This window comes from Priestia veravalensis, from assembly GCF_001457055.1.
In the GTDB taxonomy this organism is placed as follows: domain Bacteria; phylum Bacillota; class Bacilli; order Bacillales; family Bacillaceae_H; genus Priestia; species Priestia flexa.
On record NZ_KQ758628.1, the window covers coordinates 1 to 115,343 of the forward strand.

Annotated in this window: 124 protein-coding genes, 2 pseudogenes and 1 riboswitch (1 of these 127 running past the window's edge); of the genes and pseudogenes, 84 read left to right on the plus strand and 42 right to left on the minus strand. The window is 37.7% G+C overall.

The features are described 5' to 3' along the window. Both AS180_RS01980 and AS180_RS01985 read right to left on the minus strand, forming a co-directional pair. Positions 1-249 (minus strand): transposase (locus AS180_RS01980; protein WP_139109137.1); only part of this gene is annotated, 249 nt, incomplete at its 3' end. Between the two features lie 128 nt (positions 250-377). Continuing rightward, a complete protein-coding gene (locus tag AS180_RS01985; RefSeq protein ID WP_025909555.1) occupies positions 378-2,546 on the minus strand; it encodes an MMPL family transporter in 2,169 nt (722 codons plus the stop codon). A gap of 177 nt (positions 2,547-2,723) precedes the next feature. Here AS180_RS01985 and AS180_RS01990 point away from each other — a divergent pair, with 177 nt between their 5' ends. After that, positions 2,724-3,569 carry a dimethylarginine dimethylaminohydrolase family protein gene (locus AS180_RS01990; protein WP_035320542.1) on the plus strand — a complete coding sequence of 282 codons (846 nt, stop codon included), beginning with the start codon at positions 2,724-2,726 and terminating at the stop codon, positions 3,567-3,569. A 67-nt stretch (positions 3,570-3,636) separates the two neighbouring features. Further along, positions 3,637-4,488 (plus strand): YihY/virulence factor BrkB family protein, encoded by an 852-nt coding sequence (locus AS180_RS01995; protein WP_025909557.1) that lies wholly within the window; start codon positions 3,637-3,639, stop codon positions 4,486-4,488. Between the two features lie 66 nt (positions 4,489-4,554). Here AS180_RS01995 and AS180_RS22085 read toward each other — a convergent pair whose 3' ends face one another. Together AS180_RS22085 and AS180_RS02000 are read right to left on the minus strand one after the other, a co-directional pair. Beyond that, the gene (locus AS180_RS22085; RefSeq protein WP_156413421.1) at positions 4,555-4,698 is read right to left on the minus strand and encodes a hypothetical protein; all 144 of its coding nucleotides are present in this window, start codon (positions 4,696-4,698) and stop codon (positions 4,555-4,557) included. A 93-nt stretch (positions 4,699-4,791) separates the two neighbouring features. Next, a complete protein-coding gene (locus AS180_RS02000; protein WP_062686287.1) occupies positions 4,792-5,073 on the minus strand; it encodes a hypothetical protein in 282 nt (93 codons plus the stop codon). Positions 5,074-5,311: 238 nt separating this feature from the next. On the opposite strand from AS180_RS02000, the gene AS180_RS02005 reads away from it, so the two are divergent. From AS180_RS02005 to AS180_RS02050, 13 genes are all read left to right on the plus strand, one after another. Continuing rightward, positions 5,312-6,199 (plus strand): helix-turn-helix domain-containing protein, encoded by an 888-nt coding sequence (locus AS180_RS02005; protein WP_025909559.1) that lies wholly within the window; start codon positions 5,312-5,314, stop codon positions 6,197-6,199. Between the two features lie 488 nt (positions 6,200-6,687). Further along, positions 6,688-10,332: a bifunctional 2',3'-cyclic-nucleotide 2'-phosphodiesterase/3'-nucleotidase gene (locus AS180_RS02010; RefSeq protein ID WP_062686290.1), complete on the plus strand. Its 3,645-nt coding sequence runs from the start codon at positions 6,688-6,690 to the stop codon at positions 10,330-10,332. Positions 10,333-10,439: 107 nt separating this feature from the next. Then, a complete protein-coding gene (locus AS180_RS23410; protein WP_156413422.1) occupies positions 10,440-10,580 on the plus strand; it encodes a hypothetical protein in 141 nt (46 codons plus the stop codon). A 136-nt stretch (positions 10,581-10,716) separates the two neighbouring features. Then, a complete protein-coding gene (locus tag AS180_RS02015; protein WP_025909561.1) occupies positions 10,717-11,466 on the plus strand; it encodes an exodeoxyribonuclease III in 750 nt (249 codons plus the stop codon). A 12-nt stretch (positions 11,467-11,478) separates the two neighbouring features. Further along, the gene (pepF, locus tag AS180_RS02020) at positions 11,479-13,263 is read left to right on the plus strand and encodes an oligoendopeptidase F (RefSeq protein ID WP_025909562.1); all 1,785 of its coding nucleotides are present in this window, start codon (positions 11,479-11,481) and stop codon (positions 13,261-13,263) included. A 120-nt stretch (positions 13,264-13,383) separates the two neighbouring features. After that, positions 13,384-13,623: a hypothetical protein gene (locus tag AS180_RS02025; RefSeq protein ID WP_025909563.1), complete on the plus strand. Its 240-nt coding sequence runs from the start codon at positions 13,384-13,386 to the stop codon at positions 13,621-13,623. Between the two features lie 79 nt (positions 13,624-13,702). Next, positions 13,703-15,085, plus strand: coding sequence for an MATE family efflux transporter (locus AS180_RS02030; RefSeq protein ID WP_025909564.1), 1,383 nt, complete (start codon positions 13,703-13,705; stop codon positions 15,083-15,085). A gap of 90 nt (positions 15,086-15,175) precedes the next feature. Beyond that, a complete protein-coding gene (locus AS180_RS22095; RefSeq protein WP_156413423.1) occupies positions 15,176-15,367 on the plus strand; it encodes a hypothetical protein in 192 nt (63 codons plus the stop codon). Positions 15,368-15,428: 61 nt separating this feature from the next. Further along, the gene (locus AS180_RS02035; RefSeq protein ID WP_025909565.1) at positions 15,429-16,022 is read left to right on the plus strand and encodes an undecaprenyl phosphate transporter UptA; all 594 of its coding nucleotides are present in this window, start codon (positions 15,429-15,431) and stop codon (positions 16,020-16,022) included. Between the two features lie 65 nt (positions 16,023-16,087). After that, positions 16,088-16,375 (plus strand): DUF3219 family protein, encoded by a 288-nt coding sequence (locus AS180_RS02040; protein WP_025909566.1) that lies wholly within the window; start codon positions 16,088-16,090, stop codon positions 16,373-16,375. Further along, positions 16,372-17,382 carry an LLM class flavin-dependent oxidoreductase gene (locus AS180_RS02045; protein ID WP_025909567.1) on the plus strand — a complete coding sequence of 337 codons (1,011 nt, stop codon included), beginning with the start codon at positions 16,372-16,374 and terminating at the stop codon, positions 17,380-17,382. The genes AS180_RS02040 and AS180_RS02045 overlap by 4 nt, the downstream gene beginning before the upstream one ends. 91 nt (positions 17,383-17,473) lie before the next feature. Next, on the plus strand, positions 17,474-17,728 hold the full coding sequence (locus AS180_RS22100; RefSeq protein WP_100347710.1) for a hypothetical protein: 255 nt from the start codon (positions 17,474-17,476) through the stop codon (positions 17,726-17,728). Between the two features lie 107 nt (positions 17,729-17,835). Further along, positions 17,836-18,249, plus strand: coding sequence for a GNAT family N-acetyltransferase (locus AS180_RS02050; protein WP_025908057.1), 414 nt, complete (start codon positions 17,836-17,838; stop codon positions 18,247-18,249). Between the two features lie 30 nt (positions 18,250-18,279). On the opposite strand, the gene AS180_RS02055 is transcribed toward AS180_RS02050, so the two are convergent. After that, positions 18,280-18,810, minus strand: coding sequence for an IseA DL-endopeptidase inhibitor family protein (locus AS180_RS02055; protein WP_025908056.1), 531 nt, complete (start codon positions 18,808-18,810; stop codon positions 18,280-18,282). A gap of 763 nt (positions 18,811-19,573) precedes the next feature. Here AS180_RS02055 and AS180_RS02060 point away from each other — a divergent pair. After that, entirely contained in the window at positions 19,574-20,803 is a 1,230-nt protein-coding gene (locus AS180_RS02060) for a Zn-dependent hydrolase (RefSeq protein ID WP_025908055.1), read from the plus strand. 191 nt (positions 20,804-20,994) lie between these two features. Here AS180_RS02060 and AS180_RS02065 read toward each other — a convergent pair whose 3' ends face one another. After that, positions 20,995-21,402, minus strand: coding sequence for a VOC family protein (locus AS180_RS02065; protein ID WP_025908054.1), 408 nt, complete (start codon positions 21,400-21,402; stop codon positions 20,995-20,997). A gap of 133 nt (positions 21,403-21,535) precedes the next feature. On the opposite strand from AS180_RS02065, the gene AS180_RS02070 reads away from it, so the two are divergent. Next, positions 21,536-22,060 (plus strand): MBL fold metallo-hydrolase, encoded by a 525-nt coding sequence (locus AS180_RS02070; RefSeq protein ID WP_025908053.1) that lies wholly within the window; start codon positions 21,536-21,538, stop codon positions 22,058-22,060. On the opposite strand, the gene AS180_RS21380 is transcribed toward AS180_RS02070, so the two are convergent. The 9 genes from AS180_RS21380 to AS180_RS02110 form a co-directional block, all read right to left on the minus strand. After that, positions 22,003-22,614, minus strand: coding sequence for a DUF998 domain-containing protein (locus AS180_RS21380; RefSeq protein ID WP_174521183.1), 612 nt, complete (start codon positions 22,612-22,614; stop codon positions 22,003-22,005). The genes AS180_RS02070 and AS180_RS21380 overlap by 58 nt on opposite strands. A gap of 128 nt (positions 22,615-22,742) precedes the next feature. After that, on the minus strand, positions 22,743-23,024 hold the full coding sequence (locus tag AS180_RS02075; RefSeq protein WP_025908051.1) for a hypothetical protein: 282 nt from the start codon (positions 23,022-23,024) through the stop codon (positions 22,743-22,745). A 117-nt stretch (positions 23,025-23,141) separates the two neighbouring features. After that, the gene (locus AS180_RS02080; RefSeq protein ID WP_061785429.1) at positions 23,142-24,059 is read right to left on the minus strand and encodes an NAD-dependent epimerase/dehydratase family protein; all 918 of its coding nucleotides are present in this window, start codon (positions 24,057-24,059) and stop codon (positions 23,142-23,144) included. An 18-nt stretch (positions 24,060-24,077) separates the two neighbouring features. Beyond that, a complete protein-coding gene (locus AS180_RS02085; RefSeq protein WP_025908049.1) occupies positions 24,078-25,352 on the minus strand; it encodes a glycosyltransferase family 4 protein in 1,275 nt (424 codons plus the stop codon). Between the two features lie 84 nt (positions 25,353-25,436). Further along, positions 25,437-26,498 carry a protein kinase family protein gene (locus AS180_RS02090; protein WP_025908048.1) on the minus strand — a complete coding sequence of 354 codons (1,062 nt, stop codon included), beginning with the start codon at positions 26,496-26,498 and terminating at the stop codon, positions 25,437-25,439. A 3-nt stretch (positions 26,499-26,501) separates the two neighbouring features. Then, complete coding sequence (locus tag AS180_RS02095; protein WP_061785427.1) at positions 26,502-27,680, minus strand: carboxylate--amine ligase; 1,179 nt, start codon at positions 27,678-27,680, stop codon at positions 26,502-26,504. After that, a complete protein-coding gene (locus tag AS180_RS02100; RefSeq protein WP_035320038.1) occupies positions 27,677-29,002 on the minus strand; it encodes a glycosyltransferase family 4 protein in 1,326 nt (441 codons plus the stop codon). Before AS180_RS02100 ends, AS180_RS02095 begins: the two co-directional genes overlap by 4 nt. Then, positions 28,999-29,655 (minus strand): PIG-L deacetylase family protein, encoded by a 657-nt coding sequence (locus tag AS180_RS02105; RefSeq protein ID WP_025908045.1) that lies wholly within the window; start codon positions 29,653-29,655, stop codon positions 28,999-29,001. The genes AS180_RS02100 and AS180_RS02105 overlap by 4 nt, the downstream gene beginning before the upstream one ends. Positions 29,656-29,786: 131 nt before the next feature. Beyond that, entirely contained in the window at positions 29,787-30,341 is a 555-nt protein-coding gene (locus AS180_RS02110; protein WP_025908044.1) for a serine/threonine-protein kinase, read from the minus strand. Between the two features lie 162 nt (positions 30,342-30,503). Between AS180_RS02110 and AS180_RS02115 the strand changes: the two genes are divergently transcribed. After that, positions 30,504-30,917, plus strand: coding sequence for a GRAM domain-containing protein (locus AS180_RS02115; RefSeq protein WP_062686292.1), 414 nt, complete (start codon positions 30,504-30,506; stop codon positions 30,915-30,917). Here the strand turns inward: AS180_RS02115 and AS180_RS02120 are convergent. Then, on the minus strand, positions 30,841-31,869 hold the full coding sequence (locus tag AS180_RS02120; protein WP_025908043.1) for an LLM class flavin-dependent oxidoreductase: 1,029 nt from the start codon (positions 31,867-31,869) through the stop codon (positions 30,841-30,843). The genes AS180_RS02115 and AS180_RS02120 overlap by 77 nt on opposite strands. A 355-nt stretch (positions 31,870-32,224) precedes the next feature. Here AS180_RS02120 and AS180_RS02125 point away from each other — a divergent pair. The 6 genes and pseudogenes from AS180_RS02125 to AS180_RS02150 all read left to right on the plus strand — a co-directional run bounded on the left by AS180_RS02125 (position 32,225) and on the right by AS180_RS02150 (position 38,419). After that, positions 32,225-33,040: pseudogene (locus AS180_RS02125) on the plus strand (creatininase family protein). 25 nt (positions 33,041-33,065) lie between these two features. Beyond that, positions 33,066-33,863, plus strand: coding sequence for an ABC transporter ATP-binding protein (locus AS180_RS02130; protein WP_374699983.1), 798 nt, complete (start codon positions 33,066-33,068; stop codon positions 33,861-33,863). 12 nt (positions 33,864-33,875) lie between these two features. After that, positions 33,876-35,222: an FAD-binding oxidoreductase gene (locus AS180_RS02135; protein WP_025908040.1), complete on the plus strand. Its 1,347-nt coding sequence runs from the start codon at positions 33,876-33,878 to the stop codon at positions 35,220-35,222. A gap of 12 nt (positions 35,223-35,234) precedes the next feature. Next, on the plus strand, positions 35,235-36,083 hold the full coding sequence (locus AS180_RS02140) for an ABC transporter permease (protein WP_025908039.1): 849 nt from the start codon (positions 35,235-35,237) through the stop codon (positions 36,081-36,083). Positions 36,084-36,100: 17 nt separating this feature from the next. After that, positions 36,101-37,102, plus strand: coding sequence for an ABC transporter substrate-binding protein (locus AS180_RS02145; protein ID WP_062686294.1), 1,002 nt, complete (start codon positions 36,101-36,103; stop codon positions 37,100-37,102). Positions 37,103-37,174: 72 nt separating this feature from the next. Continuing rightward, complete coding sequence (locus AS180_RS02150) at positions 37,175-38,419, plus strand: amidohydrolase family protein (RefSeq protein WP_035320049.1); 1,245 nt, start codon at positions 37,175-37,177, stop codon at positions 38,417-38,419. A 33-nt stretch (positions 38,420-38,452) separates the two neighbouring features. Here the strand turns inward: AS180_RS02150 and AS180_RS02155 are convergent, their stop codons facing one another. After that, a complete protein-coding gene (locus AS180_RS02155; protein WP_025911184.1) occupies positions 38,453-39,631 on the minus strand; it encodes an NAD(P)/FAD-dependent oxidoreductase in 1,179 nt (392 codons plus the stop codon). Positions 39,632-39,677: 46 nt separating this feature from the next. Beyond that, the gene (locus AS180_RS02160) at positions 39,678-40,112 is read right to left on the minus strand and encodes a helical membrane plugin domain-containing protein (protein ID WP_025911182.1); all 435 of its coding nucleotides are present in this window, start codon (positions 40,110-40,112) and stop codon (positions 39,678-39,680) included. 292 nt (positions 40,113-40,404) lie between these two features. On the opposite strand from AS180_RS02160, the gene AS180_RS02165 reads away from it, so the two are divergent. The 6 genes and pseudogenes from AS180_RS02165 (at position 40,405) to AS180_RS02190 (ending at position 45,707) form a co-directional block, all read left to right on the plus strand. Beyond that, positions 40,405-40,617, plus strand: coding sequence for a hypothetical protein (locus AS180_RS02165; RefSeq protein WP_139109139.1), 213 nt, complete (start codon positions 40,405-40,407; stop codon positions 40,615-40,617). Beyond that, positions 40,617-41,508: pseudogene (locus tag AS180_RS02170) on the plus strand (ammonium transporter). The gene AS180_RS02165 and the pseudogene AS180_RS02170 overlap by 1 nt, the downstream one beginning before the upstream one ends. Before the next feature lie 320 nt (positions 41,509-41,828). Continuing rightward, entirely contained in the window at positions 41,829-42,026 is a 198-nt protein-coding gene (locus AS180_RS02175) for an IDEAL domain-containing protein (RefSeq protein ID WP_025911177.1), read from the plus strand. 290 nt (positions 42,027-42,316) lie between these two features. Next, complete coding sequence (locus AS180_RS02180) at positions 42,317-43,699, plus strand: cobyrinate a,c-diamide synthase (RefSeq protein ID WP_025911175.1); 1,383 nt, start codon at positions 42,317-42,319, stop codon at positions 43,697-43,699. Then, entirely contained in the window at positions 43,696-44,442 is a 747-nt protein-coding gene (cobA, locus tag AS180_RS02185) for a uroporphyrinogen-III C-methyltransferase (protein WP_035321217.1), read from the plus strand. The genes AS180_RS02180 and cobA overlap by 4 nt, the downstream gene beginning before the upstream one ends. A 137-nt stretch (positions 44,443-44,579) precedes the next feature. Further along, on the plus strand, positions 44,580-45,707 hold the full coding sequence (locus tag AS180_RS02190) for a GAF domain-containing sensor histidine kinase (RefSeq protein WP_025911173.1): 1,128 nt from the start codon (positions 44,580-44,582) through the stop codon (positions 45,705-45,707). A gap of 28 nt (positions 45,708-45,735) precedes the next feature. On the opposite strand, the gene spoIIP is transcribed toward AS180_RS02190, so the two are convergent. The 3 genes from spoIIP to AS180_RS23780 all read right to left on the minus strand — a co-directional run bounded on the left by spoIIP (position 45,736) and on the right by AS180_RS23780 (position 47,855). Further along, entirely contained in the window at positions 45,736-46,923 is a 1,188-nt protein-coding gene (gene spoIIP, locus AS180_RS02195; protein ID WP_025911171.1) for a stage II sporulation protein P, read from the minus strand. A 130-nt stretch (positions 46,924-47,053) separates the two neighbouring features. Continuing rightward, complete coding sequence (locus AS180_RS02200; RefSeq protein WP_025911168.1) at positions 47,054-47,590, minus strand: RQC domain-containing protein; 537 nt, start codon at positions 47,588-47,590, stop codon at positions 47,054-47,056. A gap of 133 nt (positions 47,591-47,723) precedes the next feature. Then, complete coding sequence (locus AS180_RS23780; protein WP_258954099.1) at positions 47,724-47,855, minus strand: hypothetical protein; 132 nt, start codon at positions 47,853-47,855, stop codon at positions 47,724-47,726. A gap of 215 nt (positions 47,856-48,070) precedes the next feature. Here AS180_RS23780 and AS180_RS02205 point away from each other — a divergent pair, with 215 nt between their 5' ends. Beyond that, the gene (locus AS180_RS02205) at positions 48,071-48,586 is read left to right on the plus strand and encodes an SMI1/KNR4 family protein (protein ID WP_025911166.1); all 516 of its coding nucleotides are present in this window, start codon (positions 48,071-48,073) and stop codon (positions 48,584-48,586) included. A 12-nt stretch (positions 48,587-48,598) separates the two neighbouring features. Here the strand turns inward: AS180_RS02205 and AS180_RS02210 are convergent, their stop codons facing one another. Next, complete coding sequence (locus AS180_RS02210) at positions 48,599-49,108, minus strand: GNAT family N-acetyltransferase (RefSeq protein WP_157803598.1); 510 nt, start codon at positions 49,106-49,108, stop codon at positions 48,599-48,601. Positions 49,109-49,283: 175 nt separating this feature from the next. Here AS180_RS02210 and AS180_RS02215 point away from each other — a divergent pair, with 175 nt between their 5' ends. From AS180_RS02215 to AS180_RS02225, 3 genes are read left to right on the plus strand one after another with little or no spacing between them, the layout of a single operon-like run. Beyond that, the gene (locus AS180_RS02215) at positions 49,284-50,750 is read left to right on the plus strand and encodes a sensor histidine kinase (protein WP_062686296.1); all 1,467 of its coding nucleotides are present in this window, start codon (positions 49,284-49,286) and stop codon (positions 50,748-50,750) included. Positions 50,751-50,764: 14 nt separating this feature from the next. Then, positions 50,765-51,451 carry a response regulator transcription factor gene (locus tag AS180_RS02220; RefSeq protein WP_035321211.1) on the plus strand — a complete coding sequence of 229 codons (687 nt, stop codon included), beginning with the start codon at positions 50,765-50,767 and terminating at the stop codon, positions 51,449-51,451. A 31-nt stretch (positions 51,452-51,482) separates the two neighbouring features. Next, positions 51,483-51,848, plus strand: coding sequence for a GNAT family N-acetyltransferase (locus AS180_RS02225; RefSeq protein ID WP_309599121.1), 366 nt, complete (start codon positions 51,483-51,485; stop codon positions 51,846-51,848). A 51-nt stretch (positions 51,849-51,899) separates the two neighbouring features. Here the strand turns inward: AS180_RS02225 and AS180_RS22105 are convergent, their stop codons facing one another. Both AS180_RS22105 and AS180_RS02230 read right to left on the minus strand, forming a co-directional pair. After that, positions 51,900-52,061 carry a hypothetical protein gene (locus tag AS180_RS22105; protein WP_156413424.1) on the minus strand — a complete coding sequence of 54 codons (162 nt, stop codon included), beginning with the start codon at positions 52,059-52,061 and terminating at the stop codon, positions 51,900-51,902. 119 nt (positions 52,062-52,180) lie between these two features. Further along, the gene (locus AS180_RS02230; RefSeq protein ID WP_025911157.1) at positions 52,181-53,821 is read right to left on the minus strand and encodes a SulP family inorganic anion transporter; all 1,641 of its coding nucleotides are present in this window, start codon (positions 53,819-53,821) and stop codon (positions 52,181-52,183) included. A 265-nt stretch (positions 53,822-54,086) separates the two neighbouring features. Between AS180_RS02230 and AS180_RS02235 the strand changes: the two genes are divergently transcribed. From AS180_RS02235 to AS180_RS02250, 4 genes are all read left to right on the plus strand, one after another. After that, on the plus strand, positions 54,087-54,494 hold the full coding sequence (locus tag AS180_RS02235; protein WP_025911155.1) for a MerR family transcriptional regulator: 408 nt from the start codon (positions 54,087-54,089) through the stop codon (positions 54,492-54,494). A 5-nt stretch (positions 54,495-54,499) separates the two neighbouring features. Then, positions 54,500-55,645: an MFS transporter gene (locus tag AS180_RS02240; protein WP_025911154.1), complete on the plus strand. Its 1,146-nt coding sequence runs from the start codon at positions 54,500-54,502 to the stop codon at positions 55,643-55,645. A gap of 139 nt (positions 55,646-55,784) precedes the next feature. Continuing rightward, the gene (locus tag AS180_RS02245; protein ID WP_025911153.1) at positions 55,785-56,084 is read left to right on the plus strand and encodes a TIGR04104 family putative zinc finger protein; all 300 of its coding nucleotides are present in this window, start codon (positions 55,785-55,787) and stop codon (positions 56,082-56,084) included. 337 nt (positions 56,085-56,421) lie between these two features. Then, on the plus strand, positions 56,422-57,222 hold the full coding sequence (locus tag AS180_RS02250; protein ID WP_025911152.1) for a YihY/virulence factor BrkB family protein: 801 nt from the start codon (positions 56,422-56,424) through the stop codon (positions 57,220-57,222). Positions 57,223-57,250: 28 nt separating this feature from the next. Here the strand turns inward: AS180_RS02250 and AS180_RS02255 are convergent, their stop codons facing one another. The 3 genes from AS180_RS02255 to AS180_RS23785 all read right to left on the minus strand — a co-directional run bounded on the left by AS180_RS02255 (position 57,251) and on the right by AS180_RS23785 (position 59,615). Further along, a complete protein-coding gene (locus AS180_RS02255) occupies positions 57,251-58,420 on the minus strand; it encodes an MFS transporter (RefSeq protein ID WP_025911151.1) in 1,170 nt (389 codons plus the stop codon). A gap of 156 nt (positions 58,421-58,576) precedes the next feature. Beyond that, on the minus strand, positions 58,577-59,335 hold the full coding sequence (locus AS180_RS02260; RefSeq protein WP_025911150.1) for a TrmB family transcriptional regulator: 759 nt from the start codon (positions 59,333-59,335) through the stop codon (positions 58,577-58,579). Positions 59,336-59,486: 151 nt separating this feature from the next. Continuing rightward, positions 59,487-59,615 carry a hypothetical protein gene (locus tag AS180_RS23785; RefSeq protein ID WP_257788883.1) on the minus strand — a complete coding sequence of 43 codons (129 nt, stop codon included), beginning with the start codon at positions 59,613-59,615 and terminating at the stop codon, positions 59,487-59,489. A 283-nt stretch (positions 59,616-59,898) separates the two neighbouring features. Between AS180_RS23785 and AS180_RS02265 the strand changes: the two genes are divergently transcribed. From AS180_RS02265 to AS180_RS02275, 3 genes are all read left to right on the plus strand, one after another. Then, positions 59,899-61,530: an McrB family protein gene (locus AS180_RS02265; protein ID WP_025911149.1), complete on the plus strand. Its 1,632-nt coding sequence runs from the start codon at positions 59,899-59,901 to the stop codon at positions 61,528-61,530. Further along, positions 61,493-63,208, plus strand: coding sequence for a DUF2357 domain-containing protein (locus AS180_RS02270; RefSeq protein ID WP_051567192.1), 1,716 nt, complete (start codon positions 61,493-61,495; stop codon positions 63,206-63,208). Before AS180_RS02265 ends, AS180_RS02270 begins: the two co-directional genes overlap by 38 nt. A gap of 108 nt (positions 63,209-63,316) precedes the next feature. Next, the gene (locus AS180_RS02275; protein ID WP_025911147.1) at positions 63,317-63,715 is read left to right on the plus strand and encodes a DUF2750 domain-containing protein; all 399 of its coding nucleotides are present in this window, start codon (positions 63,317-63,319) and stop codon (positions 63,713-63,715) included. Between the two features lie 235 nt (positions 63,716-63,950). On the opposite strand, the gene AS180_RS02280 is transcribed toward AS180_RS02275, so the two are convergent. Further along, positions 63,951-64,403 carry a YndM family protein gene (locus AS180_RS02280; RefSeq protein WP_025911146.1) on the minus strand — a complete coding sequence of 151 codons (453 nt, stop codon included), beginning with the start codon at positions 64,401-64,403 and terminating at the stop codon, positions 63,951-63,953. Positions 64,404-64,599: 196 nt separating this feature from the next. On the opposite strand from AS180_RS02280, the gene AS180_RS02285 reads away from it, so the two are divergent. Next, positions 64,600-65,004: a hypothetical protein gene (locus AS180_RS02285; RefSeq protein ID WP_025911145.1), complete on the plus strand. Its 405-nt coding sequence runs from the start codon at positions 64,600-64,602 to the stop codon at positions 65,002-65,004. 14 nt (positions 65,005-65,018) lie between these two features. Here the strand turns inward: AS180_RS02285 and ku are convergent, their stop codons facing one another. Further along, positions 65,019-65,834 (minus strand): non-homologous end joining protein Ku, encoded by an 816-nt coding sequence (gene ku / locus AS180_RS02290; RefSeq protein WP_062686300.1) that lies wholly within the window; start codon positions 65,832-65,834, stop codon positions 65,019-65,021. 139 nt (positions 65,835-65,973) lie between these two features. Further along, positions 65,974-66,417 (minus strand): Hsp20/alpha crystallin family protein, encoded by a 444-nt coding sequence (locus AS180_RS02295; protein ID WP_025911143.1) that lies wholly within the window; start codon positions 66,415-66,417, stop codon positions 65,974-65,976. A gap of 94 nt (positions 66,418-66,511) precedes the next feature. Here AS180_RS02295 and AS180_RS22110 point away from each other — a divergent pair, with 94 nt between their 5' ends. Next, the gene (locus AS180_RS22110) at positions 66,512-66,658 is read left to right on the plus strand and encodes a hypothetical protein (protein WP_156413425.1); all 147 of its coding nucleotides are present in this window, start codon (positions 66,512-66,514) and stop codon (positions 66,656-66,658) included. Between the two features lie 11 nt (positions 66,659-66,669). On the opposite strand, the gene AS180_RS02300 is transcribed toward AS180_RS22110, so the two are convergent. Continuing rightward, complete coding sequence (locus tag AS180_RS02300) at positions 66,670-66,813, minus strand: small acid-soluble spore protein P (RefSeq protein ID WP_061784644.1); 144 nt, start codon at positions 66,811-66,813, stop codon at positions 66,670-66,672. A gap of 150 nt (positions 66,814-66,963) precedes the next feature. On the opposite strand from AS180_RS02300, the gene AS180_RS02305 reads away from it, so the two are divergent. Continuing rightward, a complete protein-coding gene (locus AS180_RS02305; RefSeq protein ID WP_061784643.1) occupies positions 66,964-67,224 on the plus strand; it encodes a hypothetical protein in 261 nt (86 codons plus the stop codon). Between the two features lie 118 nt (positions 67,225-67,342). On the opposite strand, the gene sspO is transcribed toward AS180_RS02305, so the two are convergent. Then, positions 67,343-67,492 (minus strand): small acid-soluble spore protein O, encoded by a 150-nt coding sequence (gene sspO / locus AS180_RS02310; protein WP_025911139.1) that lies wholly within the window; start codon positions 67,490-67,492, stop codon positions 67,343-67,345. 218 nt (positions 67,493-67,710) lie between these two features. Between sspO and acnA the strand changes: the two genes are divergently transcribed. From acnA to AS180_RS02340, 7 genes are all read left to right on the plus strand, one after another. Beyond that, the gene (gene acnA / locus AS180_RS02315; protein WP_062686302.1) at positions 67,711-70,431 is read left to right on the plus strand and encodes an aconitate hydratase AcnA; all 2,721 of its coding nucleotides are present in this window, start codon (positions 67,711-67,713) and stop codon (positions 70,429-70,431) included. A gap of 177 nt (positions 70,432-70,608) precedes the next feature. Continuing rightward, on the plus strand, positions 70,609-71,202 hold the full coding sequence (locus AS180_RS02320; RefSeq protein WP_025911136.1) for a peroxiredoxin family protein: 594 nt from the start codon (positions 70,609-70,611) through the stop codon (positions 71,200-71,202). Positions 71,203-71,442: 240 nt separating this feature from the next. Beyond that, positions 71,443-71,586 carry an FbpB family small basic protein gene (locus AS180_RS21385; RefSeq protein WP_076512981.1) on the plus strand — a complete coding sequence of 48 codons (144 nt, stop codon included), beginning with the start codon at positions 71,443-71,445 and terminating at the stop codon, positions 71,584-71,586. A 43-nt stretch (positions 71,587-71,629) separates the two neighbouring features. Further along, a complete protein-coding gene (locus tag AS180_RS02325; RefSeq protein WP_025911133.1) occupies positions 71,630-71,773 on the plus strand; it encodes an acid-soluble spore protein N in 144 nt (47 codons plus the stop codon). 121 nt (positions 71,774-71,894) lie between these two features. Then, positions 71,895-72,140, plus strand: coding sequence for a small acid-soluble spore protein Tlp (gene tlp, locus AS180_RS02330; protein ID WP_025911132.1), 246 nt, complete (start codon positions 71,895-71,897; stop codon positions 72,138-72,140). A gap of 89 nt (positions 72,141-72,229) precedes the next feature. Then, a complete protein-coding gene (locus tag AS180_RS02335; RefSeq protein ID WP_025911130.1) occupies positions 72,230-73,657 on the plus strand; it encodes a phospholipase D family protein in 1,428 nt (475 codons plus the stop codon). An 84-nt stretch (positions 73,658-73,741) separates the two neighbouring features. Further along, the gene (locus tag AS180_RS02340) at positions 73,742-74,164 is read left to right on the plus strand and encodes an acyl-CoA thioesterase (protein ID WP_374699981.1); all 423 of its coding nucleotides are present in this window, start codon (positions 73,742-73,744) and stop codon (positions 74,162-74,164) included. A 34-nt stretch (positions 74,165-74,198) separates the two neighbouring features. Here the strand turns inward: AS180_RS02340 and AS180_RS02345 are convergent, their stop codons facing one another. Beyond that, positions 74,199-74,489, minus strand: coding sequence for a HesB/YadR/YfhF family protein (locus AS180_RS02345; protein WP_025911127.1), 291 nt, complete (start codon positions 74,487-74,489; stop codon positions 74,199-74,201). Positions 74,490-74,858: 369 nt separating this feature from the next. Continuing rightward, positions 74,859-75,449, minus strand: coding sequence for a glycerol-3-phosphate 1-O-acyltransferase PlsY (gene plsY, locus AS180_RS02350; protein WP_062686303.1), 591 nt, complete (start codon positions 75,447-75,449; stop codon positions 74,859-74,861). A 187-nt stretch (positions 75,450-75,636) separates the two neighbouring features. On the opposite strand from plsY, the gene AS180_RS02355 reads away from it, so the two are divergent. The 13 genes from AS180_RS02355 (at position 75,637) to AS180_RS02415 (ending at position 89,331) form a co-directional block, all read left to right on the plus strand. Continuing rightward, positions 75,637-76,059: a CoA-binding protein gene (locus AS180_RS02355; protein ID WP_242531504.1), complete on the plus strand. Its 423-nt coding sequence runs from the start codon at positions 75,637-75,639 to the stop codon at positions 76,057-76,059. Between the two features lie 297 nt (positions 76,060-76,356). Continuing rightward, entirely contained in the window at positions 76,357-78,333 is a 1,977-nt protein-coding gene (gene parE / locus AS180_RS02360; RefSeq protein WP_025911122.1) for a DNA topoisomerase IV subunit B, read from the plus strand. Then, complete coding sequence (gene parC / locus AS180_RS02365; protein ID WP_025911120.1) at positions 78,330-80,762, plus strand: DNA topoisomerase IV subunit A; 2,433 nt, start codon at positions 78,330-78,332, stop codon at positions 80,760-80,762. Before parE ends, parC begins: the two co-directional genes overlap by 4 nt. Before the next feature lie 211 nt (positions 80,763-80,973). Then, positions 80,974-81,798, plus strand: coding sequence for an alpha/beta fold hydrolase (locus tag AS180_RS02370; RefSeq protein ID WP_025911119.1), 825 nt, complete (start codon positions 80,974-80,976; stop codon positions 81,796-81,798). Positions 81,799-82,001: 203 nt separating this feature from the next. After that, positions 82,002-82,769: a YqcI/YcgG family protein gene (locus AS180_RS02375; protein ID WP_025911117.1), complete on the plus strand. Its 768-nt coding sequence runs from the start codon at positions 82,002-82,004 to the stop codon at positions 82,767-82,769. Beyond that, entirely contained in the window at positions 82,744-83,055 is a 312-nt protein-coding gene (locus tag AS180_RS02380; protein WP_025911115.1) for a cupin domain-containing protein, read from the plus strand. The genes AS180_RS02375 and AS180_RS02380 overlap by 26 nt, the downstream gene beginning before the upstream one ends. 21 nt (positions 83,056-83,076) lie before the next feature. After that, positions 83,077-83,655: a cysteine hydrolase family protein gene (locus AS180_RS02385; RefSeq protein WP_025911113.1), complete on the plus strand. Its 579-nt coding sequence runs from the start codon at positions 83,077-83,079 to the stop codon at positions 83,653-83,655. Positions 83,656-83,750: 95 nt separating this feature from the next. Beyond that, positions 83,751-84,245 carry a GNAT family N-acetyltransferase gene (locus AS180_RS02390; RefSeq protein ID WP_025911112.1) on the plus strand — a complete coding sequence of 165 codons (495 nt, stop codon included), beginning with the start codon at positions 83,751-83,753 and terminating at the stop codon, positions 84,243-84,245. A 67-nt stretch (positions 84,246-84,312) separates the two neighbouring features. After that, a riboswitch (TPP riboswitch) is annotated at positions 84,313-84,415 on the plus strand. Between the two features lie 60 nt (positions 84,416-84,475). Next, positions 84,476-85,048, plus strand: coding sequence for an energy-coupled thiamine transporter ThiT (thiT, locus tag AS180_RS02395; protein WP_025911111.1), 573 nt, complete (start codon positions 84,476-84,478; stop codon positions 85,046-85,048). A 185-nt stretch (positions 85,049-85,233) separates the two neighbouring features. Beyond that, entirely contained in the window at positions 85,234-86,178 is a 945-nt protein-coding gene (locus tag AS180_RS02400; RefSeq protein WP_139109140.1) for a TcaA NTF2-like domain-containing protein, read from the plus strand. A gap of 29 nt (positions 86,179-86,207) precedes the next feature. Continuing rightward, a complete protein-coding gene (locus AS180_RS02405) occupies positions 86,208-87,401 on the plus strand; it encodes a TcaA NTF2-like domain-containing protein (RefSeq protein WP_062686305.1) in 1,194 nt (397 codons plus the stop codon). Between the two features lie 288 nt (positions 87,402-87,689). Beyond that, entirely contained in the window at positions 87,690-88,778 is a 1,089-nt protein-coding gene (locus tag AS180_RS02410) for a tyrosine-type recombinase/integrase (protein WP_226372915.1), read from the plus strand. Positions 88,779-88,896: 118 nt separating this feature from the next. After that, positions 88,897-89,331, plus strand: a complete 435-nt coding sequence (locus AS180_RS02415) for a hypothetical protein (protein WP_025911107.1) — start codon at positions 88,897-88,899, stop codon at positions 89,329-89,331. Positions 89,332-89,359: 28 nt separating this feature from the next. Here AS180_RS02415 and AS180_RS02420 read toward each other — a convergent pair whose 3' ends face one another. Further along, positions 89,360-89,809, minus strand: a complete 450-nt coding sequence (locus tag AS180_RS02420; RefSeq protein ID WP_025911105.1) for a MarR family winged helix-turn-helix transcriptional regulator — start codon at positions 89,807-89,809, stop codon at positions 89,360-89,362. A 198-nt stretch (positions 89,810-90,007) separates the two neighbouring features. Between AS180_RS02420 and AS180_RS02425 the strand changes: the two genes are divergently transcribed. Next, a complete protein-coding gene (locus AS180_RS02425; protein WP_225002091.1) occupies positions 90,008-90,808 on the plus strand; it encodes an HAD family hydrolase in 801 nt (266 codons plus the stop codon). Between the two features lie 4 nt (positions 90,809-90,812). On the opposite strand, the gene AS180_RS02430 is transcribed toward AS180_RS02425, so the two are convergent. After that, positions 90,813-91,739, minus strand: a complete 927-nt coding sequence (locus tag AS180_RS02430; RefSeq protein ID WP_062686306.1) for a PD-(D/E)XK nuclease family protein — start codon at positions 91,737-91,739, stop codon at positions 90,813-90,815. A gap of 326 nt (positions 91,740-92,065) precedes the next feature. Here AS180_RS02430 and AS180_RS02435 point away from each other — a divergent pair, with 326 nt between their 5' ends. Next, positions 92,066-92,572: a GNAT family N-acetyltransferase gene (locus tag AS180_RS02435; RefSeq protein ID WP_025911101.1), complete on the plus strand. Its 507-nt coding sequence runs from the start codon at positions 92,066-92,068 to the stop codon at positions 92,570-92,572. 40 nt (positions 92,573-92,612) lie between these two features. Here AS180_RS02435 and uraH read toward each other — a convergent pair whose 3' ends face one another. The 3 genes from uraH to AS180_RS02450 are packed head-to-tail and all read right to left on the minus strand — an operon-like array spanning position 92,613 to position 95,796. Next, complete coding sequence (gene uraH, locus AS180_RS02440; protein WP_025911100.1) at positions 92,613-92,969, minus strand: hydroxyisourate hydrolase; 357 nt, start codon at positions 92,967-92,969, stop codon at positions 92,613-92,615. A 1-nt stretch (position 92,970) separates the two neighbouring features. Next, positions 92,971-94,461 (minus strand): factor-independent urate hydroxylase, encoded by a 1,491-nt coding sequence (gene pucL, locus AS180_RS02445; RefSeq protein WP_035321189.1) that lies wholly within the window; start codon positions 94,459-94,461, stop codon positions 92,971-92,973. 12 nt (positions 94,462-94,473) lie between these two features. Then, positions 94,474-95,796 carry a nucleobase:cation symporter-2 family protein gene (locus AS180_RS02450; protein WP_025911097.1) on the minus strand — a complete coding sequence of 441 codons (1,323 nt, stop codon included), beginning with the start codon at positions 95,794-95,796 and terminating at the stop codon, positions 94,474-94,476. Positions 95,797-96,057: 261 nt separating this feature from the next. Between AS180_RS02450 and AS180_RS02455 the strand changes: the two genes are divergently transcribed. From AS180_RS02455 to ilvD, 7 genes are all read left to right on the plus strand, one after another. Beyond that, positions 96,058-96,543, plus strand: coding sequence for a hypothetical protein (locus AS180_RS02455; protein WP_025911095.1), 486 nt, complete (start codon positions 96,058-96,060; stop codon positions 96,541-96,543). A gap of 136 nt (positions 96,544-96,679) precedes the next feature. Further along, complete coding sequence (locus AS180_RS02460; RefSeq protein ID WP_025911093.1) at positions 96,680-97,753, plus strand: branched-chain amino acid aminotransferase; 1,074 nt, start codon at positions 96,680-96,682, stop codon at positions 97,751-97,753. A 113-nt stretch (positions 97,754-97,866) separates the two neighbouring features. Continuing rightward, positions 97,867-98,109, plus strand: a complete 243-nt coding sequence (locus AS180_RS02465) for a hypothetical protein (RefSeq protein ID WP_025911092.1) — start codon at positions 97,867-97,869, stop codon at positions 98,107-98,109. A 134-nt stretch (positions 98,110-98,243) separates the two neighbouring features. After that, positions 98,244-98,426 carry a hypothetical protein gene (locus AS180_RS23415; RefSeq protein WP_100347750.1) on the plus strand — a complete coding sequence of 61 codons (183 nt, stop codon included), beginning with the start codon at positions 98,244-98,246 and terminating at the stop codon, positions 98,424-98,426. Next, a complete protein-coding gene (locus AS180_RS23420) occupies positions 98,375-98,623 on the plus strand; it encodes a hypothetical protein (RefSeq protein ID WP_226372916.1) in 249 nt (82 codons plus the stop codon). The genes AS180_RS23415 and AS180_RS23420 overlap by 52 nt, the downstream gene beginning before the upstream one ends. Positions 98,624-98,901: 278 nt before the next feature. After that, complete coding sequence (locus AS180_RS02475) at positions 98,902-99,828, plus strand: manganese-dependent inorganic pyrophosphatase (protein WP_025911090.1); 927 nt, start codon at positions 98,902-98,904, stop codon at positions 99,826-99,828. Between the two features lie 193 nt (positions 99,829-100,021). Continuing rightward, a complete protein-coding gene (gene ilvD / locus AS180_RS02480; protein ID WP_025911088.1) occupies positions 100,022-101,698 on the plus strand; it encodes a dihydroxy-acid dehydratase in 1,677 nt (558 codons plus the stop codon). A gap of 79 nt (positions 101,699-101,777) precedes the next feature. Here the strand turns inward: ilvD and AS180_RS02485 are convergent, their stop codons facing one another. Both AS180_RS02485 and AS180_RS02490 read right to left on the minus strand, forming a co-directional pair. Next, positions 101,778-102,056 carry a hypothetical protein gene (locus AS180_RS02485; RefSeq protein ID WP_062686307.1) on the minus strand — a complete coding sequence of 93 codons (279 nt, stop codon included), beginning with the start codon at positions 102,054-102,056 and terminating at the stop codon, positions 101,778-101,780. A gap of 171 nt (positions 102,057-102,227) precedes the next feature. Next, on the minus strand, positions 102,228-102,566 hold the full coding sequence (locus AS180_RS02490) for a hypothetical protein (RefSeq protein ID WP_025911084.1): 339 nt from the start codon (positions 102,564-102,566) through the stop codon (positions 102,228-102,230). A 285-nt stretch (positions 102,567-102,851) separates the two neighbouring features. On the opposite strand from AS180_RS02490, the gene AS180_RS02495 reads away from it, so the two are divergent. The 4 genes from AS180_RS02495 to AS180_RS02510 all read left to right on the plus strand — a co-directional run bounded on the left by AS180_RS02495 (position 102,852) and on the right by AS180_RS02510 (position 108,619). Then, the gene (locus tag AS180_RS02495; protein ID WP_061784630.1) at positions 102,852-103,970 is read left to right on the plus strand and encodes a GAF domain-containing sensor histidine kinase; all 1,119 of its coding nucleotides are present in this window, start codon (positions 102,852-102,854) and stop codon (positions 103,968-103,970) included. A gap of 12 nt (positions 103,971-103,982) precedes the next feature. Further along, positions 103,983-104,618, plus strand: a complete 636-nt coding sequence (locus AS180_RS02500; RefSeq protein WP_061784629.1) for a response regulator — start codon at positions 103,983-103,985, stop codon at positions 104,616-104,618. A gap of 128 nt (positions 104,619-104,746) precedes the next feature. Then, entirely contained in the window at positions 104,747-107,947 is a 3,201-nt protein-coding gene (locus AS180_RS02505) for a DEAD/DEAH box helicase (protein ID WP_062686308.1), read from the plus strand. A 21-nt stretch (positions 107,948-107,968) separates the two neighbouring features. Continuing rightward, positions 107,969-108,619, plus strand: coding sequence for an MtnX-like HAD-IB family phosphatase (locus AS180_RS02510; RefSeq protein WP_025911079.1), 651 nt, complete (start codon positions 107,969-107,971; stop codon positions 108,617-108,619). Here the strand turns inward: AS180_RS02510 and AS180_RS02515 are convergent. Beyond that, positions 108,594-109,439, minus strand: a complete 846-nt coding sequence (locus AS180_RS02515) for a C40 family peptidase (RefSeq protein ID WP_051567191.1) — start codon at positions 109,437-109,439, stop codon at positions 108,594-108,596. The genes AS180_RS02510 and AS180_RS02515 overlap by 26 nt on opposite strands. Before the next feature lie 256 nt (positions 109,440-109,695). On the opposite strand from AS180_RS02515, the gene AS180_RS02520 reads away from it, so the two are divergent. The 7 genes in view from AS180_RS02520 to accC are tightly spaced (at most 56 nt apart) and all read left to right on the plus strand, a layout consistent with a single transcriptional unit that may run on beyond the window. Continuing rightward, on the plus strand, positions 109,696-110,460 hold the full coding sequence (locus AS180_RS02520) for a LamB/YcsF family protein (protein WP_025911075.1): 765 nt from the start codon (positions 109,696-109,698) through the stop codon (positions 110,458-110,460). Between the two features lie 18 nt (positions 110,461-110,478). Next, entirely contained in the window at positions 110,479-111,708 is a 1,230-nt protein-coding gene (locus AS180_RS02525; RefSeq protein WP_035321188.1) for an NRAMP family divalent metal transporter, read from the plus strand. 56 nt (positions 111,709-111,764) lie between these two features. Beyond that, positions 111,765-112,550, plus strand: coding sequence for a putative hydro-lyase (locus tag AS180_RS02530; protein ID WP_025911072.1), 786 nt, complete (start codon positions 111,765-111,767; stop codon positions 112,548-112,550). 14 nt (positions 112,551-112,564) lie between these two features. After that, positions 112,565-113,314, plus strand: a complete 750-nt coding sequence (pxpB, locus tag AS180_RS02535; protein WP_025911071.1) for a 5-oxoprolinase subunit PxpB — start codon at positions 112,565-112,567, stop codon at positions 113,312-113,314. A 2-nt stretch (positions 113,315-113,316) separates the two neighbouring features. Beyond that, positions 113,317-114,300 carry a 5-oxoprolinase subunit C family protein gene (locus tag AS180_RS02540; protein ID WP_062686310.1) on the plus strand — a complete coding sequence of 328 codons (984 nt, stop codon included), beginning with the start codon at positions 113,317-113,319 and terminating at the stop codon, positions 114,298-114,300. Between the two features lie 21 nt (positions 114,301-114,321). After that, positions 114,322-114,759 (plus strand): acetyl-CoA carboxylase biotin carboxyl carrier protein, encoded by a 438-nt coding sequence (gene accB / locus AS180_RS02545; RefSeq protein WP_025911069.1) that lies wholly within the window; start codon positions 114,322-114,324, stop codon positions 114,757-114,759. Positions 114,760-114,780: 21 nt separating this feature from the next. Then, positions 114,781-115,343: the 5' portion of an acetyl-CoA carboxylase biotin carboxylase subunit gene (gene accC, locus AS180_RS02550; RefSeq protein WP_025911068.1), read on the plus strand. Its footprint extends 805 nt past the window's final position; 563 of the gene's 1,368 nt are visible here — the first part of the coding sequence; the start codon lies at positions 114,781-114,783; the stop codon falls past the right edge of the window.

The following is a 115,343-nucleotide window of genomic DNA, read 5'->3' on the forward strand; positions in this document are numbered from 1 at the left end:
AATTTCTTTGGCAAGTTGACGTTCGGAACGAACGCCATAAAAGTAACCAATAAACATCATTTTGAATAGCGTAATGGGATGAATGGAAGGACGTCCATTGTCTTCACAATAATAAGGAAGAAGCTTTTCTTCAATAAAGCTAAAATCAATTGTCGCTTCAATTGTACGCAAAAAGTGATTGGCAGGAACTAAATCTTCTACAGAAACCGTCACTTGTTCATCTCGATGATTTTTAAGTGCACCCATCATGTTTCATCAACTCCAGTCTTTTTTTATCAGTGTTACCACTGATAAAAAAAGACAGACATAAAAAAGCTGTTGAGAACAAAGTTTCTCAACAGCCTGAAAATAACCCTGCAATTTGCAGGGTTATTTTTTTATTTATTTAGCTGTGTGTTTGCTTTGGTAGTTTTTTTACCAAAAAACCACCAGTTTGCATTGCCTAATAACTTCATAAGAGAAGGGACAAGCAGCATCCGAACAACCGTAGCATCAATAAAGATAGCAAGCGCGATACCAACGCCCATTTGTTTGACAGGTGTAATGCCAGTAAACGCAAATGCACCTGTAATCACAATCATAATGAGAGCGGCACTTGTAATAATTTTACTAGTTGAAGCTAACCCTTCAACAGTTGCTAAGTTATTATCGCCTGTTTGTTCATACACTTCATGAATGCGTGAAATTAAGAATACCTCATAATCCATACTTAATCCAAATACTAGTCCAAACACAAATACGGGAAGGACTAAGGCAATATTAGACTCTGTTAAGCCAAAATGTCCCCCTTGGAAAAGCCAAACAAGCAATCCGAAAGTAGCTGTTAAGCTTAAAATGTTCATAATAATTGCTTTCAGTGGAATTAAGACAGAACGAAAGGCAATCATAAGGATTAAATAAGTAGATACCAGAACTAACAATAAGCCGTAAGGAGCTTTTTCATATATTTCATCAAAAATTTCTTGCTCAAACTTTGGATATCCTCCTACATACAGTTCAAGATCACCTGGTGTTTTAGCAGCCCACGTCTTTACAAATTCTTTTGCTTCGTTGGAACTTTGTTTTGTATCCAATGTTACTTTTACAAGCATATAATCATTATTTACAAATGACTCAACCGCTGGCTTAGTTTGAGTCTCTAACTGTTGGTTGTTCAATAGTTGGCTAAGTTCTTTCCCTGAATCTACTTTTAATGCAGTAGGTAAAGAGTCAACCTTACTGACCAAATTATCATCTTCTATTTGATGAATAAACGGTACGGCATCATTTAGAGAACCTTGTGCTAACATATCACCATTGCTTTTTAACACAAAGAAGACATCGGTGGTTGTTTCGTCCGTAAAACGCTCATTGTAAACTTCTAAAGCCTTTTTTGAATCATAGTTATCTGGCAGGGCTTCAGAAGATGGGATTTCCAGCTGCATATCTTTAATAGGAAGAAGTGCTGTTAACAAAATAACAAGGGAGACGAGTGTCATAATGACCGGTCGTTTCATTACAAAATGAGCAAAAGAACGCCATTTTGATTGACCCGATTTATCATTTGTGCGCAGGATACGCAAGCGATTTACTTTTTCGCCAAGCATTGCTAAAATAGCTGGCAGTAATGTAACCGCTGATAAGACAGCTACAAATACAACCGCCATGCCTCCTAACGCTACGTTTTGGAAAATGTCTACTTGTATGAATAACATTCCAGCAAGCCCAATAAATACGCAAAGTCCGGAGAAAATGACCGAGCGCCCAGCAGTTTGAATGGTCTTTTTCACAGCGTTTTCTACGCTGTTATGTACGAGCTCTTCTTTAAAACGATTAATAAATAGAAGGGCAAAATCAATACTTAAAGCTAATCCAATCATCGGTACAACATTTAAGATAAAGATTGACAATGGTGTCACATGATGAAAGAAATAGACAATTCCCATTGTTGTAATAACCGTCACGATACCAATAATTAAAGGAATGCCAGCTGCAATAACGCCACCAAAAGCAAGTAATAAAACAATGAGTGCTACAGGGATTCCAATTGCTTCAGCTTTTGCTAAATCTTTTTGGCTAGCTGTATTCATATCCTGAACAATAACAGGTTCGCCTGTTAGCTTCACTCTAATTTCATCATTTTCAATTGGAATATCTTGAAGCTCATTAATTTCATTATCTAAATCGACAGCTGCTTTGTTGAAGTGAATAATGCCATACGCAAAGTTGCCATCAATTGTACTACTATCTAGAGAAGGAGCGTCAATCTTTAACACATAGTCCTTTGTATTAATTTTCTCTAAGTAATTGCTTGCGCTCTTAATAAGCTCTTCATATGAGACGTCATCTTTCTTTTCAAACAAAACAATCGCTTGAGATTCGCTGACGTCAAATTCATCAACAAGAAGCTGTTGGGTTTGTTTAAATTCACCCTCCATCTCAAAGCCGTTACCTCCCAAAACAGATGGGAGTTTCAGAGCAAAATAACCAAATGTAACAATCAAAACAAGCCACATAGCTAGAAAAAGTTTACGATATCGATATAAAATTGTAGATAGCTTTTCCATAATAACCTCCGTTTCTATATAACTACTAGCCTATTTTATAACAAACAATGATACAAATAGAAGTTATTTGGCACTTTTAGTAGCAAATTAATTGCTGGTTGTAAGAAATAAAAACTTGTTTATTTTTTTCATAAAAAAGGAACACTACACTATACAATTATTTGGGTAGGTGTTTTGATGAATCTAGAAAAATCCTCCGTTTGTCAAACGGAATACGGCATTTTAAAAGAAGTAATTGTTTGTCCTCCTACATATATGGAAATTAAAGAAATAATTAATGAAACACAAAAGCATTATGCTGGAGAAAATATTGATGAAACCAAAGCTAGTAAGCAGCATAAAACATTTGTAGAGTACCTTCGTACACAAGGAATTAACGTCATTGAGCTAAAAGCAGACAAAAGGTTTCCAGAACAAGTGTTTACACGAGACATTGGATATGTACTTGGCCACGCGGTTCTTGTTTCCAAAATGGGAAGCGATATTCGTGAAGGTGAAGAAGCTTATTTGACAGAATGGTTGAACAATCATAACCTATCTTATTATCAAGTAAAGGGTGACTCAATTGAAGGCGGCGATGTAATTATCGATGGAAAAGACATTTACATTGGCGTGAGTGGGAGAACGACCACGGAGGCTATTAAGCAGGTCCAAGAACAACTTCCGCATATGAATGTTATACCCATTCCTATTAAAGACGGTTATTTGCACTTGGATTGCGTTTTCAATATTATTTCTAAAACAGAAGCGTTAATTTATCCCGAGGCTCTTGATAAAAGGGAAATAGCATTATTAAAAGAACGATTTGACTTAATTGAAGTAACCGAAAAAGAGCAGTTTACATTGGGGACGAACGTATTTTCAATTGGGAATAAAACGCTTATTAGTTTACCTGTAAATAATCAAGTAAATGAAACCCTTCGTATGAGAGGGTTTGAAGTGGTTGAAATTGATATTTCTGAGATTATTAAATCAGGAGGATCGTTTCGATGTTGTACGCTACCTCTTCAAAGAGAAGAATAGAAAAAGGATTAAAGAAGAGGAAAATCGGGAATTAAAGAGTTGAGTAAGTGAAGGAATGGGGGATTCAATGAAAGGAATCGTAGGTTTTGTAAAAAAACTAATAACTGAAATTAAAGAAGATAATGCAACTGGGCTTGCGGCAGAACAAGCGTATTATTACATGCTTTCGCTGTTTCCGATGCTAATTTTACTGTTATCCATCATACCTTATTTATCCCTTGATGCAAACGATGCGATAAAGGTGTTAGAAAGTGCTATGCCAGCTGAAACAGCAGATATATTTAAAGAAAATGTTGTTCAGTTTATTAATAACCCAAATGGTGGCTTATTAACAATCGGTATTTTAGGAACAATTTGGTCAGCATCAAATGGAATGAACGCATTTATGCGAGCGATGAATGAAGCGTATAATGTAAAAGAAACTCGCTCGTTTATAAAAGTGCGTGGCTTATCGATACTGCTAACAATTGGATTGATTTTAACACTTGTAATTGCACTTATTTTACCTGTATTTGGCGGTGTTATTTTAAAAGCTTTAGTAAGCTGGGGGCTGCCAACTAGCTTTGGGACATTTTTAAGCGTTTTAAGATGGATTGTAGCGATCACAATTATGATTGCTGTGTTATCTATGTTATACCGATTAGCGCCGAATAAAAAGTTTCCTTTTGCACACGTATGGCCTGGTGCTGTGGCAGCAACGCTTCTGTGGCAGCTCACGTCTCTTGGCTTTTCATTTTATGTCAGTAATTTTGGTAACTATTCAGCTACTTATGGAAGCTTAGGAGGCGTCATTGTGCTAATGCTATGGTTATTCTTAACGGGATTAATTCTGGTAATTGGCGGTGAGATTAACGCTATATATCATCAAGATCGAACGATTTCTCCTGTTACAAAAAATGACGAAATAACGGTTAATTAGGAAAAGGGTTTGGGACATAACAAAATGATGGCTTCTAAAAGACGAACACTAGCTGTTCCCATCTCTTTAGTTTGTCTGAACACGTTCGTTCCATTGCGCTACGGTCACTCGCTTTCCGCGGGGAGGAACCTGAGCTTCCTCGCTGCGCTGCGGGATCTCCGTTTTCCCTCTCTTTCCCGCAGGAGTCGAGTGTCCTACGCTCCATTCCACCCTGTTTCCAAACTAGTTTTTCCCAATCAACCAAAAAACCTGAACGATTAAAAGTTATGAACTCTCAATCGTTCAGGTATAGTAGAGGCTGAACTACTTATGTCTCAGTCTCTTTTTAACTACTTTTTTACACGTATCGATTGTATATAAGAATGCTGCTTGTTTATAAGCAATATCATTTATTATGACAGCCTGAGTTTCTGATAACTGATTTGATTGGTATTGTATAGAAGAGATGCCCTGTTGAATCGTTTCATTTGCTGTCGTCATTTGATCCATAGTTGGCGTAATTTCTTTTTTAAAGGAAATTACGCGATAAATGAAAAAGCAAGCAGAGACAATTATAAGTGCAAGGCTTAAGTAAATAATAATCAAAATTTTCAACTCCTTAAGTAACAGTTGTTTTATGAATAAAATACCCTCATTTTTTGTTTTTAAACGAGGAGTATATATCATGCTTAATCTCAGTGTAAAGCTATGAATATTGCTTTTTGTTTGGAATTATTTTCTTGTTTCTGTTGATTCAAAAATGAATAAAATGGTACAATAGACTTATAAAATATGATAGAACGTTGTTTAAACAGGTTTTATTGATAATAAATAAGGTGATTTCTTGAACGACAGACAGCATGTAGGAAAACTTATTCAAAATCTAAGAAATATAGCCAAGTTATCTCAAGAAGAACTTTCTGACGGGATATGTTCCAAAGAAGAACTTGATTTGTATGAAACAGGAGCAAAAGCAATTCAGGGTGACATTTTATATAAAATATCAAAGCGTCTAGGCGTATCTATGAATTATTTTTTTGAAGTAGGAGAGTTAACTCCTAATGACTATTCCAAAGAAATTAAAGAGACCATTCGCTATTATATTCGCAAGAGAAATTATGAAATGGTGTTGCATGTAGTAAACAAAGAAAAGGAAAACCCGATGTTTCAAGATCCGTTTCATGCTCAGTTCTTTTTATGGCACGAAGCGATTTGTGATTATTATATTCATCACTCTTTTCCAACAGCTCTAGAAAAATTAGAGCGAGCTATTTCGTTTACTCGCACAAGTGAACATTTTTATTCTGAAAAAGAAATTGCAATCTTGAACAGCATTGCCATCATTTATGAGGAAGAAGGAGATTTGAAAAAAGCATTTAGTGCGTATATGGAAGCTCTACAACATATTACGCTTCTTCCTAAATTAAAAGATCCGTTTGTAAAAATTCGCATTCTCTATGGACTTTCAAAAGCGCTGTGTGAGATGGAGCGTTATGAAAAGTCAATTAAGTACGGAAGACTTGGTCTAGAGCTCTGTGTAAAGCATGAAACTCTATATTTATTGGGAGAGCTACATTATCAGGTAGGTGAGTCCTTATATAAAATTGGCAAAAGTGAAGAAGGGCTATCCTGTCTCCAAAAATCGATTCACATATTTGAAATTGAAGAAAACGAACGATTTGTTTCGTTAGTAGAGCAAGAAATACAGCTTTTACAAGCAGATTTTAAATAGCTATAAATGAAAAAGAGGACCTAAAATAAAACATTAGGTTCTCTTTTTTATCTGCATAATGAAAAATAAGTAAAAATAACTAGTTGATGGAAGGCAATCTAACCAGATAGATTTTAAGTTGTTGTTTTTTAAATATAGTTATTTAAGAGTTTTTTTATTCTTTTTGGAATATAAAACCCCAATAGACCATAAAATTTTTTGGTTTGTCGAAGAAGCTAATATTTTCGTAGGATTTTAGATTTTTCTGTAGTTTGTCAGAGAGTATGACAGAGTTAAGGGTATATGGATAGGTTTTCTAACAAAAAATCCGAAAAATAAAATGGTTTAAAATACCTATCATTTCCCCTTTTATTTCCAAAATGTAGGTATGTTAACGACATGTAAAAGATTATTTACGAACAAGTCAAAAAATTTACAACTTATTTAAAATCTTTTCTGCTATACTATTTTTGAACAGTCTACTAATCTACTTGAAAGGTGAATGATACATGAAAAAGGGTAAACACAACAAAGCGAAAAAAATATTATCAACCTCTTTGGCGTTATCGTTATTATCAATGCCTCTTGTAACAACAACTGTATCTGCTTCTAGTACTCATGAGAACCACCAGAATTTATCTGAAAAAAAAGAGAAGCGTCCAGGAAAGAAAGATTCAATTGTCAAAATGCGCTTAATGGAAACAACTGATATTCATACGAATCTATTAAACTATGATTATTACAAAGATGCTCCTTATGAAAAAGTAGGATTAGTGAAGACGGCTTCACTTGTTAAGCAAGCGCGCAGCGAAGTGAAAAACAGTTTATTAGTTGATAATGGTGATTTAATTCAAGGGACACCGTTAGGTACATATAAAGCGACGGTAAAACCACTTAAAAAAGGTGAAGTTCATCCTGTCTTTAAAGCAATGAACGAAATGGACTATGATGTTGCGACTCTAGGAAATCATGAATTTAACTACGGCTTAGATTATTTGGAAGAAGCTTATAATGACGCTGACTTTCCTTATATTAACGCCAACGTATATATTGACGATCACGATAACAATCCTAAAAATGATAAAAATAAATTTACTCCTTACAAAATTGTGAATAAAAAAGTTGTGGATGAGAACGGAAAGAAGCACGTTATTAAAGTAGGTTTTATCGGCTTTGTCCCTCCACAAATTAATGAGTGGGATAAAGCAAAGCTAGATGGTAAAGTCATTACGAAAGATATTGTAGACACAGCGAACAAGTTTGTACCAGAAATGAAGAAAAAGGGAGCGGATGTTGTCATTGCCCTTGCTCATTCTGGATTTAGCAGCAACAAAGATAACTCCGAAGATACGATTTATGCCCTAAGTGAAGTAAAAGGCATCGATGCGATTACGTTCTCTCATACGCATAAAGTGTTCCCGGCAAAAACAGAAGCAGCGCTTGATGGTCTATTCTTAGACGTAAATAAAAAGCCGCTTCCAGGCGTAGATAATGCAAAAGGAACAATTAACGGTGTGCCAGCTGTACAAGCAGGGTACGGCGGAGGTTCTCTCGGCTTAATTGACCTGTCTTTAGAAAAGAAAAAGGGCAAGTGGTCTGTTATAAACTCACAGTCTTCAACAAGAGAGATTTATAAAGATGTAAAAGATCCACAAACAGGAAAAACAGTAACGCAAAGCACGGTGGAATCTGATAAAAAGATTTTAAAAGCGATTCAAAAAGATCATATGAACACAGTGAACTACGTAAATACGCCAATCGGTAAAACAACGGATGATATTCACAGCTACTTTGCGCTGGTTCAAGATGACCCATCTATTCAAGTTGTAACAAATGCTCAAAAGTGGTACGCAGAAAAATATATTGCGGACAATAAGCCGGAATACAAAGACCTTCCAATTCTATCAGTTGGTGCTCCGTTTAAAGCGGGTCGAAATGGCGTAAATGAATTTACAGAGATTAAAAAAGGCGACTTAACTATTCGCAGTGCGGGCGATTTGTATTTGTATGACAACACGTTGAAAGCAGTCAAAGTAAAAGGTTCAGTTGTGAAAGAATGGATTGAAATGTCAGCTGGAAAGTTTAATCAAATTACGCCAGGGAAATCGGAAGAGCAAGAACTTTTAAATCCTTCCTTCCCTGTATACAACTTCGACGTAATTGATGGGGTTCAGTATCAAATTGATGTAACAAAGCCAGCTAAATACGATGGGAATGGTAATGTTATTAACGCAAATTCAAGCCGTGTTACGAACTTAACCTATGATGGCAAGCCAATCGATTTAAACCAAGAGTTTATCGTTGTAACGAACAACTACCGTGCAAGTGGAGGAGGAAACTTCCCAGGTCTTAAAGGTAGCGAGCTAGTGGTAGATTCAGCGGATGAAAATCGTCAAATCTTAATGGATTATATTACAGAACAAAAAGAAATTACGCCAACTGCTGACAACAATTGGTCTATCGCACCGATTAAAGGAGAAGCAAATGTTACCTTTACATCATCTCCAAAAGGAGAAAGCTATGTAAAAGAAGGTAGCAACATTTCTTACACAAATAAAACAAATGACCAAGGGTTTGGAATCTTTAAACTGAACTTAAGCGGTGGAACTTCAACAGATCCGGTTAAGGTTCAGCTATTAGGCATGAACGATCTTCACGGTCAGTTAGATACGGATACAAAATTAACCCTAAATGGACAAAGTGTTCTTGCTGGTAGCATGGAGTACACGGCAGCGGCAATGAAACAGCGTGAAAAAGAAAATGAAAACACGCTTTTAGTTCATTCAGGAGATATGATTGGTGGAAGCCCACTTATTTCAGCTTTATTCCAAGATGAGCCAACGGTTGAAGTAATGGAAGTGATGGGCTTTGATGTAGGTACGCTTGGTAACCATGAGTTTGATGAAGGGATTTCTGAGCTACACCGCATGATCAAAGGTGGAGATCATCCAAAAGGCAATCCAGGATACGATGGTATGAATTTTCCTGTTGTGGCAGCTAACGCATATGATACGTCAACAAATAAACTAATTACCGATCCGTATGCAGTTAAAGAAGTAGGTGGCCAAAAGATTGGCTTTATCGGAGTTGTGACGCAAGAAACTCCTTCAATGATTGTTCAAAAAGGAAACGAAACGTTAAAAATTACTGATGAAGCAGAGGCGATTAACAAGTATACAAAAGAGCTCAAAGACCAAGGTGTGAAAGCAATCGTTGTGCTAGCTCATAACCCTTCTGTACAAAATGGAAGAACAGATGCTTTTGATGCTGCTGATATTGCAGAAAAGGTAGATGACGAAGTAGACGTAATTTTTGCTGCTCATAACCATGCAAAAGTCAATCAAGTCGTTGACAATAAATTAATCGTTCAAGCGTATTCATACGGCTCTGCGTTTTCGGATGTAGACATTGAAATCGACCCTGCAACAGGGGACATTAGTAAGAAACAAGCAGAAGTTGTGACTGTATACCAAAAGGACTATACACCAGACCCTGCGGTTTCCGCTATCTTAAACAAGTATGAAGAAAAAACGGCTCCAATCAAAGCAGAAGTAGTGGGTGAATCACTTACTACTTTACCTAAAGGATACCCTACAAATGGTGAAGTGGGAGACGTTGCTTTAGGAAATCTTTTAGCTGATGGAATGAAGTACGCAATGAATTCTGACTTTGCTTTAATGAACGGTGGCGGTTTACGTGCTCAGCTTGATGCGGGTGAAGTAACGTTTGGTGATTTATTCTCCATTCAACCGTTTGGAAATGTCTTAAACAAAGTGACCCTTTCAGGAGCTGATCTTGAAACGGTATTAAACAACCAGATTGCAGCTTCTGGACTTGATTTTCACGTTGCAGGTTTCCATTACACATGGGACCCAGCTACGCTAAAAGTCGTTGATTTAACTTTACCTGATGGAACGCCTTTAGATCCATCTAGAGAGTATACGGTTGTTGTCAATAACTATATGTATGGCAATACAAAATATGGAATCGGCGAACTATCGAAAGATATGGAAGTTGGTCCTGAAGATTTAGAAGCTACGATTGCTTATGTAAAGACGCTTCAGCAACCATTTGATTACAAGGTAGAAGGTCGCATTCAGCAAGCAGTTGTGGGTGCGAACAGTCAGCCAACGGAATTAAAGAAAGCTCAATAATAACATGTTTTATGTAAAAGAGACTGAGACATAAGTAGTTCAGTCCTTACTATACCTGAACGATTGAGAGTTCATAACTTTTAATCGTTCAGGTTTTTTGGTTGATTGTGAAAACAAAACAATGTTGGAAACAAGGTGGAATGGAGTGTAGGACACGCGACTCCTGCGGGAAAGAGAGGGAAAACGGAGATCCCGTAGCGCAATGGAACGAATGTGTTGAGACAAACCAAAGAGATGGGAACAGCTAGTGTTCGTCTTTTAGAAGCAATCATTTTGTTATGTCCCAAACTCTTTTGTTATATAGGCAAATCTGTTCTCTACGTTTCGTGAATATGCCATAATGATAGGTACTGATGAATAAGTTAAAGGAGAACAACTGATAAAATGAAATTAGTATCATGGAATGTAAACGGGTTACGAGCATGTGTGAAAAAAGGCTTTATGGACTATTTTCACGAAGTGGACGCAGATCTATTTTGTATTCAAGAAACAAAGCTTCAAGAAGGCCAAATAGATTTAGTAACAGAAGGATATCATCAATATTGGAACTATGCTGAAAAAAAAGGGTATTCTGGAACGGCCATTTTTACAAAGAAAAAGCCTTTAGGCGTCACGTATGGCATACGTGATTTTGAAGATTTAGAGGGAAGAGTCATTACGCTTGAATTTGAAGAGCTGTTTGTAGTCACAATGTACACGCCAAATGCGAAAAGAGACTTAACTCGACTTGCTTATCGACTGGAGTGGGAAGACGCAGTCAGAAGCTATTTAATAGAGCTAAACCAGCAGAAGCCGGTTGTTTTTTGCGGTGACTTAAATGTTGCTCACACACCACTAGACCTACGAAATGCCAAGAGCAACAAAGGAAATTCAGGTTTTACAACAGAAGAACGAGAAAAAATGACGCAACTGTTAGCGGAAGGATTTGTTGATGCGTTTCGTTATCTTCACCCAAACCAAGAAGGTATGTATACATGGTGGTCGTATATGAGTACGGTGAGAGAGCGAAACATTGGATGGCGCATTGATTATTTTTTAATTTCAGAGCAGCTGAAAAGTCGATTAAAGCGTGCGGATATTCACTCAAACATTTTGGGAAGTGATCATTGTCCCGTTGCAATTGAACTTATTTAAGGAGGAATAAGAATGAAAACCTATCGAAATCGAACGGATGTACCAGTTCAAGAAACTTGGAATTTAGCTGACATTTATCCAAATATAGAGGAATGGCATGTACAGTATGCACTTATTGAAGAAAAGGTGGCTGAATTAAATAGCTTTAACGGAAACATTTCAAGTGCTGAAGAGTTGTATCAATTTTTAAACTTAAAGGAAGAAATGACCTATGAATATAGCAAACTATATGTATATGCGTTTTTACAACATGACTTAGATACACGAGTTTCAGCTTCTCAGGCACTTTTAGATAAAGCTAGCCACTTAGGTCAAAAAATAAGCAGCGCCACTTCATTTTTTATGCCATTTTTATTATCACTAGATGAATCTACGCTTAAATCATACATAAACGAAGTAAAAGAATTAGCTTATTTTGAGGATTCGTTATTTGAGTCGTATCGGTATAAAAAGCACGTGTTAAGCAAGGAACAAGAAGAAATTTTATCGAAAATGGGGGATGCGCTAGGTTCTCCTCGTCAGACATTTGGGATGATTAATAATGCGGACATTCGTTTTGGTGAAGTAACGACTGATTCTGGTGAAAAGGTGACATTAACAAGAGGGATGTATAGCAAGTTAATTGAGGATAAAAACCGAGAGAAGCGAAAAGAAGCATTCCAAGCTTACTACAAGCCGTACATGCATTTGCAACATACAATTGCTTCAACGTTAAGCTCAGCGATTAAAAATACAAAAACAACGTCTGAAATTAGGCAGTATCCATCTACTTTAGAAAGAGCGCTATTTTCAGATAATGTTCCAAAAGAGGTATATGAGAATTTAATCCAAACAACAAAAGCACATATTCAGCCGTTGTATGATTATATGGACATTCGAAAAAAAGAGCTTGGGTTATCAGAGCTTCGTCAATATGATTTAAGTGTCCCGTTAGTGAAAAATCATAAGCTAACGATTCCCTATGATAAAGCATATGAAACAATGTTGGAGAGCTTGTATCCACTCGGTGAAGAATATGTCAATACGTTAAAGAGCTTTAAAGAAAAGCGATATATTGATGTAAGAGAAACACCAGGGAAACGCTCAGGAGCATATAACTTAGGTTTATACGGCGTTCATCCATTCGTTTTATTGAATCATCAAGATGATTTATCAAGCTTGTTTACTCTTACTCATGAAATGGGCCATGCGATGCATAGCTATTATTCAAACCAGTATCAGCCTCAAATTAAAGCTGGGTATTCAATCTTTGTAGCGGAAGTGGCATCGACGGTCAATGAAGTTCTTTTAATTCGTTATTTAATTGAGCGGGCTAAAACAGAAGAAGAGAAAAAGTACTTATTAAATCACTTTATTGATCAGTTTAAAGGAACCTTCTTCACGCAGGTGATGTTTGCCGAGTTTGAACAAATTACGCATGAAAAAGCACAGAAACAAGAGGCGTTAAATGCTGAGGTATTTAATGAAGTGTATGCCGATTTAATGAAGCAATATTATGGACCAAGTCTTGTAGCAGATGAAGAAACCAAATATGGATGGGCTAGAATCCCTCACTTTTACCGTCCATTTTATGTCTATAAGTATGCGACAGGCTTTGTGTCAGCCATTGATATTGCTGATCGACTTATTAAAAAGGAAAAAGGAACAAAAGAAGCGTATTTACAATTTTTGCGAAGCGGGAGCTCGGATTATCCGCTTGAACTATTAAAAGCTACCAACGTTGATCTCTTAAAACCAGATGCTATTGCTAATGCGATGTCCGTCTTTGCAGAGTTAGTTAAGCAGTTAACGAAATAATTGATAAAAAGAGGCTGGGACCTAAGTAATTCAGCCAATGATAAACCTGAACGGTTGAGAGTTCCTCACTTTTAATCGTTCAGTTTTTTTCTTGATTGTGAAAACAATGTTGGAAACAGGGTGGAATGGAGCGTAGGACACTCGACTCCCGCGGGAAAGAGAGGGCAAACTGAGTTCCGCAGCGCAGCTCAGGTTCCTCCCCGCGGAAAGCGAGTGGCCGTAGAGCAGTGGAACGAACTTGTTCAGGTAACTAAAGAGGTGAGAAAAGGGAGTGTTGATATTTTTGAAAATTTGTTTTGTTATGTCCCATCCTCTTTCTCTTTATTTGAAAAACTTTCGAATGTCGAAAAAAATAGGTGAAAAGGGTAGTGCATGTAGTGAGAAAGTGTGTTAAGATACGATTTGGTTGAAAAAGGATATCGGTAAAGAGGGTGAGGGTATGACCGCTGTTGAGGTCAAAAAGGGCTCTGGAGAAAAGCTAAATCTATTCTTTTTAACATGGCCTATTTTTTTAGAAGTTTTTCTTTTTATGCTGATGGGAATTGCCGATACGTTTATGCTAAGCGCGCTTTCCGATGACGCGGTATCAGGAGTAGGAGCAGCAAACCAATACCTACATATTGCGATTTTAATCTTAGAAGTAATTGGGAACGGTGCGGCGATTGTGGTTGCTCAGTACATCGGTTCAAAGCGCTACATGGAAGCCGCTAGAATATCAGCTTTGGCAGTTACTATGAATTTAATTGTTGGCATAGTCATTAGCGTGTTCTTTTTATTGTTTGCACGCAGCATGATGGCTGCTATGAACTTGCAAGGCGAAGTTTTGGCTTACGCGCAAAGTTATTTAGCGATTGTTGGTGGTGCTATTTTTTTACAAGCGATTATTAACTCGTTAGCTGCTATCATCCGTGTTCATGGCTTTACAAAACAAGCTATGTTTGTATCTCTTGGTATGAATTTATTCCATATTGTTGGAAACTATCTATTAATCTTTGGGAAGTTTGGTTTTCCAGAAATGGGTGTTCAGGGGGCTGCTATCTCAACAGTTGTCAGCCGCTTGCTTGCATTGATGGTTTTCTTCTGGTTGCTATATCAAGTGATGGAATACAAAGTTAAGGTTCAGTACTATTTATCGTTATCAAAAGAATATATGGGGAAAATCTTAAAGATTGGCCTTCCATCAGCATTTGAGCAAGTCATGTATCAAGGTTGTCAAATTGTCTTTTTATATTATGCAACGTATCTTGGCTCAGAATCGTTAGCAGCTAGGCAGTACGCTACCAATATTTCAATGTTTATTTACTTGTTTGCCATCGCTATTGGAATTGGAACATCCATTATTGTAGGCCGATTAGTAGGTGGGAACGAAAAAGATGAAGCCTATACGCGCGTTTGGCACAGTGTAAAGTGGGCTGTAGGGGTTACGCTTGGAATGGTAGTGCTTGTTATTTCGTTTCGAACAAAACTAATGAGTTTATTTACAGATAATGAACAAATCATTACGCTAGGTGCTACGGTTTTAGTGCTAAGTATTGTGCTAGAAACAGGGCGAACAATGAATATTGTCCTAATTAATTCTCTGCGCGCAGCTGGTGATGCTAAATATCCATTATTTATTGGCTTGTTTTCAATGGTGCTCATGAGCTTACCGCTTGGCTATTTCTTTGTGTTCCATTTAGATATGGGGCTTGCGGGCATTTGGTTAGCAATTGCTGCAGATGAGTGGACGCGAGCCGTTATTATGTTCTTTCGCTGGAAAAGCAGAGCATGGGAAAATCATGCGCTTGTTAATCATGAAAAAACAGAACCTGTGCAAGCTTAGAAGAGGCTGGGACATAAGTAATTCAGCCAATGATAAACCTGAACGATTGAGAGTTTCTCACTTTTAATCGTTCAGGTTTTTTGGTTGATTGTGAAAACTGAGATCCCGCAGCGCAGCGAGGAAGCTCAGGTTCCTCCCCGCGGAAAGCGAGTGGCCGTAGCGCAATGGAACGAACGTGTTCAGACAAACCAAAAAGATTGGAACAGCTATTGTTCGTCTCTTAGAAGCAATCATTTTGTTATGTCCCAAACTCTTTTTCGTGTGGAGAAAAGTTATACATAAGTAAAAACGTTAATATGATAGTGTCATAGAGCTTGACCACAATAAGGAAGTAGGTGGAGGCATGGGAGCGTTTTTAACAGATCTTTTAGAGCTGCTGACAAGCTTTGGGTACATTGGCATTGCATTGGGGTTGATGGTTGAAATAATTCCGAGTGAGATTGTACTAGCATACGGTGGCTACATGGTAACGAAAGGAATTATTACGTTTTGGGGAGCAGTTATCGCTGGAATAATTGGTGGAACGATTGCTCAATGGTTTTTATATTGGATCGGAGCTTACGGTGGACGTCCATTCTTACAAAAGTATGGAAAGTATTTATTTATTCGTGAAAAACACCTAGATGTTTCAGAAAAATGGTTTAAGGAATATGGAACAGGAATTGTATTTACCGCTCGATTTGTACCGGTGGTTAGGCATGCTATTTCTATTCCAGCTGGCATTGCAAAAATGTCGTTTTGGAAATTCACGTTCTTAACCATTTTAGCAATGGTTCCTTGGTCCATACTATTTGTCTATTTAGGGATTCAGCTAAAAGAAAACTGGATTAATATTGAGGAAATTGCGACTAGCTATACCATTCCTTTTATTGTCTTTGCATTTGTGGGCGTCGTTTTGTATTTTGTGTTTAAAAAGCCTGCTTCTTCTCAAAAGTGAGAATCCAATTAGTTGTTCTTATGTATAAGGTAGTGCTATGATGCTTATACGTAAGGAGTGATACAATGATAAATGAAGTATGGCTAAACGACACAAAGCTTATAGTTCGACATTTTGAAGAAAAGCAAGAACAAGAAAAGCGCTACATTACGTTTGAATTTGACGTGACAAGCGAAGCATATCATGATGTTACCACCTTGTTATATAAAAATAAGTTTCATGTTCGTATTCCGGCAAAGAATGAGTCTTTTTTTGCTGTCATTCAAACATACTTTACATCCGTTACAAACTTATATCAGGAAAATCAAATAGGAACGTTTACCTTAACTCTTGTTGAGGAGCAACCTAAATGAAACTTAGCATACTTGATCAATCACCAATAAGAATGGGTCAAGAACCTCAACAAGCATTAGTTGAGTCTGTTGAGCTTGCAAAACTAGCAGATAAACTGGGATACACGCGCTATTGGATGTCTGAGCACCATGATTTAAAGGGATTAGCAAGCTCCGCACCAGAAGTCATGCTTAGCTATATTGGTGCACAAACGAAGAAAATTCGGCTTGGTCCTGGAGCCGTTTTATTACCTTATTACAAGCCTTATAAAGTAGCGGAAGTGTACAATACACTTGCAGCGCTACTTCCTGATCGCGTTGATATTGGGCTAGGTAGAGCACCAGGAGGCGGAACAGACGTCATGACAACTCTTTCGGATAACTTTCTGCAGCAAGCATTTAAGATGCCTGCTTTAGTAGAGGAGTTGCTTCATTTTCTAAACTATAAAAAAAGTGCTGTTACTGGCCTGAAGGCTGCTCCATTGCCCGCGGTTTCTCCAGTACCGTGGATTCTTGGAACAAGCAAAAAAAGCGCTTTACTAGCTGCTAAGTACGGCTTGCCGTATGCATTTGGACAATTTATGAGTAACAAAGACCTAGAAGAGATTTTGCACGAGTATCGTACAAGCTTTCAATCTCATCGAGGACAGCAACATCCAGAAGCTTTATTAACGGTATCGGTTATTTGTGCAGAAACAGATGAAAAAGCAAAAGAACTTGCTCACAGTGCGTTAGCATGGAGTATTCAAAGTGAAAGAGGAGACGGCAAAGTAGGTCTCCTTCCAGTTGATGAAGCAAAGAAATATATTGACGAATTGCCAGATGATCAGGTTAAAGCTGATATTGAAAAGAAAATGCTGATTGGTTCACCAACGACAATCAAACATAAGCTTAAATCTATGCAGGACGCTTATCAAGTGGATGAGTTTATGCTCGTTTCGTTCATTCCATCGTTTGAAGAGCGCCTTCAATCCTACGAACTTTTAGCACATGAAATATTTACTGAAGAGAGGCTGGGACATAAGTAATTCAGCCAATGATAAACCTGAACGATTGAGAGTTTCTCACTTTTAATCGTTCAGGTTTTTTGTTGATTGTGAAAACAATGTTGGAAACAGGGTGGAATGGAGCGTAGGACACTCGACTCCTGCGGGAAAGAGAGGGAAAACGGAGATCCCGCAGCGCAGCGAGGAAGCTCAGGTTCCTCCCCGCGGAAAGCGAGTGGCCGTAGCGCAATGGAACGAACGTGTTCAGACAAACCAAAAAGATTGGAACAGCTATTGTTCGTCTCTTAGAAGCAATCATTTTGTTATGTCCCAAACTCTTTTTGTGACAAAAATTAGCTGTGTGTTTAAAGTGATGGATTACTATTGAATTTTTATAACTTTTATTGTATAAATATTTATATCGGTATTTATTTATTCAAACTTAATGAAAGTAAAATAGATAAATCTAGTGGAAAGAAAGGAAGGGACAGAATAATGGGTTACATAACAACAGAGCAGTTACCTGCGTTTCATCAATTTGCATATCTTCATGAAGAGAGTGGCTTAAAGAAAAGTAAAAAAGCAAGCTATACGAAAGAGCAGCTTTATGAAGCGGTATGCAATAGCTTTTATACGTTTTCTATTTATGATAATCATCAGTTAATTGCGTTCGGCCGAATGATTTCAGATGGTATTTACCAAGCTTTAATTTGTGATGTGATGGTAGCTCCAACTTATCAAAAAAAAGGGCTAGGAAAGCAAGTTATTGAAGGAATCGTCAATAAATGTAACGAACGAGGAATTGAGTCCATTCAACTTTTTGCTGTAAAAGGAAAACAGCAGTTTTATAAGAAGCTCGGGTTTCAAGAGCGGGATTCAGAAGCACCTGGCATGTCGTTAGTACAATAATAAAAAGGTAGGCGAAAGCCTACCTTTTTATTATTGTACAGCATCAAATTTATTTACTTTCCATGTAGCTCCTGATTTATAGAATGTGACCGTGCGTTTTACAGTGCCACCTTCTACGTCGGGAACAGTGAATTCGTAAGAGCGTACATCAGAACGTTGATATGTTAATTTAACTTTGGCTTTATTCCACTCTAACATGTTTCCACCATCTCCAACTGGACGAGCTAGCTTGCCGTTATGTGTGATAAAGCCGTATTTTGTTAGTCCTGCATTAATTGCGCTATTTGTATAAACTCCACTTAAGTACGAAGTAACTTTTTGTTTTGTATCAAATTCGCTGCAAACATAAGAATAATAAGTGCCTTTATAAGTAAATGCTTTTTGTGTACACGCTTTTTGTTTGTAACCGTGTAATGTATTCCAATAGCGAGTGTTTGCGTCCGCCGCAATTTTAATAGCTTGGTTATTTGATAGGGTTGCTGACGTTGTTGCGGCCGTAGCACCTGCAGTCATTGTAAAGAAAAGAGCCATTGTCATTAGAACTAGTTTAAATTTTTTCATTGTGATTCTCCCTCCTAAATGAATCATCTTTTATGTAACATTCATGTTGCTTTTGTTACAATTATGTTACATTTATATTACAACAGAATTCAGAAAAAGAAAAGGGGTTTTCCGAATTTATGTTTATTTTTCCCTTTAAATTTTAAAACAAACCTGAAGTTATGAAATGACTGCGACATATTTTGAATGTAGTTTGTTAAATGATATGGCTGTGGTAAGATAGGTATGTCTAGATTACACTGAAGGAGAGAACATAATGGGTTATTTGTTTGCAACAACTATCTTTTTAATTATTGCTGTTGTTGTTGGGTTTCTAGTAACGGTTGTGAGTATTGCAAGACGAAATAAAAATGAAGGATCTAAATAAAAGCAAAAGTCATTTTGAAGTGACTTTTGTTTTTTTATGTACATATAAAAATACGACTCTCTTGCCTCACACCCCTTTGTAAAAAAAGAACTAGTTTTGTCACCTTTATGTCGTTTTATCGGAATTTCAAAGAGAAGTGTTTACTGAACCGTAGTATAAAGGTAAGCACTTATTTATGAACATTGGTTATAAGTAAGGCTAGAAATCATAAATTATAAATTAAGAAGAGGAAAAGCAGTGTTTTTGTATAATTTGTTATAAAGTAAGAGTTTGCTAGGAGTTCTAACATAAAAGGGGATTTGCATCGTTGCTTATGTCATAATAATGAATATTCATTTTTCGACATCAAGTATTTTCCACATTATTCATTTAAGAAGAAACGAAGGAGTGGTTGCTTTGCAAAGACAAAAATTAGTAGTAAACGGTGAACGGTTAAAACAAGAGCTTGAAGCATTTGCTGACTATGGAAAAACAATTAATAACGGTGTTACAAGGCTATCTCTATCTAAGGAAGATCGACTGGTACGCGATTATTTCTGCGAATGCTGCGAGCAGCTAGGCATGACAGTTAAAATTGATGATATGGGATGTATCTATGCAACTTTACCGGGAGTTGAAGATAAGCCACCTATTGTCATGGGTTCTCATCTCGATACGGTAAAAAAAGGTGGTCGCTTCGATGGCGTACTAGGAGTTGTGGCAGGGTTAGAGCTTGTAAGAACTCTTGTAGAGAACAACATTAAGCCGAAAGTTCCCATTATGATTGTGAACTTTACAAACGAGGAAGGAGCTAGATTTGAACCTTCAATGATGGCTTCAGGAGTGTTGTCTGGGAAATTTGATAAGCAGACAATGTTAAAGAAACAAGATGTGGAAGGCACAACTTTTGAGCAAGCTTTAGCAGCAAGTGGTTATGAGGGAGATATTACAAACCGCTTAACAGAAGCTGCTGCATTTTTGGAGCTACATATTGAACAAGGCCCTGTATTGGAAAGTGAAAATCTATCAATTGGAGTAGTGGAGTGTGTGCTTGGGATGGTTTGCTATGAAATTGAAATTACAGGTGAATCCGATCACGCAGGCACCACACCAATGAAGATGAGAAAAGATGCCCTGTTCGCTACTAATACAATTATCCAAAAAGCGCGTGAAAAACTGAGCGCAATTGATGAAGAACTAGTTTTTACGATGGGGCGCATGAACGTCTTGCCAAATATTCATACCGTCATCCCAAATCAAGTTATTTTTACCATTGAAGCTAGACACAAGGATATGAATGTTATTGCAGAAGTAGAAGAAATAATTAAAAACCTATCCTCTTTAGCAGCAGCGGAAGGCTGTGCGATGAAAGCAACGAAACAATGGGGACGAGATACCGTATGGTTTAATGAAAGAGTGTGTGGAGTTATTGAGAAAGCAACGCAAAACCTCACGTATTCTTATAAGCGAATGGTAAGCGGAGCGGGTCACGATGCGCAGTTTATTGCTAGTTATGTACCGACGGCGATGATTTTTGTACCAAGCTTGAATGGTAAAAGTCATTGCGAGGAGGAATTTACTGAGTGGAAGCAGTGTGAACAAGGCGTAAATGTATTATTAGAAGCGGTGATGCAGCTGCTTGAATAGAAAAAAGAGACTGAGATATAAGTAGTTCAGCCTCTACTATACCTGAACGATTGAGAGTTCATAACTTTTAATCGTTCAGTTTTTTTGGTTGATTGTGAAAACAGTGTTGGAAACAGGGTGGAACGAACGTGTTCAGACAAACTAAAAAGATGGGAACAGCTAGTGTTCGTCTTTTAGAAGCAATCATTTTGTTATGTCCCACACTCTTTTTTTAATGAAGACTGTTCAACATTTAGCTCAATTAAATTCCCATCAGGGTCTGCACAAAAGATTTGGGCAAAGCCGCTTTTACTCTTTCGTTTTTCAAGGGTCTCAATTCCTTTAGAGGTTAAATGACGGAGCGTCTCTTCAAAGTCAGCTACACGAAGAGCAAAGTGACCTTCACGACTGCTTAGTTCCGTTGTTCCACGAAGGGTTTGAGCAGTAGGAAAAACGATTAAGTGGATTTGTTGATTCCCAACTCCGTACCAAGCTCCTTCGAAATCAAAATCTGGACGCTTAATTTCTTGTAATCCTAAAACATCTCCATAAAAATGTTTGGCTTTTTCAATATTTGTTACGGCTATGCTTACGTGATGTAAGGCTTCGTATGTAATCATGATAAATTCCTCATTTCTCAAGAGTTATTATGTAAAACGATATCATAAAAACAAATAGATGACCACAAGTACGAATGTATACTGAGTATAAACTAGTGCACAATGAAAAGGTACAAAAAAGGGAGTGTATAAAATGGATATGGAAATGCAAGGTAGCTCATCTACTGAACGGTTTATTCCAGTAACATCTGTAGCTAATGATAAAGGAGTAGAGGTAGCTCTTGATATTTATAGTTATACCATTCAGATTGTAAACATTTGCTTTTTAGGTAATCCCCAACATGAGAATGAATTTGTGTTAGTGAATGCAGGAATGCCAGAGTCGGCTCCAATGATTTTAAAGGAAATTGAAGACCGATTCGGTGTGGGTGCTCAGCCTAAAGCAATCGTTTCGACCCATGCTCATTTTGATCATATTGGTTCTATTATTGACCTAGTTGATAAGTGGAACGTTCCTGTCTATGCTCATGAGTTGGAAATGCCTTATTTGACAAGTCAAAAAAATTATTCACTACCGGATAGTATAGTAGAGGGGGGGCTTGTAGCAAAATTATCCCCTCTATTTCCTACTGAAGCCATTGGTTTATGGGGAGCTTTTTATCATTGTTTTATGTCCCAGAAGGCAAGAACGGTTCCCCATATGAAAATAACGAAATAAAATAAGCGCTGTAATAAACCGACAGGCATTGGAAAAAAGAAAACAAACATTATAAGTAATAGAATCATAAATAGAATGGTTAAACAAATAAGCGTCCATTTGCGTCCTGTAGGTAAAAGCTTCGCGTATATCCAAAGTCCGGCTAAAGTAGTGATCATCCCCACCTGAGCAACAATGGAGTGCCAAAATAGATTTATATCAGCTGGTATGAATCCAGAAACGATATTTCCTAATGCCAATAGTAAAAGAAAGATCGTTGCTAGATGTCTCACTTTTGTTTTTGCAAGGTTTTGTGCTAAATACAAAATCCCAATAGCGAGAGTTAAACCGTTTATAATAAACAAGACGTTCATCCAAAGATGAAAAGGAGAACAGATCGTGTAAGGTGCCAGTGAATACGTATATTCACCACATGAAGTAACACCAAGATCACTCATAGCTTGGTATAAAAAGCTATAGGGAACAAGAGAAGTATAAATAAAGAATGGTTCAATCAAAAAATAGCAGCAAGTAGCAAACCAGCTCAAAACGCCAATTTTTTTTGGTATATACAGTGTAATCACCCTTTTTAAAGTGTTATACAGCTATTATATATCCAAAAAATGCTAATTAGAATAGAGCTATAAGGGGAGTTTATTGTAAGGCTTAGGTCTGATAAATAAAGTTCTTCAAACGTACTCTTTTATTGTTTTGTTTCTGTACGAAAAGCTTGTAGGGTTGTTTGTAAGGAAGCATAGGAACCAATGGCGCCATATCCATAAAACCATCCCATAAAAAGGCCAGCGATTAAATCCTTTGGGTGGCTGATAAAGATAGAAACTGTTAACCCTATTAATAAAGCGATTGTTGGTACATATTTCTTATTGATTTTGAAGAAGATTTTTAAAAGTTGGGTTATAATCATCACGCATGGAACAGCGATTATTGCATCCCAAAAGTTTGTGTGAATTGTTGGAAAGACCATGTAATCCCACCTTCAAATGAAAGGAATAAAAATAACTCTATAGTAATAAAATTAGAGTCTCCAATTTGTGCCTTTTTATTTAGAAAAGCCACCAGGAATTTCTGGTAGCTTCTTGTGTTAGCTCCTATAGGATTGAAAGTGTTCAATTGTTTTGAGCAAGTGCGTATGAATGTCGCTAGAAGGTTTCCATCCAAGGGTTTGAAGTGCTTTTTGATTGTTTAATTGACTGTGTAAAATCTCTCCGCTTTGTCCAGGTAGATAATTAGGAGTAGCAGATGAAGAAATCTCCGCAGCTAACAGTTTAAACAGTTCATTAATGCTAATTTGATGATTGCAGCTAATATTAATAATTTCATTCTCACCACTTTTAATAGCAAGAACATTTGCTTTCGCTACATCTTCAACAAACACAAAGTCTCTAGTTTGATTACCGGTCCCAAAAATAGAAGGGGTTTTACCATTTAGTAATTGGTTAATAAAAATGCTGATAACGCCACCTTCTCCGTCTGATTTTTGACGTGGCCCAAATACGTTAGCATAGCGGAAAATTGTAAAAGAGAGGCCGTGTAGCCGTTGAAATAATTGAATGTAAGACTCCGATACAAGTTTTGAAGTTCCGTAAAAGGAAAGAGGAGATGTGGGTGTTTCTTCATCAATCACTGTGTCGGCATCACCGTATACAGCGCTAGAAGAAGAAAAAATAAATTTTTTGACCGCATGTTTTTTACACATATCTAGCAAGTTAATAGTTCCCAAGATATTAGTTGCTGCATCTTCAACGGGGGCTTTTAAAGAAGTCGAAACATTGACTTGTGCCGCTAAGTGGATAACAACTTCTGGTTTTTCAATTTTAAATACCTGCTCAATCTCTTTTGACAAAATTGACATGTTGTAGAAAGAAACGTCATCAGCAAGGTTGCTTCTAATCCCGCTTGATAGATTATCAAGGACAACAGGAGTATACCCATTTTCTAATAAACATTCAACAACATGAGAGCCAATAAAGCCTGTTCCGCCTGTCACTAGTACCTTCATAATTTATCACAATTTGATTTATTCATCACATTCATTCTCCTTTTTTGTATTGGTCTTCCACCACTCTTCGTAGACTGCTTGTATTTTAGCAATCATTACATCCGCGGTTAAATGAGTGGTTGCAAACTCAAAGGCTTGGTTCGCTATTGTTTTACGATATTCGGCATTGCAAATGAGTTCTTCAAGAGCTTGCTTTAGTTCAGCAACGTTTCCGGGTTTACAAACGAGTCCTGAATGTCTGTTTGTAACAATCTCAGGTATACCTCCACAATCACATGTTATAATGGCTTGTTTTGCATGCATTGCTTCAATGATTGATAAAGGGAGGTTATCATTTAGTGTTGGCAGAACGTAGATATCGGATTGTTGCAGAATGTCAAAGACATCATGACGTTTGCCGAAAAACGTAACGAATGATAAGTCTAAATCGCTACGGATTTTTTCAAGATGTTTTCTCATAACACCATCACCCACAATCCATACTTCAATATAATCTTCGAACTGTTTTAGATGAGAAAGAGCTTGAAGAAAGAATTCATGTCCTTTTCTAGGTCCTAATCGTGCGATGCATGTAATAACTAGTTTATTTGTTGCTTTGCTATAAGAAGTACGCAGTGAAGGAACTTTCACGCCGGTATGAACGGTCCTTAATTGTTGATTTGATGCTCCAAGCTCCTTTAGTCGTGGATGAAATGAATCGCTGATTGTGATAATTCGGAAAGCCCCTCGTATGCCAGCTCTCTCAATCGCTGTAAAATAGGCTTCTTCAAGGGATCCTTGTTGCATCTTGTAAAAATCGATGCGACTTTTGGTAAAATGACCGTGCGGAGTAAAGAAAATGGGTTTGTGAAGTTTTTGGTTGAGGTGAGCGAGAAGGTATGCTGCGAAGAGATCTTGAGCATGAATAATATCATAACTTTTAAGATTTTGTTTTTCTAAAAAAGCGTTAAAAACAGTGAGGAAGCTTGTGTTTTTAACAATTTTCTCGCTAACCAACCCGTAGCGTTTGCTCATAAACTCTTTTGCTTTTGAAGCTTGAACTGGAATATGGATCTCAAGCTCTTCTTTCGACATGCTAAGAGGTGAGAGTACATCAACGTGATAGTCCAGCTCTGAAAAACCATCTTTAACATGGTTGATATAGTGAGCTAAACCTCCTGTATTAGGGTAGCGTAAAAAGGTGACATACAAAATACGAAGCTTTGGCTTTCTGATGAGTGCTTTTGCAGTTTGGAATCCTGGTTTGGAAATGAAAGCTGGATTATTTGATGAAATAGCATAAAACTGATCCATGGTGTGGAGTAAATCAGGGAAAAACGGAGGTAGATTTGTCGAAAAAGAATCGTTCATAACATAACACCTCGATTCGTTCGCTTACTATTTATAAATTCCAAGGTCTTTACCCCAGGTTTTAAGTTTATGAAGGTGATAAGGTAATAGCTCACCACCACGATTTTCATAAATTCTTCGCAGTTGTGTTTGTAATCCCTTTTCAAGAGTTCGCTGCAAATATGCCATTTTATAAAGGTGGGTCGGATTTTCTTTAAAGGAAATGCCGTGTTTTTTCATCTCTTGAAGGTAGGCTTTAATGCACTCTGTTCGAATAGAATTGCCGTCTTTTTGCCAGTCTTTTCGAAAAGCAATTAACAGCTCAACTAATACGATTAAATCTAGCCAAGAAGGAGCGTATTTAGCAGACTCCCAATCGATAAATTGAATTGGCCAAGGGCCGTTTTTTACCGTTTCATGGCTACATATGTTTTGCATGTGCAAATCGCCATGAGTTAGGGCAGAACCACTTTCTAATAACTCTGGAAAAAAATCAGGACCCTTTTCGTATATTTTATATAAAGAACTTTTATGAGGTGAAAGAATGGATTTGAGTTCTCGGTTTTTTGAGGATTCTTGAAGGAAATTCATCGTGTTAGCAATCGCTTTTGAGCGTTCTTTTCGCATAGTGAATGAATCATAAATAGGTAGCCAAGAGCTCCATTCCATTGCCTGTTCATTAAAATGACTGTCAAACGTATTAGCATGCAGTTTTGCTACCGATGGAATAATGGATTGAAAATGCTTTGGTGTGAATACTAGTTGACCTCGAACTTGTTGCACAAATTCCATGAATATCCACGTTTCTTCTTTATATTCTTCCACTAAGTAAATAGTTGGAAAAAAAGACTTTAACTTGGAATAACCTTTTGTATACATATTGATTTCAATGTCGTTTTTATAATTATTCTTACTATACGTTTTAAAGATAAGTGGAAAAGAATTATGTTTTGTGCTCACAACCAGTTTATAAATACTACTTCGCGTTGTAGATTTTAAGCATTTCAAGTCGGTGGAATCAATCATGATTTTTTCCCCGATAGATGCTGATAGCTTTTCTTCGATTTTTAAGAGCTGAAACGTTGAATATAATTCTTTTGGTTGATACATTTCTTATTTCTCCTTTCGCTTGTTTTTCCATGCGTTGACTAAATGTGAATAAGCACTTCGAACAAAGGGCATTGGATCTCGTAAGCTGAACAATGCCCATTCTTTTTCGCCTTTAAAACCTGATAGGAAATCTCGTAACGTCATGCCTTCTTGTTTTCGCTTCGTTAGGTAAGTTAAGTAATAGCGCACGAGATAAATCCACTTCACTCCATCTTTTTGAACGAGATGGGGAATCGGTTGTTGTTCTGTCATTGATAAATAGTAGAGGTAAACAAAGTCGATTCCAGCTGCACCTGTTAAGCTGTGGGTGAGCCAAAAACGAGGGTTTATTTCAATGAATTTATAAACACCATCTCTCGGGTCTTTTTTAAACTCAGCCATCGCAACGCCCTTTAAGTGAATGGCTTTAAAGAATGGGAGGCAAATATCAAATAATTCAGGAACGGTCTTACTGACAATATGCGCTCCAGTGCCAAACTGAGCTGGAAACTGATGATTTTTTTGGAGTGAAAACTGAGCAAGTAAATTCATATTTTCATCAAAAAAAGTGGCTACCTTATAAAAACAGCTGTTATCGCCTGGAATAATTTCTTGTACAATTAAATCTCCAGCTTGTTGATAGGTAGGGTATTCTGCTTGGAGTTGTTCAGCAGTTTGGATTAAGATTGCTTTTTTATTAATAATCTTTCGAAATTCATGGCCAAGCACAGGCTTTAAAATGCATGGAAACTCTAACGTCTCTATCGCTGTCTTCATATCATCTTCATTTTTAATAATAAACGTTTTAGGGCAGGGGATGTTATGTTTCAAAGCAAGATTATAAGCTCGCTGTTTATCTAGCACTTGCTCAATTACATCATGATCAGGAAATAAGAATAAAAAATAATTGGAAAGTTCCTTACGGTATTTGGAAATAAATATGACATAATCATCAGCACCCGTATATAATACAGGTTTATGTTTCTGTTTCTTTCCAAGTGTAATGAGCACATCTAGCAGCTCTTTTTCTTCGGTAAGAGGACTTGGACAAGGGCTACAGGTAGCTAATTTTGTTTTTCCAATTCGGTAAGACTTTTCTGTATCAAAAGCATATATTTCAATGTTCCGTTCTGCTAACCTTTTAATAATTCCTAAGCCGTTTGCGCTAAGGTCGAGTACTACGGCAGCATGTTTGTCATTCATATTTTTTCACCTACTTTAAAAGCGGCAAGCGCTTGAGAATAAAGGTTGCTTATAAAAGACACCATTTTCACGTTTGTCAGGTTGGCGTTTGCGAAACGCTTTGCATTGGCGGCCATTCGAGCACGCGCCTTTGTATTAGCGATGAAAAAGGAAAGTGCTCTAGCTAACGTTTCGGTGTCTCCTGGTTCAATAATAATTCCAGTTTTATTATGCTTAATAATCTCTGGGATGCCTCCGCATTCTGTTGAAATGATTGCCGTTTGAGCATGCATTGCTTCAATAATAGATAGAGGCAAGCTATCGTTTAGCGTTGCGAGAACAAAAATGTCGGTTTCGTGTAAGATTTCTGGAATATCGGTTCGAGTTCCAAGAAAATGAACCATGTCCAAATGGAATTTTTCCTTTTGTTCTTCCAACTCTTCGCGCATTTCTCCGTCACCTACAATAAGCACTTCTACGTTATCTAGATGATTAATAGTAGACAGGGCACTTAATAAATCTCTATGGCCTTTTCTAGGGCCTAGTCTAGCAATTGATGCAATGGTAATCTTGTCATCTTTTGCTTTATGCTTTTTAGGGTACATCTTATTTTCAATCCCGGTGTAAACTGTTGTCATATGTTCTTGTTTGGCACCAATACTTTCAAGTGGTGGGCGAAATCCATCATGTAAAATGATAATATGGCTGGCAAATGAAACAGCTTGCTGCTCCATGCGTAGGTAATACGCTTCTTCAACCGATCCTTTATCAAAAATATTGAATTTTAAGCGGTTAAAAGTATACATGCCGTGAGGAGTATAGAAGAGAGGTTTCTGAAGAGACTTGTTAAATTTCCCTAAAATATTTGCGGTGAATAAATCTTGAGCATGGAGGATATCATATTTTTCTAAATCTACGGTCTTTAACATTTGTTCATAGATATAAAGTAAACGTTGGTTTTTTAAAATAAGTTTGTTTACTTCGCCATAACGGGTTGAAAAAAAGTCTTCAAGCTCAGGAACAATTTCATTGCGCATTTCTTCTTTTTTTAAAGATGGAAACTTACGAGGAGAAATGACATCCACATAATGACCTTGGCTCCGTAAAGTAGCGCTTAGCTCTGAGATATAGTTAGATAAACCACCTGTGTGAGGATAATCCCAAAATGTTGTAATTAAAATCGAAAGCCTGCGCTTTTGTGAATTTTGTTTTTTCATAGATTTTAACTTTTTGCTAGGTTGAGTTGAACTGTATTCTTCCACATCACTTTTATTATTAATCCCATAAAATGTATCCAACGTATCAATTATATATGGATATGGGATGTTGCCACTGTATTTCACAACCAAACCCTCCTTATAATTTCAAACGCTTCAGCATACGGTACACCAACGGTCATTCCCCGAACCTTTGCTAATGCTTTTACTCCCTCATATGATCTTGGGTGTGGGAAATCACGCATTTCCACGTCATATTCTTTTAGCGCTTCCACTTTTAAATCCATTGTATCGGTAACATTTACAAAATAATTTGGTTTAAATACTTGATCGTGTGTATAGGTATTCCATTCGGTAGAAGATACTGTTTCAAATGTAATGAGCTCGATTGGTTTTTTATTAGGAAGCGGGCGAGTCGCGGTTAACACCGCTTCAAATGTAATACGGTGATCGATGTTCATATCACCGTAGTGGTGAGTGAAAATTTTACTTGGATTATATTTTGTAATTAATGCTTCAATGTCTTTTGTCAACTTGTGACGAGGCATCATTTCTAACTCTAAATTTTTATGACCGAGAAAAATAACTTCTTCAATGCCGAGCTTTTTGTTAGCGAGACGGCCAAACGCTTGAATATGATGAGCTTCTTCTTTACGCCCTAACGCTGTAACAACAGATACGACCGTATATCCTTGATCGATCAATCGTTTGAGAGTTCCTGCAGATCCTAATAGTTCGTCATCAGGGTGAGCTCCGATAACTAATATATAATCTTTCATTCCGATGTCACTCCTTATAGCCTTCTGTCTCTATTACGGTTAATATATGCAAACGTATGGTTGAAAAGCAACCGGCATTAGCGGAAAAAAGTTGATAATTACCAATAGAATTTTTCTACTTTGAAAGCAAATTACTGATAAGAGCTCCATTTCAAATGAAGGTCTGGACGTAGATCACGTAAATGCTTAAAGAATAAGTCTAAAACCCCTAATTTTTCTAAACCTTGAAAAAGCTTAGTAGGAACTTTTGTATCAGAAGTTAATGCTCGTTTTAAATCAATAACCTTCAAATGTCCATCTTTTGTAATTAAAATATGTCGAACCTCTGCATCCCATCTAGTAAAACCAACCCTTTGAAGTTCATCAAGAAGTAAAATAATTTCCTTAACTAAGGAAAAGGGTAGGCTGTTCGTTCTTTTTATATATCTAGCTAGAGAAATAGATTCAATATATTCTAAAATAATGTAATTATAGCCAGCTTCATAAATCCTTGGGATGACGGAAGAACTTTGACCTAGCTTTAATGCTTGTAGCTCTTTTTGTTGTGTTGCTTCATTGTAGTAAATTTTGATACATTTGCCATTTTTAAGATGATATACTTGGCCATCTTTTCCGCTACCGATTAGATTATGGTCGCGTAGGCTACTAAAGGAAATTCTTCGTTGCCTAATAAGGGGATATTTCATATTGATTAAGCCTCTTTTCTTAAATGTTACTTAATTTACTTTTTCTTAATAGTTTATGAGACAGGTTATGGAAATGGAACCGTTAATTTCTGTGCATATTAAAAATATGAGAAGATAATAAAAATTTCTATAAAAAGGAAAGAAAGGAGAAGAACAAAAAATATGTCTGAGGAATCATATATTCGAACAGGACTTGCCAATTTAATGAAAGGGGTAGGAGGTAAACTATACCTAACTTCAACGGAGCTTATACATAAATCACATGCGATTAATGTTCAACGAGGTACTGTAACATTGGACTTGGCAGATATTGAAACGGTAGAGAGAGTCCGTAACAAATTATTAGGAGTGCCTTTGTTAAAAAACGGTCTAAAAATAACTACAAACGATGGAGAAGAGCTTCGGTATGTTGTGAACAAAGCAAGCCAGCGGGGGGAAGATATCGAACAAGCAATAAATAAAGAAAAGCCGAACGTTTGTGACAACGTTCGGCTTTTCTTTATTTACTATTCATTACTTCAGAAACAATTTCATATGAGCGTAATCGCGCTTTGTGGTCGTATATTTGTGCGTTGATCATCAATTCATCAGCATTTGTTTCAGCAATAAAGCTTTCAAGCTTTCTCTTTACAGTTTCTGGTCCGCCGATGATGGATGAACCTAACTGTTGCTGTAGAGTTGCCTTTTCAAATTCACTCCAAATCTTGTCCATATTGTCAACAGGTGCTTTAAGTTTGCCTGGCTTGTTGCGAATTAAGTTTAAGAACTGCTGTTGAAGCGACGTTGCTAATCGTTCCGCTTCTCTATCTGTATCCGCTGCAATTACGTTAACGCCTAACATTGCATATGGTTTATCCAATACTTCAGACGGTTGGAAGTAGCGGCGGTACATTTGAAGCGCTCCAAGCGTATTGTTCGGTGAAAAGTGGCTTGCAAATGAAAATGGTAAGCCAAGCTGAGCCGCTAACTGTGCACTAAATCCACTTGAGCCAAGTAACCAAATTGGCACTTCAAGACCTTCTCCAGGAACAGCTCTCACTGGTAGTGGATGCTCATCAGATGGAACGGCAAGATATGCTCTCAGTTCATCTAACAAATCTGGAAAATCTTGACCATCACTCATGCGTCCTCTTCTTAAAGCTTGGGCGGTTAATTGATCCGTGCCAGGAGCGCGACCTAGGCCTAAGTCAATTCGACCGGGAAAAAGGGATTCTAATGTTCCGAAATGTTCTGCAATAACAAGCGGTGAGTGATTAGGTAACATAATGCCACCTGAACCCACTCGAATGGTAGATGTACCAGCAGCGACATGGCCAATTACGACAGAAGTAGCGGAGCTTGCAATTCCTGACATATTATGATGCTCGGCTAACCAGTAGCGATTGTATCCCCATTTTTCGACGTGTTGTGCTAAGTCTAGCGTATTTCTAAGTGCATCAGCCACCGTGCTGCCTTCCAAAACAGGTGACAAATCAAGCACTGAAATTGGAATGTTTTTTTGACTGTTTGGATGTTGGTCCATCGACATATACTCATCCTCTTTCCGTAATAATAATAATTTAATTATTCGATAATCATCGAACTATCTGCAGGTTTCATTGTAACAAGAATGTGAAAGAGAGAAAAATAAAATGCCTGTGTTTAAACAGAAAATAATTCGATAATTTAGTTATATTATGTTAGGTTTTCTTACAAAAAATAATAAAAAGAATAAAATATTTGGTGATTATGGCTAATTAGAAATTTTAAAATTATCATTTATGTTAATGATTCTTGAAAATTAATGTAATAAAATAAACTTATTACACAAAAATGTTATATCTTATTACATTATATGTTAAATTTTCAGAAAATAAATAATCTTCCGAAGAGGTGAAAGTGTGATGAACAAACGGTATAGTGGTTTCGCATTTGAAGAAAATTTCTTACCAAGATTATCGAGTGTAGATATTGAGCACCTCTCTAAAGAGGACGCACTAGTCATTTTACCAATCGGTGCAGTTGAACAACATGGTCCGCATCTTCCTGTTTATACCGATACTTTAATTGCAGAAGGGCTTTGAGAAGAAGCAATGCTTCAGCTTCAGCACGAAAATATTTGGGTTCTTCCAGCCATTCCTTATGGTAAAAGCAATGAGCATCTAGGTCTATCGGGAACAATGAGCTTATCAGCTTCTACATTACAAGCAGTTGTAATGGATTTAGCTATCAGCGTCTGTAAAAGTGGCTTTAAAAAGCTTTTGCTTTTCAACACACACGGCGGAAATCATGACCTGCTCAATATGATGGCGAGAGAAATACGCATAGAAACTGGCTTGATGGTATTTCGGTTAAATCCTGGATTTGAAGCAGTCAACCGCTTAATTTCACAACAAGAACAGCGCTTTGGGATACATGGAGGTGAAGTGGAAACATCATTAATAATGGAGTTGAAGGGGGATTGGGTGCAATTTGATAAAAGTCCAACAGAGTTTGTTAATTTATCCAATAACCATCATTTACATTTGAAAGGAAATAGCTACTTTGCCTGGGTAATGAACGATATTTCAAACACGGGTATAGCTGGAGATGCCAGACAGGCAACGAAAGAAAAAGGGAAAATGATGAAAGAACTCATCGTGAGTGAGCTTGTTAAAACATTAAAAGAAATGAAGCATTTTTCATTAGGTGATTTAAAGAAAGACTATGTAAATAAATGAAGCGAGGTGGTCGAATATCGTGAGCATTCAGCAGGTGAATCAAGTAAATGAGGTAAAGCGCGAGAGTAGCCCCACAATTGTACAAATGAACCGAGTTAATAAAATGTATGCAAACGGTAAAGTCGCTGTCAAAGATGTTAATTTGACGATTCAACAAGGAGAATTCGTTTCATTTGTCGGCCCCTCAGGTTGTGGAAAATCAACTATTTTTAAAATGATTTCAGGACTGATTGATCAAACAAGTGGTCACGTTGACATTCTTGGAAAGACACCTCGTGACGCTCAAAAAGAAAGTACGGATGTGGCTTTTGTGTTTCAAGATGCTACGTTACTACCATGGAGGTCAGTTATTGATAATGTAATGCTTCCTCTAGAGTTTCGTAATATAGCCCATTCTGAAAAGAAGGAGCGCGCTTATAAAGTACTAGAAATGGTAGGGCTGAAAGAGTATACAAAAGCGCTACCTCGAGAATTATCAGGTGGAATGAAAATGCGTGTTTCTATTGCCAGAGCATTAATTGCAAAGCCGAAGCTTTTGTTGATGGACGAGCCGTTTGGTGCTCTTGATGAAATTACAAGGCAAAATTTACAAAGTGAGTTATTGCGAATTTGGGAAAACGAAAAGATGACGGTGCTTTTTATTACACACAATGTATTTGAAGCTGTGTATCTATCGACCAAAATTGCGGTAATGACGCCTAGTCCGGGTAAAATTGAATCCATGGTAGAAGTGAATCTGCCCTTCCCTCGTAAAGCAGAAATTCGGACAGATCCACAGTTTAGTAGTATCGTTGCTAACGTATCTCACGATTTAAAATTTTAAATGAGGTGATTTATGGTGTGGTTACAAGAATTCATAAATGAGTTTGGAACTGATGCTGTTATTGTAAACGAGGTCTTAAGAGAAAAGCTATCAAAAGACTACTATTGGTATTCTCCAGTACTGTATGAGCAGCTTAAAAATAAAATCGCCGATTGTGCAATTGCGCCTACATCAATCGATGAACTACAGCGTATCGTTTCGTTTGCCGTTAAAAATAAAGTAGCTATTACGCCAAGAGGAGCGGGAACAGGAAACTACGGCCAAGCAATTCCATTACAAGGTGGAATCGTTATTGATTTAACAAAACTTGATCGTATTGACATGCAAGGAGATCGCTTAGTTTCCGTGCAGGCTGGCGTTCGCTTAGGTGTATTGGAAAAGACGCTGCGTCAAAACAATCGGGAACTTCGTATTTTTCCGAGCACTTATATGAAGGCAACGGTGGGGGGATTCTTATGCGGAGGCTCCGGTGGAATCGGATCGATTCGTTGGGGGAATTTATGGGACGATAATGTAAGTAGCGTTACGGTTATGACCGTTGAGGAAATGCCCCAGCTGTTAACTGTTTCAGGTGATGACATGCAGCGGTACATTCACAATTATGGCACAACCGGTCTTATTGTTGAAGTGAAGCTGCCGATAGAACCAAAGGTGTCATGGTCACAACATATCGTTTTCTTTCATGATTTTCGTGAAGCTATTAAGTTTAGCGATGAACTAGCCCATAGTGAAGAAATCCTTAAGCGTTTGGTTTCCGTGTGTGAATGGCCAATTCCAGCTCACTTTCACCCCTTGAAGAAAGTATTACGGGAAGGTCAGTCAATTGTTATGCTTGAAATTGACGAAAAATCAGTTCATCTATTAGATTGTTTGGCAGATAAATATGATGGAGACATAGGATACACAATTCCTGCTGAAAACTATCAAAAAGGACTAAAGCTTTCTGATTTTACATGGAATCATGCGACATTATGGGCTCATAAGCATGGAGACAATTTAACCTACTTGCAGGCTCGCTTTCAAACTGATCGAATATTTGAGCAGATGGCAGACCTTCGAAGTAAATTTGGTGATGAAATTCAGTTTCACTTTGAATACATTAAAATTCAAGGAGAAATTGTACCCGCTTCACTACCGGTGGTGAAATATCAGTCAAAAGAGAGGTTATATGAAATCATCCAGTTTTGTAAAACGATTGAAGTAGAAATTAATGATCCGCACACATATATACTCGGGTTTGGTGGATACAACATGAGAATGAAAGAGTTATTAAAACGAAAAGAGCTAAACGACCCTTATAACTTATTGAATCCTGGTAAGTTGCCGACGGCTAAAGAAGTCCAAGAATTTCAGTTATAGGAGGGGGAAAACATGGAACATTCGCATCAGGAGTTAAATCGAGTTCAAGAAGTAAACGTCACCTATAAGAAAAACACGTGGCCAATATTGAATACGTATCTTCCACCAGTTATCGTATTTATGCTTTTTATGCTATTTTGGCAGTTTGGTACCCAGCTGCTTCAAATTCCACCTTACTTATTGCCAAAACCAATGGATATTGTAGAAGCTGCCGTAATGAATTGGAGTAACCTAAGCGGTGCTGTTATTCGAACAATCACAGAGTCGATGCTCGGGTTTATGTTTAGCGTAATAGGTGGAGTGGTTGGCGCGCTATTGATGTCTAGCTCTAAGCTTCTAGAACGCAGCTTATACCCCTACGCCATTTTATTACAGACTATTCCGATTGTGGCCATTGCACCTATCATCGTGATTTGGTTTGGTTCAGGTATGAATGCTATTGTGATCATTGCGTTTACAATTGGCTTTTTCCCTATGCTATCCAACACGCTCATTGGCTTAAACGCAACGGATCGTGGCATGATTAATTTGTTAAAGCTGTACCAAGCGTCACCTTGGCAAATTATGTGGAAAGTGCGAATTCCAGCTGCTCTTCCTTATATCATGGCAGGATTGAAAATTTCCTGTACCTTAGCAGTTGTAGGAGCAATCGTAGGAGAATACATAGCCGGTATTGGTGGGGGCGACGGTGGTTTAGGCTATGCCATTACGGTAGCTTCCTCTCGGATGGAAACGGCATACCTATTCGCTTGTGGTATTTCCGCATCTGTTTTAGGTATTGGCTTTTTCTTGCTGGTCAATTTATTTTCTAAGCTTTTGTTAGGTTCATGGCATGAGTCGGAAATGAAGAGAGAGAACTAATTTTCTAAAAGGGGGAAATGAGTGTGAAACAAGGGGTTTTAAAAAAAATCGGTTTAATTGGTGCTGTATCACTGTCATTATTTCTGGCAGGATGTGGAAGTGAAGAGACGTCTGGGAGTGATAATACTGAGAAAAAATTGGAGACGGCAACCCTTATTACAAACTGGTTTGCACAACCTGAACATGGCGGTAACTACGCGGCATTAAAAAAAGGTTTTTATAAAGAACAAGGTCTCGACATGATAATTGAACCGGGAGGACCTCAAATTTCATCAACCCAAGTCGTTGCTTCTGGAAAGGCTGAATTTGGTTATACGCAAGCGGAAGATATTTTAATTGCAAGAGATAAGGGAATACCTCTTGTTGCGATTGGAGCAATTTTTCAAAAAAGCCCGCAGGTATTAATTACCCATAAAGGAACGGTAGGAGATTTTAAGGAGCTGAACGAAAAGACAGTGTATACAGCACCAGGGAGTGGTTATTGGGAATATATTAAAAAAGCCTATAACTTAGATAGGGTAAAAGATCGTGCGTATACGGGCTCATTAGCAACCTTTATTGAGGATGAAAATGCGGTCACACAAGGGTACGTGACGTCAGAGCCGTTTTCTCTTGAACAAGAAGGAATAGAAAACGATTATTTATTCATTCATGATGCTGGATTTGAAACGTATGCAAACGTGATTTTTACAACTGAAAAGATGATTAAAGAAAACCCTGAAGTGGTTCAATCATTTATGAATGCTACGGTAAAAGGCTGGGAGTATTACCGAGAAAGTTCAGATGAAATCAATCCGTTCCTTCAAGAGAGAAATCCAGACTTGAAGATGGAAGCGATGGAATATGGTGCAAAAGCACAAGAAGAATTGATCTTCGGAGGAGATGCTGCTGAAAGAGGTTTCGGTTATATGTCAGCGGAGCGCTGGGATAAACTTCAAATGCAGCTTCTTGACTTAGGGATTATTAAAAATAAAGAAGATATTAAGGGGATTTTTACAACAGAATTTTTAAAGAAATAAACCGTAAATGTAGAGAAAAGAGAAGAGTAGATCTTCTCTTTTTTAGTAGAAAGGAAGATTCTATTGTATGATATGGCCATTAAAAATGCTCGGTTGTTACACGCAGTGGAAGTTGTAAATATTGGAGTATCGAATGGAAGGTTTATGCATATAACAAAAGATCTAGTAGATGGAAAGAAAGTGATAGATGCCAAAGGGGGGATAGTTATTCCTCCTTTCGTAGAATTGCATACTCATTTTGATACCGCTTTGACTGCAGGTTGGCCAAGCTTTAATCGAACCGGTACGTTACAAGAAGGAATTTCAATATGGAACAAACGAAAAAAAAGTCTTACCATCAAGGACGTGAACGAGAGGGCTGAACAAGCATTAAAGATGTACATCAAGCATGGGGTGTTAAGTGTTCGAGCAGCAGTGGACATATCTGATGATGATTTAACGGCTTTAAAAGCTATTCTGCAAATAAAAAAAGTGTATGAACAAATTATCGATTTACAAATTATTGCTTTTCCGCAAGATGGGTTGTGGAAGTGCTTTGAAAATCAGGGGCGAATGCGGAAAGCACTTGAAATGGGAGCTGACGCAGTAAGTGCTGTGCCACATTTAGAAAGTAGTCAAGAAGAAGGAGTGCGCTCTTTGGAATACTGTTTTAGTCTCGCCAAAGAGTATGGAAGCTATATTCATATTTTTTGTGACGAAGTAGACGAAGTGAGCTCAACATTTGTACAAGAAGTAGCGAATTTAACCATTGAAAATGGGTTTGAAGGTAGGGTTGTAGTCAGCCACGTAAATGCGCTAGCTTATTATGAAAGTAAATATGCTGAATCAGTAATGGAGGCTATAAAGAAAGCTCGTTTAACCGTTGTTAGTTGTCCACTTATTAACAGTTCGATGCTAGGAAGAAATGATGCATATCCTAAAGCGACAGGAATTACCAGGGTGAAAGAATTAGATACCAAAAATATTAATATTTGTATTGCTCATGACGATATTCAGACTCCTTTTTATCCCTTCGGAGACGGAAATATGCTAAGAGCCGCTTTTATGGGAGCGCATTTAGCTCATATGACAGGAGAAGAACCAGTGAAAAGGGTTTTATCCATGATTACAGAACGACCAGCCGCTGCTTTTGGAAAAGGCAAAGCGTATGGAATTCAAGAAAGAAGTGAAGCTAATTTTTTACTTTTTGAGGAGCGGACGATTCGTGAGCTTATGCTTAACCAGTCGGTGCCTAGATATGTAATCAGAAGAGGGAAAGTTATAGCTGAAACGATTCCGGCTTATACGAAGTGGGGGTGTTCTTTGCAACTTATGTAAAAAAGCCAACGCGTGTGCGTTGGCTTTTCTGTATTAATATGCTAGAGCAAATAAACCTTTGATGTGTGACAAGTAACGAACGTTACTTGCTTCTTTCATTAGAGACGCTGGCAAACCTTTTAATTGCGTTTTATTTCCGCCGATTGTACCAATTGCATCTTTACGTCCAAGGCTTCCTAATGTACCAGAGAATACTGGAGAGAACCCGTGCATTGCGCCACCTTTAATAGCTACTGCTAAGTTCACGCCAATAACTTCTCCCATTTGCCAAGCTAGCTGTGCAGTTGGTGGGTAAGGGCGTCCTTCAGGCCCCATAACAACCGCGCTATCACCAGCTACGAAAATGTCTTCGTGAGAAGTAGATTGTAAGAATTCATTCACAAGAGCACGACCGCGGTTTACTTCGATACCAGAGTTAGCAACTACTGAGTTACCTTGAACTCCGCCAGTCCATACCATTGTTTTTGTTTCGATTTTGCTACCGTCTTTAAGCTCAACTGTTGTAGCATCCATTTTTGTAACAGGAGTTCCTGTTACAAATGTTACGCCACGTTTTTCCAAGCTTGATTGAGCGCGTTCTACTAGTTCAGTTGGGAAACCAGGAAGAACAGTTGGAGCAGCTTCTACACAGTATAGAGAAACATCTTTTGGATCAATACCGTGTTTTAGGCAAAGGCTTGGCATAAGGTCAGCATATTCACCTACAAGCTCGATACCTGTTAAACCGCCACCACCGACAACGATTGTTCCGTCAGCTTTATTTTTTGTTTTGCTAAATTCAACAATGCGCTCTTCTACGTGTGCACGTAGGCGGTTTGCATCATTTACTGATTTCAACACAAAGCTGTTTTCTTCTAGTCCTGGAATGCCGAAGTAAGCAGTTTCACTACCTAATGCAGTTACTAAGTAGTCATAGCTTAATTTTGTTCCGTCTTCTAATGCCACTTCACGTTGGTCTGGTGAAATTTCTTTTACTGTAGCAATCTTTAATTCTACATCTTTACCTTTTAGTAACTTTTCTAATGGAAGAGCTACTGCTTGTTCAGATAGTCCACCTACTGCTAAACGGTGCAGTTCAGTAATGATTTGGTGAGTAGAAAAACGGTTTACTACTGTAATTTTTGCTTCAGATGCACTTAAGTGTTGACGAGCTGTTAGGGCTGTTAGTAGACCACCATAGCCGCCACCTAAAATTAAAATATGTTTTGACATAGTAGATCGATCCTCCGTTCGTGCTTTATAAAATGATAGATTGTTATTATTTTTGTTTTTCGCCTGTTACTTCTAAGTAAGCCTGCGCAAAGCGGAATAGTTTTTGAACTTGTGGATCTTTGAGCATACGTAATAAACCAAACAAACCGATAGTTGTTGATTGGTTAGCTTCCGCACGATCACTTGCTTCGATTGCTGAAGCAGCAAGATCTTTCACTTTTCCTTCAATTGGTTCGATAAATTCTTTAGCACCAGCAAGTAAATCTTCTTTTAACACGTTATCTGTTAATAGAGACTGTGTTAAGTCGTACGTTTTTGTTAATACAGTTACCATTTCAGTTAGCTTTGGTAAGTTGTCAACAAGAACTGTTAATGATTCTTGAACTTCTGGTTTTAGCAATTGATCAAGTACATCTGATTGAGTTGCACCTTTAGCTTGAACCGCTTCTTCAGCCGGCTTTTGGATAGTTGATTGAGACATAAGAACGTCCTCCTTTGCTGTATATTGTTGCATATGTAGACACTTTAGCTGCTAGACTTCTAGTTTTGTTGTGAAGTCCTGCACATTTATCTATTGTAAATTTATTGCCTTATAAAAGCAACCGGTTTGGTGGAAAAACCTAAGAAAGAGTCGAACGATGCATTTATTGAAAATGAACTCTGTTTATTCAGAAAATAAGAATAAATTCCGATTTTTAGATTGACGATTTTATCGATTCTCACATATAATCTAAAATATAACATTTGATGTGAGAAGATATGACGTGAAGGTCATGAATGAACTATACCAAACAGCTATATTTGAAATTAATCGTGAAAAGTATATGGTCCATGTAAAGGACAGGCTTCGTAAAATTGAGCAGTTTAAAGGGAAAATTCGTGAAGTTGAACGTGTGCTTGAACTGCTAACACAAGAGGTTGTCATCGAGGCAATCATTTTAACATCAGCGATTGTAGAAGGTTTATCGCGAATGGAGGAAAGATAATGGGGATTGAAGAACTTAGCTTGGGCGTCAATACAACGTGGGTGGTACTAACGGCTGCTATGATTCTATTAATGGAAGGCGGCTTTGCATTATTAGAAGCTGGATTTGTACGGTATAAAAATAACGTTAATATTATCATGAAGGTATTTGCTGATATTACAATCGGAACGCTTTGCTTTTATATAATCGGGTTCGGACTTATGTACGGAGATGATTTAGGTGGTATTGTTGGTACAAATGGCTTTGCGCTAACGGGTAATTTATCGTATTTAGATATTCCAATCGGTTTGGAAACGTTCTGGCTGTTTCAATGTGCGTTTGTTATTGCTGTGATTTCCATTGTATCTGGCGCGGTCGCGGAACGAATTAATTTCTGCGCATATTTGTTATATGCAGTGCTAATGACCGCAGTTATTTATCCAATTGCGGTCACTCGCAGGTCTGGTTGGAATTACAGCAGGATGCGCTTTTGTCAGTACGCCTTCTGCCATTTTTATTGGTGCAGTTTCTGGGTTGTTAATGATGGCCGCAACAAATTGGTTAGAGGCAAGACGAATTGATGATCCAGTCGGCGCATTTCCGGTTCACGCTGCTGCTGGCGTATGGGGGACAATTGCAGTAGGGTTATTTGCTACAGATGGTGGTCTGTTCTTTGGAGGTGGCTTTGAGCTACTAGGGATTCAGTTCATTGGCTTAGTAGCATTGTCCGCGCGGGGCTTTATAGCAACGTGGTTTGGTTTAAAAGCAATTGCGCTACTTGTACCGCTTCGCTCCACAGAGGAAGAGGAAGAAGTAGGGTTAGATATTAGCTACCACAGTATTATAGCTGCCAATCAGTCTCATGAATTTATTGAATACTATAACCAGTACGAACAAACAGAACAAAAATAAAAGAGGCTGAGACATAAGTATTTCAGTCAATAATCTATCCGAACTATTGCGAGTTAACTACTTTTGATAGTTCGGATATTTTTTGTTGGTTCCAAAGACAATTAAAAAAAGCGAATTTCTGTAGCGTAATGGAGTAAACTTATTCTTCCAACCTAACGATGGTAGAACAGTTATCATTCGTCTGTGAGAAGAAATTATTTTGGTATGTCCCAGCTTCTTTTTATGTGTAAAAAAAGAAGAATTTTTCTAATTCCTGCAAAATGATTGAAAAGTCAGAAAATTTATGTTATAGTATAAAAAAGATAAGGAGTTGATTTCTTATGAAGAAAAATTTGCTGAATTCGTCGCCGAAATCGAATGTGAAAGTGTTAGATTCCCTAATTGCCGAAATGTTCTTAGATAAAGTTATTGCAGACTTTCAAAAAGCGAAATTGAAAAAAGAAATCGACCAGTCATTAGAAAAGAAAAGCAAAGAAGATTTCTTTAAACTAACTGATCAGCTAAAGAGTATTTCTTAATAGATGAGGCTGAGACATAAGTAGTTCAGCCTCTACTATACAGGAACGATTTTAATGCATCAAACTCGGAAGTTGTTTATTTTAATGATGCTAGACTAAGGTTGTCAGCAGTATAAGGATAATAAAGGTAAAAAAGCTGCAGTCGTTTAGACATTCTAAGCGCCTGCAGCTTTTTATATTCCGTTAAAAGGAGTTGAAAAATTCAGTAATATAAGCTACTATGTGAAGGATTATCACGATAGGTATAGTAGGATATTGCACATTACATAAGCAAGAAGAAAGGAGATTGCATGTCTAATCGAAGAATAGTCATTGCAGGAATTGAAAGCGGAGTAGGCAAAACGACTCTTACAATTGGATTGATGGGAGCACTCCGTCAAGAAGGCTATGTTGTACAGGGCTTCAAGTGCGGACCAGACTACATAGATCCAACGTATCATACAGCTGTTACGGGAAGGGTTTCAAGGAACATTGATAGCTGGATGCTTGAGGAAAAGATGATAGCAGCAATTATGAATCATGCGAGCGATGGAGCTGATATATCAGTTATAGAAGGAGTGATGGGCTTTTATGATGGAAAAGCACCCACCAGCAATCATGGAAGCACCGCTGAGCTTAGTATTTTAACAAACAGCCCCGTCATTTTAGTTGTTGACTGCTCTGGAATGGCAAGAAGTGCTGCTGCAATTGTGAAAGGCTTTCAGCTTCTTTCAGAAGAAGTCAACATCGTAGGCGTTATTGCAAATCGAGTCGGCAGTCAAGGGCATTTTCAACTAATTCAAGCAGCGGTTCAGAAGGAGTGCGGAATTCCAGTTGTAGGCTACTTGCCAAGATACAAACAGTTCTCTATGCCGGAACGACATTTGGGCCTTATCCCTTCAATAGAACGTGGTGACTTGCAACCCTTTTTTCATGAGTTAAGTCAAGCCATTTTAAAAACGATTGATGTAGAAAAAATTTATGAGCTTTCTAAGGCGCCCACTCTTAAAGGTTATACTGCTATCTTTTCGCCTCAAATACCTTTTAAAGTGAAAATTGCTGTTGCAAGAGATGCAGCCTTCAATTTTTATTATGAAGAAAATCTACAGTTATTAAAAGCAAAAGGTGCGGAACTTGTTTATTTTTCACCATTGCAAGGTGAAGAGGTTCCTAGTAATATAGATGGTCTTTATATTGGAGGGGGGTTTCCTGAAGAGTTTGCAGCAGAGTTAGCTGATAAAAACGAAGTGAAAGAGTCTATTAAGCAAGCAATTCATCGTGGAACACCGACGTTAGCAGAGTGCGGAGGGTTTATGTATTTAACCGAAGCAATCGTCACGACAGATAAAGAAAAGTTTGAAATGGTTGGCATCATTCCTGGAGAGGCACATATGCAAACGCAGCTTGCTGAGCTTGGTTACAGAGAAATTGAAGGTGCTAAAGGCAACTTTTTATTAGAAGGCGGCGTAAAAGCAAGAGGGCATGAGTTTCATTACTCAACTTTTCATTCAGCCCAAAAGCTTCCACACGCTTATCAGACAACAAGTATGGTAGGGGTAAAAGATGAAGGCTATTTAAAAGAGAATCTTGTTGCAGGCTATACGCACTTTCATTTCGGATCATCAACGGAGCTTGTTGAAAACTGGATAAACAAATGTGAAAAATTTAAAAGAGAAAGAAGCGATTCACTATGACAGCTGGGAAAGTATTTCTTGTGGGAGCGGGACCTGGAGACCCGAAATTAATTACGGTTTATGGCGTTGAATGCATTCAACAATCAGATGTTATTTTATATGATCGACTGGCTAACGAAAAATTATTAGAATATGCAAAAGCGGATGCAGAGCTAATTTTTTGTGGGAAGCTACCGGGAAAGCATGGGGTTATTCAAGATAAAATTCATAGCTTATTAGTAGAACATGCCCTTGCTGGAAAAACGGTCACTCGTTTAAAAGGAGGAGATCCGTTTGTATTTGGACGCGGAGCAGAAGAAGCACAGTTTCTTGTTCAGCATGGTATTCCTTTTGAAGTAGTACCTGGGATTACATCAGGAATTGCAGCACCTGCTTATGCTGGAATTCCTGTGACTCATCGCGATCATGCTACATCGTTTGCAATTGTAACAGGACACGGTCGAGAAGAAAAAGGACAAGACTTCCTAAACTGGCCAGCGCTTGCAACGGGTATTGATACGATTGCGTTTTATATGGGGGTTGGTAATCTGCCGTATATTTGTGAGCAGCTCATTAAGCATGGACGTAATCCACATACGCAGGTAGCGCTTATTGAATGGGGCACAACAGAAAAGCAGCGAACGGTAACAGGAACGTTAGAAGATATCGTAACGATTGCAGAGACAGCGAAAGTAGCGCATCCTGCAATTGTCCTTATAGGAGATGTGGTTGGGGTAAGAGAAGCTATCCGCTGGTTTGAATAAGAAGATTAAGTAAGTTGGCTACTATGCCCATGTGACTTTGAAGGGTTTTTCTGAAAAAAGCGACTAAAGATAGTGTACCTGAAGCAGTAAAAACCTTATAATAAATGTAAAAGAATCCAAAGCTACGGGTGATTACAGTGAATAAAGTTTTCAATAAAGATGCGCTGACAGATATACTTCAAATAGCCATTGACCTCATTAAAAGTCGCACGGTTTTTATCGGCACGCTTGATGACGTGTTTTCAATTATGAAAATTGTAAATAGCGAAGGTGGAAGTCTACTCCATGAGGGATTAACGTTACCAATTGAGCTTTCGATTTGTAATTTGGTAACGTGTGAAGAGTCACTTGTCATTTCTGATACGAAGTGCGATGTTCGAACAAAACATCTGCAGGCTATTTATGATGCGGATGTTGGCTCTTACTTAGGTGCACCAATTGTATTAGAAAATGGTAAACTCTTTGGAACTCTATGCGTAGTAGATCCCAATCCACAGACTTTTACAGAACAAGAAGTTTCATCAATTAAGCGCTTAGCAAACGTATTAGGTACCATCATTTCTCAACAGCAGCAGGTAATTATTCCAGAGTTTGAAGAGAAAATACAGCATTTAGATAAGTTAGCGCTTGTAGGTCAACTTGCCGCTGGTTTAGCTCATGAAATTAGAAATCCTATGCAGTCAGTAAAAGGCTTTATCCAATTTCTGTTTGAAGAGCACAACCAAACCAGTAGTCATATTAAAGATCTTGTGTTAACAGAATTAAATAGAATGAATGAGCTTATCAGTGACTTTTTACTAGTCACGCAGCCCACTGCGCCTAAAAAAACACTAACTTCCATTACTGACGTTATGCAAGCAACAATTGGCGTATTGCAAAGCGAAGCGAACCTACATAATATTTCTATCTGCTTGGAAACGGACGACTACGTGCCGAAGTTATGGCTTGATGCTTCACAGATAAAGCAGGTGTTTTTAAATATTATAAAAAATGCTATTGAAGCGATTGGTCATAATGGGAAAATAGCAGTTTACGTTCAAAACAAAGAGGATACGGTCTGTTTGTTTATAAAAGATAGCGGTCCTGGTATTCCGTTGTCGATTATTAATAAAATTGGAGATCCCTTTTTTTCAACGAAAGATGAAGGGGTAGGGTTAGGTCTTTCTATTTGTCAAAGCATTATTAAAGAGCATCAAGGCTTTATGAGTATTGCAAATGATTATGAAGGGACCGTTGTTAGTATTCAACTACCCGCTACATCATAAGAAAAAGCTGCCTCTTGGCAGCTTTTTCTTATGATTCATTTCCGTTAACCTTTTCAGCATCCCAGTAAAATTCACTGAGAACATCTGCTAGCGCTTTTACGGTATTCGTTAATTCTTCCATATTGTTATCAACGCCACCCATTTCAATGAGAATAGCATTAGTGGATAAATCTTGGTTGTAAACTCCATTTCCGCTCGCTTTGCTTTTACCGAGTACACCACGACTTAATCCAGGATACTTCTTTTCTAACCCTTCATGAAGCGCTTTTGAAAGCTTTAAGTTTTGCTCAAAGTTTTGATTTTCTTTTCCCAATACAAACATGACGCGTGCATACGACTTGTCATTAATTTGAATCGTTGTATCTTTTTTACGAAGGGAATCTCGATGCAGGTCAATAAGGTAGGTTAAATCTTTATTCTGTGCCATGGCTTCTTGTACGATAGTACGAGACATCGCATAAGAGCGCGGTGTTTTCCAACCCTTTTCATTTAGCTTTGCGCCAATATTTGTTGTGTCGACTTCAGCACCAATACCTTGTGATTCTAATTCTCTCCCTAGCATTTCTCCGACCATGCTAATATTAGTTTTACTATCGGCTGCTTTATCAGCATTACCATCGCCTTCTAAACCTAGTAAAGGCAAATAGGACTCCCAGCTGTGCGTATGGTAGATATAGACGACTTTTCGTCCATTTGTTGTGTTAGCTGGAGGCTTTTCTTCTTGCTCTTTTTCCTTTTCCGTAGAAGGTTGTTCAACTTCTTCCTTGTCTACTTCTCTTTCCTTTAACACTTCTTCGATTGGAGGAGCTGATTCTTTTGGAAAGTTTGTAAAATTAGTTCCTTCACCCGCAATAATTAAATTCGAGTCAAAAATGCTAAAACCTGGAATTTCAGATCCAAATAAGCTTCTCGCATCTTGTGTTCGTATGCTAGTGGAAAGTTCTAGTAGAGTGGAAGATAAAGAAGGCGTAGAAAAATTATCGTCAAACGCTTTCTTAAAATGCTGATTTTCTTGGCTCATTAAATAATATAGAGTTTCTGCTTTATGTTTTGATAACGTCTGATACACAATCGATGAATGAAACTGCTCTTTGAATGCGGAGTAGCTTACTACAAAGACTGCTGAAGAAATGAGGACAACAACGCATATAATGACCATAATCATTCTATATGTGAGAACAAAAAAGTTAGCACGGTTATCGTTACTAGATTTCAATATCGCTTACTCCCTTCAAGACCGCTTCTGAATCTAGTAACTAGTTTATGAGGAATGGAAAGGAAATATGAGGACATTTTCGAACATAATAGAGTAATTGCTAGAAAAAATGCTAGCTGAACCGAATCGGTTAGCTAGCAGAAGCATGTTTAGCTGTTAACAGTTGATAAATTCGACGACCTTTAGGAGTCAGCGTAAAGCCTCGGCTATTCTTTGTTATGAGATTTAAATGTTGAAGTTGGTCAAATACCGTTATAATATGCTTTCGCTTCACGTTGTTCAAGAGGTCGTGTGCGTGTAAGTTTGTTAAGCCTTTTTGGCGCATACTGTTTGTTGATTGACCTTCAACTACTTGGAAATAAACTTCTTGTGTTTGAGAATCCTGTAGTAGCTCTATCAATTCTAGAAGCTTATAAAAAGACAGAGAAGAAAGTGGTTTCTTTTGGACCATTATCGGTACTTCTACTGGTTCTTTTTGAATCTGATTTAATTCCTGTTTGTACATAGATGAAAATCCATCAAGCTGCTGATGTATGCCACTTTCATTTAATAAGGCAACATAGGCTTCCATTGTTTGAAACAGTGCAGTATGTGATTCAACGTTCCATTTAGAAAAGTAGGGTAGTGACAGCTCAATTTCTTCATTAGAAACGACTGTGGTTTCCAAAGGTGTGGATAAATTGTTTCCATTCGGTCAATTGGAATAGGAAAACCGTCAGCTGCATTATTATATAAAAACGAATTAAGAAGCAATTGCTCATCTATGGAATATGTTTGAAGAGCTAATAAAACAGCTTCGTTCAAACGAGGGAGTAATGCTTTTGTTTTTTTGTACTCGATGAGCGCACCGTTTTGTTTTTGCGACCGAGTAGTATAAAAGTTAGCTGCGGATAATCTTCAAACTGAATCGATAAGTTTTCAGATACTGCCATTATCGTAACTCCTTTCCTGTAGGTTGTATTGTAGCTACATTTTCATAAAAGAAAAAGTTTTGATGTGTTGAATTCTGAATAAATTTTTACTTTTAAAATAAGGGAGAAAGTATTTAATGGTAGCTGTATTTATAAGTGAAAGAAGGAATTAAGAACCCATTTGTGTAATTAGTGTATGTATGTTTTTTTGTTCAATCCAAAAATAGGAGGATCTTATGGTCAAAAAAACAATAAACGCACTAAAACAAAGGCTATGGGAAAATAACGATGTAATTGAAGTGTATAAAGGGAATGGAGAAGTTAATTTCACCACGTGCACATTTTACGAGGGTTTAGTAGAAGAAATAATTCATCAATTTGAACAAAAGCATAGGTGCGTTATGCCAAAAGACTACCGAGAATTTTTAAGGGAAACGAACGGCTGTCGCTTATTTGAGTCAAATCTAGTAGAAAACAGCGTTGTCTTATACCGTTTGGAAGATACGGAGAGTCAATGTAGTGAAGACTATATAACTATTGGAGCTGTCAATCAGAATGAGATTTTACTCCGAAGAGTAGAAGCAAGCGAGCACTCAGTCATAATTAAAAGCAAATATGAGCCGGTTGAGCAAGCGGTGAACTTACATATGACTTTTGAACAGTGGTTTGATCGACTAATAATGAGCCAAGGTAATTTATTTTGGACGTGGTCCGTTCAGCCAGTTCTTGTACGAATTAAACGGTTTCAATAACAAGACGTGCTGCTATGAGCGGCACGTCTTGTTGTTTGTAAGATCATAGGTGTATAAAACGTCGTCTAAAAATACCCCGTCAAATTCGTGGGGCTGGTTTTTTACGAACCGTGCCCCTTGACGTTTGTAAAAGTTGACTGCACGCTTATTCTTTCCTAAGGCCCAAATATCGATTGACTGGACGCCTAAGGAATAAAGGTCCCTTTTAATAAAGTCCATTAACAAGGTTCCAAGTCCTTGGCCTTGTGTGCCTTCTGAAATGTATAATGCAACCAATTCACCTTTATGTGATGAGTGGCTGTATTGTTCATACGCACCAAAAGCAACGATAGTTTGCTGATCGCTGAAGGCTGCTACAATAGAAGCCCCGTCCTTCTGTAAAAAATTGCTCCACTTTTCTTCGCTTTCTTGATAGGAGAGCTTTTCTAAATAAGAGTCTGGAACTAGATCGCGATAAGTGGTTTTCCAACTATCAATATATAATGTTGAAATACTGTTTATATGGCTAAAATTTGCTTTCATGAACTGCAATGTGTGAACCCTCCGTATACAAAAATGAATGAATAACATGAATGAAATGTAAATAATTGTAATGTAGGACCATATTAAGAGATTCTTAATTTTTTTTGTGATATGGTTTAATTATCAAAATAGTTTAATAATAATTTCTTTTTCGGCAAGAAGAAAGGATGTGGACATGTCATTAAAACTTCGCTTTTTATTAACCTATCTTAGCATGGTTTTAGTTTTTGTGCTTCTGCTTTTGCTTTTTGGCTTCTTAGTGTTTTTTTCAATTACAGGGGATGCTAACTTTCTGCAAAAAACATACTCCAATGCATATGTATATAAGCTCTTAACACCGGAAGAAGAAACGACATTTTTAAATGTAAAGCTGCTGAGTCAAGAGGACCCAAATCAACTTTTAAATCAGCAAATAATTAAAAGTTATGAGCAAGAAGGCATTGATGTAATTGTCAGAAAGAATGAAGAAGTGACGTACTCATCGTTCTCTATAGATCAGCGAACAGTGGACAAAGAGCTGCCGCATTTTAATGAAAAAAGTACAAAATCAGCTACATATGAACAAGACATTATTCGAATTAAAAATAAGTTTTATTCATACATCAAATTAGATTTTTTCTTTCCAAATCGGGATGAAGGAACTGTTTTTGTTTTACGAAGCATTAGCCCTTACGTTGGAATTGTTCATAAAGTTTTTCCGTTTTTATTTATTTTTCTCTTGCTTTTATTTGTGGTGATCATTGGTTTTGTTAACTATGTTGTGTCCAGAAGCGTTATTAAGCCAATTTATAGATTAAAGCGAGCAGCTGAACGCATTCGTCAAGGAGACGTTCATTTCTCAATACCGTATAAGTACAATTCCAAAGATGAAATAAATGAGTTAACCAATTCTTTTGAAGAAATGAGAAAAAAGCTGCAATCATCTATTGACCTTCAGGTTCATTATGAAGAAAATCGTAAGCAGCTGCTGTCAAGCATCTCACATGACCTAAAGACGCCGATTACCTCAATCATTGGTTATGTTGAAGGGATACAAGATGGCGTAGCCAACACACCTGAAAAGCTTGAAAAATACTTATCAACAATTTCTACAAAAGCAAAGGATATGAATAGCTTAATTGACGAGCTCTTTTTATTTTCTAAACTAGATTTGCATGAAGTACCGTTTCATTTTGAAACCGTGAATATTAATGATTTTATGGAGAACCTCAACCAGGAGCTGCAATTTGAGTTAGAAGAAAAAGGAGTGCTATTACGCTTTTATACAACGCTTTCTAAAAGAGCTTATGTAAAAGTAGATACAGATAAGCTGCGGCGAGTAATAATGAACTTAATTACAAATAGCATCAAATTTATGGATAAAGAGGATAAGCGTATTGAACTGGTGCTCAGTGAAAATGAAAGTGAAGTAATTGTAAGAATAGTAGACAACGGGTGCGGTATCGAGCCGAGAGCGCTTCCTTACATATTTAACAAGTTTTATCGAGCTGAAGAATCGAGAAATACGCAGACGGGTGGAAGTGGTCTAGGGCTAGCAATTGCCAAACAAATCATTGACTCGCACGGTGGATCAATTTGGGCAACAAGTACATTACATAAAGAAACAAGCATCTATTTTTCTTTGCGAAAAATAACTAAATAGAGGTGATAGCAAGAGTGAAGCGTATATTACTAATTGAGGATGAGCCAAGTATTGCAGAGTTACAGCGTGATTATTTAGAAATTAACCAGTTTGAAGCACATGTGCAGCATAGCGGAGAAGAAGGTTTAGAAAGAGCTTTAAACGAAGAGTTTGACCTAATCATTTTAGATATTATGCTCCCAAAGCTAAACGGATTTGAAGTGTGCAAACGAGTTCGAGCGGTAAAAGATATACCTATTCTACTTGTATCAGCTAAAAAAGAAGAAATCGATAAGATTAGAGGTCTTGGGCTGGGTGCGGATGATTATATCACAAAGCCATTTAGCCCTGGAGAGCTTGTAGCAAGAGTAAAAGCGCATTTATCTCGCTATGAGCGCTTGAGCGAGCGCAATCACACAAAAAAACTAATTAAAGTTCATCATATTGAATTGGATAAGCTAGCCCGTCGCGTCTTCGTTTATAATCAGGAAGTAACATTTACCACAAAAGAGTTCGATTTATTATTATTTCTTATTACTCATCCAAACCAAGTACTTAGCAAAGAACAACTGTTTGAAAACTTATGGGGGTTTGATTCGACTGGAGATATTTCAACTGTTACGGTGCATGTACGAAAAGTGCGTGAGAAAATTGAACAAAACCCTGCCCAGCCTCAGTACTTAGAGACAATTTGGGGAGCGGGATATCGCTTTAATATTTAAGGGGGAAGGAAATTGCGGTTTATTTATTTATTTGGAATCTCGCAGTCACCACTTTCATTGGATGAAAGCTGAAGCCTTTCAGCTTGAGGATTTTGATAGGGATATGGTAGGTGAACATCTACTAGTTGCTGAGCTTGATGATAAAGTTGTGGGGTTTGTATCTTTGTATCTTCCTGATAATTTTATTCACTGCTTATTTGTGCATCCCGATTATTCAAGAAAAGGTGTTGGAACAGCGTTAGTAGATGCAACCATTCAAAAAATGAATCCGCCACTGCGTCTGAAGTGCGTATCAAAAAATGACAAAGCGCTGCTGTTTTATAAGAAGAAGGGGTGGGTGCAAGTGGTTGAAGAAGGCCCTGTATCTGAACGCTATTGGTTAATGGAATATCAATAAGTAAAAAAGAGTTTGGGACATAACAAAATGATTGCTTCTAAAAGATGAACACTAGCTGTTCCCATCTCTTTGGTTTGTCTCAACACGTTCGTTCCATTGCGCTACGGCCACTCGCTTTCCGCGGGGAGGAACCTGAGCTTCCTCGCTGCGCTGCGGGATCTCACGTTTCCCTCTCTTTCCCGCAGGAGTCGAGTGTCCTACGCTCCATTCCACCCTGTTTCCAACATTGTTTTCACAATCAACCAAAAAACCTGAACGATTAAAAGTTATGAACTCTCAATCGTTCAGGTATAGTAGAGGCTGAACTACTTATGTCTCAGTCTCTTTTGTATTTAAGAAGAAAATGCGGGTTGATTAGCTTTTCGCTTACGTTTTGTATGAACAAAAGATTGTGCATAATCAAGTGCTTTACCTGCCTGAGAAAAAAAGTGTTGCCGTCCAATTCGATCATACAGTCCAGTTTTTAGAAACATTTCTTTTGGCTGAGCATCTAGCCCTGTAATTAATAATGCCCGGTTATCTTCATTAAGCCTTTGATGAACGTTTGATAGTAGATTTTCGCCTGAGGTGTCAATAAATGAAACCTGCTCCATTTTTAAAATAACAACGTCTGCATTCGATTGAATGATACTATCCGTTGCTTCTTCTAAGCGTTCAGCCGAGCCGAAAAAGAGCGAGCCTTCTAGCGTGTACATTTGAAGCTGGGATTTTTCATCATCATGGTTTGTTTTTGAAACGTGAAGCGATTGGCTCATACGCTTAACAAACATAATAATGGCAAAGAGCAATCCTACCCCAACGCCTGTTGTTAAATCGAAGAATACGGTTAGTAAGAACGTAATTGCTAAAACTGCAGAGTCTGCAGTTTTTGTTTTGAAAATATGAGCAAATTCTTTTCGTTCGCTCATATTAAAAGCAACGACCATTAATACAGGTGCCATGCTTGCTAGTGGAATATGAGATGCATAAGGTGCTAATACCAACAAAACGATGAGTACAACAAGGCCGTGTACAACTCCTGAAATAGGCGAAGTTCCTCCGTTACGAATATTTGTTGCTGTTCGAGCGATTGCTCCTGTTGCAGGAATACCTCCAAATAAGGAAGTGGTCATGTTGGCAATTCCTTGTCCCACAAGCTCTTTGTTGCTGTTGTGTTTTGTCTTTGTCATACTGTCAGCTACCATAGCTGATAGAAGCGATTCAATTCCACCGAGCATAGCGATTACAAGTGCTGCTGGTAATAGCATAACAATGGTATCAATTGTTAATTCAGGCCACTGAAAAGTAGGGAGTTCATTTGGGATTGGACCATAGGTTGATCCAATGGTGGCAACCTTGTCTTGAAAAAAAAGAACGGCAATCAAAGTGGAAAATAGAATGCCTAACAACGCACCAGGAACCTTTGGAATAAATTTCGGTGCAATAAGGACAATTACTAAACAAATAATAGCTATTAGTATGCTATAAATATTGACAGCAGATAGGTTTGTGATAATTTCCCACATGTTAAGGTGAAAAGCTTCGTGTTTTTCTATATTGTGTAATCCTAAAAAGTTTGCAATTTGTCCTGAGAAGATAATAATTGCAATGCCGGCAGTAAAACCAATTGTCACTGGTTTTGGAATGAACTTGATAAACTTTCCAAGCCTAAGAAGTCCAACGGTAACTAAGATAATTCCTGCCATAAAGCCAGCTATAATTAAATTCTCATAACCATATTGCATGACAACTCCTAATAAAATAGGAACAAACGCACCTGTCGGACCTGCGATTTGGAATCTGGATCCTCCGAATAAGGAGACCAAAATCCCGGCAATAATCGTTGTATAAATACCATATTCCGGTCGAACGCCAGAAGCAATGGCAAATGCCATGGCTAAAGGAATTGCTACAATACCTACCACGAGTCCAGCGATCAAATCTTTTTGAAAGCGTTCTCCGTTATAATCTTGAAACCTAGTCGCCTTTTTCATTTGAGTATCCTCCTTTGTATAATCAATAGACGGTCTGTTCTAAGGTGATACACTTAGTCTAAGGAGCAATCGTAAAGAAAAGTGAAAGGAATTCTTAAAAATTTCTTAAAAGACGGCAAAACTTATCTAAAATATAGAGTGAAAATATGCTTGAAATTATAAGTGAATCAAAATCAATACGTTGACATTAACGTTAACGTTAAGTATTCTTATAAAGTAAAGTTTACGTTAACGTTAATGTTATATCCCTGGAGGTTTACTGTACATGTACAAAATTGATGAAGTAACAAAAATGACAGGTTTAACAAAACGAGCAGTTCGCTACTATGAAGAAATAGGGCTAATTTTGCCTCCTTCACGTACAAAGGGAAATGTTCGACTCTACACGGAAGATGAAGTAAGTGAGTTGAAAAAAGTAGCAGAAGCAAAAGAAGTACTTGGCTTTTCCCTGCAAGAACTTCAAGAGTTTATGTCGTTAAGAAGAACGATTGAACAAGCAAAAAGAGATCAGGATGTCTCAGCTCAAGATGTATTGGAAATTGAAAATATGATTCATACTCAAATGGAAATGATTATGTACAAAGTCGATAAGATGATGACATTTAAAGAGGAATTAGAGGCCATGCATAAACGAGCTACAGACATTCGGAAGCGAAAGGAACAAGAGGAGTGACGCGTGTGGAACAACAACATTCTAAAAGCCGTGTTGGTCAAGTCATCACGGTTTTTGCTACGTTTTTAGCATTTATGGGAATAGGAGTTGTAGATCCAATTTTACCAGAGATTGCGGCTCAAATAGGAGCTTCTCACTGGCAAGTTGAAATGCTATTTACGTCATACTTATTAATGATGGCTATCATGATGATTCCAGCTGGGATTTTAGCTTCCAGATTTGGAGATAAACGCTTGATGGTTACAGGACTTATTATCGTAACAATTTTCGCTGCGCTTTGTGGCTTGTCTAATAATATTCCACAGCTATCCATTTTCCGTGCCGGCTGGGGGTTAGGTAATTCATTTTTCTTCGCAACTGCTATGACGCTGTTAATTGCACTATCAGGTGAAGTGAAACAAGCGGTTGGAATGTACGAAGCAGCTATCGGATTAGGAATGGCAGGTGGACCACTTGTTGGTGGTGTACTTGGTAGCTCTTCATGGAGACTACCGTTTATCGGAACTAGTATTTTGATTTTTATTGCATTTATTCTCGTTTTAACAATCGTTAAACAACCTGGTTCTAGTAGGCTAAGAAAGGCAGCAGGCTTTAAAGATATTATTCAGCTCTATAAGTGTAAGCCGTTTACCCAAGGTGCGCTTTCCGGAATGCTTTATTATTATGGCTTTTTTACGGTGTTAGCCTATACACCTCTTATTTTACCGATTAGTGCCTTGCAAATTGGTTTTGTCTTCTTTGGTTGGGGGTTATGCTTAGCTTACGGATCTGCTATTTTAGCTCATAAATTAGAAATGAAGTATCCGCCGAAACAAGTGCTTCATATTAGCTTGATTATCTTTGTTGTTATCTTAGCTTTACTATTTGTAACAGATAATACGGCGCTACGTATTATTCTCGTTATGGCATCAGGCTTAGTATCAGGACTAAACAATGCACTATTTACAAGCTACGTTATGGAAGTATCACCGTATGAAAGAGGGATTACTTCAGGTGGATATAATTTCCTTCGCTGGTTAGGAGCTGCATTTGCACCGTTATTATCAGGTGTAATCGGTCATGCAATAGCGCCTCAAGCACCTTTCTTAGTTGCTGCTATCATAGCAGTTGTAGCGTTTGTTATCATGAAAGTGAAAGTAAAAAAAGTTTAGAGATAGTAGGATAAAAGTACCAAGAGAAAGGCACGTAGCCTTTCTCTTTTTTTTGACTAATTTTGAGGAAATCAAAAAATAGTGTATAATGGAGACAAGAACGTAAATTTGTGTTCTATATTATAGGAGTGTGATGCGAATGGCCACCTGTAAGAACTGTGACCATAAATGGAATTGGAAAACATCTGTTAAAAAATTATTAACGCTTCGAAACGTGATGAAGTGTCCACATTGTGGAGAAGAGCAATATATGTCCGCAAAATCTCAAAAAAGATTGTCAATCTACTTATTTACACCTCTGATTCTTTGGCTTATCTTATCCGTACTTAATTTTCCTCTTCAAAATGTAATGACGGTTACCGTCCTCGGATTTGTTGTTTCAATTATGATGATGCCTTTTTCATACGAGTTAAGTGATGAAGAAGAGCCACTATGGTAAAGCTCATGTCTACATGAGCTTTTTTTATGCGTGTAAGCTACTAATAAAAGTCATCATCGTAACAAAGTCTAATAATAAAGACTTATTTAGTACCAAAATGTTTACAACAGATAAAAAAGGGAAATAAATTTATATTTTTCATGGCTAACGACGAAACACCTAGATATTTATTTTAGGAATTTCAGCTCATTTTTCAAGTCTCTGATGATCTTATATGCTGATTTACTCGTTTGGTTAAGCAAAGGGGTGAGATGCTTTACGAAGAAATAAGTAATGAAACATATTTTAGTTTATTATACTAAAGCAAAGTGCATGTACAAAAAGAAGGTGTATACAAATGGTAGTTCAAACATCAAAAACGGTCTTGCAACGTTTTTTTTCAGAGCGTTTTTTTGACCAAGCAGCGCAAACAGCATACTATTTTTTATTGTCCTTTATTCCATTTATCATTTTTTTATTTTCATTGCTAAGCTTCTTTCCGATTGATACCAATAATTTATTGGTGCTTATTCAGCCGTTTGTGCCGGAAAGTGCATACGATATTATTGAAAGGTCGGTTACGTCTGTTTTAAACCAAAGCGGAAAGAAATTATTGTCCTTTAGCTTAATTGCTACGTTTTGGCTTGCTTCAATGGCGATTCAGTCTCTTGTACGCTCGTTAAATGATGCGCATCAAATTGAGCGAAAGCAAACTTTTCTTCATGCATTAATAAATGATTTGATTTTGACGCTTGGCTTTATGATTATCGTGTCACTGTCGCTTTTCGTTCCAATTATAGAGGAAATTTCACGACACTTTATCGTAACAAAAGTTAAAATTCCGGATTTTTGGTATACAAGCTGGACCATTATTCGTTGGGGAATCGGTACGAGTTTTCTGCTTTTATTCTTTATCTTTTTCTATAAAATGGTGCCGAGTGCCAAAATTGCATGGAAAGAAGTATTGCCAGGGGCTATCTTCGCAACGCTAGGCTGGCAAGTGGCTTCAACTGGGTTTTCGTATTACGTGAAGTTTGGTAGTTATTCTGAAATATATGGTCAGTTGGGGAGTATTATCATCTTAATGATTTGGTTTTATTTAACCGCTGCTATTTTATTAATTGGAGGGCTAATAAACGGTCATCGTTATCAACGATAAAACCCGCTGCTACAAGCAGCGGGTTTTCTTATTTACTTTGAATAGAGTTAGTGGAAATGCTTGGGCGCGTTACAGCAATTACGGTTGCTAGTAGACCTAGTAAAACTAAAATAGAACCAACCCAACCGTTAAAGAGAGATGAATAGCCGTTAATAATAATTCCACCCACGTAAGATCCTGCAGCAATTCCCAAGTGAGAAATGGCAACATTTGTACTAATCAATACATCGGGATTGTCTTTGGCGCTTTGAATAATTAAGTTGTTCTGAGCTGGTGAAACGGCCCAGCTTAGAGCGCTCCAAACCGTCATCACAATTAAGAATAAAATAAAAGGCAGCTTAACGGCAAAAGGAAGAGCGACCATGCTTAGAAAAAAGGCACCGATAATTCCAATGACGGCAGTAGGTGCTCCAAGTTTATCAGAAAGAACGCCACCAAAACCTCCACCTGCTACGGCTGCTAATCCGAAAATGCCGTATACAAGCGTCACCATTCCGCTTGATAATCCAAATGTTTCTTGTAAAAACGGTGTGAAATAAGCATACAGCGTTAAGTGACCAGCTAATACAAAAAAGGTTGCGATATGAATAGACAGCATTTTTGTATTTCGAAGTGCATTAAGCTGTTGTTTAATCGGTACTACTGGAGCAGGTTCTAAGCGTTCCATGCTAATTGCAACGATAACCATAATAATCGCTGTTAAAAGTGCAATTAAAATAAAGACTTCACGCCAACCAAACGCGTTTCCAATAAAAATGCCAATCGGAATCCCAAGTACTAACGAAGCGCTAATACCCATAAATACAATTCCTAGTGCTCTGCCTTGATATTCAGGTTTCACAAGGCGCGATGCCATTGTTGTAGATAACACAATAATGAACGATCCGCTCATAGCAGCTAATATGCGAGAAACCATCAGCATGGAGTAACCCGTACTAGCTAAAGCTACGATATTACTTAGTAAAAAGATAAATAAAGCCCATAAATAAACTTTTTTACGTTCGAATTTTGCCGTAATGTTTAACAATACAGGTGCTGAAATTGCATAGACAAGAGAGAAAATGGAGATTAGATATCCAGCCTTTGCAATTGATACTTGAAATGAACTTGCGATGAGGTCGAGAATGCCTCCTAAAATAAGCTCAACAGTTCCTACAACGAAGGAAGCAATCGCAAGTATGTACACTTTATGATTCATAAATAAAACTCCTTTTAATAAAAGTTACAACTGTAATAGTAACCTTTATTGTAGCTCCTTTCAAGTGCAAAATTAAAAAAAGATTGCGTAAAAGCAATCTTTTTTTAATTAACGTCTATATGGAGTAAGAAAGTAGCGTGAGAGCTGGGGAGATTACTAATAGCGAAGACGAGTAAGAAGTCGCATAATCGTTTCATCTTCCAGCAGCTGCTCTTGGTATTTTTTTGTGATATATGTAAGAGCGACATCATGATAAAAAAAGTCGGTAAATACTTTAACAAGGGGCTGAGAGTTTGTCTTAATGGCTTTCCACGTCTCGTTTTCAATTCCTGCAAACAGCAAGGACTGTTCATCCACGATGACGAGCTGAGATGGTTCTAGCTTCTCATGGTGTTCCATGGGGTGAAGCGTGCTCGTATTTTCCAACGTCGTGCGCAAATCTCCAATTGTTAAGATTTCAACTGAAATTCCTTCTCTTTCTTTCTCTTCTAACAAGGGGCGGTAGTGCTCAAGCGTTGTATTCCAAGCCGATAGCAAAATGGAATGCGACGCATCTTGAATAAGTTCATCGATTGTAGCTATGATAGTTGCTTCATCTTTTAGTGTCCACACGTGATCATCTTGACTAACTTTCTTAATCTTATAAGACTGCAAATCGCGAATATCTTCTTCAAATTCTAAGCTTAACTTTTTAATAATGACATCAAGTGATACCGCAGAGTAAAACTTTTTTTTACCGGAAAGAGTGTTTAACACGACACCTTTTTCAATGAGTTTATCTAATACTTCATAGATTTTTGCTTTTGGTACCTGAGATGCACGCACGATAGCCGTTGCGTCCAACGACTCTTCGCTCGATACAAGCGCTTCATATACTTGACTTTCATATTGAGAATAACCGAACTTTTGTAACATAAAACCTCCAAGAGTCTCTTGTAATAAGTTATATGTATTTTATTATAACAAATCTAGTTTACAAAACCATGTTGTCAACGAGAATAGTGCGATTATTATCTATTCATAGTAATAAATAGAGGCATGATAAACTCCTTGTTATAGCATGGTTTTATCCGTGATTTCTGGCTGTGGATTCTCTTACTTTTCCGTATAGAAATTGAATGCCGGCATAAGTGAAAATAACAATACCACCTACTAGTAAAATGACGCATGCGCCTGCTTGGAAAAAATACTTCAATTTAAATCTCTCCTTTAATCCTTTATTTTCTATTTAAAATTTAATTAGTGAGTGTGTTTACTTTGGATGGAAGATTACTTTTGTTTCTCAATTATAAAATAAGGTAATAATCACACCCTACTACACGAGCTTACAGTTTTCTTACAAGACTGTAAGGAAACAGGCTTTCATAACATTTCTCTAATTAAAGCGCATACTATATAATAAAGATAAGAAAATACTGGAGAAAACAAGCATGGTCTTTTGGCGATGCTTTTACGTATAGAAAAGGAGGAATGAGTCGATGAGTTTACGAGAACGATTGCTATACGTTGCTGAAAATTTTTCTGCAAAAGAAAGCGATGCTTTGCTTTCTCACGAAGTCGACAATATGCTAACGAGACGAATTCCACTTTCACTTTATAAGCTTTCTGAAGTTAACCGCGAAGAATTCAAAATAACCGGAATGCAAACAGCGCTTTTCCCCTATATCAACATTGTGGACAAAAAGAGCGTAACGGGCCTTGCGATATCGTATGCGCTGAGTGAAGACGGACAGAGACTATACCTTGTGTTAAAAAGAGAAGAAGAAGATGCACCTACTATTGCTGACATTCGCTTTTTTACTCCCGAGCATGAGCGAATAAAAAAAGATCATTTATTAATGATTGGCACAAGTAGTGATGCAAAGAGTTTTGAAGATAACGTAGCGTTATACGTGCCTTATCACATTGAAGACTTTGCAAGTGATCGTCAGCTTTATGAAGATCTCACATTATTTATTGAAATCCATCGTCAGTTTTTAAAAGCGCATGGAATGAGTAAAGAGCTTTTATCGGACAAAGATGTAATAACTCATATGAAAGAATATATCAAATCACAAGGCTTTACGTATGAAGATGAAGACTTAACAAACATTTATTTGTCGTTAAAAACAAAGCCCTTTATCATTTTATCAGGCATGAGCGGAACTGGGAAAACGAAACTGGCACAGCTGTTAGCAGAAAGTCTAGGCGCAACGTTTGAAAATGGAAGGTTGGCCTTAATTCCCGTCAGACCAGACTGGCATGACGGATCGGATTTGCTTGGCTACATCGACCTCAGAGGCGATTTTCGAAAAGGAGCCTTCTTAGGAATTGTGCAACAAGCCATTCAACATCCCACTTATACATACGTGGCAATATTGGACGAGATGAACTTAGCCCGTGTTGAACATTATTTAAGCGACGTGTTAAGCGTAATAGAAAGCCGGAAGTGGCAAGAGCGTAAAATTAAAACCGCGCCTCTGTTGCCAGGTCACAGGATGTTTTGTGACGTGTACATCCCTCCTAACTTATTAATTGTAGGAACGGTTAATATGGACGAAACGACGCACTCATTCAGCCAAAAAGTGTTAGATCGGACGAATACCGTCGAGCTTAATACAATTCACCTCGATTCTTTTGAAAGTCTTACACAGGATTCTTTAGTTACAGCAGGAATCGAAACAACACAGATTCAAAGCTTGTATATTCATTTAAAAGATGCATACGTTGAGCATGGGGAGCTAATTAATGAGGTTACAAATGAGTTAATGTCTCTAAATGAATTATTAAGGCCTATCGATTGTCAAGTTGGTTATCGAATGAGAGACGAAATCTGTTTTTATATGATTTATGCTATTAAAAGCGGCGTGTTTACGTTTGATCAGGCATTTGACTTTCAGCTGTTGCAAAAAATAGCTCCACGCATTAGTGGAGGTGACGTATACACGTTTGACGTATTAAAGGAACTATACTATTACTGTACGAATACATTTGTTGATCAAAATATTGAAACAGCTGTTATTGAAGCGGAACGAATGCGTTTTCCTCGCAGTGCGAAAAAAGTAATGGAGATGATTAGAAGGTATGAGGCATTTGGATATACATCATTCTGGACAAATACCGTTCGTTAAAATTGCCATGAGAAACTGTACCGTCACCATTAGCGGAAAAGCTGAAACACTTAATGAGGAAGTAAGCGAGTCGATGTTTTTTTCTTGTACAGGGCAAGATATTGAAAAGGTCGAAGTGTACCATCCTAAGGAGAGAGAGCATGTACAAAATTCACCTCTCCAGCCCTTATTTTTTGAAAATGAACAGTATGAAGTAATGGTGGTGTCAAAGGAACAAAAAGAGCTGTTTTTAGTAAATGAAATGACAGGCATCAAGCAAAAAAGTCGGAGTGTGTATGGAGACGGACAGTCAATTTTGTTCAGTACAATTCTTCTACAAAATGAAATTGGCTATACAACTTTTCATGTTATGAGCGGAACAGAGAAAATAATAGCTTTTACGCTTGAAATCTTTCCTACCAAAATGGACTATAAAAGCGATTACCTTTCCATAGTTGAATCCATTAACCAATCAACGTATGGGATGGCCTACAAACTGGTAGGTAATACGTATTTAAAAGGATCTTTGAATTTAACAGTAAAAGACGGGAATTGGCTCGAGTTTTACCACCTTATATCTCATCATTTTCAACCATTTATGAAATATATTAAGCAGATAGAAAAGCAGCCAACACGCACTGTTTTAAAAGAGAGAGATTTTATGAGAGGAGACCAGCTCAAAAAGTCAGATAGCTTATCAATAGGATACTTGCGTAAACACCCTAATTATTTCGTACCTGCTAAAAGGGGTGTTCGCTTAAAACGAAATAAGTATGTAATACCGAACAAAGTCATTGGCACAAGTAGAAGCGATACCGTAGATACGTTTGAAAATCAAACGGTAAAATGGATGTTAACGACTGTTGAGAATAAGCTAGAGCAGCTTTTTTTACACGTCATGAATCGAAAGGAAGAGTATCATCGTTCCATGGTGAAACGAAACATGATAGAAGAGATTAATCGCATGCAGCAGGCTGTAAAAACAGTTCGCTCCAACTTTTTTTGGAACCAGATAAGCACTAAATCAATCTATTCGATAGATCGTCGTATTCGCCAAGTTCCGTTATATAAAGAAGTGTGTAAGTACTATATGATGCTGATGCGAGGAATTACATTGAATGGAGAGTTTTATACGCTATCTCTGAAAAATACCGCTTGGTTATATGAGTATTGGGTTTATTTACGAATACGCGATCTACTTCAGGCGTATGCCACATTAAGAACACATAACAGCATAAAAATAACACAAAATGAGCTGTTCATGAATACAGGAGCATCACATCATGAATTCGTTTCAAAGAGCGGAAAACGTATCTATCTTTTTTATCAAAAGGAATTCAGATCAAAGCACACGACCACCCAAAGACCAGATTTAGTATTGACATTGGAAAAAAATAGTGGAGAATACGTGAACTATGTTTTTGATGCCAAATATCGGGTACACCGAAAAGGTCACGATCTTATTCCTAAAGAAGAAGACCTGAATACGATGCATCGATATCGTGATGCCATTTTAAATAGTAAAAATGAGCGCATCATTGAAAAGGCGATTGTATTGTTCCCAAGCAATGATAAAACATCTGTAGACTACTTTCTTAAAAGTATTGAAAAAATAGGAATTGGAGCTCTTCCTTTTTTACCAACCAATGAAAAAATAGTCCAAGACTTTATCTTAGGTCTTTTGACCAAATTTAACTAGTATATTCTTTAAAAGAAACGTAAGGTGGCACCGTTTTCTTAACGAATCTATATACTGAAAATAAGTTCAATTGAACTCCTTTAAAAAAATAGAAAATGGAGGGGAACAATGATGGTAGAACAATCAATATTTCAGCAATTAGTAAATGCTTCTGCTCATGATCGCTACACGTATTTTATCGAGCAAGTAATTAAATGCAAACGAGTTTGGATTGTTCTTGATGAACATAATCAGGTAAAGATGACCGGAAATGATGACAATAAGCGATTAGTACCCGTATGGCCTTGCAAAGAATATGCACAGTGTTGTTTACAGCATGCACCATCTGGCTGCAGAGTCATTGACATTTCTCTTGAGACATTTATGAATGAACTCTTGTTAGGTATGAAGAAAAAGGGCATGTTATCCTCTGTGTTTTGGAATGGATTAGATACTATTATTATCGGTGTTGATCAGCTATTATTCGACTTAGAGTGGGAAATTGGTAAGACAGAGATTATTCATTAACCCTTTTAGGTTTTAGCGGTTTTTATAATTAGATACAGGACCCTTAGACTGTTTTGGGTTTAAATTTTTAAGCTTGTTTTTGAGATAATCCTGTAGGATCTTGCGCTTTTTCTTTCGCTGTTTGTCGCGGTTTTTCATAGGTGATCACCACCTTTCTTTACTTTTATTATACGTAATAATCAGTATTGGTCACTAGTCAAAATAAAAAAATAACCGAAAAGCGCCTGCTTTCCGGTTATTTTTTTTGAGGATCATGAATATCTGAATCGTGCTCTTCCGCAAATTCAGTGCCATATGCAAAACCTTTTCGAAACTCTGTTCTTTTTACAGTACGCGTTCGATTTTGAAAGAAGTGCGCTAATGAGTAGCGATGTACAAGCACTTCAACACCGGTAATAATCGTTGCGGATAAAATGCTTCCCCATGCGATTTGCATATAGTTATTTAATAGAATTGTCCCGAATATCCATACGCTCATATAGGCCAAAATAAAATCAAAAGCAGTAGCTGCTTTATTACCTAAAGCGGGAAGAATAATGCGATCACCTAATATGTAAGATGCAACGGTTACAAAAGCGCTAAACGATAAAATGTCAACAAACGTTGCATCGAAAAATAAATCCAGTCCAATAGCGAACGCAATCATACACGAAATGAATTTTACGATGATAATGGAAATGTGCTTCATGTGTTTTATAAACCTGCCTTTTCTTCTTAGTATGGACGAAGAATTACTTTTTATACAAAAGCAAACTTTATGTAATATTTCTGTGACAAATTTAGATATTAGTTGTAATTTCTTGTTGAATTTTCTAAAATGTAAAAAGATAGAGTCGCATCATATGTATATACGACAACGATGAATCTGACAGGAGGAGCAGGTTGTGAAGAAGATTTTACTATTCACAGTAGCTGCATTATTAGCTACATTTTTTATTGATCGTGCCTATAGTGAACGCAATCAGGCACAGCTAGAGTCTCAATTAGTAGATGAGATAAATAAAACAAAAGAAGAAACGAAAAGCGACTACGCAGTGATTGATTTTAATGAACTCTTTGATTTTAACTGGGATGAAGTATATGTTTTTGGCCCAGAAGCGTCAGTAAAGGATGTTAATAAAGAACTTGGATTTAAATGGTCGGATGCTACATTAAACAGCGTATTAAATAGTCAGGAAAATGTAGTTGTATTTGTAGAAAACAAACAAATTACTCAGTATATAAAAGTTCCCGTAGATTATGGAACCATTATTCCTAAAGAATCTGTAGTGAAAAAAGCGAACAATTAACATTGTTCGCTTTTTTATGCCTTTTTCTGAATCGCCTTTTTACGAGGCTTTCTCGGCTTTAAGTTGGATTGATCGATACTTAGTTTTAACATTTGCATAAGCTTTGTAACGTCTTGTTCAGACTGCTGTTGACTGAAAGAAGCCATAGCGTCTTTGCTTTGAATTAGTTCATGTAGCATATCACGATAGTCGTTATGATGCATTTTTGGTTCAAACGGAGCGGACAACTTATTAATGATTTCCATAGCTGCTTCACGATCTTTGGTTGATAGAGAAGGTAAGGCGTCGACATGAGGCACGTCTTGTACATGGCGAAGCTCTTCATGAAAGTGCAGCGTTTGTAATAAAAGGCAGTCTCCATAAGAACGAATGATTGCAAGCTGCTGCTTGGAATATAGAAAGACCTTTGCAATACCAACCTTTCCACTTAGTGCAAGCCCCTCCAATAAGACGCTATATTCGTACCCACCAAATTCATTGGCTGAAATATAATAACTTTTATCAAAGTAGATTGAATCAATTTCTTCTAGCTCGACAAAATGTAAAATGTCAATGGTCTTACTTTGAGAAAATCGCTTTTTTAGCTCATCTAGCTCATGTTCTGATAATGTCACAAAATGACCTTCACTTGTTTCATACCCCTTAATTAGTTCATCTGATGCAACATCACGTTCACAATGTTCACAGCGCTTTACATGATGGATGGGTTTACAACAAACCGAGTGCAGCGTTCGTAATTTAATGTCCTTGTCTTCAACTGCCCCGTGAAGCTTAATTGGAAATTCAATCAGTCCAAAAGACAGCTGGCCTTTCCATGCTGTATGAAGCAAAAGATCACCTCGTTTTTTTCTATAGTGTGCAACGAGGAAGAGAAGATATGTACATCATTAATTAAGACTATTAAAACGTAAATAGCCTTAATTAATCTATGTTCTAAATAAACAATTTAAGAGAGCATTTGAATAGAGTTTATTCGCTGAAGAAGGGTTGGATAGGAACATAAGCAGTGGGAGAAGTCACGTTGGAGTTTTTGTAAATGGTAATTTCTAGTATGGAATTCTGAAGGGTTCCGACAATTTTTTTATTGGTTAACAAAAAAGGAAAATCAATTGTTTTTTCAATTTTTTCCTCACGTAAAGCTTTTTGAGACGTATGCCGTTTATCATCATATTGCTCATAGCTCACTTGCTTTGTTGCTACAAGAAGAAGAGTTTGTAATTCAACTGATACATGGATATGGTGAGGATGATAGCCAACAAGCTCTACTTCCACAATATAAGTATCTTCCGTTTCGAATAAATCTGCGCGAACAGAATCATAATCTAAATAGCTCATAAAAGGATTTTCCAAAATTAACTCTAGCAGTTCTTGAAAACTTTTTGAGCAATCGTTTTTAGAATGTTTGTTGTTCATACTTGTTTCCTCCGTTATGATACACGTTCTTCCATAACCATCATATGCAAGCTTTCAAAGATTGTGAAATGATGTATAGAAAGGAAAAGATACTGTGACTCGAAATGAACGCAGAAATGATGAAGTTACAACAGAAATTTTATCAGGAGTTATGCCGTTATCTCTTTCAGAAGAAAGAGATAACGAGCTGCCAGAGGAAATTCAAGCGATGCAAGCTAATAAACAAAAAAAGAGCCGCTAAGGGCTCTTTTTTTACATATCGTGACCGCTATTATGCTTTTGACGAGTATGTTGACGATTCTTTACTTTATGAGATCCACTAAGCGGTTCAGGTTGCCCAGTTTGATGTCCTTTAGGTGCGTTTTTATGCATGTCTTTACTATCGTTTTTGTTCATATGAAAGCTCCTCCTTTTCGTTGCTTCTTTCTTAATGTCGCTCATTATAGAAGCATCTATGCTCGGCATTTTTAACCTGTAAAAGAGGGGTATGAATAGCAGAGGGATATGAAACAATACAACAGAACAATGTAAAAAAGGAGAGATATTATGCCATATCATAAAAATAGTCAGCAGGCTTTTCAAGCAGCTCAACAAGGCCATAAACAAACGTTAGATGCGTATGCACAATCAAATATTGTAAAACACGATGCGGCGTATGGGCATGAGCTAAAGCTTCTTAAAGAAGAAATTAATGAAACATATGAACAAATTAACAATGCGCTGGAAACAGCTACTGAAACGCAGCGTCAGCAGCTTACACAGTTTCAGCAGGACTTGCAAGGAATTATGAACGAAGTGAATGAATAAATAGCCAAAAAGCCATGTGAAAACATGGCTTTTTATGCTAGAAATCATGAGGTTTAAGGTATGTGCTTATCTAACACTGATAATCATTATGAACGATAAAGCACGATGTTAAACTAGCTCATTGATTTTTTTTGCGTTTTTTATTATTTTGCTTTTGTTGTTCAGTTAGCGGCTCATTTGAAAATTCTTCATTGTAACCTGCTCCTTTTCCCTGAGCGCTAGCAGCGTTAGCTCCAGGAATGACGTGCTTTGATTTATGATTAGCCATTTTATTCACCTCCATTTTTAATATGCACAAAAGTCGATGAAATATGAATTATTAGAAAATGTTTGTGATTAATGATTATGTTATAAGAAAAACTTATGTAAATTAATAACATTCTTTTTATTTACTTATGTATAACATTATATTAAGATAGATGGTGAAGGGAATAGAGGATGGGGTAAGTAAAATCCTTTATACATAGCATTTAAGGGGGTAATGAAATGACTAAAAAAGACGTTTTTAACGCTCGTTCGTCATTCACAGTTAACGGTAGCACATATAATTATTACCGCTTACAAGCATTAGAAGAAGCCGGTTTAGGAGCAGTTTCAAAACTACCGTATTCAATTAAAGTATTATTAGAATCCGTTCTTCGTCAAGTAGACGGACGTGTAATCACAAAAGAGCACGTAGAAAATTTAGCAAAATGGGGAACTGATGAAATTCAAGAAGTAGATGTGCCGTTTAAGCCATCACGAGTTATTCTTCAAGACTTCACAGGTGTACCAGCAGTTGTTGACTTAGCATCTTTACGTAAAGCAATGGCTGATTTAGGTGGAGACCCAGATAAAATTAATCCAGAAATTCCAGTAGATCTCGTAGTTGACCACTCAGTTCAAGTAGATAAAGCGGGAACATTAGATTCTTTACGAGTAAATATGGATCTTGAGTTTCAACGCAACACAGAGCGCTATAAGTTCTTAAACTGGGCTCAAAAATCATTTGATAACTATCGTGCTGTACCTCCTGCAACAGGAATCGTACACCAAGTAAATTTAGAATATTTAGCAAACGTAGTCCATGCAGTAGAAGAAAACGGAGAGTACTTAGCGTTTCCAGATACATTGGTCGGAACTGACTCTCATACAACAATGATTAACGGTATTGGCGTTCTAGGTTGGGGCGTTGGTGGTATTGAAGCAGAAGCAGGAATGCTTGGTCAACCTTCGTATTTCCCAGTACCAGAAGTTATTGGAGTGAAGCTAACTGGTGAATTACCAAATGGTACAACAGCAACAGACCTTGCTTTAAAAGTAACGCAAGTACTTCGTCAAAAAGGTGTTGTTGGAAAATTTGTTGAATTCTTCGGACCAGGTGTAGCTCAACTTCCATTAGCAGATCGCGCAACAATTGCTAACATGGCACCGGAATATGGAGCAACCTGTGGATTCTTCCCAGTTGATAGCGAAGCGTTAGACTATATGCGTCTTACAGGTCGTGATGAAGCTGATATTCAGGTTGTCGAACAATATACAAAAGAAAACGGCTTATTCTATACTCCAGATGCAGTAGAGCCAACGTTTACAGATGTAGTAGAAATTAACTTAGCCGAAATTGAATCAAACCTTTCAGGTCCAAAGCGTCCTCAAGATTTAATTCCACTTTCAGACATGCAAAGTGAATTTAAAAAAGCGCTAATAGCTCCTGTAAGTAATCAAAGCTTTGGCTTAAGTACTTCTGATGTAGAAAAAGAAGTAACATTTAAGCTTGCTGACGGTACAGAAACAACAATGAAAACAGGTGCAATTGCTATTGCTGCAATTACAAGCTGTACAAATACATCAAATCCATACGTATTAGTAGCGGCTGGTTTAGTAGCTAAAAAAGCAGTTGAAAAAGGATTAGATGTTCCAGCTTACGTAAAAACATCATTAGCACCAGGTTCAAAAGTTGTAACGGGCTATTTACAAAGCTCAGGCTTACTTCCTTACCTTGAAAAAATTGGTTACAACGTAGTTGGATACGGCTGTACAACATGTATCGGAAACTCTGGTCCATTAGAAGACGAAATCGAGCAAGCAATTGCAGATAACGATTTATTAGTTACGTCAGTGTTGTCAGGTAACCGTAACTTTGAAGGTCGTATTCACCAGCTTGTAAAAGGAAACTATTTAGCATCTCCACCGCTTGTTGTAGCGTATTCTCTTGCTGGTACAGTTGATATTGACCTGCAGAAAGATCCGATTGGTGTAGGAGCAGACGGTAAAGAAGTATTCTTTAGCGATATCTGGCCTTCTCAAGACGAGATTAAAGAAGTAGTAAAAGCAACTGTAACGCCAGAATTGTTCCGTAAAGAGTATGATCGCGTGTTTGATGATAATGAGCGTTGGAACGAAATTGAAACAAGTGAAGAAGCGCTTTACACGTGGGATAATGACTCAACATATATTCAAAACCCGCCGTTCTTTGAAGGGTTATCTGAAGAGCCAGGTGAGGTAGAAGCATTAAATGACCTGCGTGTTATAGCGAAGTTTGGAGATTCTGTAACGACAGACCATATTTCACCAGCAGGTTCAATTGCAAAATCATCACCAGCTGGCCTGTATCTACAAGATAAAGGCGTTGAGCCAAGAGACTTTAACTCATACGGATCTCGTCGTGGTAACCACGAGGTAATGATGCGCGGTACGTTCGCAAACATCCGTATTAAAAACCAAATTGCACCAGGTACTGAAGGTGGCTGGACAACGTACTGGCCTGAAAATAAAGTGATGAGCATTTACGATGCTTGTATGAAGTATAAAGAAGAAAACACAGGTCTTGTTGTATTAGCAGGTAAAGATTACGGAATGGGAAGCTCTCGTGACTGGGCTGCTAAAGGAACAAACTTACTTGGTATTAAAACGGTTATCGCTGAAAGCTTTGAGCGTATTCATCGTTCAAACCTTGTGTTAATGGGTGTTCTTCCACTTCAGTTTAAAGAAGGCGAAAGCGCTGAAACATTAGGCTTAACTGGAACTGAAACAATTAGTGTTCAAATTGATGAAACAGTAAAACCACGTGACTTTGTAAAAGTTACTGCAACGGATGAAGCTGGGAACAAAAAAGAGTTCGACGTATTAGTTCGTTTTGATAGCGAAGTTGAAATTGATTACTACCGTCATGGTGGTATCTTACAGATGGTACTACGCGATAAGCTTCAATCAAAAACGCACGCATAAGATAGCAGAAGCGCACCTTTTTAAGGTGCGTTTTTCTTTTCGTTTTTCATAAAACGCTTTCGGATATGGTATGATAATAAAAGATTCACATTTTAGGATGATTTTGCATGTTCTTGTACATATATAAAGAAAAAGGGTCTGTAATTTCATAGAAGCTGGCTGAAAGGAGTAAGCATAATGCTAAAAAAAGTTATAGCAACACTTTTACTGGTAGGCTTTGCAAGCTTTGCAGCGTGGCAAGCTTTAGCACCAAAAGATGATGAAGGAGAAAAGTTATCATCGTATGAAGACTTGAACATAAAAGAAGGACAAGCTGAAGTAGCAAATGGAGAGCCGTATGGTTTAGAACCTGGAGATCAAGCTCCTCCGTTTACGTTAAAGGATACACAAGGTAAATCAGTTCAGCTATCAGACTTTAAAGGAAAAAAGATTATCTTGAATTTTTGGGCTACGTGGTGCCCTCCTTGTAAAGAAGAAATGCCAGCTATGCAGCAGTTTCACGACACATCAGGAAAGGAAGTTCATATCCTAGCTGTAAATTTAACGTCGTCTGAAGGTAGTAAACAAAGTGTTTCAACCTTTTTAAAAGAAAACAAACTATCGTTTCAAGTGCTTCTAGATGAAAAAGATGAGGTAGCTACGAAAGCATATCGTGTGATGACAATCCCAACTTCATACTTTATTAATGAAAAAGGTAAAATTGTTAAGCGTATTAACGGACCAATGACGCTAGAACAAATGGAGACCTTTGCGTCTGAAAGCAGCTCATAATGGCTGCTTTTTTTTTGTGAATAAAATGAAACCTTTTCATAGGCATGTTCGTATAGAAAGTATGCTCAAAAATCGATCTTTACTTTAGAAAAAGCTACGTGTTTTAACAAAAAAATGATCAAATTTGGAGCATTTTGAATTTTTTAGGTTTAATGTGAAGGATTATGGCAAAAATAATAGTAATCTATTGTATAGTTATTTTTCAGACTTTTCAAAAATTAAAAAGGATAGGTGATAAAGATGAGAAGAGTAAATAAACGCACGTTTGAAGAGTTAGTAAGAGAGAATAAAAGCAAGTTGTTAGAAGACCAACAAGAGATCGAGCGAATTGAGCTTGCGATTGAAGAGCGTCTAGAAAAACGTATGCTTGAAAAGGCTGAATAGTTCCTTCTGAAACTGGTTACAGTAACAGCAAGGAGGGGTTAACATGGGAAATCCGAAGAAATTCGCCAAACGTTTTGTACCTGACCACATTGGCACTCAGCCGCGAGAAGCCGGTGGTAACAATGGCAAGAAAATGCAAGATAAATCAGGAAAACACCCTCAGGTTATTCAAACAAAGGGAGAATAGAAAGTCGCTGAACAGCGACTTTTTTTGTGTTTTAAAAGGGTGTTATTTTCCACTTATACAAAGAAAAAACCGCTGCATACTAGAGATGTACAAAAAAAGGATTTTAAAGGAGGATTTTACTATGACATGGAGTAAACCAAACCCAGATGATCGTAGCAACAATGTAGAACGCTTACAATCAATGGTTCAAAACACGATTGATAATATCGAAAAAGCTGAGGCTACAATGACGCGAGCGACTGGAGAAGAGCGTGCGAAAATTGAGCAAAAAAATCATAATCGAGAAGTAAGTATAGAGGCAATGCGCAATGAAATTCAAGACGAATCTAAAGCTCGTGAAGAAGGATATCCTAATTCGACTAACTAAGAAACATAAAGGCCAGAATTGGCCTTTATGTTTCTAATGAACAAGGAAAGGGAATAAACAGCTGATACTACTTATGAGGAGGAGAACTGGTGGGGCGCCTATTAACAAAAAAAGCAACATATCTCATGCTTGCACTTATATTATTACTGACAATTGTCGCATGCTATCATACATATAAGCCGCTACCTGAAGGCGTTTCATACGAAGGAAACGTACACTACGTAAAGGACGTATCGCTGTTATATGACTTAACTTATCAAAGCGGTGATGAAGTTAAAAGCGAGCAGCAAATTTTTCGGCGGATTTTTGAAGCGATTGACAATGCAGAAAACTTTATCGTTATGGATATGTTCTTATTTAACGGCTACTATGACCAAGGTGAAACCTATCCACCTATTAGCGATACGCTAGCGAGAAAGTTAATTGAAAAGAAAAAGGAGCAACCAAACGTAGACATCTATTTCATTACCGATGAGGTAAATACAACGTATGGTTCACATGAATCAGAGTGGCTAGAATCATTAAAACGAGCGGGGATTAAGGTTGTTGAGACAGATGTTACAAAGCTTAGAGACTCCAACCCTCTATACTCAAGCGTTTGGAGAAGTTTTTTACAGTGGTTTGGACAATCTGGAGAAGGATGGCTTGCCAATCCATTTGGTGAGAATGCACCGAAAATTACGGCGAGGTCCTATTTAAAGCTTTTTAATGTAAAAGCTAACCATCGGAAAGTTGTAGCTACTGATAAGACAGCCGTTATTTCATCAGCCAACCCTCACGATGCAAGTGGTCATCATTCCAATATGGCTTTTGAAGTGCAGGGAGATATCATTGGTGAGATTGTTAAAACAGAAAAAGCAGTTGTCGATTTTTCGAGCGATGTACAAATCCCGAAGCTGAGCTATGAAAAAGCTCCGAGCGGTGACATTGGTGTACAGCTATTAACGGAAGGAAAAGTGTATAAAGAAATCCTCAATACACTGGATCAAGTAGAATCAGGGGATGAAGTATGGCTAGGTATGTTTTATCTTGCTGATCGCAAAGTTGTAGAAAAGCTAGTACAATCGTCAAATAAAGGAGCTAAAGTCCGACTTGTTTTAGACCCGAACGTCAATGCTTTTGGACAAGAAAAAATTGGCCTTCCGAATCGCCCTGTAGCTGCTGAGCTATTAGATGATTCAAGCAATAAAATACAAGTACGATGGTATAACACAGACAAAGAACAGTATCATCCAAAAACTCTATTTGTTCGCGGAAAGGACCAGAGTACGATCATTGGGGGATCAGCCAATTTTACAAAGCGTAATTTAGATGACTTGAATTTAGAAACCAATATTAAAATTACCGCAGGATCTGACGAAGATATCTCGGAAGAAATGAATAAATATTTTACACGCTTATGGGGAAACGAAGATGCAACCTATACTCTTCCGTATGAAAAATATGAAAATAAAATGACCATTTTTCAAACATTGCTGTATCGTATCCAGAAGATGCTTAGTTTCACAACGTATTAAAACGCGAGCCGATAAGTAGTGAAACTACACCAATTTGTGGTAATATAGTACCCGTATGATTGCGATGTAGGAGGAAATAAAATCATGATTTCAATAAAAGAAATTGATGTACGCTATAGTGAAACGGACCAAATGGGCGTAGTGTATCATGCAAACTACTTAGTGTGGATGGAATTAGGGCGTACGCAGTTTATTCGAGATTTGGGCTTTAATTATGCTGAAATGGAGAAAGATGGTATCTTATCACCAGTCATTGACATTAACGTTTCCTATAAAAAGCCACTTCATTACGGAGAAACAGCTAAAATTCAAACGTGGCTTGATTATTATGATGGCTTGCGCGTTGTGTATGGATATGAAATTATAACGCCAGATGGAAGTATTGCTCTAACTGGAACTTCTTCGCATGTTTGCGTGAAAAAAGAAAACTTCAAGCCGATTTCCATTCGAAAGCAGTTACCGGAATGGCATGCAGCTTATGAAAACGCTAAAAAAAGCAAAGAGTAAAAAAAGCATCGATGTATAGTCGATGCTTTTTTTATTATGCTTCGTAAATAAATTCAGGTTCACTTGCCTCTTCATTAAAGACAACTTTTAAATCATGACCATCGAAATACCAAAGATCTTCTTCTTCTACAAAGAATGTTAAACCATTAACTTCAGCTTTGACACCGATATTGGACGGCTGGTCTTTATTAATACCAAGCGAGAATCCTTTTTGAACATTACTACAACCACCGTAGCGAACGAAAAAGCGCAAATGTTCATTGCCTTCTAACATCATTTCATCTTTGTACCATTGGGCAGCTTGTTCTGTTACGTTTAATTTCATTGTGTGTGCTCCTTCCATCACTAGGTTTCCTTTCTTATTATAGTAGAAAAAAGCTAAAATTACCATTAATACAATTGGATGAACGTGGAAGGGTAAAAAAGATAGTCAAAGGAGTTATAAAGTAAACAATGTTCTAAATAACCACTTTGACTACCTTCTTCATTTAAATTCATAGGGCTTCTCAATTGTTTCCCAGCAATGAATGCAATAACGACTGCTTTGCGTTTGTTTATGAATCTTTTTTTCACGCTTACACATTGGACAGCGGCTCGGCTTCATCTCAATCACCTCCTACTGTCAGTATAGCTAAAAAATATAAATGTATTCGCTTACAACGATGAAAATAAAAGAAATGAAGGCTTTTTACCTTCATTTCTTTTTTGAGAAAAACGTAACTTTTGGTTCCGTCCCTTGACGAATTCGACCAAGATTCGCGCGGTGGCGATAAATGACAAAAAAAGCCAAGAATCCAACAATGATGATTAAAATTAGTTCGCCTGTAAATAGTGTATAAATAAATGCAATGATACCTGCAATCATTGAGGATAGCGATACATACTTGGTGATGTATAAGCAAATGAAGAAGCAAGCAAGCAATGTTAAAAATAAAAGAGGCTCATAAAATAATAAAACACCTGCAGATGTGGCAACGGCTTTGCCACCTTTAAACTTCGCAAATAGCGGATATGTATGTCCAATAACGGCGAATAAACCGACGAAAAGAGGATGAAGTCCTGAATGAAACAAAACAGCTAATGAAGCAGCAAACGTTCCTTTTAAAATGTCTCCCAGCGTTACAAGGATACCTGCTTTTACTCCTAGCGTTCGAAAGCTGTTGGTCCCTCCTAGGTTTCCGCTCCCATGTTCACGTATATCGATGCCATATCCCCATTTTCCAACAACTAGTCCAAAGGGAATAGAGCCGATGATATAGGCCAGAATAGGTAATAGATAATCCATTTGACAAAAGCTCCTTTATCTATATATCGTATCTATTTTACCATGAGATAGCAAAAACACCATACATAGTTTTTCAGCAGAGTCTTTTTTTCTGTAAGTTTGAAGGAAATGTTTACAAAATACTAAAAAACGGGTAACATATGCAGGAAATTTATTTTATACATCGAACGTTTAAGCATAAAAGGAGATGAAAAGTGTGACAGTTCAAATTCCATCACGTGAAGAATTAGGAAAGATTCTAAAAGATAGTAAGCGAATTGCAGTAGTAGGGCTATCAGATAATCCAGAACGAACGTCGTATATGGTTTCAGAAGCTATGCAAAAAGCTGGTTATGAAATTATACCAGTTAACCCATTAGTCGATGAAGTATTAGGTGTGAAAGCCGTAAAATCATTAACAGATGTTGAGGGGCATGTTGATATTGTAAACGTGTTCAGAAGATCTGAGCATTTATTAGATGTTGCGAAAGAGTTCTTAGAAATTGATGCGGATATTTATTGGGCTCAGCTAGGACTAATAAATGAAGAGGCATATGAACTTTTAGCAAGTAAAGGCTATACGGTTGTTATGGATCGTTGTATTAAAGTGGAACATGCGTTAACGAAATAAATCTTTGATAGGATATGAAAAACCCATGCGTGAATGGAAGCATGGGTTTTTCATATCTTCGATCAAATGACTGTTAGACAACGCTTCAAAGGTCATCTATAATCAAGGGATAGAGCTATATAAGCTTTTATAATACGGAAATATGTGCTAAAATCGTTTAAGTGTGCTAAAATAGAAACGTATGTTCTTACTGAGCGGATGAAACACGAACAAGTAAAGATAAACATATAAAAGGCAGCGCACTGCTGTCTTCTACATAATGAGGAAAGTGTGTTTGTATGGAAGGGGTATGTATGAATGGCTCAAAAGCAAAAGTTTAATTATAACGAAGATGCAATTCAAGTATTAGAAGGATTAGATGCTGTTCGTAAACGACCAGGAATGTATATAGGAAGCACAGATACAAGAGGGCTTCACCATTTAGTTTATGAAATTGTCGATAACTCGGTTGATGAGGCGCTAGCAGGATATGGTGAAGAAATCATTGTAACCATTCACCAAGATAATTCCATTTCAGTGCAGGATAAAGGGCGCGGAATGCCGACCGGTATGCATAAATTAGGAAAACCTACACCTGAAGTTATCTTAACAGTACTTCATGCTGGAGGTAAGTTTGGGCAAGGTGGCTATAAAACAAGCGGTGGTTTACATGGTGTAGGTGCATCGGTTGTAAATGCGTTATCTGAATGGTTAACGGTTACAATTTACCGCGATGGTACCATCTATGAACAACGCTTTGAAAACGGCGGGAAACCCGTTACAACGTTAGAGAAAAAGGGAACAACGAGAAAAACAGGAACGACCATTCATTTTAAGCCGGATCCATCCATTTTCTCAGCAACTGTTTATAACTTTGATACATTAAGCGAACGCTTACGTGAATCGGCGTTCTTGTTAAAAGGTTTTAAAATTGAACTAATTGATAAGAGACATAATCAGCACGAAGTGTTTCACTATGAAACGGGAATTGAAGCTTTTGTTACATATTTAAATGAAGAAAAAGATACGCTGCATCCAGTTGTTTCTTTTGAAGGTTTTCAGAATAATATTGAAGTAGAATTTGCGTTTCAATTTAACGATGGTTATTCAGAGACGATTTTATCCTTTGTTAATAACGTTCGTACAAAAGACGGTGGAACGCACGAATCCGGAGCAAAAACGGCGATGACACGTGCGTTTAACGAATATGCAAGAAAAGTAAATCTTCTAAAAGAAAAAGATAAAAACCTTGAAGGGACGGACATACGTGAAGGATTAGGTGCGATTGTTTCTGTTCGTATCCCAGAAGAACTTCTTCAATTTGAAGGTCAAACAAAAGGGAAGCTCGGGACAAGTGAGGCACGTTCATCTGTAGATGCTGTTGTTTCCGAAAAGTTAGCGTATTTTTTAGAGGAAAATCCAGACGTAAGCTCGCTGCTTGTAAAAAAAGCCATTAAAGCTGCTCAAGCAAGAGAAGCTGCGAGAAAAGCAAGAGAAGACGCACGTAACGGTAAAAAAAGAAAGCGTCAAGAAACGGTTCTAAGCGGTAAGTTAACACCTGCACAATCACGTAATCCACAAAAAAATGAGCTATATTTAGTTGAGGGAGACTCTGCTGGTGGTTCTGCTAAACAAGGTCGTGACCGTCGTTTTCAGGCTGTACTGCCTTTGAGAGGTAAAGTTATTAATACTGAAAAAGCGAAGCTTCAAGACATTTTTAAAAACGAAGAGATTAGTACGATTATTCACGCAATTGGCGGCGGTGTTGGAGCTGAATTTGAAGTGGATGATATTAACTATGACAAAATTGTCATTATGACCGATGCCGATACAGATGGAGCTCACATCCAAGTACTACTTTTAACATTCTTCTATCGCTATATGAAACCATTAGTTGAAGCAGGAAAAGTATTTATTGCCCTTCCGCCTCTGTATAAAGTAAGCAAAGGAACTGGAAAGAAAGAAGTTCTAGAATATGCTTGGAGTGATGAAGAATTAGAAGGGGCGATAAAAAAAGTTGGCAAAGGCTATATGATTCAGCGTTATAAAGGTTTAGGAGAAATGAATGCAGATCAGCTATGGGAAACCACTATGAATCCTGATACAAGAACGCTTATTCGTGTGCGCATTGATGACGCAGCCCGAGCAGATCGTCGTGTTACTACGCTAATGGGGGATAAGGTAGAACCAAGACGAAAATGGATTGAAAGTAACGTAGCGTTTGGACTAGAAGAAGATCCAAATATTTTAGATAACGAAAATGTAGTAACGGTCTCAGAGGAGGATGTACAATGACACAAACAGAACGATTTTTAGATTTACCTCTTGAGGATGTAATTGGCGACCGCTTTGGACGATATAGTAAATATATTATTCAAGAGCGCGCGCTACCCGATGCAAGAGACGGATTAAAGCCGGTACAGCGCCGCATCTTGTATGCAATGCATGTGGAAGGAAACACGGCTGAAAAAGGGTTTCGTAAATCAGCAAAGACAGTTGGTAACGTAATCGGTAACTATCACCCGCATGGAGATTCCTCGGTTTATGATGCGATGGTGCGTATGAGTCAAGATTGGAAAGTACGAAACGTACTTGTTGAAATGCACGGGAACAACGGTAGTATTGACGGTGATCCACCGGCAGCAATGCGTTATACGGAAGCACGTTTATCAGCAATAGCATCTGAGTTATTACGTGATATTGACAAACAAACGGTAGAGTTTGTTCCTAACTTTGACGACACTAGCGAAGAGCCGACGGTGCTCCCAGCCATGTTCCCGAGTCTACTTGTAAATGGCTCAACTGGAATTTCTGCCGGGTATGCTACTGAAATTCCACCTCACCATCTTGGAGAAGTCATTGACGCAACGATTATGCGAATTGATAACCCATCAAGCTCAGTTGAGGAGCTAATGACCGTCATTAATGGTCCAGATTTTCCAACTGGGGGTATTATACAAGGCATTGATGGAATCAAAAAAGCTTACGAAACAGGTAAAGGGAAAATAATCATTCGCGGAAAAGCAGAAATTGAAGATGTGCGCGGCGGAAAGCAACAAATTGTGATTACAGAAATTCCGTTTGAGGTGAATAAAGCAAACCTTGTTAAAAAAATGGATGAGCTTCGCATTGATCGCAAAGTAGAAGGCATTGCAGAAGTTCGTGATGAAACCGATCGCACAGGTCTGCGAATTGTCATTGAATTAAAAAAAGATGCTAATGCACAAGGTGTCTTACACTATTTATATAAAAATACTGATTTACAAGTGCCTTACAGCTTTAATATGGTAGCTATTTCAAAGAAACGACCGAAGTTAATGAATCTACCAAGCATTTTGGATGCTTATATTGAGCACCAGCGTGAAGTCGTAACCAATCGGTCGAAATATGAATTAACAAAAGCGAAGGAACGCGAACACATTGTTGCAGGTTTAATTAAAGCTTTATCCATCTTAGATGAAGTAATTGCCACCATTCGAGCGTCAAAAGACAAGCGAAATGCGAAGGATAACTTAATCACGCAATTTGACTTTACAGAAAAGCAGGCAGAAGCAATCGTTTCCTTACAGCTATATCGCTTAACAAATACTGATATTACAGCGTTAGAACAGGAGTCAAAAGAGCTTACAGAAAAGATTACAGAGCTAGAGGCCATTCTAGCAAGTGAAAAAAAGCTTTTTAACGTTATTAAAAAAGATCTTCGCCGCGTGAAAAAGCAGTATGGTGACGAGCGCCGCGCAAAGATTGAAGCGGAGATTGAAGAAATTAAAATTAACCTAGAAGTTATGGTTCCTTCTGAAGATGTCATTGTGACGGTCACAAAGGATGGCTATGTCAAACGCACAAGCTTACGCTCATATTCAGCTTCGAATGGGCAGGATTTTGGTATGAAGGACACGGATCGGATTCTTTCAAAGTTAGAAATTAATACAACAGAAACGCTCTTAATTTTCACAAGAAAAGGAAACTATTTATATCTCCCTGTACATGAACTTCCTGATATTAGATGGAAGGATATGGGGCAGCATATCATGAACATTGTTCCAATTGATAAAGACGACCATATTGTGAAAGCCATTCCAATTAAAGAGTTTAAAGAAGATTACTATTTATTATTCTTTACGAAAAACGGCATGATTAAAAAATCTGAGTTGCTACAGTATAAGGCGCAACGTTATTCTAAAGCTCTAGTCGCTGTGAATGTAAAAGGTAATGACGAAGTAGTTGATGTGTACGTAACAAATGGCAAGCAGCAGGTCTTTATTGCCACTCGCCAAGGATACGGCTTATGGTTTGCTGAAGAGGAAGTCAATGTTGTTGGAACGCGCGCTGCAGGTGTAAAAGGAATCAATTTGAAAGAAAATGATTATGTCGTTAGCGGAGCTGTTTTTAGTGAAGAAAAAGTGAAGGAAACAGATTTATTTATTACAACGCACCGAGGTGCTATTAAGAAAACAAAAATGACAGAATTTGAGCAGTCATCTCGAGCGAAACGTGGATTAGTAATGGTTCGTGAATTAAAAGCAAATCCTCATCAAATTACAAAAGTGAAGATTGTCACGAAGGAAGATGAGGTTGTGATACAGTCTGAGAAAAATCAAACAGAGCGCATTGATCCAGCGTCAATGCGACCAAGCGATCGCTATAGCAACGGTTCATTTGCAATCGATCAAGCGGAATCCGGGGACGTTATTGATATGTGGATTGAAAAAAAAACAAAATAATAAACTAAAAAGAGCGCTGTTTTGCAGCGTTCTTTTTAGTTTATATAGATTCTATATAAACTATGTTCTAAATAATCAATATAAATAAAAAATAGCAGCTAAGAAAATATCAACATGAACAGAGAATATCAACATGAACAGAGAATATCAACATGAACAGAGAATATCAACATAAAAATAAAGTAGGCATAATGAAAGGAAGTGTATTTTTATGGGATATTACCTTACCGTTGATCAAAAGGGTACGAAAATATATGTTGAAGACATTGGGAGTGGAATGCCTATACTGTTTCTTCACGGCTGGCCAGTTAATCATACAATGTTTGAATATCAGTTTAATGAGCTTCCGAAACATGGGATTCGCTGCATTGCAATAGATTTACGCGGGTTTGGAAAATCAAGTCGACCGTTCAAAGGCTATACATATAACTCATTAGCCGACGATGTTCGAGCAGTTATTCACGCCTTACAACTTTCAGCTCTAACGTTAGTTGGTTTTTCAATGGGAGGAGCAATTGCCCTGCGGTATATGAGTAGACATTTAGGATTTGGTGTGAACAAACTGATTCTAGCTGGTGCAGCTGTCCCTAGCTTTATTAAAAGAGACGATTTTCCTTATGGACTTTCTAAGGGAGAAGTAGATAGCATCATTCAAGCGACGTATCAAGATCGACCAGCTATGCTCGCCGATTTTGGCCAGAAATTTTTTAATTCAAAAATTAGCTCTTCTTTTAGAGATTGGTTTCAATTACTAGGTCTAGAAGCTTCAGGTCACGGAACGATTAAAACAGCAAAGTCACTGCGTGATGAAGATCTCCGTGAAGACTTGAGTCAAATTTTTGTAAAAGCGTATATTTTACACGGAAAGAAAGATCAAATTTGTCCGTTTCCTTTAGCTGAAGCCATGCATAAAGGAATTGAGGGTTCAACGTTAATTCCTTTTGAAAAGAGCGGTCACGGCCTTTTTTACGATGAACAAAAAAAGTTTACTGAAACCTTAAAAGACATTGTTTATTCTGCTGCGAAAAGAGATTGACTGCAACGAGGATATAAAATTATGGTGATAAACGGTCTTCTATAGGCAAATCGGTGGAATTCCTACCAAAAGCCTTTCTTTCTAAAAGTTTACTTATTTCCTATTCCGGTCGTTTGTGAATTTGGAAAATACAAGGAAAACGAATATAAAGCGTCCCTGTTTCTAATAAAAATATCTGGTGGAAATCTGTAAGGAGGGTTTTAATGAGAAATAAAAAGCTATTCAATAGCAAGGAAATTATGGATTCGCCTATTGTTCCTGAATGGGGAAAAGCGGTTTTTAGTGATTTTAGTCAAGACATGCTTTCTGAAGAGAACCCTTTCCCCTGCATTTTAGGAGTAGAGGGATTAAAAAAAGATTTGCTGCGATTTGCGTTTGTGTCTTCACCATATAATTATAAAGATATCAGGCTCTGTGCAGATGCACTTAAAGAATATATGGCATGCTTTCGCACATTAGGTCGCTATACATCATTTGTTGTGTTCTTTGAGCCTGAATATAAAAAACGTACGATGATTCAGTATGAAACGATGTTTTGGGATACCCTCACATTTTTACATCGAATTGATGGAAAGCCTTGGCCCGAAGAAATCCCCAAAAACCCTAACGATCCTCTATGGGAGTTTTGTTTTGAAGGTGAGCCAATATTTGTTGTCTGTAATACGCCTGTACATGAATTACGAAAAAGCCGAAAGAGCAGCAGTTTCATAATTACATTTCAGCCTAGATGGGTGTTTGAGGGAATGACTCCTCATACAAAAATGGGACAGCAAGTTCAAAAAACGGTTCGGAATCGACTTGAAGATTACGACAAAGTTGAAGCGCATCCTCATCTAGGATGGTATGGAGATCAAGAAAATCATGAATGGAAGCAGTATTTCTTACGAGATGTTAACAACTCGTTCCCAACAGAATGTCCATTCAAGCTAAAAAGGAGTGAAAGAGATGGAGTTAAAAAAAGCCTTTATTAAAAAAGGAATTGGCGGTGGTCTTGAAGAAGTTATACATGAACTACTTCCAAAACATACCGGTTATGTAGAGGTTCAACATGATGTTGCAGGGCAGGAACACCCAAGTCATACTCACCCTACCGACGAGATTCTTCATATTATTAAAGGATCTATTTATTTTACAGTTGAGGGAGAAACAACTCAGTGCGAAGCGGGAGATCGTATTTATTTACCAAAACACACAAAGCATGCGTCAAAAGCTGATGTGAATGGTTGTACGTATGTAATCTCCATTTTAAAATTTTGATGAAAGAAGTTGATGACTGGAATGATTCAATCAAACCCTGTTTTAATCATAATAGATGTACAAAAAGGTTTTGAACAAGATGCTTGGGGAACTCGTAATAATATTCATGCAGAAGATAATATGCTCACTCTTTTACAAGCTTGGAGGAGACAGCAGTTTCCGGTTATTCATGTCCAGCATGCTTCAAAAAGCGAAACATCTCCTCTTTTTCCAGGGACGGAAGGATTCCGTTTCAAAGAAGGTTTCGGTCCTGTTGGTGATGAATACTTAATTCGAAAGCATAAAAATAGCTGTTTTATAGGAACAGAACTGGATAACTATCTGAAGGAAAACGGATACGATACGCTTATACTAGTAGGTTTAACAACGAACCATTGCGTCTCTACAACGGCACGCATGGCAGGAAACTTAGGTTATCGCACTTACGTCATCCACGATGCAACTGCGTGTTTCAATCTGTTATCATATGACGGTGAAACAACTTTTGCAGCAGAAGATGTTCATCGCTTAAGCTTATCATCTCTTCACAATGAATTTGCAACGGTTACTTCAACATCCGAAGCCCTACGCGTACTGCAATCCTATCAATATATAAAATGAGGCCTGATGCTTTTGCATCAGGTTTTTTGTGTAGATTATTCTGACAAAAACAAGTACAATAGAAACATCATTTTGAAAAAGGAGCACGATACATCATGACAGTAATTAGAAAAGCTTTAGCAGAAGACTTACCTACAATGGTGGCTATTTATAATCAGTCAGTACGCCAAAGCGCAGCAACATTTGACTTAACTCCTGTAACAATTGGGCAACGTAAAAGCTGGTTTGAATCTCACGACCAAAGTCAACTGTTTCCACTGCTTGTTGCTGAACGAAATGGTGAAGTAGCTGGATACGCATCTTTGTCTTCCTACCGTGATAAAGAAGCATATATTCGAACAGTTGAACTCTCCGTTTATGTAGATGAAGCTCACCAAGGATTTGGAATTGGTAAAAGGTTAATGGAAGCTATTCTAGTACAAGCAAAAGAGTTAAATCATCACGTTGTTATTTCTGGTATTACAAAAGGAAACGATAAAAGTATTAAAATGCATGAACAGTTTGGATTTACCTTTTGTGGGGAATTTAAAGAAGTAGGATGGAAGTTCAATCAATGGCAAGATGTTCTGTTTTATCAACTGATTCTTTAAGTGAAATTAAATAGTATCTTGTTTGAGAATTATGTTATAATAGAAAGCGTTCTAATAATACATATCAACGTACCACAGGGGGAGCCTGAATGGCTGAGAGTGAACCAATTGTTCTGACCCTTTGAACCTGTTAGTTAATGCTAGCGTAGGGAGTGTGGAGCGTGCAGCTTGTGCTGCCTCCTGTGTTTGTCGTTGAATACTAATGATTTTACAACAGGAGTGAAAAGACGATGAACAAAGGAATGTCTTTACAAGCGAAAATTGAAGTGGCAATCTTTGCAGCTCTAGCAATGATAATTGATATATTGCCATCAATTACAATTGCACCTGCCGTGTCCATATCATTTTCCATGGTACCAATCTTCATTATTTGCTTTCGATGGGGATTTAAATCAGGCGTGGTAGCTGGATTTTTGTGGGGATTGCTACAAGTTGTCACGGGTACTGCTTATGTATTAACACCTCTACAAGCATTTATCGAATATTTTATTGCATTTGCATTCATTGGTCTAGCAGGGCTATTGTCTGGTGCTATTAAGCAGAACTTAGCTACTAACAATCGAACAAAAGCATTTACATTTATTATTTTAGCAATTGTTATCGGCAGCGTTGCTCGCTATTTTTGGCACTTTGTTGCAGGGATTATTTTTTGGGGCTCTTATGCGCCAAAAGGAGTATCTGCATTATGGTATTCATTTACGATGAACGGACTAGCAATGGTGGGATCCATGATTGCTTGCCTAATCATTTTAGCCGTATTAATTCCGTCTGCTGCAAGAGTGGTATTAAATCGCGCATCATAAATAAAAGGAATGAAACCTATAGGAGTAACATCCTATAGGTTTTTTGCGTTTTTAAACCAATTTACATGTTTTCAGTGTTTTTGTTCTTTTTATGAAAGGGTTGAGGGTTTTTTTGTAGAATGGTATACTAGGTCTGTTTGTTGGAAGAATATACATACCATTTTTTGTAGGAAGGAATCATGTTAATGAACAAACGTAATCTCCTTTACATGACGATTGCAACATCCCTTTTACTCGCAGGATGTCAGCAAAAAGCTCAAAAAGCAACTGAAGTCGATACGGACTTGATGATTGCAGGAGAGATAGAAAGTCATGATCAAGAAGCAAAGAAAGATGTTGTTGAAAACCAGTACAGATATGATATTTCAGATACAATAGATGAAAAAATAATCTCGCAGTTTATGAATAGCTACTTCAAGGCTTTACATGATGGAATCCTTCATAAATCAGCTAAGTCAATTCAGACATATATAATAGAAGATAGTGAGTTTTATAAACAGCAAGTAATGAAAATTGATAATTTTTCGGAGCAAGGAATTCGTCAAGAACTAAAGACGTTTCAAGTTGTGAACTGGTATGAAGCTGAGAAAAATCAAATAAATTTACAAACGTTTGAAGAGGTCACCATCCATCAACCTAATAAAAAGGATTATACAAAGAGTATTAATCAATTGTATACGCTAATAAGCGATCAAGGTACATTGCGAATTAAAAGCGTAGAGCCGTATACAATGGATAAAGCAGAAGAAACGAAGTCAAATGCACCAGCTATTACAAGAGCAGCTAGCTTAAATGAATATAACGGTAAATGGTCCACTGCCAATTCTGACTTAAAAGGTGCTCCAATCGTAGAGTTTTATGCTTCTTCTAGCTCAGAGGCTACGGTGAAGATTCATGCCTATAAGCCACCAAATTCAGTAGAAGTAGCTACAGTAGAAGCAGAAAACATAATTTTTAAACATAATCAAGCTGTTATTCATTACGATACGGACAATAATGGAAATAAAGGAACAATTGTCGTGACCCTAAAAGCAAATTCTCTTTTTGTTATTCATCATTTAGAAAAGGCTTCTGAGTCTAAATGGACGATTCCTGCAGGCGCATTTGAGCTGTCCACGTTTGAAAGTTAAACAAGATAAAAGAAAAAAGGGGGATTCAAATGGGAAATCTATATATCGTGGCCATAATTTGTTTCCTGTGGCTTGTGCTGTCAGCATGTAGTGAGACAAAGTCTGCTCCGGCTCCGACACCAAAAGAGCCTGAATCAGAAGCTACCGTTCTGGTTGATGTCGATGAGTCTGCTAATGAGACACAAAAGAGTTCTTCTCTTCCCGTTGTGACAAATGAAGAAGCCAAACAGCTTGCTACAGATTCGTTGAAGAATGTTATCCAAACATTTGATATCTTAGGTAAACAAGAGGGATGGGACAGTGAAGAGAAACCAGCAGATTTTCAATTGCTAAGCCCTAGGCTCAAAGAATTTGCTACGAGTTCATTAGTTGCTACGAAACTAAAAACAATCGCCACTTCTTATTACTGTCAATGTGATGAGCAGTCTATTCCAAATCTAGCGACAACCGTACGTTTTAAAGTGATTAACAACCGCCCCGGTCAATTTTCAATCTCAGCTATTCAGCCACTGGACGAAAAAGGGAACGGAGGTACAACTATTTACTTGAATATGAAATACGGAAAAGATGGTTGGAAGTTAAATGAATGGGACGAAATGACGTATCGTCAAAAACCGTTAGATATTTCGTCAGATGAGTATTTAGAATATCTGAAAAAAATAACGCCTAACGAAGCAGTTTCGTTTAACAAAGAAACGACTATTGAAGATGAACATGGTAATCAAGAAAAAATCTTACTATTTAAAGATGATTCTGGAGAATTTGGTGTTTTGGCAAAGAGTTCAGAGCGGATTAACGAAGTTCAAGAGGATGTGCCAGTAACTTTGCCTTTGGAAGATAATGATGTAGATTTGAACAAGGTTACAGAAGTAGACGCTTCGGTTGTTCGTTCGTTTACGGAAACGTATTTACGTGATTTAACAGAAGCAATTAATCTTAATGAGTTTGATCGCATTCAACATTATTTTGAAAAAGATAGCACGTTGTTTAGCGAACAACAGCAGCTTGTCAAAACACTCTATGATCGAACAATACGAGAAGATCTTGCAACGGTTGAAGTTTTAGAATGGACGTCTAAAGAAGCAAATAGCTACGAAGTAAAAACGAAAGAAGTTATGAACATTACCATTAATGAACATACAGAAGAAAAAGAGTATTACCGAGTGTACACAATCGTACATGAAAATGAAAAGCTCGTCATTACTCAGTTAGAATCTTATTGAAAGCTCAGAGTCTACCTGAGCTTTTTTATAAGAAAATACTTTACTATACTAACGCAAGATAACTCTTTCTTATCTTGCGTTAGTATGATAAAGTAAAGAAAAAACGGAAAAATCGCTAATAAATTACATATTTTTACACAATTATTGAATCGTTAAAAAAAACGACCTCTTTAAATAGGTTTATTTTTCGTTTTAAATTGATTTTAATACCAATACATTCAAGATGTAAAAAACGCCTTAGGGTAGATTTTGAAGCTTATAAAAGATATTAGTTAAAAGAAGGTGGAAATGATGAAAAGTGACAACGTATTGATACAAAGTCAATCCTCTCTGTCATTTCGGCAATTAAAAGAACAGTGGGGAAATCTACTAGATGAAAACCAAAATCTATCGTTGGGTCATACAGACGATGGAACGTTTGTTGAGCTTTTTATGAAAATTAAAATGATAAAACCTGAGCTATCTCCGCATACCATTCGAGCGTACAATCAAGATTTAAAAACAGTTTTGACTTTTTTTAAAGAGTTAGACGTTTCCTTAAAAGAGATTGGGTTTATGGAAGTGAAGGCATTTAATCATTGGATGAATCAAACCTATGCCAAAAGAAGCGCAGCAAGAAAACTAGAGTTTTTCAGAAGGATGCTCACGTTTGGTCATGAAACCCATTTTTATAGTGCGCTCTATACAACATGGATCGAAAAGCCTACTGTTTCAAAAGGACATTATAGCGAAAAGAAACAGGTTAATCGAACGGAATACAGAGAGTTAAGCACAAGAGAAGCTGAGCTCATTGTAAAAGCGCTTGAAGATACGGTAAAACATTCCATGCTAAAAGAAGAGTACCAAGCACGAAATCGCTTAATCGGTATGCTTTTATATTTAAGCGGAATGAGGTCTAGTGAAGTATTAAGCTTGAATTGGGGAAGCTTTCGTGAAGATCGTCGTGGCAATATGTTAGTAGATGTGTTCGGAAAAGGAAAAAAAGAGCGAACAATTCCAGTATTTAAAGACGTTCAAAATGCTCTATTTCACTACCGAGAAAGTTTAGGAGAATCGACGATGCTGAATCCGTCGGATGAAACGCCGCTTTTCTTTCAACTTAAACCATTTGTCAAAACAGGAGTCAAAAAAAGATTATCGTATACAACACTTTATCGGCTCATCAAAACAGCGGTTTATGCGATTCAAGGTAATTCGTCTATTTCACCACACTGGTTTCGTCATACGTTCATTACGAACAGCTTAGCGAATGACGTACCATTATCGGTGGTGAAACAAGTAGTTGGACACGCCTCCATTGCAACGACTAATATTTACCTAGAAAAATTACAAGAAGATACGGTTTATGATGCATTTCGAAATTCCGGTTATCGTTAGGTTCCTATAACTATATTATGTAAACTTATAAAATGAAACTCTCTCATTTCGCTTCTTTTTTTCGAATAAACCCTTCATTCATCAAATATAATGGTCTAAAAAAGGGAGGCGAAGTGCAATGGGTGTTAAGCATCCGCTTCAACATCATTTCGGAGAAGTGACCGAAATTTTTCATTACATTCATGATTTATGTGAAAGCGCAGGGTTGTACATTGATTGGCACGGCACGACACAAACTGTACAGCTATACCGGAATAAAGAATCAAGAGAAGCGGGAGATCGGTACATAGGAGCCATTCAATACGAAGGTAGTAATGAGTTGCAAAAACGAACGCCTTCAACGGTGAGTTTACGCTTTCGAAGAAGTAACTTAACATCACCATTTAAATATTTACTTGAAAACATTACAGCGTTTCGAAAGGATACTAACAAAGAACCCTTCGTTAACGCAGAGGCCGAGTCAATTGCGTTTAAGTTTACGGCACTAGATGAAGAAGCAATGGAAACGCTGAGACAAATTGAAGATGTGCTAAAAATGGCAAGATGTATTTAAAGCAGGCGCTTTAAGTGAAATGCCTGCTTTATGTATGTCCAATCTCTTCTTGAAGAGATTCTGCTTTTTTTTCTAATTGTTGAAGTACGTTAAAATAAGCAGCTAAATCGGCTTCATCAATTTCCGCTGTTAGCATTTTAAAAAGGTCTTCAATCGGACCTGTTATTTCCTCTTGCAAAGCCATTCCTTTTTCTGTTTGTTGAATATAGTAAGAGCGGCGATCTTCAGGATTTCTAATACGCTGTAAGTGACCGCTTTTTTCTAACAAATCTAAAATTTTTGTGAGTGTAGCTTGATCTTTATCTGCTTTTATCGCTAGCTGCTTTTGAGTAATTCGATCAGATTCTGATACCTTTTTTAATACCGTCCATTGTTCAGGCGTTATGTCGTAGGGTCTTAGAAAACTAGCTACCAGCCTACTCAGGCGCTTTCCAACCTTCGCAGTCGTAAAACCGTACATTTCTTCCATTGATTTCATTTATTTACCTCCAAGTACATACTCAGTCTTTTCATCATATCACATTCTACTCTCTCAGTTACATTCTAACTAAGGTTTTTTAAAATGATAACGCTATCATTTAAGTAGAGTTCGAATTTAGCTAGACTTCTTTAATTGAACAAGGTAATCTAGTGTTAGAATAGTTCAACTTTTTCAATAAATAAAAGAGGTGTCTGAATGAGTACTGGTAAAATGAACATCAAAGCAATTTTCTTCGACTTAGATGATACGTTGTTATGGGATAAAAAAAGCGTTGCGGAAGCGTTCCGTGCAACGTGTGAGTACGCGAGTGAAAAATATGATGTTGATCCTATTGAGTTAGAAGCAGCTGTACGCGAAGCGGCTTCTTCACTTTATGCTACATACGAAACGTACGAGTTTACAAAAATGATTGGTATTAATCCATTTGAAGGGCTATGGGGAGATTTCCATGATGAACATGAGAACTTCCAAAAAATGAAACAAATTGTACCAATCTATCGCAAGAATGCGTGGACGCAAGGATTAAAGTCACTTGGAATTGATGACGAAGCATTTGGTGCAGAGCTTGCAGAGCGATTCCCTAAAGAGCGTCGCCGTAATCCGTTCGTATATGAAGATACGTTTGATGTGTTAAATGAACTACAATCAAACTATAAGCTATTGCTATTAACAAACGGGTCGCCTCAACTTCAGAATATAAAACTAGAGATTACGCCAGAAATTGTTCCTTATTTCGATGAGATTGTCATCTCTGGAGCATTTGGAAGAGGGAAGCCGGATCCGTCGATTTTTGATCATGCTTTATCTTTGTTAAACTTATCAAAAGATGAAGTGATTATGGTTGGTGATAATTTAATGACGGACATTCTTGGCGCTTCTCGAGCTGGGATACGCTCTGTCTGGGTGAATCGTGATGACAAAAAAGCGGATAAAGTTGTACCGTTTCATGAGATTAAGAGGCTGAGTGAATTACATGAGTTTTTAAATCAAGAATAATCGTTTAATCTGTTTTTTCACAGAGCTCTTGGTAGACACATTGTTTACAGCGAGTACTTTGTTTCATCGGAAAAGCGCTTAGTGGCTTTGGTTGATTGTATTCTGAGTGCTCGATATATAGATGCATGTTCATCAGGCTCTCTTTAATAGTATGATGGAATTCATCTATTTCTTTTGCTGTCACATAATAGGTGTGACTCCCTCCTAAATAAAGGTATTCGTTACGAATCTGAATGACATTCAGTGGTACATTATAAGTTTGCTGTATATAAAAAGCGCAAAGGGCAAGTTGTGTCAGATGATCATGTGCTTGCTTTCCTGTCTGCCAATTCACGATAATGTATTCGTTTGTAGTTGGTTTATGGTAGAGAAGGTCAAGTGAAACAAATATTTTGACTGAGTTGAGCTCTACTGAGCAAAACGCTTCTTGAGGGAGAATTTGAATTAAATCAATTGACTGAAGTTCTCTGAATGTTTTACTTCGAAAGAAAGAAGTTACACACCTCTCGATAGACGTTTTTGTTTGTTGAATTTCATAATCTGCTAAATAACCTTTTTGGTAGTATTCGAGCATCATGGTGTACACGTTCGGTTCATGATACCAATCGTCGCCATGATCTCGTGTTTGCAAATAAGCACGACGCAGTTCTTGATCAATGAAATTACGCATTGCAGTCATGTGCTCTTCGATTGATTCTGTGTTTGTGGTAAAGGAATAATTCCGAATAGCTTGCTTGACTGCTTGTCCCACTAATAGCGGCAAAGTAACTATTTTCTTTAAGCGATAGGCTTGTTTTGCAAGTTCAGTAGAAGAAGAAAGCCAACCATGATGGGAAAAATAGTACTGATAAGCATATTTTCTTGGGCACTCTATCATCTGATTATGGCGAGCGAGTGACCAAAAAAAACGAGGAGGGTTCGCTAGAAGCATAAGTATCACGTCCTTATCCTTTTGTAGCATACATATGAAGTTCTCTGAAGTTTAGAACGAAAAATGACGAAAGAATTAAAAAAAGCTTGCTGTTTCGCTTTGACCGTGCTATAGTAAAGAAGCGATGAGCTAATTTGTGTAAGTCGAAGGATATGCTTTTGCTAAACGTATGAATGTGGTCATACGGTCCTCGCCTCAAAACGCATCAAAGACGCCCAATTGGGCGTCTTTTTGTACATTCTTCACATGAGTCATTCGAAGCAAGACAATAGCGTTACTTTTCATATTCCTTTAAAATAAATGCTAGATAGAAAAAAGGGGAGTCAATTGTGATACGTGAAATAGAGATGACTGATGCGCCTCAATTTGTTGAGATGATTAAGCAAGTAGAAACTGAAAGTCAGTATATGCTTTTTGAAGAAAACGAACGAAAGCTAAGTTCAGAGCAACAGGAAAAGCAAATTGAAATGATGAAACAACAGCGAAACTCTACGCTTTTAGTAGCAGAAGTAGAGGGTGAACTGGTTGGTTACTTACAGGCTGTAGGTGGAGTGGTGAACCGAAGTGCCCATATCGCGTATGTGTCGATGGGAATCTTAAAAGACTATCGAGGAATGGGTATTGGTTTGCAGTTGTTTCAACAGCTTGAAGAATGGGCAAAAGAACAGCAAATTCACCGCCTTGAGCTAACAGTTGTAGTTGAAAATGTAATTGCAATTCATTTGTATAAAAAAATCGGGTTTCAAATTGAAGGCACAAAAAAGCATTCGCTGCGAATTAATGGGCAATATGTAGACGAATACATCATGAGTAAATTATTAGATGTTGAATAAGTTTAAACAAAAAGGAGCAGTCTACGCTGCTCCTTTTTGTTTAACTACCTCGGTAGATTTGATATCCCCATGGAGAAACAAGAAGAGGGACATGATAATGCTCAAATGCTTCTGAAAGCCCAATCCTAACCGCTACTTTTGTTAAAAAAGCAGGCGTGCTCGTTTGAACTGATTCTCTTATAAAGTAAGGTTCGATATCAAATAAAAGCTCATACTCGCCTGGGGTGAACGTTTCGTTACTAAAAAAAGGTTGGTCAATTCGTCCGCCTTCGTTTGTAATTGTATCTCCAATCCACAACCGTTCATTATCGTCTTGAAGTTTGTAGAGTGAAACAGCTATCCCTTTAGCTGGTTTTCCATTTGCTAAATCTAAAACATGAGTCGAAAGCGTGGTCATGTTAATTTGACTCCTCAAGTGCGGATGTAACAGCTATTTTGACATCCTCCTGTGTTACCGTGAAGACTTGGAAACCAAACGGTGGCTTTGGTTCAGTATACACTTTGCCATCAGAGTTTGGAATATCTTCAACGACTGCATCCCACGTGTGATTTTGTGACTCAAACGTGACATCTTTTAGTTGAGGGAAGCGTTCGAGCACGCGAATGCCGATTAGATAAATTAAATTTTGAATAGATGGTGTTTCAGTCTCGTTAAACACTGAGCATGCGATGTCTTTTACTTGTTCCGCTGCTACATAAGAAAGAGGGGTATCACCTATTGCGTCTTCTGGTTGAGTGTATGTCCATCCGATATTTAAATAAACAAAAAGTGGGCGATTAGAGTCTTCGGGTAACGTTGTATATTCATCTCGAACAAACCCGACAAATGAATTTCCCTCTACTTTAATTAGCTGTAAATCTTTTAGTTTACTATATTGCTCAGTAATTTGTTGACCTTGGACCGTTCGTTCTATTTTAATACCAGCTTGAGCATATTCATTTCGAGATCTTTTGTAAACAAGCTTGCTTTCAGTTAGCGTATTGCCTACCATACCGTTTGTGGCTTCAAATGGAACTTCGTCTCCAGTTAATTGAACTGTTTCCATTTGAGGATATTTATCTAAAAATGCTTCAGCAACATATTTTAAGAAGCCTTCGATTGTTGAACCATCATAGCTGCCTAAATGACGCTGAATAAAATTTTTCATAGAGTCTGTTGCAACAACAAGACTATTATCACCTTCTATAAACGAAGATAAAAACTGACTTCCTCCTATTGCCACTTTTACATTGACGCCAAATACGATGTTATTTCGGCCACTGAATTCGGATTCTGGAATGACCTTCACACCTTTAAGTGGTTTTAAATACGTACGATAAGCAAATACATCTCCTTTTCCATAATACATTTGGCGATTTGATTGATTCGTCATTGTAACACGCTCCTCAGTTTTTATTTTGTCTACCAATCGAAAATAAGCAATCTTATATACTTCAGCTAACGCTGTTGTAAACTCTGTTTTTTTATCGTTTTGTAGTCGATCAATTAAGCTTTGATAGATTGTGCTTTTCGTTTTTCCTCTTACAGCAACGATAAAAGGGAAACCGAAGCGATTCATATAGGTCTTGTTTGCGTTTGTGAAATGTTCATACTCTTCCGCTGTAAGAGAGGTTAAACCGGCGCCCGTTTGCTCATTTATAGAGTGAGTCGTCATGGCGATTTTAGCTCCTAGATTTGGGTGAGCTTGTAGTAAGTCTAATTTTCTTTGATTAGAAGCTTCATCAATAACTCTGATTGTTCGGTGATGAAATTCTTGGAGAGAACTAAACGGCCGGAGTGGAGCAACTTTTTTTACAATCCAAGAAGAATGTTCATAGATATCTTGAAATAATCCAATAAATGTTTGCTCAGGTAATTCATTTACTTCGTGAATCGTTTGCTTCATCATGTTAGCACCTCATTATTTTGATTCTGAATAATCAGTTTTTTTGAACGTCACGATAGGCCTATTCGTAGTTTCGCTAGAACGAAAGAATATGTTTAGTAAAATAGCAGCAATGCTTCCTGTAATAATACCATCACTTACAATAATCTTGAGTCCAGCTGGGAGCTGGGCGAATAAATCAGGTACGACCGTTACCCCTAATCCAAGTGATAATGAACAGGCAATGATTAATAAATTACTTTGATTAGAAAAATCAACGTTGCTCAGCATTTTAATTCCTGATGAAATAACCATTCCGAATAATACAATCATAGCACCACCGAGTACCGGAGTAGGAACAACTGTTGTTAATTCAGCAATTTTAGGAATAAGACCTAACGTAATCAAAATGACTCCTGCTACCACTACGACATTTCTTGTCTTTACTCTTGAGAGTTGAACAAGTCCAACGTTTTGAGCAAACGTATTGTAAGGAAAAGCGTTAAAAATACCGCCTAGCATAATAGCTAACCCTTCAGCACGATAACCTTTAATAAAATCTTGATCGTTTAAGTCACGCTCGCAGACTTTGCTTAGTGCGAGAAAAACACCCGTAGATTCAATTATGATTACCACACCAACTAGTATCATAGTCAGGATAGGTCCAATTTCAAATGTGGGTGCACCAAAATAAAATGGAGTAGGAATATGTAGCCAGGAGGCTTCTTTTACACTTGATAAATTAACCATGCCCATAAACGCTGCAACAATTGTTCCTACTACAATGCCCAGAAGTACGGACAATGCTCGTAGAAAACCTGTGAAAAAACGATTTAAAAATAAAATGAAAGCGAGAACGCCAAAAGCTAATGCTAAATTTTCTACGGATCCAAACTCTTCACTGCCAACACCACCACCCATGTTTCGAACGGCTGATGGCACAAGTGACAAGCCAATCATCGTCACGACTGTCCCTGTTACAACCGGTGGGAAAAGTTTAACGATTTTACCGAAAAAGTTAGCGAATAAAACGATAAACAGTCCCGCTGCAATAATAGCGCCGTATACTGCGTTAATTCCATACTGCGAGCCAATTGCTATCATTGGTGTAACCGCAACAAACGAGCTTCCGAGTACAACCGGTAATCCGATTCCAAACCAGCGGTTGTTCCAAGCTTGCAATAAGGTAGCAATGCCGCATGTTAGTAAATCAATTGCAACTAAATAGGCGAGTTCATGTGCGCTTAAATGCAAAGCGCGCCCCACGGTTAACGGAACAAGGATAGCTCCAGCATACATCGCAAGTACGTGTTGCAAGCCTAATGAAGTAAGTGCTAATGGATTTTGTGTTTTCTTCATACAAAATCTCCTTTCATTATATCACAATTGATGTTATAAAATGTAACATTAATAGGTGTTGATACCATCTTAATCCGTTTTGAATATTCTGTCATTAGTGAATATAACTAAAAAATATAAGTTTTTTTTCGCTATTTTTCCAAAAAAATAACCCGGTGGTATGTTTTGTGACACATAAAAGAGCATGATAATTTTATGAAAATGAATAAGCTCTCTACTCATACACTATTACAAGACGTTATTAAACTATGGAGGTGCATCATGAAAGAATGGATACAACGCAAATTTCAACAGGTAGCAAATGACGAGAGAACGCTTAAAGCAAAAGAAAAGCTAGCGGATGGGGGAATTACAGTACCTATCTCAGCTGCTATGCTTATGCGCTTGTTTCAGAGACAGTTAAAGAAACAAGATCAAATTCAGAATTTAAGTATCATTTTTCAAGAAAATATCATTGAAGTAAAAGGTAGTGTTCATAAATATTTTTTAAAGATTCCCTTTCAAATAAAGTTGGAACCTTCTTCAGCTAACGGACGTGTGCTTTTATTTCAAATTCATGAAATGAAACCTACCAACCGCGATTTTCTTAAAAAGAGACTATTTGATAAACCTCCAGTAACGACTTATAAAGATGGGCAAATCCACATTGATCTGAACGAAATTGATAAAGTGAAACTGATTCCAATTGGAACGATTAAGCAGTTTTCCATTCAGGATAATAAACTGCGTGTGAAAATCGGAATGTAAGTGTTAAAAAATCTTTTTATAAAAAATTTAGAATTTTTCATCTTTACCTATTGTGACAATCTTCCATCTAGATGTACAATGGAATTTATATAAAGGTAAATAACCCTTAAATTCAAGAAAGCAAGGAGAAGCAACCATGACAAAGTACAATATTGATGTAACATTAACTCAAACAAAAAAAGAAAAACCCAACGCTAGTGAATTGGCGTTCGGTAAAGTATTCACGGACCATATGTTCATTATGGACTACACAGAAGGTCAAGGTTGGCATGATCCGAGAATTATTCCTTATCAGCCTCTTACGTTAGATCCAGCATCGATGATTTTCCATTATGGTCAATCAGTATTTGAAGGCTTAAAAGCATATGTAACAAAAAAAGAGCAGGTATTATTATTTAGACCCGATGAGAATTTCAAACGATTAAACAAATCAAATGATCGTCTATGTATTCCTCACTTAGATGAAGAGTTAGCGTTAGAAGCGCTAAAAACACTAATTCAAGTGGACCGCGATTGGATTCCAAATGCTGAAGGTACGTCTTTATATATTCGTCCATTTATTATTTCAACAGAACCATATTTAGGCGTTTCACCATCTGATCGTTATCAATTTATTATTATTTTATCGCCTGTAGCTTCTTATTATAAAGAAGGCATTGCTCCGGTACGAATCGCGGTTGAAAATGAATTTGTCCGCTCTGTAGCTGGAGGGACAGGTAGTGCGAAAACAGGCGGAAATTATGCGGCAAGCTTAAAAGCGCAGCAGCTGTCTGGTACAAAAGGTTACTCTCAAGTACTTTGGTTAGATGGCGTAGAGCGCAAATATATTGAAGAAGTAGGAAGTATGAATATCTTTTTTAAAGTAGATGGTGAAGTTATTACTCCGTCTATTAACGGTAGTATTCTAGAAGGTATCACCCGCAAATCAGTTATTGAGCTATTGAAGCACTGGGGTATCCCTGTTTCAGAACGCAAGATTTCAATTGCTGAGATTAAGGAAGCCTATGCAGCTGGTAAATTAGAAGAAGCATTTGGAACAGGAACAGCAGCGGTTATTTCTCCAGTAGGTGAGCTATTCTGGCAAAATGAAGGTATGAGTATCAATGGTGGAAAAACTGGAGAAGTTACAAAGAAATTGTATGATACGCTAACAGGCATACAAAGTGGAATGGTTGAAGATCACTTTAATTGGTGTATAGAAGTAAAGTAGGTATAATTCAATAAAAATGTTAGTAAAAACCAAGGAAACAGTTCTTTTTTCCTGGTTTTTACTTTATACTTAAAGTGAACATGTTTCATTAGAAAAGATAAGGGGTTGGTGGGGTGCTATTTTTATCACATGATGAAAAAGTGCGTGTACTAGAAGAGGTTATTCAAAGAAAGTTATGCGAAATAGCTGGAGTGGAAATGAATGCTGGTGAACTTCATCGATTGGTTGGTTATTTATTTGCGTCTCATCTAGTTGAATTTACCCCCTGTGAGTACAAGTTGAGAATTCAGTATGAATCGCAGCTACACGATTTTTACCACCATCTAAAAGAATCTGCACCCACAGAGAGCGTTTAATAGAAGTGGTGTAATCTCCCCCAAAAAAAAAGAAAGTTAGCATGCGTGCTAGCTTTCTTTTTTTGATAGTTATTCATATAATTCCCTCTTTTACGCACATTAACAGTAAAATGTAATTAAAGGAGGCTATATGCGTGACACAAACCGTAATGTTGGGATTGTTTATTGGACCATGGCTGTTATTCTTTTTCTTTGATAGCAATCGCATAAAGCGGTATGTTTTCGCTGGGCTTTTTGGGATTGTTATGCTGACGATTTCTTTGAAATGGCTAAACGCTATGATTGGTGGGAAGTTAACCAAACGCTGTTTTTCTTAGAGGATATGACCCCGTTTGTATTTGGCGTATTTTTTGTGGGTACACTTCTTATTTTTTATTTTACTTATCCCGGCTTTTGGGCGTTTTTTATCTTAAATGCCATCTTTGATTTATTTCAAGCTTATATAATGAGCCCATTTTTCCAACGTTTAGGGATTTATGAAATGCACTCTGTAAATGCATTCCAGCTTTTTTAAATTATGACCGCTGTGGCCATTCTTTTTTATCTTTATCAGAGGTGGCAAGATAGTGCATTTAAAATTGAAATCAAATAATAAAGCGCTCACATAAAATAATTCCATCCATTCATACCGAATAAAAAGGAATTATTTTATCTAAAGAAAAGAATTTTTCAATAAATAGTAAAACGAACAGGAAAGTTTGTGTTAAAATGTCAATGTTGCTTCCTAACGCGTAGAGTTTACGTCAAAGGAACAAGACTTTTATTTACATAGTTAGAAGGAGAGAGAGTTCTATGGAAAAAGTATTTATTTTCGGACATAAAAATCCAGACACAGATACAATCTGCTCGGCAATTGCTTATGCGGATTTAAAAACAAAGCTAGGTGTGAATGCAGAACCTGTACGTTTAGGGGACATTAATGGTGAAACACAATTTGCGTTAGAGAAGTTCAACGCAGAAGTACCACGCTTTGTAGCTGAAGTATCAAAAGAAGTAAATGAAGTTATTTTAGTTGACCACAACGAGCGTCAACAAAGTGCAATAGACATTGACCAAGTACGCGTACTTGAAGTAATTGATCACCACCGCATTGCAAACTTTGAAACAGCAGATCCACTATACTATCGTGCAGAGCCTGTAGGTTGTACAGCAACAATTTTAAACAAAATGTACAAAGAAAATGGTGTTGAAATCGAGCCAAATATTGCTGGGTTAATGTTATCAGCTATTATTTCTGATTCACTATTGTTTAAATCACCAACTTGTACAGACCAAGACGTTGCAGCAGCAAAAGAGCTTGCAGCTATCGCTGGTGTAGATGCAGCAGAATATGGACTAGCAATGTTAAAAGCAGGTGCAGACCTTGGAGACAAAACAGCAGCTGAATTAATTTCACTTGATGCAAAAGAATTTACAATGGGCGCTAGCAAAGTAGAAATTGCTCAAGTAAACGCAGTGGATGTAAATGATGTGATTGAACGTAAAACAGAAATTGAAGAAGTAATTGCAGCAACAATCCAAGCGAAAGAATTAGACTTATTCTTACTTGTTGTAACAGATATCTTAAACAGTGATTCAACTGCTATTGCACTTGGCGCAGAAGTTTCAAAAGTAGAGCAAGCATATGGAGTACCGCTAGTGAACAACATGGCGCTATTAAAAGGCGTTGTATCACGTAAAAAACAAGTTGTTCCAGTATTAACTTCAGTATTTGCATAATCCATAAAAACCTCGAGGTTCTTTGAAACCATCGAGGTTTTTTTATTATTTCAACATAAAAATCTGCTTATTTTGTTATAAGCCTTTACAAAGCACATGCTAATTTGTTAAATTAGTATCTATATTAAAAATTGTTAAATAATTTAAAAGATTTATATTTCTTTAGATCGTTACGAATACGGAGGGAATTATTGTGACAGAATTAAGAAGTAACATGATCAAAAAAGGTTTTGACAGAGCACCTCATAGAAGCTTACTACGTGCTGCTGGAGTAAAAGAAGAAGATTTTAATAAACCGTTTATCGCTGTTGTAAATTCATATATTGATATTGTACCTGGGCATGTACATTTGCAAGAGTTCGGGAAAATTGTAAAAGATGCTATTCGCGAAGCGGGCGGCGTTCCGTTTGAAATGAATACAATCGGCGTAGATGATGGGATTGCAATGGGACATATCGGTATGCGCTACTCACTTCCAAGTCGTGAAATCATTGCCGATTCAGTAGAAACAGTTGTTTCAGCACACTGGTTTGACGGAATGGTTTGTATTCCAAACTGTGATAAAATTACGCCAGGAATGCTAATGGCTTCCTTACGCTTAAATATCCCATCTATTTTTGTAAGCGGCGGACCGATGAAAGCCGGACAAACAAGCGATGGTCGACGCATTTCATTATCTTCAGTATTTGAAGGCGTAGGTGCTTACCAAGCAGGGAAAATTGATGGCAAAGGACTTCAAGAATTAGAACAGTTTGGTTGTCCGACATGTGGTTCATGTTCTGGGATGTTCACGGCTAACTCAATGAACTGTTTAGCTGAAGCATTAGGCTTAGCGCTACCTGGAAATGGTACAATCTTGGCTGTTGCACCTGAACGTAAAGAGTTTGTGAAAAAATCAGCGAAGCAGTTAATGGAATTAATTAAGCTAGATTTAAAACCACGTGATATCGTAACAGAAAAAGCAATTGACAATGCGTTTGCGCTTGATATGGCTCTAGGTGGTTCAACAAACACTGTTTTACATACGCTAGCGCTTGCGAACGAAGCAGAAATCGACTATCCGCTTGAACGCATTAATGAAGTAGCAGCACGCGTACCACATTTATCTAAGCTTGCACCAGCATCTGATGTCTTTATTGAAGATTTACACGAAGCAGGCGGCGTATCTGCTGCACTTAATGAGCTTGCGAAAAAGCCAGGTGCACTTCATTTAGATACAATGACCGTTACAGGTAAAACATTAGGTGAAAACATTGCGGGGTGTGAAGTACAAGACTACAATGTTATTCATCCAATCGATAAGCCGTTTACAGAAAAAGGTGGACTAGCTGTCTTATTTGGTAACTTGGCTCCAGATGGTGCTATCATTAAAACTGGTGGTGTTCAAGACGGTATAACACGTCATGAAGGCCCAGCTGTAGTATTCGATTCTCAAGACGAAGCCCTTCACGGCATTGCAAACGGCAAAGTCAAAGCCGGAGACGTAGTTATCATTCGTTATGAAGGACCTAAAGGAGGACCAGGAATGCCTGAAATGTTAGCTCCTACTTCTCAAATTATGGGAATGGGATTAGGGGCAAAAGTAGCCTTACTAACAGACGGAAGATTCTCTGGAGCATCACGTGGCTTATCAATTGGCCATGCTTCACCAGAAGCTGCTGAAGGTGGACCACTTGCATTTGTTGAAAATGGAGATCATATCGTAATTGATATTGAAGAGCGCCGCATGGACGTAGAAGTGGCACCTGAAGTTTGGGAAGCTCGTAAAGCTAATTGGAAAGGCTTTGAACCAAAAGTGAAAAAAGGGTATCTTGCTCGTTACTCTAAACTTGTTACATCGGCAAGCACAGGCGGAATCATGAAAATCTAAAACAAACAAAAGCCCTCTAGCTCATTTACTAGATAAAATGAATAAGCTAGAGGGCTTTTTCATGTAACATTCCTTGTCATTAATCATTTAACACTTGTAGTTCTTTTTGATAGCTTAAATAAGTTTGGACTTTGTGAATAGCAGAAGAGTAATCTTTAATTAGATAATGAATCGAGGTAATAACACTATCAGGATACGCGTCAAGGTTTTGGAGTAATAATAAACGTTGATATCTTATTAATTGTTTTTCAAAATAATGCAGTACTTGTTCAGGGGTTTTGACAACTAGTAATTTCATGTATTCGTGAACCTGCTTTTCAAGAAAAAAATAGCGGTCTACCAAAAACATAACCTTCATCTTATCAGCCTCCTTTAAATTATAAGTCAGTATGTCATACGCTGAAGATTTTACATGATAGACGATTTTCAATCACAACCTTTTATCTTCCAGCTGAGGAAAAAGGAACGATTGTTAAATAGCAAAAAGAAATCCTCGGTTGAAGGATTTCTCTTCGCAAACAACCTATTACTACGCACTCATATTCGAAATAGAGGACTGCTGATATTTCGCAATCTTACATTTTATATATGTAGGTGTTTCACCAAATAAATTTGCCACAAACAAAACCGCACCGTAACGAGTTTTTGCATTTGAGATTTCACGATTCACAAGATATTCGTACACGGCCGCTTCCAGATTGTCTATAAATAAAAGAACATGACGCTTTTCGAAGAGAAGTTGATACATTTCAATAATAAGCTCTGATCGCTTTGAGAATTTTTCTTCTAATTGCGTTAAGCGATATGTTGTCAGAGGCACTTCGCATTGGATAATGTATTTTAATTCTTCTAAAAACAATTTATTCATGACGGTCACATCCCTATCCTTTTAATAAATTCATTTTAGCACTAACAATCTATTTTTGGAAGCGTTTTCAATAATATTTTTTTATGAAATAAATCATCAATTTCTGACATTTTTTTGCGATTTCTTGTATTAATTGTAGTATAGTTTGAATGAAAATCGAACGCTAGCGAATTGTTAAAGAATCTAACAAACTATTTTTATATTTTTCAAAAAACGAACGATAGTTGGAATGAACTACTATTACTTTATGATAAAATAGCTATATAACTAAGTTAGGTGATTAAGATGACAAAAAAACAATTGAATGAACTAAAGATATTAAAGGATATTGCAGAAATCCTAAATGAAAGTACAGACGTAAAGCAAATGCTTCAAGATACCCTGGTTCAATTGCTTAAAGCAACTCAATTACATACGGGGTGGATTTTTTTAATTGACGAGTGTGGAGATTATGAACTCATGGCTGCTCATAATCTACCGGACGCGTTAACGAATCATCAAATTCAACCTATGCGTAACGGCAGCTGTTGGTGTGTTAGCCGCTATTGTAATGGTAAATTAACAAAAGCGACAAATACAATGGAATGCAAAAGGCTGGATGAAGCTACAGTTCACGATTGGGGAGAAACAAATAACATCACTCATCACGCAACCGTTCCTCTTTATTCAGGAAAAGAACAGTTTGGCATATTGAACGTTGCGGCACCAGGAAAACAGTATTTTGATCAACAAGAGCTTGATATATTAGGTGCTGTTGCGCTCCAAATTGGAACGGCTATTAAACGGTTAGACTTAACAAAAAAAGAACAAGAAATGCGACTAAGAGATGAAAGAAATCGCTTAGCACAAGACCTTCACGATTCTGTTAATCAGCTTTTATTCTCAATTCAGCTCACGGCTAAAGCAGGAACAAAAACTGGTCATGAGGCGTCCAGGGATATGTTTGAAATAATTCAACAAACGGCTAGTCAAGCGCAAGCTGAGATGAAAGCGCTGATTTTACAGCTTCGTCCAGATGGATTACAGCAAGGGCTTGTTTGTGCATTAACAAGCTATGGTGAAATGATTGGTTTAAACGTAAACGCAATTCGAGAAGGAACGGCTTTTCTACCAGCTTCTGTGGAAGAAATGCTGTTTAGAGCTGGGCAGGAGGCCTTGAATAACTGCCGAAAGCATGCCGATGTACACGATGTAAATCTTTTTCTATCAATCCAAAAAGAAAAGGTTACTATGACAGTTAGCGACAAAGGAATGGGTTTTTGCTATGAAGAGTATGAGTCGGCAATGCTTCCTACAATTGGTTTAAGAGCAATGAAGCAACGAGTCGAAAAGCAATCCGGTACATTCCATGTAACTAGTAAACTAGGAGAAGGAACAACGATCCAAATTGTTGTTCCGTTTTAAGGAGAGAGAAAGATGAGCATACGTATTTTAATTGCAGATGACCACCATGTTGTTCGCAAAGGGTTAGCGTTATTTTTACAAACCCAGCCCGATATAGAAATTGTGGGCGAAGCGTCAAACGGCCAGGAAGCCGTTCGAAAAGTGAAAGAACTACAGCCTGACCTTGTCGTGATGGATTTATCAATGCCAGAGCTTGATGGCATTCAGGCTACTAAACAAATTAAGCAAGAGCAGCCAAATGTGAAAGTACTGATTCTAACGAGCTTTTCAGATCAAGATCACGTAATACCGGCATTAGAAGCAGGGGCGGAAAGTTACCAGTTAAAAGAAAGTGACCCTGATGAGCTGATAGTGGGAATTCGAAATGTAATAAACGGTCAATACCAGTTAAGTCCCAAGATAACAGCTCATTTATTAAATAAATTAACCCAACCTGTTAAAAAAGAGCCTTTATTGTTAGATTTATTAACAAAGCGAGAGCGTGAAGTGTTAAAAGAAATTTCTTCAGGGAAAAGTAATAAAGAAATTGCAGCTGCTTTACATATAACAGAAAAGACGGTTAAAACGCATGTCTCAAACATTCTATCAAAGCTTCAGGTTCAAGATCGCACCCAAGCTGCTCTATATGCTGTAGAGCATCATGTTTAAAAATGTGCTCGGTAGTACCGAATGGATGTACATGATATAATAGAGAGATTAAACAAATCATGCTCAAGATTACTTGAGCATGATTTGTTTAATGAGGAAAAAATTTAGCGATAGGAAGATTTAAAAAGATGCGAATGTTAAATGAAGCGTATTTAAAAGATGCATATTCAAGTCGAACCTACTATAGAGGTCATACATATTATCAACAACAGCGAGTAACAGACTTAGAATACAATGAACAAACGAAAACATGGATAGGGTTTGTTGAAGGAACGGAATCATATACGGTTATGATTCAAATGAAAGAACAAGGTTACGCTTCTTCTTGTGAATGCCTAGCTTATCATGAGTTTGGTGAATGTAAGCATGAGGTAGCGGTTCTTTTAGCCATTTGTGAACAACAAGCAACAAAAACTGACGTTGCATCAACATCTCGCCGGAAAAGCTATGAACACCAGCGCGTCAATTCTTTTATTCAATCCTTCGCAGATTTTCATCAATCAGTTATTGAAAGTGATAGCAGGGATGAGAAAGAACAATTATCGGTTGAATATATTTGTAAGTCGTATTCAGAACGCTTTTCTAGAGACGGAGAGCTCTACTTAACAATTGAGGTAAAGGTAGGGGTTGAGCGTACCTATGTTGTGAAGAATTTACAGTCTTTTTTAGATGATGTAGCTGAGGATGAACCGCATGAATTCACCAAGCGGTTTTCATATGATCCGGTTGTACATTATTTTGCGAAAGAAGATGAAGTCGTTCTTAACCTTTTACAGCAAATTGTCGAAAGCGAACGCTTTTATAAACAAACCTATGCTTCTCCGAGGCGAACCGTTACTAACAAAGATCTTGTTATCCCGACGTCTGTAGCAAAATCACTCTTACACGCACTTCAAGGAAGAGACTGGACTTTTGTTCATGAAGATGAGACGTATAGAGATGTGTTACTGAAAAAAGAAGGCCTTCCATTTTCTTTTTTTATTGATGAAAATCAAGCCAAAGAGTTTCAAATTAATTTTCGGGACCTAGATGAAGCTTCTTTTTTTAATCGTTATCATTGGATTTTTGCGAGTGGTCATTTTTATGAGCTCACGAAGAAGCAGCGGAAGCTTGTAGAAGGATTACTGGAAAACATGCCGGTTCAGCCGGTTCTATCAGTTGATGATGAACAGATGGGAACGTTTTTATCACAAGTAGTACCTGGCCTACGCAAAGTAGGAGAAGTGAAAATTTCACAAGCAGTAGAAAATCAAGTTATGTCTCCGCCATTACAGGCAAAGCTGTGGGTAGAGAAAGAAAGCGAACAGCTTCTTGTGACGCTTGAATATCACTACGGTGATTTTATGATTAATCCCTTTCACAATACCGATGAAAAACCTAAGTTTATTCTGGTACGAGATATGGAAAAAGAAGCAATTATTATGGATATTATTGAACATGCACCCATTAATATTTATAAAAACCAGCTTTACCTTCAGCAAGATGAAGAAGCGTTGTTTGAATTCTTATTTCGTATTCTTCCTCAACTTGAAGAACTTGTAGACATCCGTATAAGTGAAGAAGCAAAGCAAGAAACCCTCTATGATGCTTCAAATTTGATCACAAGCATTGATTTAGAACAGCAAAACAATCTATTAGAAATCAACTTTGACTTGGCTGGAATTGATGAAAAAACGGTGCAAGAAGTTCTTAGGTCTGTCCTTGAAAAGAAAAAATATTATCGTTTAAACAATGGAGCATTTCTTTCTCTTGAGCAAGATGGATTTCAGAGGATTCAGGACTTGTTTACAGAGCTAAATGTGAAAAAAGAAGAGTTAGAAGAGAATCGCCTTCACGTTCCGCTATATAAAGGAATGCAAGTTGAAGAAATTCTTGGTCAATCACAGGAGGCTAAAGGTCGATTAAGCGAAGCGTTTCAAACGCTTGTTAAACGTATCGGAGCACCTGATCAAAGTAATTGGCGTATACCTTCGGGGCTGCATGCAGAGCTTCGAGACTATCAGTATACGGGATTTCGGTGGTTTAAATCTTTATCAACCTATTCATTAGGCGGTATACTGGCTGATGATATGGGGCTTGGAAAGACGCTTCAAACCATTGCTTATTTACTTTCAGAAAAAGAACAAGACGCTGTATTGCATCCATCTTTAATTGTTGTACCAGCTTCTTTAGTTTACAACTGGAAGAATGAATTTGAGAAATTCGCGCCTTCTTTAAAGGTGCACACGATTGCTGGAACTCCAAAAGAGAGAAGCGATTTGCTTCAAGAGAACGCAGATGTTTTTATTACGTCTTACCCAACGCTTAGACAGGATATGTCGTTATATAAAGAAAGAGAGTTTCATGCTCTAATTTTAGATGAAGCTCAAACGATTAAAAACTATGCTACGAAAGCGGCAGCAGCGGTACGGGCAATATCTGCTCCAAAGCGATTTGCATTAAGCGGTACACCGATAGAGAACTCACTTGAAGAGCTATGGTCTATTTTTCAAACGATATTACCTGGATTGTTACCAAGTCAGCAAGGGTTTAAAAAGATGACCTCAGAGCGGATTAGCAAATTAGTGCGCCCGTTTATTCTCCGTCGCGTGAAAAAGGACGTTCTAAAAGAACTTCCTGATAAAATTGAAACAACGCAGCGCTCAGAGCTGTCAAAAGAACAAAAAGAGCTGTACGTTGGATATTTAGAGCAATTAAAAAGCTCGTTAACTACAGAAGATTTTCAGCGAAACCGTATGAAGATTTTAGCTGGCTTAACGCGTTTACGTCAAATTTGCTGTCATCCAGCTCTCTTTATTGAAAACTACGAAGCTGAGTCCAGCAAGTTGGAACAGCTACTTGAAACCGTTCATCAAGCATTAGCTAACGGAAAGCGGATGCTAATTTTTTCACAGTTCACGAGCATGCTTCATATCATTAGAGAAAAGCTTGCAGAACAGAACATTTCCTTTTTCTATTTGGATGGCCAAACAGATGGAAAAGACCGAGTAGAGATGGCCAACCGTTTTAATAAAGGCGAGCATGATATTTTTCTAATCTCGTTAAAAGCTGGTGGGACAGGGCTGAATTTAACGGGTGCAGATACCGTAATTCTATATGATTTATGGTGGAACCCAGCGGTTGAAGAACAGGCTGCCGGACGAGCCCATCGCCTTGGTCAAAAGAATGTTGTACAAGTAATTCGCTTAATTGCGCAAGGAACGATTGAAGAAAAAATCTATGAGATGCAGCAGAAGAAAAGAGAGTTGATTAGCCAGGTAATTCAACCGGGTGAAACGATGCTAACAAGTCTATCGGAAGAGGAACTGCGAGAACTTTTAGAGATGTAGCTCACATGAAAGGAAGATAAAATGAAACGCTTTGCTTTTGTATCAGATTTTGATGGTACCATTTCACAAAAGGATTTTTATTGGATTGTGATTGAAAAACATTTTCCTGAAGGTAGAAAGCTATATAAAGAATGGAAGTCAGGTAAGCTGAAGGACATTGACTTTTTGTCAACTGTCTTCAGCTCAATTAACCAAACAGAGGACATCATTTTACAAGACATTGATGGAATTGAAATTGATCCTGGAGTTCCTGCTTTTATTCAAGAAGTACAAAAAAGAGGAGGAGATTTTTATGTTTTAAGCGCAGGTTCAGATTACTATATTCGACCTCTTCTGAAGAAGCATGGTGTAGAGAATGTGGAAGTACTTTCAAATACCGGTGTGTTCCATGAAAAAAATGTTCACTTGCAAATTGATCCTAAGCACTGGAGCTATTCTGAGCGTTACGGAATTGATAAATCGTTAGTTATTCAGGATTTCAAGAAAAAATATGAGCAGGTCTATTTTGCCGGTGATAGTGAACCAGACTCACACCCAGCGGCTTGCGCAGACATCACGTTTGCAAAAGCTGCTCTTCAAGATTTGTTAGATGAAAAGAACGTTCCGCACGTAAAAGTAGCGTCCTTTCAAGAAATTACATCTTATTTTAATCAACAACATTTGTGGAACTAAGCATATATACGAAAGGAAAGTTAACAGCATGATTACATTTGAAACAGTCGTAGCAGATACACATTATACGGTTTTTACCAATGTAAACACCTGCGTGCGAAATTCCGCTGCGGTATGTATCTTCAAAAAAGACAACGTCTCCGACTTGTAGGTCTTCTTTTTTAACGTATGTACCAAAGTTCCACTGTTGATCCGTAGAACGTGGGAGCGCTACGTTATATGCTTCTTTGAATACATATTGAATAAAGCCCGAACAATCAAAACCAACTTCTGGACGTTCTTCTCCAAATTGATACGAAACGCCTAGCTGCTCTCGACTCTCCGAGACAATTTTATAGTCTGGAAATGAAAAGGTAGAGGCACTGAGTCTTTTCGCTTTGATAAAATGTTCATTCCAAAATGAACTATCTTTGAAACTTTCTTTAACCACTTCACCTTTTGAAGTAGAAGGGAAAATCATCTCTCCATCTCCAATATAGATTGCAGCGCTTGTAATGGTAGATGAGCTTGTAGAGAAGAATAACAGATCTCCGGTTGTTAAATCACTTTTATTCACTTCTGTTCCTAACTCACCTTGCCCTTCTAACGTGCGCGGCATATCTACATTTAAAGCCGTTTCTACTACATAGTAAATGAACCCTGAGCTATCGAATCCTTCTGATTTTGTTTCACCACCGCTTACATAGTCGATTCCTGATAATTCAGCAGCCGTCTTCACCACTTTAGTAGTATCCATTTCCGCTGCTTTGAACTCAGTAGGGGTGGTCCAAAGTAAGCTGATACCTACAATAGATGCAGCAATTAGTTGATGCTTTTTCATTTTCTTCCTCCTATCCATTTGTAAAAAAGACTACCTTTTGAATTATGACTTAGAAAACCTTGGATTTCGAGATTCTTTTTTCCTGCAGTGAAATACCTATCTAGAAACCTTTCAATTAATAGAATTGACCTAATATGTTAAATGTTCTGACAACTACCTTGTGTATCAGACATTTAAATGATAAAATCAATTTAACCGAAAAACGGAATTTAAGTTCCGTTTTTCGGTACAACAAGATAGATAAGGGGATGAAGAAATGAAACGAATTGACGTGAACTGTGATTTAGGTGAAAGTTATGGCGTTTATAAGATTGGAAATGATAGAGAGATTTTAAAGTTTGTTTCTTCGGCTAATATCGCGTGTGGCTTTCATGCTGGAGATCCAACCGTCATGCGAGAAACCGTAAAACTCGCCTTGCATCATGATGTAGCTATTGGCGCTCATCCTGGTTTGCAGGATTTACGCGGGTTTGGACGTCGGAATATTCAAATTAGTCCTAGTGAAGCGTATGATTTAGTCGTATATCAAATTGGTGCACTCTACGGATTTGTAAAGGCGGAAGGAGGTACTATGCAGCATGTAAAGCCACACGGTGCTCTCTATAATATGGCGGCGAAAGATGCTGCATTATCAAAAGCAATTGCTGAAGCCGTATATGCAGTAAATCCAGAACTTATTTTATTCGGCTTATCTGGAAGTGAACTCATAAAAGCAGGAAAAGAAATAGGGCTTCAAACAGCAAATGAAGTATTTGCTGATCGTACATATCAAGAAGATGGTTCTTTAACTCTTCGAACAATGAAAGGTGCTTTAATCGAAGAAGATGAAGTAGCAATTAATCAAGTTATTGGAATGATTGAGCGAAAAGAAGTACAGTCTCAACAAGGAACAACAGTGCCGATTCAAGCAGATACAGTTTGCATTCATGGAGACGGAACACATGCCTTGCAGTTTGCTCATGCACTTAACACAGCCTTTAAGCAAGCAGATATTACACGCGTCGCCGTATCATGCCGCTAATCGAGAGGAGAATTAATTATGGAGCCGATAAAACAATCAAAAAAACAGCAACTGTCGCCAGTACCTAAGCTTAACTGGACGCTCATGATGGGGGCGGCCTTCTTAATGGCCACGTCTGCTATTGGTCCTGGGTTTCTAACTCAAACTACTGTTTTTACTCAAACGTTAGCAGCTAGTTTTGGATTTGTTATTTTAGTATCAATTATTTTAGATATCTTTGCACAAACCAACGTTTGGCGAATTATCGCTGTATCCGAAAAAAGAGGACAAGATATTGCGAACATGGTGTTGCCAGGCCTCGGTTATGTCATCGCTGGGCTAATTGTTATGGGTGGCCTTGCTTTTAACGTAGGAAACATTGCAGGAGCTGGATTAGGATTAAATGCCTTGTTTGGTATCGCACCTGAATACGGTGCAATTGTAAGTGCAATCATTGCAGTGGCAATCTTTTTAATTAAAGAAGCTGGAAAGGCCATGGATCGTTTCACACAGTACGCAGGCTTTGTCATGATTGGTTTAATGTTTTTTGTAGCGTTTAAAACGGCACCTCCTGTTGGAGAAGCTGTAGTAAAAACAGTAATGCCGGATACGATTGATATTGTTGCTATTGTCACGTTAGTGGGTGGAACGGTAGGTGGCTATATTACGTTTGCTGGAGGTCACCGACTATTAGATGCAGGAATAAAAGGTGTTGATGCACTACCACAAGTGACAAAGAGTTCTGTTGTAGGAATTTTAATCACGTCTGTTATGCGTATTGCGCTCTTTTTAGCAGTTCTTGGCGTTGTATCACAAGGGCTTCAAATAGATGCAAGCAATCCACCCGCTTCAGTCTTTCAGCTAGCGGCAGGAAATATTGGCTATAAAATTTTCGGAGTTGTTATGTGGTCAGCTGCAATTACGTCTGTTATTGGAGCTGCTTACACATCCGTATCGTTCATTCGTACATTTAGCAAACGCTTAGAGCAGCATCATAAATGGGTAATTATCAGCTTCATTATTGTGTCAACACTATGTTTTGTAGTCATTGGAAAGCCAGTTAAAGTATTGCTGTTAGTTGGTGCAATAAATGGATTGATTTTACCAATTGCTCTTGGAACGCTCTTAGTTGCTGCTTACCGAAAAGATATTGTAGGAGATTATAAACATCCTCTTTGGTTAACGATCTCGGGTAGCCTTGTGGTTATCGTGATGGCGTTAATGGGGGGATATACATTAATTGATCAACTGCCTTTATTATTTAAATAACTGAGCTGGAGGTGGATTATTTTATTCACCTCCGTATCGTTAAAAGGAGACCAAATATGAGTTACGCAACTGAAACACCTGAAAAAATTCGTAAGCTTATTCGTGAAATGAAAATTACTGGACCAACAGCAGGGATGGCGAATGGATACGCCCAAGCAAATCTAGCAATCTTAAAACAAGAACATGCGTATGACTTTTTACTATTTTGTCAGCGTAACCCAAAGTCGTGTCCATTATTAGACGTAACAGAGGTTGGATCACCGTATTTAACCGTTGCAAAAGGAGCAGATATTCGTACAGATTTACCTAAGTACCGCGTATATCGAGAAGGTGTATTAACGGAAGAAATAGCGGATATTACATCGCTTTGGGAAGAAGATATGGTAGGTTTCTTGATTGGTTGCAGCTTTACGTTTGAAGACGCTTTGTTAAATAATGGTATACCTATCCGACACATTGAGGAGAAATGTAATGTCCCGATGTACAAAACCAATATTGAATGTAAATCAGCTGGCTTATTTAAAGGCGTAACGGTTGTAAGTATGCGTCCTATGCCTTCTCGAGACGTACCTCGCGCGGTGCAGGTTACCTCGCGCTTTCCTTCCGTTCATGGAAGTCCTCTTCATATTGGTAGTCCAAAAGAAATCGGTATCCAACAAATTGATCATCCTGATTTTGGTGATGCAGTGACCATTCACGAAGGTGAAGTGCCTGTTTTTTGGGCCTGTGGAGTTACTCCACAAGCTGTTGCGATGGAGGTTAAACCGTCTATTATGATTACGCATGCTCCAGGGCACATGCTCATTACCGATATACGTGATGATGAACTTGGAATTTTATAAACGAGGTGAAAGACATGATTAAAGCAGTAGATAACAAGAAAACAATTGCAGAGCTGACCCCACTTGGAGATTCGGCTGTGGTTGTAACATTTGGTTCAGAAATGAGCATTAGTACTCATAAACAAATCATGGCGCTTATGAATATGCTTGAAGATACACCGTTTGAAGGGTTTGTCGAGAGTGTCCCTGCATTTACAAACCTAACGATTTTTTACGACCCGCTTATTGTCTATCAAACATATCAAGGCAAAGATTCATCTTTAATATCTCCTTTTAAAATTGTTTCAGCTCTAGTAGAGAAAAAGCTTGCTAGTTTAACGCACCATAAAAATCAACCATCTCATACTGTAGAAATTCCGGTTTGCTACGGTGGCGAATATGGACCCGATTTACAAGATGTAGCGAAGATCAATGGCTTGACGCCTGATGAAGTTATATCCATCCACTCAAGTGGTGAATACCTCGTATATATGGTTGGATTTGCGCCTGGATTTCCATTCTTAGGCGGTATGTCAGAGAAAATCAAGGCACCGAGAAGGTCGTCTCCTCGCGCCAGCATTCCAAAAGGGTCTGTTGGGATTGCTGGAATGCAAACAGGCGTTTATCCAATCTCTACGCCTGGAGGATGGCAGCTGATTGGTCAAACGCCAAAGCCTTTATTTTTACCAGAGCAAAATCCCCCTAGCTTACTTGAAGCAGGTAATATCGTCAAATTCATCCCTATTACAGAGCATGAATTTTTAAAATTTACAAAGGAGAGATAAGCATGAGCATAAAGGTCTTAAAGCCAGGTTTACTAACGACTATACAAGACTTAGGACGAACTGGCTTCCAAAAACACGGTGTCTTAGTGAGCGGAGCTATGGATACGTATTCTTTGCGCGTAGCAAATCTATTAGTTGCGAACGATGAAAAAGAGGCTTGCTTAGAAATGACTTTAATGGGTCCAACAATTGAATTTGAAAAAGATTGTGTAATCGCTATCACTGGAGGTGATTTAGCACCGAGCATTAACAATGAACCCGTTCATATGTGGAAACCAATCTACGTGTCAAAAGGAAGTACCCTTCAATTTGGACCATGTAAAAAAGGGTGTCGAGCTTATTTGGCAGTAAAGGGTGGTTTTTTACTATCTCCTGTTATGAATAGTAAAAGTACCTATTTACGCGGCGAGTTAGGTGGTTTCAAAGGGCGCGCTTTACAAGCAAACGATGTAATTAAATTCACGGGTTCTCAACAGCAGCATGTAGAAGTGGCAAGTCATGTACATATGCCAAACTGGTATGTGAATTTTCACGAGCGCTTATCGTTTGAAAAAAAGCCGATTATCCGTGTAATAAAAGGCAGTCAATTTGAATTGTTTACTAAAGAAAGTGAACAAGCCTTTAGTGAACAAGCCTTTAAAGTTAGTACTCAATCAGATCGCATGGGTTATCGAATTGCTGGTCCTGAAATGGTACTTACTGAAAAAGTAGAGTTGCTATCAGAAGCCGTAACGAATGGATCTATTCAAGTACCGCCAGACGGAAATCCAATCATTCTATTAGCAGATCGACAAACCACGGGTGGCTATCCAAAAATGGCTCAGGTCATCACGGCTGACTTACCAGTTCTAGCTCAGGTGAAGCCTGGAGAAAGCATTTATTTTCAATATATTACCCTAGAAGAAGCTGAACAAATTTATTTAGAAAACGAAAAAACTATGAAGCAGTTAGCGTGTTCAATTGCACTTTATCAAAAAGAAGCTTAAAAAACGAAAGGGGAGAAAAGGATGATTAATACTGCAGAATTAAAAGAGGTTATAGCTTTAATGAATGAAGGTGGCATTCAAAAGCTACATGTGGAACACGATGGAACAGTGATTGTTCTTGATAAAACACTAACGGAAGAAGCAACAAAAGTGTTAACGCCTAGTAAAAACAATGAGGTAGAACTCACACCTCCATTAAAAAATGAGGAGCCATCAAAAGCGGTCTGCGAAGTACGTTCTCCTATGGTCGGAACCTTCTACTCCTCTCCTGAACAAGGAGCTTCACCTTTTGTATCGGAAGGTGATAGAGTTCGTGCTAATGATATCGTCTGTATTGTAGAAGCAATGAAGCTTTTTAATGAGGTAGAAGCGGGAATTGAAGGAGAAATTATAGAGGTTCTTGTGGAAGACGGCGATATTGTTGAATACGACCAGCCTCTATTTTTAATCAAACAATAAGCGCTAATAAGGAGTGAGACGATGTTTAAAAAAGTGTTGATTGCTAACAGAGGAGAAATTGCTGTTCGTGTGATTCGTGCATGTAAGGAACTTGGCATCAAAACCGTAGCTGTGTATTCTACTGGAGACCGCGATGCACTTCATGTACAGATGGCTGATGAAGCATACTGCATCGGTGGGAAAAGTCCTAAAGATAGCTACTTAAATAGTAAAAGCATCATCAGCGCAGCGGACGTGTCACATGCAGATGCGATTCATCCTGGGTATGGTTTTTTATCTGAAAGTGCACAGTTTGCAGATGCTTGTCTAGAGTATGGGATAACGTTTATTGGTCCTTCATCTCAGGCTATCTTAGATATGGGAGCTAAAGCAAAAGCTCGTGATACCATGAAGCGAGCAAACGTACCAATTGTACCAGGAAGCGACGGTTTAATTAAAAGTAGTACAGAAGCTACTGCGATTGCAAAAGAAATTGGCTACCCTGTCATTGTAAAGGCATCCGCTGGTGGAGGCGGTAAAGGAATGCGCACGGCTTTTAATGAAGAAGAGCTTCACAAAGCAGTTCGTCAAGCTCAGCAAGAAGC

Excerpts from the sequence above, each read along its gene's own strand:
- AS180_RS01985 (WP_025909555.1), bottom strand. The coding sequence starts at position 2,546 with ATGGAAAAGCTATCTACAATTTTATATCGATATCGTAAACTTTTTCTA.
- AS180_RS01990 (WP_035320542.1), top strand. The coding sequence starts at position 2,724 with ATGAATCTAGAAAAATCCTCCGTTTGTCAAACGGAATACGGCATTTTA.
- AS180_RS01995 (WP_025909557.1), top strand. The coding sequence starts at position 3,637 with ATGAAAGGAATCGTAGGTTTTGTAAAAAAACTAATAACTGAAATTAAA.
- AS180_RS02010 (WP_062686290.1), top strand. The coding sequence starts at position 6,688 with ATGAAAAAGGGTAAACACAACAAAGCGAAAAAAATATTATCAACCTCT.
- AS180_RS02015 (WP_025909561.1), top strand. The coding sequence starts at position 10,717 with ATGAAATTAGTATCATGGAATGTAAACGGGTTACGAGCATGTGTGAAA.
- pepF (WP_025909562.1), top strand. The coding sequence starts at position 11,479 with ATGAAAACCTATCGAAATCGAACGGATGTACCAGTTCAAGAAACTTGG.
- AS180_RS02030 (WP_025909564.1), top strand. The coding sequence starts at position 13,703 with ATGACCGCTGTTGAGGTCAAAAAGGGCTCTGGAGAAAAGCTAAATCTA.
- AS180_RS02035 (WP_025909565.1), top strand. The coding sequence starts at position 15,429 with ATGGGAGCGTTTTTAACAGATCTTTTAGAGCTGCTGACAAGCTTTGGG.
- AS180_RS02040 (WP_025909566.1), top strand. The coding sequence starts at position 16,088 with ATGATAAATGAAGTATGGCTAAACGACACAAAGCTTATAGTTCGACAT.
- AS180_RS02045 (WP_025909567.1), top strand. The coding sequence starts at position 16,372 with ATGAAACTTAGCATACTTGATCAATCACCAATAAGAATGGGTCAAGAA.
- AS180_RS02050 (WP_025908057.1), top strand. The coding sequence starts at position 17,836 with ATGGGTTACATAACAACAGAGCAGTTACCTGCGTTTCATCAATTTGCA.
- AS180_RS02055 (WP_025908056.1), bottom strand. The coding sequence starts at position 18,810 with ATGAAAAAATTTAAACTAGTTCTAATGACAATGGCTCTTTTCTTTACA.
- AS180_RS02065 (WP_025908054.1), bottom strand. The coding sequence starts at position 21,402 with ATGATTACATACGAAGCCTTACATCACGTAAGCATAGCCGTAACAAAT.
- AS180_RS02070 (WP_025908053.1), top strand. The coding sequence starts at position 21,536 with ATGGATATGGAAATGCAAGGTAGCTCATCTACTGAACGGTTTATTCCA.
- AS180_RS02075 (WP_025908051.1), bottom strand. The coding sequence starts at position 23,024 with ATGGTCTTTCCAACAATTCACACAAACTTTTGGGATGCAATAATCGCT.
- AS180_RS02080 (WP_061785429.1), bottom strand. The coding sequence starts at position 24,059 with ATGAAGGTACTAGTGACAGGCGGAACAGGCTTTATTGGCTCTCATGTT.
- AS180_RS02085 (WP_025908049.1), bottom strand. The coding sequence starts at position 25,352 with ATGGATCAGTTTTATGCTATTTCATCAAATAATCCAGCTTTCATTTCC.
- AS180_RS02090 (WP_025908048.1), bottom strand. The coding sequence starts at position 26,498 with ATGTATCAACCAAAAGAATTATATTCAACGTTTCAGCTCTTAAAAATC.
- AS180_RS02095 (WP_061785427.1), bottom strand. The coding sequence starts at position 27,680 with ATGAATGACAAACATGCTGCCGTAGTACTCGACCTTAGCGCAAACGGC.
- AS180_RS02105 (WP_025908045.1), bottom strand. The coding sequence starts at position 29,655 with ATGAAAGATTATATATTAGTTATCGGAGCTCACCCTGATGACGAACTA.
- AS180_RS02110 (WP_025908044.1), bottom strand. The coding sequence starts at position 30,341 with ATGAAATATCCCCTTATTAGGCAACGAAGAATTTCCTTTAGTAGCCTA.
- AS180_RS02115 (WP_062686292.1), top strand. The coding sequence starts at position 30,504 with ATGTCTGAGGAATCATATATTCGAACAGGACTTGCCAATTTAATGAAA.
- AS180_RS02120 (WP_025908043.1), bottom strand. The coding sequence starts at position 31,869 with ATGTCGATGGACCAACATCCAAACAGTCAAAAAAACATTCCAATTTCA.
- AS180_RS02135 (WP_025908040.1), top strand. The coding sequence starts at position 33,876 with ATGGTGTGGTTACAAGAATTCATAAATGAGTTTGGAACTGATGCTGTT.
- AS180_RS02140 (WP_025908039.1), top strand. The coding sequence starts at position 35,235 with ATGGAACATTCGCATCAGGAGTTAAATCGAGTTCAAGAAGTAAACGTC.
- AS180_RS02145 (WP_062686294.1), top strand. The coding sequence starts at position 36,101 with ATGAGTGTGAAACAAGGGGTTTTAAAAAAAATCGGTTTAATTGGTGCT.
- AS180_RS02150 (WP_035320049.1), top strand. The coding sequence starts at position 37,175 with ATGGCCATTAAAAATGCTCGGTTGTTACACGCAGTGGAAGTTGTAAAT.
- AS180_RS02155 (WP_025911184.1), bottom strand. The coding sequence starts at position 39,631 with ATGTCAAAACATATTTTAATTTTAGGTGGCGGCTATGGTGGTCTACTA.
- AS180_RS02160 (WP_025911182.1), bottom strand. The coding sequence starts at position 40,112 with ATGTCTCAATCAACTATCCAAAAGCCGGCTGAAGAAGCGGTTCAAGCT.
- AS180_RS02165 (WP_139109139.1), top strand. The coding sequence starts at position 40,405 with ATGAATGAACTATACCAAACAGCTATATTTGAAATTAATCGTGAAAAG.
- AS180_RS02175 (WP_025911177.1), top strand. The coding sequence starts at position 41,829 with ATGAAGAAAAATTTGCTGAATTCGTCGCCGAAATCGAATGTGAAAGTG.
- AS180_RS02180 (WP_025911175.1), top strand. The coding sequence starts at position 42,317 with ATGTCTAATCGAAGAATAGTCATTGCAGGAATTGAAAGCGGAGTAGGC.
- cobA (WP_035321217.1), top strand. The coding sequence starts at position 43,696 with ATGACAGCTGGGAAAGTATTTCTTGTGGGAGCGGGACCTGGAGACCCG.
- AS180_RS23780 (WP_258954099.1), bottom strand. The coding sequence starts at position 47,855 with ATGGCAGTATCTGAAAACTTATCGATTCAGTTTGAAGATTATCCGCAG.
- AS180_RS02205 (WP_025911166.1), top strand. The coding sequence starts at position 48,071 with ATGGTCAAAAAAACAATAAACGCACTAAAACAAAGGCTATGGGAAAAT.
- AS180_RS02210 (WP_157803598.1), bottom strand. The coding sequence starts at position 49,108 with ATGAAAGCAAATTTTAGCCATATAAACAGTATTTCAACATTATATATT.
- AS180_RS02215 (WP_062686296.1), top strand. The coding sequence starts at position 49,284 with ATGTCATTAAAACTTCGCTTTTTATTAACCTATCTTAGCATGGTTTTA.
- AS180_RS02230 (WP_025911157.1), bottom strand. The coding sequence starts at position 53,821 with ATGAAAAAGGCGACTAGGTTTCAAGATTATAACGGAGAACGCTTTCAA.
- AS180_RS02235 (WP_025911155.1), top strand. The coding sequence starts at position 54,087 with ATGTACAAAATTGATGAAGTAACAAAAATGACAGGTTTAACAAAACGA.
- AS180_RS02245 (WP_025911153.1), top strand. The coding sequence starts at position 55,785 with ATGGCCACCTGTAAGAACTGTGACCATAAATGGAATTGGAAAACATCT.
- AS180_RS02250 (WP_025911152.1), top strand. The coding sequence starts at position 56,422 with ATGGTAGTTCAAACATCAAAAACGGTCTTGCAACGTTTTTTTTCAGAG.
- AS180_RS02255 (WP_025911151.1), bottom strand. The coding sequence starts at position 58,420 with ATGAATCATAAAGTGTACATACTTGCGATTGCTTCCTTCGTTGTAGGA.
- AS180_RS02260 (WP_025911150.1), bottom strand. The coding sequence starts at position 59,335 with ATGTTACAAAAGTTCGGTTATTCTCAATATGAAAGTCAAGTATATGAA.
- AS180_RS02265 (WP_025911149.1), top strand. The coding sequence starts at position 59,899 with ATGAGTTTACGAGAACGATTGCTATACGTTGCTGAAAATTTTTCTGCA.
- AS180_RS02275 (WP_025911147.1), top strand. The coding sequence starts at position 63,317 with ATGATGGTAGAACAATCAATATTTCAGCAATTAGTAAATGCTTCTGCT.
- AS180_RS02280 (WP_025911146.1), bottom strand. The coding sequence starts at position 64,403 with ATGAAGCACATTTCCATTATCATCGTAAAATTCATTTCGTGTATGATT.
- AS180_RS02295 (WP_025911143.1), bottom strand. The coding sequence starts at position 66,417 with ATGAACAACAAACATTCTAAAAACGATTGCTCAAAAAGTTTTCAAGAA.
- AS180_RS02300 (WP_061784644.1), bottom strand. The coding sequence starts at position 66,813 with ATGAACAAAAACGATAGTAAAGACATGCATAAAAACGCACCTAAAGGA.
- AS180_RS02305 (WP_061784643.1), top strand. The coding sequence starts at position 66,964 with ATGCCATATCATAAAAATAGTCAGCAGGCTTTTCAAGCAGCTCAACAA.
- sspO (WP_025911139.1), bottom strand. The coding sequence starts at position 67,492 with ATGGCTAATCATAAATCAAAGCACGTCATTCCTGGAGCTAACGCTGCT.
- acnA (WP_062686302.1), top strand. The coding sequence starts at position 67,711 with ATGACTAAAAAAGACGTTTTTAACGCTCGTTCGTCATTCACAGTTAAC.
- AS180_RS02320 (WP_025911136.1), top strand. The coding sequence starts at position 70,609 with ATGCTAAAAAAAGTTATAGCAACACTTTTACTGGTAGGCTTTGCAAGC.
- AS180_RS21385 (WP_076512981.1), top strand. The coding sequence starts at position 71,443 with ATGAGAAGAGTAAATAAACGCACGTTTGAAGAGTTAGTAAGAGAGAAT.
- AS180_RS02325 (WP_025911133.1), top strand. The coding sequence starts at position 71,630 with ATGGGAAATCCGAAGAAATTCGCCAAACGTTTTGTACCTGACCACATT.
- tlp (WP_025911132.1), top strand. The coding sequence starts at position 71,895 with ATGACATGGAGTAAACCAAACCCAGATGATCGTAGCAACAATGTAGAA.
- AS180_RS02340 (WP_374699981.1), top strand. The coding sequence starts at position 73,742 with ATGATTTCAATAAAAGAAATTGATGTACGCTATAGTGAAACGGACCAA.
- AS180_RS02345 (WP_025911127.1), bottom strand. The coding sequence starts at position 74,489 with ATGAAATTAAACGTAACAGAACAAGCTGCCCAATGGTACAAAGATGAA.
- plsY (WP_062686303.1), bottom strand. The coding sequence starts at position 75,449 with ATGGATTATCTATTACCTATTCTGGCCTATATCATCGGCTCTATTCCC.
- AS180_RS02355 (WP_242531504.1), top strand. The coding sequence starts at position 75,637 with ATGAAAAGTGTGACAGTTCAAATTCCATCACGTGAAGAATTAGGAAAG.
- parE (WP_025911122.1), top strand. The coding sequence starts at position 76,357 with ATGGCTCAAAAGCAAAAGTTTAATTATAACGAAGATGCAATTCAAGTA.
- parC (WP_025911120.1), top strand. The coding sequence starts at position 78,330 with ATGACACAAACAGAACGATTTTTAGATTTACCTCTTGAGGATGTAATT.
- AS180_RS02370 (WP_025911119.1), top strand. The coding sequence starts at position 80,974 with ATGGGATATTACCTTACCGTTGATCAAAAGGGTACGAAAATATATGTT.
- AS180_RS02375 (WP_025911117.1), top strand. The coding sequence starts at position 82,002 with ATGAGAAATAAAAAGCTATTCAATAGCAAGGAAATTATGGATTCGCCT.
- AS180_RS02380 (WP_025911115.1), top strand. The coding sequence starts at position 82,744 with ATGGAGTTAAAAAAAGCCTTTATTAAAAAAGGAATTGGCGGTGGTCTT.
- AS180_RS02385 (WP_025911113.1), top strand. The coding sequence starts at position 83,077 with ATGATTCAATCAAACCCTGTTTTAATCATAATAGATGTACAAAAAGGT.
- AS180_RS02390 (WP_025911112.1), top strand. The coding sequence starts at position 83,751 with ATGACAGTAATTAGAAAAGCTTTAGCAGAAGACTTACCTACAATGGTG.
- thiT (WP_025911111.1), top strand. The coding sequence starts at position 84,476 with ATGAACAAAGGAATGTCTTTACAAGCGAAAATTGAAGTGGCAATCTTT.
- AS180_RS02400 (WP_139109140.1), top strand. The coding sequence starts at position 85,234 with ATGAACAAACGTAATCTCCTTTACATGACGATTGCAACATCCCTTTTA.
- AS180_RS02405 (WP_062686305.1), top strand. The coding sequence starts at position 86,208 with ATGGGAAATCTATATATCGTGGCCATAATTTGTTTCCTGTGGCTTGTG.
- AS180_RS02410 (WP_226372915.1), top strand. The coding sequence starts at position 87,690 with ATGATGAAAAGTGACAACGTATTGATACAAAGTCAATCCTCTCTGTCA.
- AS180_RS02415 (WP_025911107.1), top strand. The coding sequence starts at position 88,897 with ATGGGTGTTAAGCATCCGCTTCAACATCATTTCGGAGAAGTGACCGAA.
- AS180_RS02420 (WP_025911105.1), bottom strand. The coding sequence starts at position 89,809 with ATGAAATCAATGGAAGAAATGTACGGTTTTACGACTGCGAAGGTTGGA.
- AS180_RS02425 (WP_225002091.1), top strand. The coding sequence starts at position 90,008 with ATGAGTACTGGTAAAATGAACATCAAAGCAATTTTCTTCGACTTAGAT.
- AS180_RS02430 (WP_062686306.1), bottom strand. The coding sequence starts at position 91,739 with ATGCTTCTAGCGAACCCTCCTCGTTTTTTTTGGTCACTCGCTCGCCAT.
- uraH (WP_025911100.1), bottom strand. The coding sequence starts at position 92,969 with ATGACCACGCTTTCGACTCATGTTTTAGATTTAGCAAATGGAAAACCA.
- pucL (WP_035321189.1), bottom strand. The coding sequence starts at position 94,461 with ATGATGAAGCAAACGATTCACGAAGTAAATGAATTACCTGAGCAAACA.
- AS180_RS02450 (WP_025911097.1), bottom strand. The coding sequence starts at position 95,796 with ATGAAGAAAACACAAAATCCATTAGCACTTACTTCATTAGGCTTGCAA.
- AS180_RS02455 (WP_025911095.1), top strand. The coding sequence starts at position 96,058 with ATGAAAGAATGGATACAACGCAAATTTCAACAGGTAGCAAATGACGAG.
- AS180_RS02460 (WP_025911093.1), top strand. The coding sequence starts at position 96,680 with ATGACAAAGTACAATATTGATGTAACATTAACTCAAACAAAAAAAGAA.
- AS180_RS23420 (WP_226372916.1), top strand. The coding sequence starts at position 98,375 with ATGGCTAAACGCTATGATTGGTGGGAAGTTAACCAAACGCTGTTTTTC.
- AS180_RS02475 (WP_025911090.1), top strand. The coding sequence starts at position 98,902 with ATGGAAAAAGTATTTATTTTCGGACATAAAAATCCAGACACAGATACA.
- AS180_RS02485 (WP_062686307.1), bottom strand. The coding sequence starts at position 102,056 with ATGAAGGTTATGTTTTTGGTAGACCGCTATTTTTTTCTTGAAAAGCAG.
- AS180_RS02490 (WP_025911084.1), bottom strand. The coding sequence starts at position 102,566 with ATGAATAAATTGTTTTTAGAAGAATTAAAATACATTATCCAATGCGAA.
- AS180_RS02495 (WP_061784630.1), top strand. The coding sequence starts at position 102,852 with ATGACAAAAAAACAATTGAATGAACTAAAGATATTAAAGGATATTGCA.
- AS180_RS02500 (WP_061784629.1), top strand. The coding sequence starts at position 103,983 with ATGAGCATACGTATTTTAATTGCAGATGACCACCATGTTGTTCGCAAA.
- AS180_RS02505 (WP_062686308.1), top strand. The coding sequence starts at position 104,747 with ATGCGAATGTTAAATGAAGCGTATTTAAAAGATGCATATTCAAGTCGA.
- AS180_RS02510 (WP_025911079.1), top strand. The coding sequence starts at position 107,969 with ATGAAACGCTTTGCTTTTGTATCAGATTTTGATGGTACCATTTCACAA.
- AS180_RS02515 (WP_051567191.1), bottom strand. The coding sequence starts at position 109,439 with ATGAAAAAGCATCAACTAATTGCTGCATCTATTGTAGGTATCAGCTTA.
- AS180_RS02520 (WP_025911075.1), top strand. The coding sequence starts at position 109,696 with ATGAAACGAATTGACGTGAACTGTGATTTAGGTGAAAGTTATGGCGTT.
- AS180_RS02525 (WP_035321188.1), top strand. The coding sequence starts at position 110,479 with ATGGAGCCGATAAAACAATCAAAAAAACAGCAACTGTCGCCAGTACCT.
- AS180_RS02530 (WP_025911072.1), top strand. The coding sequence starts at position 111,765 with ATGAGTTACGCAACTGAAACACCTGAAAAAATTCGTAAGCTTATTCGT.
- pxpB (WP_025911071.1), top strand. The coding sequence starts at position 112,565 with ATGATTAAAGCAGTAGATAACAAGAAAACAATTGCAGAGCTGACCCCA.
- AS180_RS02540 (WP_062686310.1), top strand. The coding sequence starts at position 113,317 with ATGAGCATAAAGGTCTTAAAGCCAGGTTTACTAACGACTATACAAGAC.
- accB (WP_025911069.1), top strand. The coding sequence starts at position 114,322 with ATGATTAATACTGCAGAATTAAAAGAGGTTATAGCTTTAATGAATGAA.